The 86949-nt window shown below is 71.7% G+C and carries 88 protein-coding genes; 44 read left to right on the forward strand and 44 right to left on the reverse strand.

The window, feature by feature from the left end:
• Positions 1-67: 67 nt before the first annotated feature.
• The 3 genes from QSK36_RS31630 to QSK36_RS31640 all read left to right on the forward strand — a co-directional run bounded on the left by QSK36_RS31630 (position 68) and on the right by QSK36_RS31640 (position 2308).
• Positions 68-421 carry a hypothetical protein gene (locus QSK36_RS31630; protein WP_183533886.1) on the forward strand — a complete coding sequence of 118 codons (354 nt, stop codon included), beginning with the start codon at positions 68-70 and terminating at the stop codon, positions 419-421.
• A 40-nt stretch (positions 422-461) separates the two neighbouring features.
• Positions 462-1526 (forward strand): UDP-N-acetylmuramate dehydrogenase, encoded by a 1065-nt coding sequence (locus QSK36_RS31635; RefSeq protein WP_285784905.1) that lies wholly within the window; start codon positions 462-464, stop codon positions 1524-1526.
• 212 nt (positions 1527-1738) lie between these two features.
• The gene (locus QSK36_RS31640) at positions 1739-2308 is read left to right on the forward strand and encodes a TMEM165/GDT1 family protein (RefSeq protein WP_183533890.1); all 570 of its coding nucleotides are present in this window, start codon (positions 1739-1741) and stop codon (positions 2306-2308) included.
• 11 nt (positions 2309-2319) lie between these two features.
• Here the strand turns inward: QSK36_RS31640 and QSK36_RS31645 are convergent, their stop codons facing one another.
• Positions 2320-5199, reverse strand: coding sequence for a helix-turn-helix transcriptional regulator (locus tag QSK36_RS31645; protein WP_285784906.1), 2880 nt, complete (start codon positions 5197-5199; stop codon positions 2320-2322).
• A 132-nt stretch (positions 5200-5331) separates the two neighbouring features.
• Positions 5332-5499 carry a hypothetical protein gene (locus QSK36_RS31650; protein ID WP_167538819.1) on the reverse strand — a complete coding sequence of 56 codons (168 nt, stop codon included), beginning with the start codon at positions 5497-5499 and terminating at the stop codon, positions 5332-5334.
• A 207-nt stretch (positions 5500-5706) separates the two neighbouring features.
• Here QSK36_RS31650 and deoC point away from each other — a divergent pair, with 207 nt between their 5' ends.
• From deoC to QSK36_RS31665, 3 genes are all read left to right on the forward strand, one after another.
• Entirely contained in the window at positions 5707-6645 is a 939-nt protein-coding gene (gene deoC, locus QSK36_RS31655; RefSeq protein WP_285784907.1) for a deoxyribose-phosphate aldolase, read from the forward strand.
• Between the two features lie 15 nt (positions 6646-6660).
• Complete coding sequence (locus tag QSK36_RS31660; RefSeq protein WP_285784908.1) at positions 6661-8115, forward strand: aldehyde dehydrogenase family protein; 1455 nt, start codon at positions 6661-6663, stop codon at positions 8113-8115.
• A gap of 224 nt (positions 8116-8339) precedes the next feature.
• Entirely contained in the window at positions 8340-9215 is an 876-nt protein-coding gene (locus QSK36_RS31665) for an aldehyde dehydrogenase family protein (protein ID WP_285784909.1), read from the forward strand.
• Here QSK36_RS31665 and rho read toward each other — a convergent pair.
• Together rho and QSK36_RS31675 are read right to left on the reverse strand one after the other, a co-directional pair.
• On the reverse strand, positions 9212-10354 hold the full coding sequence (rho, locus tag QSK36_RS31670) for a transcription termination factor Rho (protein WP_183533900.1): 1143 nt from the start codon (positions 10352-10354) through the stop codon (positions 9212-9214). The two genes, QSK36_RS31665 and rho, sit on opposite strands and share 4 nt — an antisense overlap.
• A 324-nt stretch (positions 10355-10678) precedes the next feature.
• Positions 10679-11257, reverse strand: a complete 579-nt coding sequence (locus QSK36_RS31675) for an LURP-one-related family protein (RefSeq protein WP_183533902.1) — start codon at positions 11255-11257, stop codon at positions 10679-10681.
• Positions 11258-11429: 172 nt separating this feature from the next.
• On the opposite strand from QSK36_RS31675, the gene QSK36_RS31680 reads away from it, so the two are divergent.
• Both QSK36_RS31680 and lipB read left to right on the forward strand, forming a co-directional pair.
• Positions 11430-11645, forward strand: a complete 216-nt coding sequence (locus tag QSK36_RS31680) for a PspC domain-containing protein (protein WP_030510798.1) — start codon at positions 11430-11432, stop codon at positions 11643-11645.
• 55 nt (positions 11646-11700) lie between these two features.
• Positions 11701-12336, forward strand: a complete 636-nt coding sequence (lipB, locus tag QSK36_RS31685) for a lipoyl(octanoyl) transferase LipB (protein WP_225897794.1) — start codon at positions 11701-11703, stop codon at positions 12334-12336.
• A gap of 37 nt (positions 12337-12373) precedes the next feature.
• Here lipB and QSK36_RS31690 read toward each other — a convergent pair whose 3' ends face one another.
• Together QSK36_RS31690 and QSK36_RS31695 are read right to left on the reverse strand one after the other, a co-directional pair.
• Positions 12374-13933, reverse strand: a complete 1560-nt coding sequence (locus QSK36_RS31690) for an amino acid permease (RefSeq protein WP_285784910.1) — start codon at positions 13931-13933, stop codon at positions 12374-12376.
• 11 nt (positions 13934-13944) lie between these two features.
• The gene (locus QSK36_RS31695; RefSeq protein WP_183533910.1) at positions 13945-14862 is read right to left on the reverse strand and encodes a choline/ethanolamine kinase family protein; all 918 of its coding nucleotides are present in this window, start codon (positions 14860-14862) and stop codon (positions 13945-13947) included.
• A gap of 72 nt (positions 14863-14934) precedes the next feature.
• Here QSK36_RS31695 and QSK36_RS31700 point away from each other — a divergent pair, with 72 nt between their 5' ends.
• On the forward strand, positions 14935-17358 hold the full coding sequence (locus QSK36_RS31700) for a GcvT family protein (protein WP_285784911.1): 2424 nt from the start codon (positions 14935-14937) through the stop codon (positions 17356-17358).
• Positions 17359-17362: 4 nt separating this feature from the next.
• Here QSK36_RS31700 and QSK36_RS31705 read toward each other — a convergent pair whose 3' ends face one another.
• Both QSK36_RS31705 and QSK36_RS31710 read right to left on the reverse strand, forming a co-directional pair.
• Positions 17363-18241, reverse strand: a complete 879-nt coding sequence (locus tag QSK36_RS31705) for a sugar kinase (protein WP_183533913.1) — start codon at positions 18239-18241, stop codon at positions 17363-17365.
• A 67-nt stretch (positions 18242-18308) separates the two neighbouring features.
• Complete coding sequence (locus QSK36_RS31710; protein WP_183533915.1) at positions 18309-18854, reverse strand: type 1 glutamine amidotransferase domain-containing protein; 546 nt, start codon at positions 18852-18854, stop codon at positions 18309-18311.
• Between the two features lie 91 nt (positions 18855-18945).
• Between QSK36_RS31710 and QSK36_RS31715 the strand changes: the two genes are divergently transcribed.
• Positions 18946-19716 carry a DUF72 domain-containing protein gene (locus tag QSK36_RS31715; protein WP_183533917.1) on the forward strand — a complete coding sequence of 257 codons (771 nt, stop codon included), beginning with the start codon at positions 18946-18948 and terminating at the stop codon, positions 19714-19716.
• Positions 19717-19750: 34 nt separating this feature from the next.
• Here QSK36_RS31715 and QSK36_RS31720 read toward each other — a convergent pair whose 3' ends face one another.
• Positions 19751-20299 carry a hypothetical protein gene (locus QSK36_RS31720; RefSeq protein WP_285784912.1) on the reverse strand — a complete coding sequence of 183 codons (549 nt, stop codon included), beginning with the start codon at positions 20297-20299 and terminating at the stop codon, positions 19751-19753.
• Positions 20300-20523: 224 nt separating this feature from the next.
• Between QSK36_RS31720 and glnII the strand changes: the two genes are divergently transcribed.
• The 6 genes from glnII to QSK36_RS31750 all read left to right on the forward strand — a co-directional run bounded on the left by glnII (position 20524) and on the right by QSK36_RS31750 (position 26153).
• Positions 20524-21537, forward strand: coding sequence for a glutamine synthetase (gene glnII, locus QSK36_RS31725; RefSeq protein WP_285784913.1), 1014 nt, complete (start codon positions 20524-20526; stop codon positions 21535-21537).
• A gap of 83 nt (positions 21538-21620) precedes the next feature.
• Complete coding sequence (locus QSK36_RS31730; protein ID WP_285784914.1) at positions 21621-22634, forward strand: glycerophosphodiester phosphodiesterase; 1014 nt, start codon at positions 21621-21623, stop codon at positions 22632-22634.
• A 114-nt stretch (positions 22635-22748) separates the two neighbouring features.
• Positions 22749-23693 (forward strand): metal ABC transporter substrate-binding protein, encoded by a 945-nt coding sequence (locus QSK36_RS31735; RefSeq protein WP_285784915.1) that lies wholly within the window; start codon positions 22749-22751, stop codon positions 23691-23693.
• Complete coding sequence (locus tag QSK36_RS31740) at positions 23690-24451, forward strand: metal ABC transporter ATP-binding protein (RefSeq protein WP_183533923.1); 762 nt, start codon at positions 23690-23692, stop codon at positions 24449-24451. The genes QSK36_RS31735 and QSK36_RS31740 overlap by 4 nt, the downstream gene beginning before the upstream one ends.
• Positions 24448-25329 (forward strand): metal ABC transporter permease, encoded by an 882-nt coding sequence (locus QSK36_RS31745; RefSeq protein ID WP_285784916.1) that lies wholly within the window; start codon positions 24448-24450, stop codon positions 25327-25329. The genes QSK36_RS31740 and QSK36_RS31745 overlap by 4 nt, the downstream gene beginning before the upstream one ends.
• Positions 25326-26153, forward strand: coding sequence for a metal ABC transporter permease (locus tag QSK36_RS31750; protein ID WP_139579933.1), 828 nt, complete (start codon positions 25326-25328; stop codon positions 26151-26153). Before QSK36_RS31745 ends, QSK36_RS31750 begins: the two co-directional genes overlap by 4 nt.
• On the opposite strand, the gene QSK36_RS31755 is transcribed toward QSK36_RS31750, so the two are convergent.
• The 3 genes from QSK36_RS31755 to QSK36_RS31765 form a co-directional block, all read right to left on the reverse strand.
• Positions 26143-27324: a zinc-dependent alcohol dehydrogenase gene (locus tag QSK36_RS31755; protein WP_183533926.1), complete on the reverse strand. Its 1182-nt coding sequence runs from the start codon at positions 27322-27324 to the stop codon at positions 26143-26145. The two genes, QSK36_RS31750 and QSK36_RS31755, sit on opposite strands and share 11 nt — an antisense overlap.
• A 38-nt stretch (positions 27325-27362) precedes the next feature.
• The gene (locus QSK36_RS31760) at positions 27363-27638 is read right to left on the reverse strand and encodes an isoamylase early set domain-containing protein (protein WP_183533927.1); all 276 of its coding nucleotides are present in this window, start codon (positions 27636-27638) and stop codon (positions 27363-27365) included.
• Positions 27639-27714: 76 nt separating this feature from the next.
• Positions 27715-28533 (reverse strand): SAM-dependent methyltransferase, encoded by an 819-nt coding sequence (locus tag QSK36_RS31765; protein ID WP_285784917.1) that lies wholly within the window; start codon positions 28531-28533, stop codon positions 27715-27717.
• A gap of 172 nt (positions 28534-28705) precedes the next feature.
• Between QSK36_RS31765 and QSK36_RS31770 the strand changes: the two genes are divergently transcribed.
• Entirely contained in the window at positions 28706-29695 is a 990-nt protein-coding gene (locus QSK36_RS31770) for a zinc-binding dehydrogenase (RefSeq protein ID WP_285784918.1), read from the forward strand.
• 6 nt (positions 29696-29701) lie between these two features.
• Here the strand turns inward: QSK36_RS31770 and QSK36_RS31775 are convergent, their stop codons facing one another.
• From QSK36_RS31775 to QSK36_RS31785, 3 genes are all read right to left on the reverse strand, one after another.
• Entirely contained in the window at positions 29702-30760 is a 1059-nt protein-coding gene (locus QSK36_RS31775; protein WP_285784919.1) for a sulfite oxidase, read from the reverse strand.
• 36 nt (positions 30761-30796) lie between these two features.
• Complete coding sequence (locus QSK36_RS31780) at positions 30797-30961, reverse strand: hypothetical protein (protein WP_182898339.1); 165 nt, start codon at positions 30959-30961, stop codon at positions 30797-30799.
• A gap of 94 nt (positions 30962-31055) precedes the next feature.
• Positions 31056-31391, reverse strand: coding sequence for an ArsR/SmtB family transcription factor (locus tag QSK36_RS31785; RefSeq protein WP_182898340.1), 336 nt, complete (start codon positions 31389-31391; stop codon positions 31056-31058).
• Positions 31392-31482: 91 nt separating this feature from the next.
• On the opposite strand from QSK36_RS31785, the gene QSK36_RS31790 reads away from it, so the two are divergent.
• From QSK36_RS31790 to QSK36_RS31800, 3 genes are read left to right on the forward strand one after another with little or no spacing between them, the layout of a single operon-like run.
• On the forward strand, positions 31483-32580 hold the full coding sequence (locus tag QSK36_RS31790; RefSeq protein ID WP_285784920.1) for an NADH:flavin oxidoreductase/NADH oxidase: 1098 nt from the start codon (positions 31483-31485) through the stop codon (positions 32578-32580).
• Between the two features lie 29 nt (positions 32581-32609).
• Complete coding sequence (locus QSK36_RS31795) at positions 32610-33581, forward strand: LLM class F420-dependent oxidoreductase (protein WP_183533932.1); 972 nt, start codon at positions 32610-32612, stop codon at positions 33579-33581.
• A gap of 34 nt (positions 33582-33615) precedes the next feature.
• Complete coding sequence (locus tag QSK36_RS31800; protein WP_285784921.1) at positions 33616-34329, forward strand: dienelactone hydrolase family protein; 714 nt, start codon at positions 33616-33618, stop codon at positions 34327-34329.
• On the opposite strand, the gene QSK36_RS31805 is transcribed toward QSK36_RS31800, so the two are convergent.
• Positions 34311-35270, reverse strand: a complete 960-nt coding sequence (locus tag QSK36_RS31805; RefSeq protein WP_285784922.1) for a sulfite exporter TauE/SafE family protein — start codon at positions 35268-35270, stop codon at positions 34311-34313. The genes QSK36_RS31800 and QSK36_RS31805 overlap by 19 nt on opposite strands.
• A 284-nt stretch (positions 35271-35554) precedes the next feature.
• Between QSK36_RS31805 and QSK36_RS31810 the strand changes: the two genes are divergently transcribed.
• The 6 genes from QSK36_RS31810 (at position 35555) to hypF (ending at position 43982) form a co-directional block, all read left to right on the forward strand.
• On the forward strand, positions 35555-36496 hold the full coding sequence (locus QSK36_RS31810; protein WP_285784923.1) for an ROK family protein: 942 nt from the start codon (positions 35555-35557) through the stop codon (positions 36494-36496).
• Between the two features lie 34 nt (positions 36497-36530).
• Positions 36531-38501, forward strand: coding sequence for a cellulase family glycosylhydrolase (locus QSK36_RS31815; protein ID WP_285784924.1), 1971 nt, complete (start codon positions 36531-36533; stop codon positions 38499-38501).
• 173 nt (positions 38502-38674) lie between these two features.
• Complete coding sequence (locus tag QSK36_RS31820; RefSeq protein ID WP_285784925.1) at positions 38675-40267, forward strand: PP2C family protein-serine/threonine phosphatase; 1593 nt, start codon at positions 38675-38677, stop codon at positions 40265-40267.
• The gene (locus QSK36_RS31825) at positions 40267-41328 is read left to right on the forward strand and encodes a cobalamin B12-binding domain-containing protein (RefSeq protein WP_285784954.1); all 1062 of its coding nucleotides are present in this window, start codon (positions 40267-40269) and stop codon (positions 41326-41328) included. Before QSK36_RS31820 ends, QSK36_RS31825 begins: the two co-directional genes overlap by 1 nt.
• Positions 41328-41654 carry an STAS domain-containing protein gene (locus QSK36_RS31830; protein WP_182898346.1) on the forward strand — a complete coding sequence of 109 codons (327 nt, stop codon included), beginning with the start codon at positions 41328-41330 and terminating at the stop codon, positions 41652-41654. The genes QSK36_RS31825 and QSK36_RS31830 overlap by 1 nt, the downstream gene beginning before the upstream one ends.
• 63 nt (positions 41655-41717) lie before the next feature.
• Positions 41718-43982, forward strand: coding sequence for a carbamoyltransferase HypF (hypF, locus tag QSK36_RS31835; protein ID WP_285784926.1), 2265 nt, complete (start codon positions 41718-41720; stop codon positions 43980-43982).
• A 22-nt stretch (positions 43983-44004) separates the two neighbouring features.
• On the opposite strand, the gene soxR is transcribed toward hypF, so the two are convergent.
• Positions 44005-44472 (reverse strand): redox-sensitive transcriptional activator SoxR, encoded by a 468-nt coding sequence (gene soxR, locus QSK36_RS31840; protein ID WP_183533938.1) that lies wholly within the window; start codon positions 44470-44472, stop codon positions 44005-44007.
• Between the two features lie 80 nt (positions 44473-44552).
• Between soxR and QSK36_RS31845 the strand changes: the two genes are divergently transcribed.
• Complete coding sequence (locus QSK36_RS31845; protein ID WP_285784927.1) at positions 44553-46025, forward strand: MFS transporter; 1473 nt, start codon at positions 44553-44555, stop codon at positions 46023-46025.
• Between the two features lie 30 nt (positions 46026-46055).
• On the opposite strand, the gene hypE is transcribed toward QSK36_RS31845, so the two are convergent.
• The 20 genes from hypE to QSK36_RS31940 form a co-directional block, all read right to left on the reverse strand.
• The gene (gene hypE, locus QSK36_RS31850) at positions 46056-47138 is read right to left on the reverse strand and encodes a hydrogenase expression/formation protein HypE (RefSeq protein ID WP_285784928.1); all 1083 of its coding nucleotides are present in this window, start codon (positions 47136-47138) and stop codon (positions 46056-46058) included.
• Complete coding sequence (gene hypD / locus QSK36_RS31855; protein ID WP_285784929.1) at positions 47135-48259, reverse strand: hydrogenase formation protein HypD; 1125 nt, start codon at positions 48257-48259, stop codon at positions 47135-47137. The genes hypE and hypD overlap by 4 nt, the downstream gene beginning before the upstream one ends.
• Positions 48260-48266: 7 nt before the next feature.
• The gene (locus tag QSK36_RS31860) at positions 48267-48515 is read right to left on the reverse strand and encodes a HypC/HybG/HupF family hydrogenase formation chaperone (RefSeq protein ID WP_352241253.1); all 249 of its coding nucleotides are present in this window, start codon (positions 48513-48515) and stop codon (positions 48267-48269) included.
• Complete coding sequence (locus QSK36_RS31865) at positions 48490-48897, reverse strand: hydrogenase maturation nickel metallochaperone HypA/HybF (protein ID WP_183533940.1); 408 nt, start codon at positions 48895-48897, stop codon at positions 48490-48492. The genes QSK36_RS31860 and QSK36_RS31865 overlap by 26 nt, the downstream gene beginning before the upstream one ends.
• A gap of 5 nt (positions 48898-48902) precedes the next feature.
• Positions 48903-49007 (reverse strand): DUF6893 family small protein, encoded by a 105-nt coding sequence (locus QSK36_RS43760; protein ID WP_406540269.1) that lies wholly within the window; start codon positions 49005-49007, stop codon positions 48903-48905.
• The gene (locus QSK36_RS31870) at positions 49001-49468 is read right to left on the reverse strand and encodes a hydrogenase maturation protease (protein ID WP_285784930.1); all 468 of its coding nucleotides are present in this window, start codon (positions 49466-49468) and stop codon (positions 49001-49003) included. Before QSK36_RS31870 ends, QSK36_RS43760 begins: the two co-directional genes overlap by 7 nt.
• Positions 49465-50742 carry a hypothetical protein gene (locus tag QSK36_RS31875; RefSeq protein WP_285784931.1) on the reverse strand — a complete coding sequence of 426 codons (1278 nt, stop codon included), beginning with the start codon at positions 50740-50742 and terminating at the stop codon, positions 49465-49467. The genes QSK36_RS31870 and QSK36_RS31875 overlap by 4 nt, the downstream gene beginning before the upstream one ends.
• Positions 50739-51389 (reverse strand): DUF6084 family protein, encoded by a 651-nt coding sequence (locus tag QSK36_RS31880; protein ID WP_285784932.1) that lies wholly within the window; start codon positions 51387-51389, stop codon positions 50739-50741. The genes QSK36_RS31875 and QSK36_RS31880 overlap by 4 nt, the downstream gene beginning before the upstream one ends.
• 2 nt (positions 51390-51391) lie before the next feature.
• Complete coding sequence (locus QSK36_RS31885; RefSeq protein WP_285784933.1) at positions 51392-52003, reverse strand: DUF5947 family protein; 612 nt, start codon at positions 52001-52003, stop codon at positions 51392-51394.
• A complete protein-coding gene (locus QSK36_RS31890) occupies positions 52000-52482 on the reverse strand; it encodes a NifU family protein (protein WP_183533946.1) in 483 nt (160 codons plus the stop codon). The genes QSK36_RS31885 and QSK36_RS31890 overlap by 4 nt, the downstream gene beginning before the upstream one ends.
• Positions 52479-54254 carry a nickel-dependent hydrogenase large subunit gene (locus QSK36_RS31895; RefSeq protein ID WP_285784934.1) on the reverse strand — a complete coding sequence of 592 codons (1776 nt, stop codon included), beginning with the start codon at positions 54252-54254 and terminating at the stop codon, positions 52479-52481. The genes QSK36_RS31890 and QSK36_RS31895 overlap by 4 nt, the downstream gene beginning before the upstream one ends.
• A gap of 2 nt (positions 54255-54256) precedes the next feature.
• Positions 54257-55309 carry an NADH-quinone oxidoreductase subunit B family protein gene (locus QSK36_RS31900; protein WP_183533950.1) on the reverse strand — a complete coding sequence of 351 codons (1053 nt, stop codon included), beginning with the start codon at positions 55307-55309 and terminating at the stop codon, positions 54257-54259.
• A complete protein-coding gene (locus QSK36_RS31905; protein WP_285784935.1) occupies positions 55296-55970 on the reverse strand; it encodes a D-sedoheptulose-7-phosphate isomerase in 675 nt (224 codons plus the stop codon). The genes QSK36_RS31900 and QSK36_RS31905 overlap by 14 nt, the downstream gene beginning before the upstream one ends.
• The gene (locus QSK36_RS31910) at positions 55967-56176 is read right to left on the reverse strand and encodes a HypC/HybG/HupF family hydrogenase formation chaperone (protein ID WP_183533951.1); all 210 of its coding nucleotides are present in this window, start codon (positions 56174-56176) and stop codon (positions 55967-55969) included. The genes QSK36_RS31905 and QSK36_RS31910 overlap by 4 nt, the downstream gene beginning before the upstream one ends.
• Positions 56173-56790 carry a D-sedoheptulose-7-phosphate isomerase gene (locus QSK36_RS31915; RefSeq protein WP_285784936.1) on the reverse strand — a complete coding sequence of 206 codons (618 nt, stop codon included), beginning with the start codon at positions 56788-56790 and terminating at the stop codon, positions 56173-56175. The genes QSK36_RS31910 and QSK36_RS31915 overlap by 4 nt, the downstream gene beginning before the upstream one ends.
• A gap of 172 nt (positions 56791-56962) precedes the next feature.
• The gene (locus QSK36_RS31920) at positions 56963-57235 is read right to left on the reverse strand and encodes a GlsB/YeaQ/YmgE family stress response membrane protein (protein ID WP_169981455.1); all 273 of its coding nucleotides are present in this window, start codon (positions 57233-57235) and stop codon (positions 56963-56965) included.
• 76 nt (positions 57236-57311) lie between these two features.
• Positions 57312-57962 carry a response regulator gene (locus tag QSK36_RS31925; RefSeq protein ID WP_182898360.1) on the reverse strand — a complete coding sequence of 217 codons (651 nt, stop codon included), beginning with the start codon at positions 57960-57962 and terminating at the stop codon, positions 57312-57314.
• Positions 57959-59116 (reverse strand): sensor histidine kinase, encoded by a 1158-nt coding sequence (locus QSK36_RS31930; protein ID WP_285784937.1) that lies wholly within the window; start codon positions 59114-59116, stop codon positions 57959-57961. Before QSK36_RS31930 ends, QSK36_RS31925 begins: the two co-directional genes overlap by 4 nt.
• Positions 59117-59168: 52 nt before the next feature.
• Positions 59169-60203 carry a LacI family DNA-binding transcriptional regulator gene (locus tag QSK36_RS31935; RefSeq protein WP_285784938.1) on the reverse strand — a complete coding sequence of 345 codons (1035 nt, stop codon included), beginning with the start codon at positions 60201-60203 and terminating at the stop codon, positions 59169-59171.
• A gap of 9 nt (positions 60204-60212) precedes the next feature.
• Positions 60213-60434: a hypothetical protein gene (locus tag QSK36_RS31940; protein WP_183533959.1), complete on the reverse strand. Its 222-nt coding sequence runs from the start codon at positions 60432-60434 to the stop codon at positions 60213-60215.
• Between the two features lie 90 nt (positions 60435-60524).
• Between QSK36_RS31940 and QSK36_RS31945 the strand changes: the two genes are divergently transcribed.
• Complete coding sequence (locus tag QSK36_RS31945; RefSeq protein WP_285784939.1) at positions 60525-61160, forward strand: phosphoribosyltransferase; 636 nt, start codon at positions 60525-60527, stop codon at positions 61158-61160.
• Positions 61161-61236: 76 nt separating this feature from the next.
• Positions 61237-61689, forward strand: coding sequence for a DUF2267 domain-containing protein (locus QSK36_RS31950; RefSeq protein ID WP_285784940.1), 453 nt, complete (start codon positions 61237-61239; stop codon positions 61687-61689).
• On the opposite strand, the gene QSK36_RS31955 is transcribed toward QSK36_RS31950, so the two are convergent.
• Both QSK36_RS31955 and fbp read right to left on the reverse strand, forming a co-directional pair.
• Positions 61659-61871 carry a DUF1918 domain-containing protein gene (locus QSK36_RS31955; protein WP_139579966.1) on the reverse strand — a complete coding sequence of 71 codons (213 nt, stop codon included), beginning with the start codon at positions 61869-61871 and terminating at the stop codon, positions 61659-61661. The two genes, QSK36_RS31950 and QSK36_RS31955, sit on opposite strands and share 31 nt — an antisense overlap.
• A 2-nt stretch (positions 61872-61873) precedes the next feature.
• Positions 61874-62995, reverse strand: a complete 1122-nt coding sequence (gene fbp / locus QSK36_RS31960) for a fructose-1,6-bisphosphate aldolase/phosphatase (protein WP_183533965.1) — start codon at positions 62993-62995, stop codon at positions 61874-61876.
• A gap of 100 nt (positions 62996-63095) precedes the next feature.
• On the opposite strand from fbp, the gene QSK36_RS31965 reads away from it, so the two are divergent.
• From QSK36_RS31965 to QSK36_RS31990, 6 genes are all read left to right on the forward strand, one after another.
• Positions 63096-63527 carry a CBS domain-containing protein gene (locus tag QSK36_RS31965; RefSeq protein WP_183533973.1) on the forward strand — a complete coding sequence of 144 codons (432 nt, stop codon included), beginning with the start codon at positions 63096-63098 and terminating at the stop codon, positions 63525-63527.
• Positions 63528-64841 carry an acyltransferase family protein gene (locus QSK36_RS31970; protein WP_183533975.1) on the forward strand — a complete coding sequence of 438 codons (1314 nt, stop codon included), beginning with the start codon at positions 63528-63530 and terminating at the stop codon, positions 64839-64841.
• On the forward strand, positions 64838-65719 hold the full coding sequence (locus QSK36_RS31975; RefSeq protein WP_285784941.1) for a YihY/virulence factor BrkB family protein: 882 nt from the start codon (positions 64838-64840) through the stop codon (positions 65717-65719). The genes QSK36_RS31970 and QSK36_RS31975 overlap by 4 nt, the downstream gene beginning before the upstream one ends.
• An 81-nt stretch (positions 65720-65800) precedes the next feature.
• Positions 65801-67006: an AI-2E family transporter gene (locus QSK36_RS31980; RefSeq protein WP_285784942.1), complete on the forward strand. Its 1206-nt coding sequence runs from the start codon at positions 65801-65803 to the stop codon at positions 67004-67006.
• A 52-nt stretch (positions 67007-67058) separates the two neighbouring features.
• Positions 67059-67739: a hypothetical protein gene (locus QSK36_RS31985; protein ID WP_285784943.1), complete on the forward strand. Its 681-nt coding sequence runs from the start codon at positions 67059-67061 to the stop codon at positions 67737-67739.
• A 97-nt stretch (positions 67740-67836) separates the two neighbouring features.
• Positions 67837-70272: an HNH endonuclease signature motif containing protein gene (locus QSK36_RS31990; RefSeq protein WP_285784944.1), complete on the forward strand. Its 2436-nt coding sequence runs from the start codon at positions 67837-67839 to the stop codon at positions 70270-70272.
• Between the two features lie 176 nt (positions 70273-70448).
• Here QSK36_RS31990 and QSK36_RS31995 read toward each other — a convergent pair whose 3' ends face one another.
• The gene (locus QSK36_RS31995; RefSeq protein ID WP_285784945.1) at positions 70449-71291 is read right to left on the reverse strand and encodes a hypothetical protein; all 843 of its coding nucleotides are present in this window, start codon (positions 71289-71291) and stop codon (positions 70449-70451) included.
• A gap of 68 nt (positions 71292-71359) precedes the next feature.
• Positions 71360-74527: a heavy metal translocating P-type ATPase gene (locus QSK36_RS32000; protein ID WP_285784946.1), complete on the reverse strand. Its 3168-nt coding sequence runs from the start codon at positions 74525-74527 to the stop codon at positions 71360-71362.
• Positions 74528-74701: 174 nt separating this feature from the next.
• Here QSK36_RS32000 and QSK36_RS32005 point away from each other — a divergent pair, with 174 nt between their 5' ends.
• Together QSK36_RS32005 and QSK36_RS32010 are read left to right on the forward strand one after the other, a co-directional pair.
• Positions 74702-74902 (forward strand): heavy-metal-associated domain-containing protein, encoded by a 201-nt coding sequence (locus QSK36_RS32005; protein WP_183533987.1) that lies wholly within the window; start codon positions 74702-74704, stop codon positions 74900-74902.
• Positions 74903-75078: 176 nt separating this feature from the next.
• Positions 75079-78018 (forward strand): AfsR/SARP family transcriptional regulator, encoded by a 2940-nt coding sequence (locus QSK36_RS32010; protein WP_285784947.1) that lies wholly within the window; start codon positions 75079-75081, stop codon positions 78016-78018.
• A gap of 31 nt (positions 78019-78049) precedes the next feature.
• Here QSK36_RS32010 and QSK36_RS32015 read toward each other — a convergent pair whose 3' ends face one another.
• Positions 78050-78322, reverse strand: a complete 273-nt coding sequence (locus QSK36_RS32015; protein ID WP_183533991.1) for a cation transporter — start codon at positions 78320-78322, stop codon at positions 78050-78052.
• A 118-nt stretch (positions 78323-78440) separates the two neighbouring features.
• On the opposite strand from QSK36_RS32015, the gene QSK36_RS32020 reads away from it, so the two are divergent.
• The 3 genes from QSK36_RS32020 to QSK36_RS32030 all read left to right on the forward strand — a co-directional run bounded on the left by QSK36_RS32020 (position 78441) and on the right by QSK36_RS32030 (position 82451).
• Positions 78441-79169 (forward strand): ABC transporter ATP-binding protein, encoded by a 729-nt coding sequence (locus QSK36_RS32020; RefSeq protein ID WP_183533992.1) that lies wholly within the window; start codon positions 78441-78443, stop codon positions 79167-79169.
• Positions 79170-79174: 5 nt separating this feature from the next.
• Entirely contained in the window at positions 79175-81715 is a 2541-nt protein-coding gene (locus QSK36_RS32025) for an FtsX-like permease family protein (protein ID WP_285784955.1), read from the forward strand.
• Positions 81716-81854: 139 nt separating this feature from the next.
• Positions 81855-82451, forward strand: coding sequence for a hypothetical protein (locus tag QSK36_RS32030; protein ID WP_285784948.1), 597 nt, complete (start codon positions 81855-81857; stop codon positions 82449-82451).
• A gap of 57 nt (positions 82452-82508) precedes the next feature.
• Here the strand turns inward: QSK36_RS32030 and QSK36_RS32035 are convergent, their stop codons facing one another.
• A complete protein-coding gene (locus QSK36_RS32035; RefSeq protein ID WP_285784949.1) occupies positions 82509-83153 on the reverse strand; it encodes a hypothetical protein in 645 nt (214 codons plus the stop codon).
• Positions 83154-83386: 233 nt separating this feature from the next.
• Between QSK36_RS32035 and QSK36_RS32040 the strand changes: the two genes are divergently transcribed.
• From QSK36_RS32040 to QSK36_RS32055, 4 genes are all read left to right on the forward strand, one after another.
• Positions 83387-83800 (forward strand): VOC family protein, encoded by a 414-nt coding sequence (locus tag QSK36_RS32040; RefSeq protein ID WP_225897795.1) that lies wholly within the window; start codon positions 83387-83389, stop codon positions 83798-83800.
• Positions 83801-83890: 90 nt separating this feature from the next.
• Positions 83891-84964 (forward strand): patatin-like phospholipase family protein, encoded by a 1074-nt coding sequence (locus QSK36_RS32045; protein ID WP_285784956.1) that lies wholly within the window; start codon positions 83891-83893, stop codon positions 84962-84964.
• On the forward strand, positions 84961-85746 hold the full coding sequence (locus tag QSK36_RS32050; RefSeq protein ID WP_285784950.1) for an NAD(P)H-binding protein: 786 nt from the start codon (positions 84961-84963) through the stop codon (positions 85744-85746). Before QSK36_RS32045 ends, QSK36_RS32050 begins: the two co-directional genes overlap by 4 nt.
• A 113-nt stretch (positions 85747-85859) precedes the next feature.
• Entirely contained in the window at positions 85860-86450 is a 591-nt protein-coding gene (locus tag QSK36_RS32055) for a dihydrofolate reductase family protein (RefSeq protein WP_183533997.1), read from the forward strand.
• Between the two features lie 29 nt (positions 86451-86479).
• Here the strand turns inward: QSK36_RS32055 and QSK36_RS32060 are convergent.
• Positions 86480-86949 (reverse strand): beta-xylosidase family glycoside hydrolase (locus tag QSK36_RS32060; protein ID WP_285784951.1); only part of this gene is annotated, 470 nt, incomplete at its 5' end.

Genomic DNA, 86949 nt, shown 5'->3' on the forward strand with positions numbered 1-86949 from the left:
CCCTCTCCTGGCCGGCCCTCCCCGACCGGCCCGATTGACCGTGGCGGTGCCGGGTAGCGGTCGGATCGTGAACGAGCGAGACATCGAAGCGAAGAACGAGCCGATCACCACCCAGCGGGAGCACGGCGACGTCGCCGGCGTCGCCGCGGAGACCCAGGACCCCGGCAAGGCCGGCGACGCCCACGGCGGCGCGTTGCCGCGCCCGCGGGCGGAGAACGCCAGGGAGGCCGCCGGAGCCGCGGGCCCGGAAGAGATCACCGAGGTCAAGCGGGACGTCGCTCCCGGCGGGACGATCGAGACCGCGCTGACCCCCTCGGGCGAGCCGTCGGTGGTCGCCTCCCAGCTCCTGTGGGACGGCAGTTCGGCCACGTCGAGGGTCGACGAGTCGATCGCCGAGGCGGAACGCGAGGACCGCGGATAGCTATCCTGTTCGTCGGGATGTTCCGGGTGCGAGGAGACCGATGGCTGACCGGTTGGCAGGGGTGCCGCTCGCCCCGTATACCACGCTGCGGACGGGCGGACCGGCCCGGGCGTTCACGCAGGCGCGGACGCAGGACGAGCTGGTCGCGATCGTGGCCGAGGCCGACCATGAGGGCGAGCCCGTGCTGGTGCTCGGCGGCGGCAGCAACCTCGTGGTGTCCGACGACGGGTTCGACGGGCTCGTGGTGCGCGTCGTCACCCGGGGCGTCGACGTGACGGCCCCGACCTCAGCGGCAGGGGACGGGCGCGTGCTGGTCACCGTGCAGGCGGGGGAGGACTGGGACGCCCTGGTCGCCCGCTGCGTGGCCGAGGGCTGGTCGGGGGTCGAGTGCCTGTCGGGCATACCCGGGCTGGTGGGCTCCACCCCGATCCAGAACGTCGGCGCGTACGGGCAGGACGTCTCGCAGACCGTCGCCGCCGTCCGCGTGTACGACCGGGCGACCGGCGAGGTGGGGGACCTCACGGCGGCCGAGTGCGGCTTCGCCTACCGGCACAGCGCGTTCAAGCACGACCCCGGCCGGCACATGGTGCTGGCCGTCACCTACGCCCTGGAGCGCTCGCCGCTGTCGGGGCCCGTGGCCTACAAGGAGCTGGCCACGCGGCTCGGCGTGGAGATCGGCGCGCGGGTGCCGCTGGCCGACGCGCGGGAGGCGGTGCTGGAGCTGCGGCGGGGCAAGGGCATGGTGCTCGACCCCGACGACCCGGACACGCGCAGCGCGGGGTCGTTCTTCACCAATCCCGTGCTCGGCCCGGAGGAGGCGGCGGCCCTGGCTCTGCGGGCCCCCGGCCATCCGCGCTGGGACATGCCCGACGGCACGGTCAAGATCCCGGCGGCGTGGCTGATCGAGAACGCCGGATTCCCCAAGGGTTACGAAAGGGGCCGGGTCCGCATCTCGACCAAGCACACGCTGGCCCTCACCAACCCCTCCGGCGAGGCGGGCGCGACCGAACTGCTGGCGCTGGCCCGCGAGGTGCGCGACGGCGTGCACGAGAAGTTCGGGGTGTGGCTCGTCAACGAGCCCGTGCTGGTGGGAGTACGCCTTTAGCTCGGTTAAACTGGGACGACACCGAAGGGGAGTAGTCCGAAATCCACTGATCGACACACTGGCGGTTCGTCCGCCCGGTCGTGGAGCCCTCGTGGCGGACGAGACCTTCGGCCCGACAGTCATGATCACATGCTGCCGGGCCGAAGTCGTGCCCGAACTCCCCGGGTGTCGTACGGCGGCCCGGTCGCATCTCCCCTGTAGGAAGGCGACCCGTGCAAGCCCTCTGGATCTCCCTCGTCGTCATCTTCGTGGCCGAGCTGGGCGACAAGAGCCAGCTCATGGCCCTGACGTTCGCGACCCGGTTCAAGACGGGGCCGGTGCTGGCCGGCATCACCGCCGCGACCGCGCTCGTCCACCTCGTCAGCGTCGGCGTCGGCAGGGTCGTCGGCGACGCCCTCCCCACCACCGCCATCTCGATCATCGCGGGCCTCGCGTTCCTCGCCTTCGCGGCGTGGACGCTGCGCGGTGACGAGCTCACCGAGGAGGAGAAGGGCAAGGCGGCCCGGACCACCCGCAACGCGTTCATCGCCGTCGCCGTGGCGTTCTTCCTCAGCGAGCTGGGCGACAAGACCATGCTCGCCACCATCACGCTGGCCACCCAGCACGGCTGGTTCGGCACGTGGGTCGGCTCGACCGTGGGCATGGTCGCCGCCGACGCGCTGGCCATCCTGGTCGGCCGGTTCCTCGGCTCGCGCCTGCCCGAGAAGTGGATCAAGTATGGCGCGGCCGCCGCGTTCGCCGTCTTCGGCGTGCTGCTGCTGGCCGAGCCTCTGATCGCCTGACCCTCGTTCGCCTAATCGAGGAGAGACAGGCGATGGGCCGCGGCGGCCGCCTCGCCCCGGGTCGACACGCCCAGCTTGGGCAGGATGTTCGACACGTGCACGCTGACGGTCTTGGCCGAGATGAACAGCTCGGCCGCGATGTCCCGGTTGCTGCGCCCGGCCGCCACCAGGCGCAGCACCTCCAGCTCCCGGGGGGTCAGGTCGGCCTGCCGTACGGGCTCGGACGGCGTGGCGTCGGACTGCGTGGATCGGGATAGGGGGGAGCCGACGCGGCGGGCCAGCGTCTCTATCTGGGTGACCAGAGGGGTGGCTTGCAACGCGACCGCGAGCGGGCAGGCCTCGCGCAGACGCGCCGACGCCCCCTCACGGTCGCCGCTCGCGGCGGCCGCCATGGCGCCGTGCAACAGCGCCTTGGCCCGGACGTGCGGACGACCCAGCCGCCGCCACGCCTCGGCCGCGGCGTCGAACTCGCCCCGGTAGACCAGCCCGAACGCCTCGTTCACCGGCCCGTCGCCCAGGTTGACGGCCAGACGGTCGCCCAGCTCCCGCACATGGGTCACCCGGTCGGGGGCGACCGGAGCCGCCGCGTCGCAGACGTACCGGACCGAGGCGAGCAACCGCCCGGCGAGCATGGCCTTGCGCGACAGCGGCGGGTCGTCCAGCGCCGTCTCCAGGACAGCCAGGGCCTGTAGCGGCTCGCCGCGCAGCAGGTGCCAGGCGAGGACCAGGCGGGTGTTGTTCGTCCACTCCTGCGTCTGCTCGTCGCGGTGCGGGGAGAAGGCGCCGACCTCGGTGAGGATGTCCTGCGCCAGGTCCTCCTCGTCGCGCGCGATCGCGATGTCCGCGCGGACCCGCAGCATGTGCCACCGGTTGCGCAGGGTCGGCCCCATCGTCAGGGACCGCTCGATGACCTCGACGGCCTCGTCCCAGCGGCCGAGCGACTCCAGCGCCTCCGCCCGGTTGTTGGCGATGAACACCCCGTGCTGGCGGAACCTGCCGTACCGCCGGGCGAGCTTCTCACCCTTCAGCGCGAGCGCCACAGCCTCCTCAGAACGGCCGAGGTTGTCGAGGGCGTCGACGTTGTTCGCCAGGGCGCGCAGGATGATTCGCGGTGTGTCGAGCCGGGTCCCGATGGCCAGGGCGCGCTCGTTCATCGCGAACGCCGTCTCCAGGTCGCCGTCGATGGAGTGGCCGAGCGCGAGGTTGATCAGGAGGTCGGCCTCCTGGGCCTCGTCGCCCGTCTCACGGGCGATGCGCAGCGCCTCCTGCGTGAGCGCCGTGCCCTCGACGATCTCGTCCGAATTGATCAGCACCGTGCCCAGCCGGGTCAGCACGAGGGCGCGGACGTCGCCCGGCTGCGGGACCAGGCGTTCGGCGCGCCGCAGCTCCTCAAGCCCGCCGGGCTTGCCCTTCTGAATCTTGATGTTCGCCATGCGGACCAGCAGTTCGGCCACCCGCTCGGGGGAGGTCCGCTCATCCAGTTCGGCGAGCGCGCCGCGCACGTACTTGTGGCTCTGCTCCATGTCGCCGCTGACGTAGGCCGCCTCGGAGGCCCGCTCGAGCACCGTGCAGTGGTCGTGGCCGATGCGCTCGGCGGCGTCGGGGACCTTGTCCCACAGCGTCAGCACGCGTTCGAGGAGCTGGATCTGCTCGGTGTAGGCGAACGACTTGGCCGCCTTCTCGGCCGCCTCCCACGCCGAGATCAGCGCCCACAGGTCGTCGCGGGCGGAGTACCAGTGGTGGGCGATCTCGATGGCCGCCCGGCCCGGGGGCACCAGGGCGCGGTCGCGGTCGATCTCCTCGGCGTACCGCGCGTGCATTCGCGCGTGCTCGCCGGGCAGCAGCTCGTCGTGGACCGCCTCGCGGATCAGGGCGTGCCGGAACGCGTACGCCCCGCCGTCGGCCACCTGCAGCACGTTGGCCGCGATGGCCGGCCGCAGCGCGTTCTCCAGGTCCACGTCGGACAGGCCGCTGACCGCCGCGAGCAGGTCGTGCCCGACGCGTACGCCCCCGGCGGCGGCGATCCGGAGCACCCGCTGGGTCTCCTCGGGCAGCCGCTCCACCGAGCCGATGATCAGGTCGTGCAGCGAGTCGGGGAACGAGCAGTCGTCGCCGCAGTCGAGCAGCGCCTCCACGAACAGCGGGATGCCGCCGCTGCGGTCGAAGACCCGGTCCACCTTGGCGAACTCGGGGGTCACCCCGAGGATGCCGGCCATCTGCGCGGCGACCTCGTCCTGGGTGAAGCGGGGCAGGTCCACCCGCACCACGCCGTCGACCCGGCCCAGCTCGGCCAGCACCGGCCGCAGGGGATGGGTGCGGTGCAGTTCGTCCGACCGGTACGTCATCACCACCAGGACGGGAGCCGACTTGAGGTTGCGGCTGAGGAAGGCGATGAGGTCCCGGCTGGAGCGGTCGGCCCAGTGGATGTCCTCGATGACGAGCACCACCGGCCGCCGCTCGGCGAGGCGCTCGAGCAGGGCGAGGATCAGCTCGAACAGCCGGGCGCGGGCCGACTCGGTCTCCCCGTCGCCACTCGGCTCGCCGAACTCGGGCAGCAGCCTGGCCAGGTCGCGGGCGGCGCCGTCGGGCAGCAGGGCGGCGACCTCGGCCGCGCCGCACTCCCGGACGAGCTGCCGCAGCGCGGCGGTGAACGGCGCGTAGGCCAGGCCCTCGGCGGACAGCTCCACGCAGCCCCCGACGAGCACGTGGGCACCGTCCTGCGCGGCCTGCTCGGCGAACCGGCCGGTGAGGCGGGTCTTCCCCACGCCCGCCTCGCCGCCGATGAGCACCGCCGCGGTGGCCTGCTTGCGGGCCTGGTCGTAGGCCTCGCTCAGGGTTTCCAGCTCCGCGCCCCGCCCGACGAAAACGGGGCTCACCGCCCGGCGTGTCATGCCGTCAAGCATGTCATGACCCTTTGTATGGCTTCGCCTGGTTTTCCGGTCAGACCTATGTGGCCCGTGGGGCTCACGGCGGCTGAAAGGCCCGGCCGGGAGGGAGGGTCCGGCCGGGCCTTCGTGCGCGTCTCATGAGGTGCGGAGCTTGCCGAAGGCCGCACGCAGCCGGCGCTGGCCGGACCGCTGCTGAGCCTTCCTGCCGGCCTGCGCCTGGCGGGCGCGACGGTGGTCGGCGGCCTCCTCCTGAAGCTCGGCCGCGCGGCTGATCATTACCTGGTACTGCAGTTCGGGACCCATCTCGGTGTCTCCTTGTTCGGGCTCTCTTTCCGTACTCCTCAAGGTTCGGTCTAAGGCGTGGTGCGGCACATCGGGCGGATGCCCTATCTCTGGCACGGCCTTACGGCATAGGACTTCTAAGGCGGCTAAGGCGATGCCTTAGGAACGCCGGGATCCCCGGGTTTGGAATCATTCCTCGTGGTCGGGGATGCTGGTCTCGTGCCAACTATGACTACTCCGCTCGCGGAGGTCGCCTCCTCACCCTCGACGCTGCGGGCGTTCCTGCACGGCCTTCCCGGGGTCGACAGGGTCGGGGCGGACGCCCGGGCCGCGATGCTGGGCACGCGATCCATCAAGACGACCGCCAAGAAGCAGGCCATCGACATGGCCATCGGAATGGTCGACCTCACCACCCTGGAAGGCGCGGACACCCCCGGCAAGGTCAGGGCGATGTGCGCCAAGGCGGTGCGGCCCGACCCCGTCGACGCGTCGGTGCCGTCGGTCGCCGCCGTCTGTGTGTACCCCGACCTGGTGGCGACCGCCGTCGAGGCGCTGGCCGGGTCCGGCGTGAAGGTGGCGTCCGTCGCCACGTCGTTCCCCAGCGGCCGGTCCTCCCTGGAGGTGAAGGTCGCCGAGACGTCCCTCGCCGTGGCCGCAGGAGCGGCCGAGATCGACATGGTCATCGACCGCGGCGCGTTCCTCGCCGGCGACTACCTCAAGGTGTACGAGGAGATCGTCGCCACCAAGGAAGCCTGTGCCGACGCGCATCTGAAGGTGATCCTGGAGACCGGCGAGCTCGCGACGTACGACAACGTGCGGCGGGCCTCCTGGCTCGCGATGATCGCCGGGGCGGACTTCATCAAGACCTCGACCGGCAAGGTGTCGCCTGCCGCGACGCTCCCGGTGACGCTCGTCATGCTGGAGGCCGTGCGGGACTTCCTCGCCGCGACCGGCCGCAAGGTGGGCGTGAAGCCCGCGGGCGGCATCCGCACCACCAAGGACGCGATCAAGTATCTGGTGCTGGTCAACGAGACCGCCGGGCCGGACTGGCTGGACCCCGACTGGTTCCGCCTCGGCGCCTCCTCGCTGCTGAACGACCTGCTCATGCAGCGGCAGAAGATGGCCACCGGCCGGTACGCCGGTCCCGACTACTTCACGCTGGACTGAGGGCTGGACTGAGGCATGTTCGAATACGCACCCGCGCCCGAGTCGCGGGACATCGTCGACATCCGGCCGTCGTACGGCCTGTTCATCAACGGCGAGTGGGTCGAGCCGCAGGGCGAGGAACGCCACAAGACCGTCAACCCGGCCACCGAGGAGGTGCTCGCGGAGGTCGCGTGGGCGGGGGAGGCCGACGTCGACCGCGCGGTCCAGGCCGCGGCCAAGGCGTTCCCCGTGTGGTCGGCCATGCCGGGCGCGGAGCGGGCCAAGTACCTGTTCCGGATCGCCCGGATCATCCAGGAACGGGCGCGTGAGCTGGCCGTCCTGGAGACGCTCGACAACGGCAAGCCGATCAGGGAGTCCCGCGACGTGGACCTCCCGCTGGTCGCCGCCCACTTCTTCTACTACGCCGGCTGGGCCGACAAGCTGGCCTACGCCGGGTTCGGCCGGAGGCCGACAGACGGGCACAGCGGTGAGAACCCCCGGCCGCTGGGCGTGGCCGGGCAGGTCATCCCGTGGAACTTCCCGCTGCTCATGCTGGCCTGGAAGATCGCGCCCGCGCTGGCCTGCGGCAACACGGTCGTGCTCAAGCCGGCCGAGACCACGCCGCTGACCGCGCTGGCGTTCGCCGACATCTGCCGTCAGGCCGATCTGCCGCCGGGTGTCGTGAACATCGTCACCGGCGCGGGCGAGACGGGTGCCGCGCTCGTGAACCACCCCGGTGTGGACAAGGTCGCCTTCACCGGCTCGACCGAGGTCGGCCGCCTCATCGCCAGGAGCCTCGCGGGGACCCGCAAGAAGCTCACGCTGGAGCTCGGCGGCAAGGCCGCCAACATCGTGTTCGAGGACGCGCCGCTGGACCAGGCCGTCGAGGGCATCGTCAACGGGATCTTCTTCAACCAGGGCCACGTCTGCTGCGCCGGGTCGCGGCTGCTGGCGCAGGAGTCGATCGCCGCCGACCTGCTGGAGGCGCTCAAGCGGCGCCTCGGCACGCTGAGGCTCGGCGACCCGCTGGACAAGAACACCGACATCGGCGCGATCAACTCGGCCGAGCAGCTCGCCAGGATCCGCGAGCTGTCGGAGGCCGGGGAGGCCGAGGGCGCCGAGCGGTGGTCGCCCGCCTGCCCGATCCCCGAGCGCGGCTACTGGTTCCCGCCCACCGTCTTCACGGGTGTGGCCCAGTCGCACCGGATCGCCCGGGAGGAGATCTTCGGGCCGGTGCTGTCGGTGCTGACCTTCCGCACCCCCGCCGAGGCGGTGGAGAAGGCCAACAACACGCCGTACGGGCTGTCGGCGGGCGTGTGGACCGAGAAGGGCTCGCGCATGCTGTGGATGGCGTCCCGGCTGCGGGCCGGCGTCGTCTGGTCCAACACGTTCAACCGGTTCGATCCGACCTCGCCGTTCGGCGGCTACAAGGAGTCGGGCTACGGCCGCGAGGGTGGGCGGCACGGTCTGGAGGCCTACCTTGCGGTGTGATCATTCCTCCGGCCGCCCGTCCGGCCAGTCGCTCAGCAGGTGCGACGACGGGCAGCGCCGCCGCCTGGTGCGCCGGGCCCGCGCGGGGGCCGGCGAAGGCTTCTCCCGGGGCCGCCGCTCCCGTCGCTTCGCCGTACGGCACGGCTGGTTCGCGCACCGCGGCGGCGTGTGCCGGTGCGGCCAGACCTATCAGCCGGCCCGTCCTCTGGAGATTGGAACCTTCGATGAGTGAGCGCACCGAACGGTTGAGCGTGCGCAAGACGTACAAGCTGTTCATCGGCGGCGCGTTCCCGCGTTCGGAGAGCGGAAGGTCGTATGTCGTGACCTCCTCCAAGGGCGACTTCCTCGCCAACGCGGCCAGGGCCTCGCGCAAGGACGCCAGGGACGCGGTCTCGGCCGCGCGGAAGGCGTTCTCCGGCTGGTCGGGCGCCACGGCGTACAACAGGGGCCAGATCCTGTACCGGATCGCCGAGATGCTGGAGGGCCGCCGCGCCCAGTTCGCCGCCGAGGTCGCCGAGGCCGACGGCGTCTCCGCGAAGAAGGCGGGCGAGCTGGTGGACGCCGCAGTGGATCGGCTGGTCTGGTACGCGGGCTGGTCCGACAAGATCGGCGCGGTCCTCGGGTCGGCCAATCCGGTGGCCGGGCCGTACTTCAACCTGTCGAGCCCGGAGCCGACCGGCGTGGTCGCGGTGGTGGCCCCGCCGGCGGGACCGCTGCTGGGACTGGTCAGTGTGATCGCGCCGGTGATCGTGACCGGCAACACCTGCGTGGTGGTCGCCTCCGAGCGCGCGCCGCTGCCGGCGATCACGCTGGCCGAGGTGCTGGCGACCTCCGACCTGCCGGGCGGGGTGGTGAACATCCTCACCGGCTCGGCCGCCGAGATCGCCCCCTGGCTCGCGGGCCACATGGACGTCAACGGCATCGACCTGACGGGCGCCGACCCCGAGTTGGCCGTCACGTGTGAGGAACTGGCCGCGGAGAACCTCAAGCGGGTGCTCCGGCCGCCGGCCGATCGCGTGGACTGGCTCGCCGACCCCGGCATCGGGCGGATGACGGCGTTCCTGGAGACCAAGACCGTCTGGCATCCGATCGGGATCTAGCCCTTCGCCAGGGCCAGGAGGAGTTCGGCGTTCGAGCCGGTGTTCTTCAGTGTGGTGAGGAAGCGTTCGAACCCCTCCTGGTCCTGCAACGCCCGGCGCAGCCGCCAGATCAGCGGCTGCTCCGTGGGGTGGAGCAGCAGTTCCTCGCGGCGCGTGCCGGAGGCGACGACGTCGACGGCGGGGAAGACGCGGCGGTCGGCCAGGCTCCGGCTCAGCTTCAGCTCCATGTTGCCGGTGCTCTTGAATTCCTCGAAGAGGTTGTCGTCCATCTTCGAGCCGGTCTCGACCAGCGCGGTGGCGATGATCGTGAGCGAGCCGCCGTCCTCGATGTTGCGGGCGGCGCCGAGCACCTTCTTGGGCTGGTGCAGGGCCCCGGCGTCCATGCCGCCCGTCAGCAGGCGCCCGCCGCTCGGCGCGGCCATGTTGTACGCCCGGCCGAGGCGGGTGATCGAGTCGATGAGCACGACCACGTCACGGCCCGTCTCCACGAGCCGCTTGGCCCGCTCGACGGCGAGTTCGGCCGCGGTGATGTGGTCCTGCGGCGCACGGTCGAAGGTCGAGGCGACCACCTCGGCCCGGACCGACTCGCGCATGTCGGTGACCTCCTCGGGCCGCTCGTCCACCAGGACGACGATGAGGTGGCATTCGGGGTGGTTGGTCGTGATCGCGTTCGCGACGGCCTTGAGGAACATCGTCTTGCCGGCCTTCGGCGGGGCGACGATCAGGCCGCGCTGGCCCTTGCCGATCGGCGCGAACAGGTCGATGACCCGCGTGGCCAGCACGTTGCGCGTCGTCTCCAGGCGCAGCCGCTCGTCGGGGTAGATCGGCACGAGGTCGGTGAAGTGCGGCCGCGCGGTGTCGACGGGCGCGCCGTTCACGACCGTGACGGCGGTGAGCATGCCGTTCTGGGCGATGCCGCGGACGTGGTCGCCGCGGCGCAGGTCGAGCGCGTCCGCGAGGGCGGCCGGGACGGTCACGTCCTTCGGGCCGGGCAGGTAGCCGTTCGTACGGATGACCGTGTTCCTGCCCGACCGGTCGAGCAGGCCGGCGACCTCGGTGGTTCGGGTGTTCTTCGTCTGGGCCGGCGTGGTGCGGGAGGCGCTGCGCGGCTTGGGAACGCTGAGAGTGGTGGTGGTCATGGGACTCCTCGGTCTGGGATACATGGGTGCACGCTGATGAAGGAACGGCCGGTCCGGCCGGAGGGGAGCGGGAGGGATCGAGGACCGCGGCGAAGGCCCAGCGGAGCGGGCTTCGCGACGACCGGAGGTTCCTCCCGGCGCGGCGTCTCAGTGCATGTCGGCCTGTGCTGCTCCGACCGGTGGCTGAGAGACGCTCGCGGAATACGTGTGACGCGCGTATGGGCTCATCAGTGTTGACTGGAGGTCATCGGACCGCGGAGCCAGAACCATACGGCTTGTCGCTGACTATAACAGCCTCACTTGATTCGGCAATTCCCTTGAGAGCTATCGGGCCTGGAGGGCGTCGAGCGCCACGGCCATGGCGATGACCAGGCGGCGGTCGAGGCGCGGGTCGCGGATCTCGATGGCGTACCGGTCGCGCAGGCCCCACCTGCGGTCCACCGAGAAGGCGATCGAGGCGCCGATGCTGAAGTCGAAGTGGTAGGGCAGCCACTCCAGCGAGTCGGAGAACCGGCGCAGCAGGGCGACCGCCAGGTGCCGCTCCTGCCCGGTCAGCGTCGGCAGTCCCGGCTGCTGGAGGTGCCAGGTCGAGCGGAGTAGCGACCGGCCGAAATCCTTGCGGAACGTCCCGATGGGGTTGCCCGCGTCGTCCACCACGTCGTACTCGCCGGCGAGGTCGAGGACCTTGCGCGCCTTGAACCCGGCCAGTGTCGCCTGCCGGGACTCGTCGGTGTAGAGCGTCACCTGCTCCTTGAGCGCCATCCGCTTCTGCTCGGCGAAGGCCACGGCCTCGCCTTCCGAACCGTCGGGGAGAGCCACATGGACGACGTACCTGTTCACCATCATGGTGATTTTCTGGCGCAGGTACAGGCGGGTCTGTGCCTGCAGGGTCGCTATATCCATATGAGACTCCAAGGACGGTCTTTTGCCTCCTATATGCCCTCTTCCCGAAGAAGATCACCAGCGGGATACCCCTGAATTGGCACTGTCTGGGGATCAGGGTTTTCTCAGGGTTCCTCGTGGAACGTGGTGTCCATGGCCGTCCGTTGAACCGGATGACGAAAGGAGCCGATCGATGTACCGATCGAGACAGCACAAGATCATCGCTGGCGTCTGCGGAGGGATCGCGGACCGGTACGGCATGTCGCCGACGGTCGTGCGGGTGCTGTTCCTGCTGTCCTGCATCTTGCCGGGTCCGCAGTTCGTGGCCTACCTCATCATGTGGGTGCTGTTCCCCAAGGCCCCGGCTGCCTCCGCCCCGGGCTACGACTACTCGTACGGGCGCAGGTAGCCGGCACGGGGCCACGCGGGCCCGTTTATGCTCACATCAGGAGAGGTGAGCGATGATGCGGCAACGGCCCCTGACGCTGGTCCAGGACGACCTGGTCGACTACGAGAAGGCCATGGAGCGCATGGCCGCGCTGGTCGAGGAACGGCAGGACGACGCGCGGCCCGACACGTTGTGGCTGCTCAGCCACCCGCCGGTCTTCACGGTCGGCAAGCGGACGCTGGAGACCCACCTGCCCGACCCGGCGGCCGGCATCCCCGTGGTGCCGACCGGCCGCGGCGGCCAGCTCACCTATCACGGGCCCGGGCAGCTCGTCGGCTATCTCATCGTGAAGCTGCGGGCCGGCGAGGGCGTGGTCGACTACATCCGCGAGGTCGAGCTGCGGCTGGTCGAGGCGCTGGGCAAGATCGGCGTCCCGGCCGAGCGGCGCGACACCCCGCCCGGGTCGGAGCTGCTCACCGGCGTGTGGACCCGGGACACCGGGCGGAAGATCGTCTCGATCGGCATGCGGTCGAGCCGGTCGGTCACCAGTCACGGCTTCGCGCTCAACGTGGACGGCGACCTCACGCCGTGGGACCTCGCGGTGCCCTGCGGCATGCCCGACGTGGAGATGACCTCGATCGCCCGCGAGCTCGGGCGGGCCTCCATGGAGGAGACCCGCCGAGTCGTCGCGGAGGCGTTCGAGGCATCCTGACGCCGGCGGTCACAGGGCCCCGGCCGCGCTCTCGAGATCAGGCCACGGGCTCGGGCTTGCCGACACCGTCGCCGACGTCGTCGACCGTACGGCGGGGTCCGGCGAACCAGTGCTTGGCCGACAGGTGCCACCACAGGGCGATGCCGATGAGCACGGCGCCCACGGCGATGGGGGCGTAGTTCACCGACGTCCAGGTGAAGTCCTTGTTGCCCGGGACGCCCGCAGGGGCGATGGGCAGGATGAAGTAGATCGAGATGATCGCGATCTCGACCACGGCGATCCAGGACAGCGCCTTGTACTTGCGCCCGAGGGTCCACGGCCCGGGCTGGAAGGAGTCTCCGGCGCGCAGGCGCAGCCAGATCGGGATGAGGAACGCGAGGTAGAGCCCGATCACCGCGATGGACACCACGGCGAGGAACGCCACGGGGGTCGTCGTCCCCTCGGGCGCGTAGAGCGCGGGCAGCGTGATCAGCAGCGCGACCCCGCAACCGCCGATGATCGCGTTGACCGGCGTGCGGTTGCGGTCGACCTTCGACCACAGCCGCCAGCCCGGCACCGCGCCGTCGCGGGAGAACGCGTACGTCATCCGCGACATCGAGGTCACGCAGCTCATGCCGCAGAAGAACTGCCCGACCGTGGAGATGCCGAAGATGACGGTGGCGAGGGTGGACGACAGCGACGAGGTGAAGATGGCCCCGACGAAGCCGCCCTCGGCGTCGACGGCGCCCACGTTCGTGGCCGCGAACAGGAACGACAGCAGCAGGATCCAGCCGCCGATCGCGGAGTAGAAGATCGACTGCCACAGGCCCTTGGCCGCGGTGCGGGCCGCGCCGTGGGTCTCCTCCGACACGTGGGCGCAGGCGTCGAAGCCGGTGATCGTGTACTGCGTGAGCAGGAAGCCCAGCGGCAGCACGTACAGCCAGAACGCCGGGCCCGAGCCGCCGTCGCCGAAACCGGAGTGGTTGAAGGTCTCGAACAGGAAGCCCACGCTCTGGTGCTTCGACGGGCCGAAGATCAGGATCAGCACGACGGCCGCCGCGCCGAACACGTGCCACCACACCGAGACGTTCTGCAGCAGTGAGATCAGGCGGTGGCTGAAGATGTTGATCAACGCGTGCAGCACCAGGACGATCGCGAACAGCAGGAACGTCTGCCGCAGCGCGTTGCCGTTCGCCCAGGAGTCGCTGAACCGGCCGATCGTGATGTTCAGGAACGTCGCGCAGCCGTAGTCGACCGACGCGGTCACCGCGATCAGGCCGATCAGGTTGAGCCAGCCGGTGAACCAGCCGTGGACCGGCCCGCCCAGCTTCGCGGCCCACCAGTAGATGCCGCCCGCCGTGGGGTACGCGGAGACCAGCTCCGCCATGCAGAACCCGATGATCAGAATGAACGCCGAGATCAGCGGCCAGCCGATCGAGATCGCAAGGGGCCCGCCGTTGTTCCACGCCTGGCTGAAGGTGGTGAAACACCCGGCCAGGATCGAGATGATGGAGAAGGAGATCGCGAAGTTGGAGAACCCGCTCCAGGTGCGGGCCAGTTCCTGCTTGTAGCCGAGTTCCGCTAGTCGTTTGGCGTCGTCGTCGAGGGCTTGCGCCACTGAGGCCTCCTCTAACTGGTGCGGGGTTTCCGGACGCCGTCGAGCAGGCGTCCGAAGCGTGGATCCCCGAGGTCGCGTACGGCTTGGGCGAACTTGTCGGCGGCCTCGGCGGAGTAGTCGAATCCGGGCAGGGCCCCACTGCGGACCAGCCCCTCGTGGATGACGAACCAGAGCGTCCAGGTGAGGTTGGACATGATCAGGTTCAGTCGCACCCGGGGGACGTGCTCGTCGTCGCCGAAGTAGGCCCGCGTGAGCCGTACGACCTCGTCGGGGTCGAAGTCGGACTCGGCGGCGATGTCCCCCAGCTCGAAACAGGGGTCGTTGTCGCCGGAGAGCTGGTAGTCGACGATGCGGACGCCGTCGCCGGTGGCGATCAGGTTCTCGGCCAGCAGGTCGTTGTGGCAGGGGACCGTGGGAAGCGGGCGCCGGGCCAGCGCCGCCTCGATGTCGGCCGCGACCGGCAGCACGTCGTCGTATCCGGCGGGAAGGGCCAGGCCGTGGGCGCGGCACCGCGCGACGTACTCCCGGAGCTTGTCGAAGATCGAGAAGTCGTTGCCGAAGCGGGGGCCGGCGTGCAGGCGGCGGCAGGCGTCCGCCACCTCCTCGATCCGCGCGGCCACGGCCGGGGCGTCGAGGGTGACCCCCTCGACGTACTCCAGGAGGAGGACGCCCGGCAGCACGTGGACGACGCGGGGGCCGATCCCGGACGACGCCGCGGCGACGGTGTTGGCGATCTCCTGGTCGACTGGGATGCCGAGGCCGGTCTCGGCGATGCGCGGGTCGAGCACCCGCAGGAGCCAGCGGTCGCCGTCCTCGCTGTCGACCCTGGCGATGTGGTGGCTGAGCCCGCCCTTGATCGTCGTGAAGGTCAGCGGCCGCCCGGCCCAGGCCGTGACGAGATCCATTGCGTCTGCGACGGGATCTGGCATGCCCGGCTCCTTTTGGTCTACCTTCAGACCATTGATCCGATTGTCTGGGCCGGGTGTTACAGGACGGTACCGATGTCGCAACTTCCCGCAGACGCCCGCGCCGTCGTCATCGGCGGCGGAGTGGCCGGATGCAGCGTCGCCTATCACCTCGCCCGGCTCGGCTGGACAGACGTGATCCTGGTCGAGCGGCACGACCTCACCGAGGGCACGACCTGGCACTCCGCCGGCTTCGTCGGCCAGCTCAGGTCCACCGTCACGCAGACCCGGATGATCATGTACTCGGCCGGTCTCTATCCGGAGTTGCGCGAGCTGACCGGGCTCGATCCGGGCTGGCACGGCGTGGGTGGCCTGCGCCTGGCCACCACCCCCGAGCGCATGGAGGAACTGCTGCGCCAGGCCGGGGCCGCCGAGACGTACGGGCTCGACCTGGAGGTGCTCGACCCCCGGGGCACGCTCGACCGGCTGCCGCTGCTGGAGGTGGGCGACGTCCTCGGGGCGCTGTGGCTGCCCGGGGACGGGTGGCTCGACCCGGCCCGGCTCGGTCACGCCCTGGCCGAGGGCGCCCGCACACTCGGCGTACGGATCTTCACCGGCATGGAGGTCACCGGCGTCGACGTCCACGACGGCCGCGTGACCGCCGTACGGCTGCGCGGCGAGGACGGCGAGCACGTCGTGCGCACGGAGACCGTCGTCAACGCGGCGGGGGCGGCGGCCGGGGTGGTCGGCCGGATGGCCGGGGCCGACATCCCGATCGTGCCGATCAAGCACCAGTACGTGGTGACCCCGGCGTCCGGTGTCCCCGCGGACACGCCGACCGTCCGGGACCCGGACAACATCGTGTACTTCCGCGAGGAGGACGGCGGCATCCTCGTGGGCGGCTACATCAGGAGCCCGCAGGTCTGGGACGCCGACCGGCCTCTGTCCGAGCCCCGCACCCTCTTCGCGCCCGACATGGCGAAGTTCCGCGAGTCGTGGGACTCGGCGGTCCGGCGGGTGCCGTCACTGAAGCCGGTCGGGGACGGCGACGACCCGGCGGCGTTCCGCAAGGTCGTGCACGGACCGGAAGCATTCACGCCCGACGGGGAGTTCCTGCTGGGGGAGACCGCGGTCGCCGGGCTGTGGGTGGCGGCCGGCTTCTGCGTGCACGGCCTGGCCGCCGCCGGCGGCGTGGGCAAGGTCATGGCCGAGTGGATCGTCGAGGGCGCTCCCGAATATGACGTCTTCGGCATGGACGTGCGCCGTTTCGGGGGGCATTCCCGATCCGCACGCTGGGCCCGCGCGAGGGCCCTGGACTCCTACAGCACGTACTACGACATCGTCTATCCCGGTGAGGAGCGCACCGCCGCCCGGCCGCTGCGCCGTTCGCCCGCCTGGGTGCGGCACGAGGCGCTGGGCGCGTCCTTCGGCGAGAAGGCCGGTTGGGAGCGGGTCAACTGGTACCCGCCCACGTCGGACGCCGAGACTGTACGGACCGTACGGCCGAGGGGCTGGGCGGGCCGCGTATGGTCTCCCGCGATTCGCGAGGAGTGCCTGGCGACGCGGGACGCCGCCGGACTGTTCGATCAGACGTCCTTCGCCAAGCTGGAAATATCCGGATCTGTCGCTGACCTGGAGCGGCTCGCGGGTAACACGCTGGACCGGCCGGTCGGCTCGGTCGTCTACACCCAGTTGCTCAACCGGCGCGGCGGCGTCGAGGCGGACGTGACCGTGACCCGGCTGGCGGAGGACCGGTTCCGCCTCGTCACCGGCACCGCGTTCGGGGTCCACGACGCCGCGCTGCTGCGCCGTCACGGGCTCGCGGTCGCCGACGTCACCTCCGCCTACGCGTGCTACTGCCTGTGGGGGCCTCGCGCGTACGGGATCCTGGCGTCGCTGACCGACGACGACCTGACCTTCGGCTACCTGCGGGCCGCCGAGATCAGCGTCGGTCACGTCCCGGTGCTCGCCCAGCGGGTCACGTTCGTGGGCGAGTTCGGCTGGGAGCTCTACTGCCCGGCCGAGTACGGGCTGACGCTGTGGGACGCCCTCATGGAGGCGGGCCTGCCGCACGGCATGCGGCCGGCGGGCTACCGCGCGCTCGACTCGCTGCGGCTGGAGAAGGGCTACCGCGTCTGGGGCCTCGACGTCACGCCCGAGACCACCCCGCTGGAGGCCGGACTCGGCTTCGCCGTACGGCCGGAGCGCCGGGCCGCCCTGCCGCGTCCCCGTGCGGCGCTGCGCTGCCTGGTGCTCGACGACGAGCGTGACGTCTGCCTGGGCGGCGAGCCCGTCCGGCTGGACGGCCGTCCGGTATCCCGCGTGACCAGCGGCGGGTTCGGCCACCGGGTCGGCCGCTCGATCGCGTACGCCTATCTGCCGGTGAAGGTGGAGCCCGGCGAACGCGTCGAGATCGGCGTCAACGGCCGCCGCGTGGGCGCCACCGTCACCCGTGAGCCGCTCTACGACCCGGACGGCTCCCGCGTCAAGGCCGAGCCCTGGGCGGCAGCCGGCAGGTGACCGGTCACGGGGGCAGTTCGCCGCGAGTGGGCAGGCCCTGCCAGGAGCTGTGGCTGGCGACCGCGAAGGCGGCCACCGAGATGCCGCGCTTGAGGCGGTCCGACGGGTGCAGCCCGTCCAGGATCGCGCTGAGGTAGCCCGCGACGAACGCGCCGCCGACCTCGGAGGGATCGACCGCGGTCACGGGGGCGGCCTGGGTGTCGTAGCGCAGGCCCTCGATGGTGGCGCTGGCTCCCTTGGCGCCCCGGGTCACGACCAGTTCGGGCGTGGACGCGAGCACGGGCTCCACGAGCATGAGCTCGTCCTGGGTCGCGAAGAGCACGTCGGCCGAGGCGGCGAGCTCCGTGAGCCCCTGCCGGGCCTCCTCCACGCTCTCCCAGAGGTTCGCGCGGTGGTTGACGTCCACGGAGACGAGCACACCGGCGTCCCTGGCGATCTTGATGGCATGGTGGACGGCGCTCCAGGCGAGGCCGCTCAGCCCGAGGGTGACGCCGGTGACGTGCAGGATCCGCGCCGACCGGACGGCTTCACCGGGCACGTCGCCGGTCGACAGGTGCGACCCGGCCGAGCCCTCCCGGTAGTGGACGGCGTGCGACGAACGGCCGATGCGCCGCTGGCGGAGGATCAGCCCGGTCGCCGCCGTCTCGTCCACGCGTACGTGGGAGACGTCCACGCCTTCGCCGCGCAGCACGGTCAGCGTGCGCATGCCCAGTTCGTCGGCGCTGACCCGGCCCAGCCAGCTCACGGTGTGGCCGAGCCGGGCCAGGCCGACCGCCGTCGTCAGCTCGGGCCCCTCCACGTCGAGGCGGATGGTCGTGTCATGCCGGAGCCGGTCGCCGGAGACGACGCCCAATGCCTCTCCGAGCGTGAAAACCTCGGTCATGCCGTAAGTCCGCGGGATCGCACCCGGAAAGCATGACAGAGCCTGATCCGCCCGGGAAAGTCCTCGCTCAGGCGCCGAACGCGTCCACGGCGGCCTGGCAGAAGGCCTTCAGGTCGTCCGGCTTCCGGCTGGTCACCAGGGTGTTCGGGCCACCCGTGCAGACCACGACCTCCTGGTCCACCCAGGTCGCCCCCGCGTTGCGCAGGTCGGTCCGGAGGCTGGGCCACGAGGTCAGCGTGCGCCCGCGCACCACGTCGGCCTCCACGAGGGTCCACGGCGCGTGGCAGATCGCCGCGACCGGCTTGCCCGCGTCGAAGAACTCCTTGACGAACCGTACGGCCTCCGGCCGCATCCGCAGGAAGTCGGGGTTGGCGACCCCGCCGGGAAGGACCAGCCCGTCGAATTCGGCGGCGGAGACCTCCCCGGCCACGGCGTCCACGGGGAAGGTGCCGGCCTTGTCGAGGTGGTTGAACGCCTGGATCTCCCCGCGCTCCACCGAGACCAGCCTCGGTGTGCCGCCCGCCTGCTGGACGGCCTGCCACGGCTCGGTGAGCTCGACCTGCTCGACCCCTTCGGGGGCGACGAGGAATGCGATCGTCTTGCCCTGGATCATCGTGCTCCCCTTTCGTCGCGTTTTTGCTTGTTCTTGACGTCGCGTGCCCCGCTGACCGCGATCTATGCCGTCCGCTGGGTAGGGGAGGGACATGCCCGTGCTGGTGGGAACCTCTGGGTGGCAGTACGCCGACTGGCGCGACCTCGTCTACCGCGGCGTACCCCAGCGACTGTGGCTGGAGAGCTACGGCGAGATCTTCGCCACGGTCGAGAACAACAACGCCTTCTATCGGCTGCCGAAGCGGGAGACGTTCGAGTCGTGGCGGGAGCGCACGCCGCCCGACTTCGTCATGGCGGTCAAGGCCAGCCGCTTCCTGACGCACATCAAGCGGCTGAAGGACCCGGAGGAGCCGGTCGAGCGGCTGATGGGCGTGGCCGAGGGCCTCGGCCCGAAGCTGGGCCCCATCCTGCTGCAACTGCCGCCGACCCTGCAGGTGGACGCCGGGCGGCTGCGGGCCTGCCTGGCCCGGTTTCCGCGTGCCGTACGGGTCGCCGTCGAGCCGCGGCACGCCTCGTGGTGGACCGACGAGATCCGCGCCCTGCTGACCGAGTCCGGGGCCGCGTTGTGCTGGGCGGACCGGCTCGGCCGGCCGGCCGGGCCCCTGTGGCGTACGGCCGACTGGGTCTACCTGCGCTTCCACGAGGGAGGGGCGGAACCCTGGCCCAACTACGGGCGGCGTGCGCTGCGCAGTTGGGTGGACCGCCTGGGGGACGTGCCGGACGCCTACGTCTACTTCAACAACGACCCCGGTGGCGCCGCCGTACGCAACGCGATCACCTTCGCGGAGCTGGCGTGCGCGCAGAGGCGGGACGTCAGCAGGGCTCGGCTTCCCGAGCGCGCCCCCGAGCCCGTCCGGTCATGACCGGACGGGCGAGTGTCACCCCCGGCATGACGGGTCAGGCGCGGCGCTCGTCGGACGCGTGACGCCCGCCCGCCACCAGCTGGTCGGGGGACGACTGCTGGGCGGGTACGGAGAGGCGGTTGTGCGGCGCGGTGGGACGCTCGGCCCGCTCCGCGCGCTCGGCCCGGTCGTCGACGCCGTCGCGGTCCCGGTCGACCTTCGGATACTGCTTGGTGACGGGCTCGGCGGCCGGGGTGGACGTCGAGGTCGTCGAGGTGGCCGAGGCCGTCGTGGTCGTCTCGAGACGGCGCTCCAGGTCGCGCTTCTCGGCCTCCAGGCGGGACACGCGGTCGCGCTCCGCCAGGCGCGTCTCACGCATCCGGCGGCGCTTGACGGCGGCACGGCGCATGCCGCCGGTGATGAGCAGCAGGCCGGCGACGAACACGGCGGCGGTCACGACGCCGGCGATGAACAGCTCGAACGGGCTGAGATCGAACGTACGGTCCAGGACCGTGATCGGCATGGTGTTCGCGGTGTCGTTGACCGACACCTCGATGACGGCCGCCGCCGCGATCAGGATCAGAAGCAGGCCCAATAAGACCATCTGCCCTCACTCCCAAATGCTGGTTGCTGTGCGGTTGCGATTCGTGGACGCTTCTCCGACTGCCCGCAGGGACGCGGATCATGTGCGCCGGGTCACAGCAGGGCCAAGGCAAAGGATGCGGGTTAACACCGTGTTCACAAACGGGCAAAAGCTACGAAATCCCAGAACGGCAATCTCGAGCGTGGCGGACGAACGCCAGGCCGCCTCGTTCGAAAGGGATCGACGTGACCTACAAGGCCGAGTACATCTGGATCGACGGCACGGAGCCGACCGCGAAGCTCCGCTCCAAGACCAAGGTCCTTGCCGACGGCGCCGAGCCGCCGCTGTGGGGCTTCGACGGGTCCAGCACCAACCAGGCCACCGGTCACTCCTCCGACCTGGTGCTCAAGCCGGTGTTCACCTGCCCCGACCCGATCCGCGGCGGTGACAACGTGCTGGTCATGTGCGAGGTCCTGCACACCGACATGACCCCGCACGCCAGCAACACCCGCGCCCCGCTCGTCGAGGTGGCCGAGCGGTTCGCCGAGCAGGACTCGTGGTTCGGCATCGAGCAGGAGTACACCTTCTTCAAGGAGGGCCGCCCGCTCGGCTTCCCGCTGGGCGGCTTCCCCGCCCCGCAGGGCGGCTACTACTGCGGGGTCGGCGCCGACGAGGTGTTCGGCCGTGACATCGTCGAGCTGCACCTCGACCGCTGTCTGGCCGCCGGCCTCCAGATCTCCGGCATCAACGCCGAGGTCATGCCCGGCCAGTGGGAGTTCCAGGTGGGGCCGGCGGGTCCGCTGGAGGTCGGCGACCACATGTGGGTCGCCCGCTGGCTGCTCTACCGCACCGCCGAGGAGTTCGACGTCGCCGCCACGCTCGACCCGAAGCCGGTGAAGGGCGACTGGAACGGCGCGGGCGCGCACACCAACTTCTCCACCAAGGCCATGCGTGAGGGTTACGACCCGATCATCACCGCGTGCGAGGCCCTGGCCGACAACGCCATGGAGCACGTCAAGAACTACGGCCACGGCATCGAGGACCGCCTCACCGGCCACCACGAGACCGCCCCGTGGGACAAGTTCAGCTACGGCGTCTCCGACCGCGGCGCCTCGGTCCGCATCCCGTGGCAGGTCGAGGTGGACAAGAAGGGCTACATCGAGGACCGGCGCCCCAACGCCAACGTCGACCCCTACGTCGTCGCCCGCCTGATGGTCGACACCTGCTGCACCGCTCTGGAGAAGGCCGGCCAGGTCTGATCCACGAGGCACCGACGGTTCCCCCGTCCCCGTACGGCTCCCGCGTCCCAGCGCGGGAGCCGTACGTGTATACGGTGGCCGCTGTGTCACATAAGACCGAACCCGTCGTCATCGGCCACCGGGGCGCCAGCGCGCTGCGGCCCGAGCACACGCTGCCGTCGTACGAGACGGCGATCGCGCTAGGGGCCGACTACATCGAGCCGGACCTGGTCTCCACCAAGGACCACGTCCTGGTGGCCCGCCACGAGAACGAGATCTCGGGGACCACCGACGTGGCCGGCCATCCCGAGTTCGCCGGCCGCCGCGCGACCAAGACCATCGACGGCGTGGCGGTCACCGGCTGGTTCACCGAGGACTTCACGCTCGACGAACTGCGCACGCTGCGGGCCGTCGAGCGCATCCCCGACCTGCGCCCCGGCAACGCCGCCTTCGACGGCCTGGCCCCGATCCCGACGTTCGACGAGGTCGTGGAGCTGGCCAGGCGGCACGGCGTGGGCGTGTATCCGGAGACCAAGCACCCCACCTACTTCGCCTCCATCGGCCTGCCGCTGGAGGGGCCGCTGCTCGAGGTGCTGGGCCGGCACGGCTGGCGTGACCGGCACGACCCGGTCTTCATCCAGTCGTTCGAATCGGCCAACCTGCGCGAGCTGCGCGGGAAGACCCGGCTGCCGCTGATCCAGCTCGTCGGCGGCTCCGGCGCGCCGTACGACCGGATGGTCACGCCCGATGGGCTCGCGGAGGTCGCGACGTACGCGGACGGCATCGGTGTGGCGACCTCGCGGGTCGTCCCCACGGGACCCGACGGCCGCCTCCTCGCCCCCACGACGCTGGTGCGGGACGCTCACCGGGCCGGGCTGGACGTGCACGTGTGGACCGTGCGCGACGAGAACGCCCAGCTCCCGGCCGACTTCAGGCGCGGTGACCCGGCCTCTCCTGCGTACGCGCGGGCGACCGGCGACGTGATGGGCTGGCTGGCGATGCTCTACGACCTCGGCGTGGACGGCGTCTTCGCCGACAACCCCGGCACGGCCCGGGCCGTGCTGTCAGCGACGTCCATGGCCGCGCGGACGAAGACGGCGATCTCAGGCCGGGGGTAGCGCCCTCGTGTTCGGCCGGGTCGTGATCGTCAGGCCGAAGTGTCCTAAGTTGACAATGATTTTCATTTGCGAGACATTTGGAAGGGATGTTTCCCCTGATGCACTGACTTTGATATGCCGACTCGAGGATTCGTCGTGCTCTCGCCGCTCGCCCGTACGTTGTCGTCCGCCGCCCTGCTCGTGCTGTTCGCCGCCGGGTGCGGCGGCGGGGACAAGCCCCCTTCCCCTTCCGATCCGGCCCAGCCGCTGAAGGTGGTGGCGACCACCACGCAGGTGGCCGACTTCGCCCGCAACGTCGGCGGTGACCGGGTCAGCGTCCACCAGTTGCTCAAGCCGAACGTCGATCCCCACGACTACGAGCCGTCTCCGGCGGACATGCAGGCCATCGCCGAGGCCGACGTGCTCGTCAAGAACGGGGTGGACCTGGAGAAATGGCTGGACGAGACGATCTCGGCCGCCGGTTTCGACGGGCCCGTGGTCGACGCCTCCCAGGGCGTACCGATCCGCAACGGCGATCCGCACATCTGGCACAACCCGCTGAACGTCAAGACGATGGCCGCCACGATCGAGAAGGGGTTCGCCGCCGCCGATCCGGGCGACGCCGCGGCCTACCAGGCCAACCGGACGGCGTACGACGCGAAGCTGGACGCGCTCGACGGCGAGATCGCCAAGAAGATCGAGTCGGTCCCCGCCGACCGGCGCAAGCTCGTGACCAACCACGACGCCTTCGGCTACTACCTCGACCGTTACAAGCTGACGTTCGTCGGCTCGATCATCCCGAGCTTCGACACCTCGGCCGAGCTGTCCGCCAAGCAGGTGTCCGACCTCGTCGCCAAGATCAAGACCACCGGCGTGGCCGCGATCTTCTCGGAGGCGTCGCTGCCGCCCAAGACGGCCGAGGCGATCGGCCGCGAGGCCGGAGTGACCGTCGTGGCCGGAGAGGACGCGCTGTACGGCGACTCGCTGGGCCCCGAGGGGTCGGCCGGTGCGACCTACCTGCAGATGGAGGAGCACAATACCGACACCATCGTCAACGCGTTGAGGGGGACCGCCGCATGAGTGAGCGCGCGCCGACCCTGGTGCTCGACCGGGCGAGCGTGGCCTACGGCGACGTCCCGGTCCTGGAAGAACTGGACGGCGTCGTCCACGAGGGCGAGGCCGTGGCGCTGATCGGTCCGAACGGCGCCGGGAAGTCCACGTTCATCAAGGCGCTGCTCGGCCTGGTGCCGGTCGTGCGTGGCCGGATCGAGGTGCTGGGCCGGCCCCCGGCGCAGGCCCGCCGCGACGTGGCCTACGTGCCGCAGGCCGACACGCTCGACCCGGACTTCCCGGTGTCGGTCGAGCAGGTGGTGATGATGGGCCGCTACCGGCGGATCGGCTGGCTGCGCCGTCCCTCCGCCGCCGACCGGGCCGAGGTGGCCGACGCCCTGGAGCGGGTCGGGCTGGCCGGGCGGGCCCGCGACCGGTTCGGCACGCTGTCGGGCGGGCAGCGCCAGCGGGTGCTGATGGCCAGGGCCATCGCCGCCAAGCCGCGGATGCTGCTGCTCGACGAGCCGTTCAACGGCGTGGACGCGGTCAGCCAGCACGCGTTGCTGGAGGCGATCGGCTCGCTGAAGGCGCAGGGCGCCTCCGTCGTCGTCAGCACCCACGACCTCGCCATCGCGCACCTCGCCTGTGATGAGGTGTGCCTGCTCAACCGGCACCAGTTCGGGTTCGGCCCGACCGGCGACGTGCTGACGCCCGAGCGGCTGCGCGCGACGTACGGCGGGCACGCGCTCGAACTGCGCGGCGACCGCGTGATCGTGACCCAGACATGATTCTCTTCGAACCCTTCCACCTGCCGTTCATGGCCCGCGCGCTGGTCGAACTGGTCGTCCTGGGCGCGCTCGCGGGCACGGTCGGCGTGCTGGTGCTGCTGCGCCGGCTCGCCTTCGTCAGCGACACCCTGACGCACACCGTCTTTCCCGGAGTGGTCATCGGCCACCTCATGGCCGGAGACGGCGGCATCTTCTGGGGCGCGCTGGCCGCCGGGGTCGTCACGGCCGTCCTGCTCACGCTGCTCACCCAGCGCCGCCGGGTGAGCGAGGACGCCGCGCTCGCCATGCTGCTGACCACGCTGTTCGCGGTCGGCGTGGTGCTGGTGTCGCGGCAGACCGGCTTCACCTCCGACCTCACCGCGTTCCTGTTCGGGCGGGTGCTGACGGTCACCGAGGCGCAGCTCGCGCAGACCGCCGTCGTGGCGGTCGTGGTCATGGCGTTGCTGGCGGTGCTGCGGCGGCCGCTGCTGCTGCGCGCCTTCGACCCCGAGGGCGCCCAGGCGGCCGGTGTGCGCGTGGGCCTGCTCGACCTCGTGCTGAACGTCGCGGTCGCGCTGGTCGTCGTGGCCGCCGTCAAGGCGGTCGGCACGGTCCTCGTGATCGCGCTGCTCATCGTGCCGGCCGCGGCGGCGCGCAGCCTGTCGGACCGGCTCGCGGTCATCGTGCCGCTGGCCTGCCTCGTCGGCGCGGCCGCCGGCTGGCTCGGGCTCGTCGTGAGCTACGAGGCGTCGGTCGGATACGGCGTCAGGCTCGCCTCCGGCGCGACCGTGGTGCTCGTCCTGGTGGCGATGTACGGCCTGGCCCACGCCGCCGGGTTCGTCCGCAGGAAGGCGGGCCTGAGCCGGGCCCGTCGCCGCTCGGTCCTGGAGGCGGCGTGAACTGGCTCGACTCCACCGTCCACCGGGCCCTCGTCGAGGCCGTCCTGGTCGGCGCGCTGGGAGGGGTGGTCGGGGTCTTCGTGATCGCGCGGCGGCTGCCGTTCTTCACGATGGCCCTCACGCACGCGACGTTCCCCGGCATCGTCGTCGCCGCCCTGCTCGGGGTGAACCTCTACCTCGGCGGCGGGCTGTTCGGGCTGCTGGTGGTCGCCGCCGTCCTCGTGTTCGGCCGGGGCCGGGGGCAGGACTTCACCACGGCCACCGGCATCGCGCTGTCGGGCGGCTTCGCGCTCGGCGTGGTGCTGGTGTCGGCCCAGGACGGCTTCACCAAGGACTTGGCGGCCTACACGGTGGGCGACGTCCTCGCCGTCGGCACGGGCGACCTGGTGGCGACCACCGCCGTGGCCGCGGGCGTGCTGCTCCTGCTCGCCCTGGTGGGCAAGGAACTGCTGCTCGCGGCGTTCGACCCGGTGGGGGCGGCGGCGCTCGGGCTGCCCACCGTGCTGCTGGACTTCGCGCTGCTCGCGGTCGTCGAGGTGACCGTGGTCGCCACGGTGCCCGCGCTGGGGACGATCCTGGCCGTGGCGCTGATCGTGGGCCCGGCCGCGACCGCCCGCCTGCTCACCGACAGGCTCGCGCCGCTGTTCCCGCTCGCCGCCGCGATCGGGGTCGCGTGCGCCCTTGCGGGCGTGTGGGTCTCCACGCAGTGGAACGTCGCGACCGGGGCCTCGATCGCCCTGTTCGTGGGCCTGGTGTTCGGGGCGGTCTTCCTCGGCACCGCCGTACGCGGCCGGGTCAGGCGGGCCGCGGCCGTCAGGGCTTGAGCAGCACCTTGATCGCGCCGTCCTCCTTCTTCTGGAAGATCTCGTAGCCGTGCGGGGCCTGGTCGAGCGGCAGGCGGTGGGTCGCCAGGTCCTCGACCCCCAGGGGATCGCCGTCGCCGGTGAGGAGCGGCATGAGATCGTCCACCCACCGCTTGACGTGGGCCTGGCCCATCCTGAGCGTGACGCCCTTGTCGAACAGCTGCAGCATGGGCATGGGGTCGGTCATCCCGCCGTACACACCGCTGATCGAGATCGTGCCGCCGCGGCGTACGGTCTCGATGGCGTCCTGCAGGGCGGCGAGCCGGTCGAGGCCGGCGCGGGTCATCATGGCGGCGGCGGCCTTGTCGGGCAGCATCCCGGTGACCGTCTGGGCGAGCTTGCCCACGGTGTAGCCGTGCGCCTCCATGCCGACGGCGTCGATAACCGAGTCGGTGCCCCGGCCCCCGGTCATCGACCGGATCGCCTCGGGCACCTCGTCGGTCTCGTTCCCGTCGATCACCTCGATGCCGTGCCGCCGGGCCGTCTCCAGGCGTTCGGGGACGATGTCCACGCCGATCACCCGGTAGCCGCGGTGGCGTGCGATGCGGGCGGACATCTGCCCGATCGGGCCGAGGCCGAAGACCGTGACGCTGCCGCCGTCGGGCACCTCGGCCCACTCGACGGCCTGCCAGGAGGTGGGCAGCACGTCGGAGAGATAGACGAACCTCTCGTCCGGCGGCCCGTCCGGCACCTTGATCGGCCCGAAGTGCGCCTGCGGGACGCGTAGGTATTGCGCCTGGCCGCCGGGCACCTCGCCGTACAGCTTCGTGTAGCCGAAGAGCGCGGCGCCCGTGTCGTACTCACGGACCTGGGTGGTCTCACACTGGGCGTACAACGCGCGGTCGCACATGTAGCAGTGGCCGCACGAGATGTTGAACGGGATCACGACGCGGTCGCCGGGGGAGATGTGGGTGACCTCCGCGCCGACCTCCTCGACGATGCCCATCGGCTCGTGGCCGAGGACGTCGCCCTCGCCGATGAACGGGCCGAGCACCTCGTAGAGGTGCAGGTCGGAGCCGCAGATCGCGGTCGTGGTGACCCGGATGATCGCGTCGGTGGGTTCCTTGATGGCCGGGTCGGGGACCTCCTCCACCCGTACGTCGCGCTTGCCGTGCCAGGTAACTGCCTTCATGGTTTCCCCGTCTGCCCTGCTTCCGGCCGGAGAAACAGTCAGAGACGCAGCACGCTGCCCTGCTCGTCCACGTGGTCGGCGCTGTCGTCGTCGAACCACACGCCGCCCGTGGCGAGGTAGCGGAACCGGTGCGCGCCGGGCGGGAGGATCACCGACACGGTGCGGGTGCCGTTCCTGCGCCGCAGCAGTTCGTGGCGGCCGGGCAGCCACTCGTTGAAGTCGCCCACCACGCTGACCGTCCCCGAGGGCTCGTCAACGGGCAGGGTGAAAGTGATTCGGGTCTTCTGCCCGAACAGCCTGGTGCGCTTGAGCATGCCGCATAGCCTGGCGTATCACACCTAAAGGAAGAAACAAGTACACACAGGACGTAACACAATATTCACGGCCTTTTCAGAGCGCGTGCCCGACCCCGCAGAGGAACCACGTGGGCAGGTGGCGGCGGGCCTGCCGGGCGAGCAGGTTCTCGTCGTCGGGCCGCCAGTCGTCGAGCGGGACGAGCCCCGGTTCGATGAGCTGGAAACCGTCGAACAGCTCGTGGATCTGCTCGCGGCTCCGCAGCGTGACACCGCTGCTGGCCTGCCGGTAGACGGCCGCCCCCTCGCGGGCGTCGCCGGCCCGTTCCTCGTCGGTGACGTGCGACAGCACGAGGTGGCTTCCCGGGGCGACGGACTCCCTGAGGCGGGCCACGAGCTCGGTCGGCTTGTCGTCGTCGGAGAGGAAGTGCACAACGGCCACGAGCAGGATCGCGACCGGCTCCGCGAGGTCGATCACTGACCGCAGCTCCGGCTCGGCCAGGATCTCCTCGGGGCGCCGCAGGTCCCCCTGCACGGTGACGGTGGTGGCGGCGGTGCCCGACAACAGGGCCCGGGAGTGCGCGAGCACGACCGGGTCGTTGTCCACGTACGCCACCCGGACGCCGGGGTCCATCTCGTGTGCCACCTCGTGGACGCTGCCCTCGCTCGGCAGCCCGGTGCCGATGTCCACGAACTGCCGGATCCCGGCCTCGGCCACCAGGTGGCGTACGGCCCGGCGCAGGAAGGCGCGGTTGCGGCGGGCGAGCGCGGGGGCCTCGGGCGCGACCTGCATGACCCGCTCGGCGGCTTCCCGGTCGGCCGCGAAATTGTCCTTTCCGCCGAGAAAGTAGTTGTACATGCGCGCGGGATTGGGGACGCGCGCATCGATACCGGGTGGCGGCGCGTCATCAGCCACGCAACATCTCCTCACTCACGGTAGTAAAGAGGACTTGGTGCGAGCATAAGGGCCGCCGGGAAAAAACCCAACGAAGAACGCCATAACTCTGTGACTCCACCTATCGGGCCGCGTGAGACCTAGGACCATCGCCCGATGTGGGGACGTGGTTCGGAGCTCTATAACGGGACACATGTACGCCATTCGACTTCACGCATTCGGCCCCGCCGAGAATCTCGTCTACGAGGAGGTCGAGGATCCCGAGCCGGGGCCCGGCCAGGTCCGCGTGGCCGTACGGGCGGCGGGGGTGCACCTGGTCGACACCACGTTGCGGGCCGGGAAGTACGCCGGCGGCCCGATCCCCGTCCCCGGCCTGCCCACGATCCCCGGCCGGGAGGTCGCCGGGGTCGTCGACGCCGTCGGCACCGGGGCCGATCCCGGCCTGATCGGCAGGCGGGTCGTGACCCACCTCGGCATGGCTCCCGGCGGCTATGCCGAACTGGCCGTACGGGACGCCTCGGCGATCCACGAGATCCCGGACGGTCTGGGGTACGGCGAGGCGGTGGCGATGATCGGCACCGGCCGGACGACCATGGGCATCCTCGACGTCGCGGAGATCCGGGCGGACGACGTCGTCCTGGTGACGGCGGCGGCCGGGGGCATCGGCAATCTGCTCGTGCAGGCGGCGGTGGGGGCCGGCGCCACGGTCGTCGGGCTCGCGGGCGGCGAGGAGAAGACCCGCCGGGTGCTGACGCTGGGGGCACACCACGCCGTCGACTACACCGCTCCCGGCTGGCCCGACGAGGTGAGGGCGATCCTCGGCGACCGGGAGGTCACCCTGGCGCTCGACGGCGTCGGCGGGGACCTCGGGCGCACGACCCTGGAGTTGCTCGGGGTCGGCGGCAGGATCGTGCTGTTCGGCTGGGCGGACGCGCAGGGCGGCCCGACCGCGCTGACCACGGAGGACCTGTACGCGCGCGGCATCACCGCGGCTGTGGCGGTCGGCCCCCGGGTGCTGAAGCGGCCGGGCGGCCTGCGGGGCCTGGAGGAGCGGGCGCTGGCGGCCGCGGGGTCGGGCGCGCTGGTCCCGCTGGTGCAGAGCTTCCCGCTCAAGGACGCCGCCGCCGCGCACGCCGCCCTGGAGACCCGCGCGACCACGGGCAAGGTGGTGCTCGTCCCCTGAGCCCCGTCAGGCCACGAGCACGGGGTGGGGGAGCACCGAGTTGTGGCAGTAGCCGAGGTCGTTCCAGGGGGTGGCCTCGGGCTGGGAGCGGCCGTGCTCGTCGGTGGCCCGCACCCGCACGACATGCGCGCCGGGGGAGGGATCCCAGGGGAACCGCCAGCGGGTCCAGACGCCCGCGAGGTCGGGCCCGTCGAGGGCGGCAGGCCGCCAGGGGCCGTCGTCGATCCGGTAGTCGACGGTGGCGACGCGGTCCTCCCCGGCGTACGCCCGGCCGCGGATCGTCTGCGGGCCCGGGTGCAGTCGCCCGGGCCAGGGCAACTCGATCAGACTCGCGACCGGCGTGGAGGTGATCGGCACGGCCGGCCGGCCGGGGGCGACGATCACGTAGTCCTCGGTGTTCCACGGCACGCGCAGCGGCCGGTCGGACACCTCGATCCGGCCCACCCACTTGATGCTCGCCGCGCCGAGCCAGCCGGAGACCACCACGCGGGCGGGGAAGCCGTGGTCGGGCGGCAGGATCTCGCCGTTCATGGCGAGCACGAGCAGGGTGTCGGGGGCCAGGGCCTTGGCGAGGGGCATCGGGCGGCGCCCGCGCGCCTCGTCGAGCCCTTCGGGCAGGACCTCGACGGCGGCGTCCGTCAGGCCCGCCGGTTCGAGCAGGTCGCGCAGCGGGATCCCGGTCCACTCGGCGGTCGCGATCGCGCCGCGGCCCCATTGCACCCCGCCGAAGCGGTGGCCGTGCTCCGCGCCGAAGAGGGCGCGCCGGTTGCCCGCGCACTCCAGGGTGCGGACGACGGACACGAGCGGGAACAGGCGCCACAGGTCGTCGTAGGTGTAACGGACGGTGCGGCGCACACCGCCGCCCTCGACGCGCAGCGTCCAGGTTCTCGCGTCGAGACGGGGGGTCGGGGCGTGGTTGCGGACGAAGAAACGGTCAAGGGGAGTGATCAGGCCCGGCAGGCGGTCGGGCCGGGTGCCGTAGTCGAGGCCGGTGCCCGCGTCCTCCATGAGGGCGGCGATGACCGGCTTCACCACCGCGGTGCGGATGTCGCGTGTCGTACGCATCGGCCCTTCCCTTCCGGACCGACGCGGTGACGGCCGTCAGCCCAGGTCGTGGCTCGCCCTCTGGGCCTGACGCTGCGCCCAGGACGCGAGGCGCGACCAGCGCCGGGCCGCGACCAGGCGGCTGGCGACGCGTGCGTTGTCGGCCTCGCGGTGCAACTCGGTGACGCGCTCGGTGGCCAGGGAGTAGTCGTAGAACATCATTACCGTCCAGGTCGCCGTTGTAACTGTCTTAAATTTCTTTGGCAGTTACAAAGGTACGGCAAAGAGGCGTAACTGGTCAAGTTGATTTGGGCAGTTACGAGAGCCTGGCCCGCTGGGCGTCGTACGCGGTGACCACGGTGTCGAGCAGGCCGGGGAAGAGGGCGTCGAGGTCCTCGCGGCGCAGGGAGCTCATCTTTGCGGTCCCCCGGTAGACCTGCCTGATCACGCCCGCCTCGCGGAGCACCCGGAAGTGATGGGTGGTCGTCGACTTGCTGACCGCGAGGTCGATCGCCGAGCAGGAGGACTCGCCGCCGGCGGCCAGGAAGCGCACCACCTGCAGGCGTACGGGGTCGGAGAGCGCGTGCAGCACGTCCTCCAGCCGGATCTCGGACCGGTCCGGATGGTCGAGCGTCCGGGGCTGAGGGGTCATCGGGCCTCCTCTTGTACGAAGGTCTTCGTAGTTTGACAGATTGCGTACTACGACAGCTATCGTACAAGGGTCCCGATGAGAGGAGCGCGACGTGAGCGCGTTGTTCGAGCCCTTGACCCTGCGGAACCTGACCATTCCCAACCGCGTCTGGATGTCGCCGATGTGCCAGTACAGCGCGGCCGTGGAGGGGCCGGGGCAGGGCGTGCCCACCGACTGGCATCTCACCCATCTCGGCTCCCGGGCGGTGGGCGGGGCCGGGCTGATCATGGTCGAGGCCACCGCCGTGTCCCCCGAGGGCCGGATCAGCCCCGCCGACCTCGGGCTGTGGAACGAGGGCCAACAAGCACAGTTCGGCCGCATCACCCGGTTCCTCACCGAGCACGGCGCGGTGCCCGGCATCCAGCTCGCCCACGCCGGGCGCAAGGCGTCCACCGACCGTCCGTGGCGCGGCGGCGCGCCTGTCGGCCCCGATGACCACGGATGGCGGCCGGTCGCGCCCAGCCCGATCCCGTTCGACGAGGGCCACCCGGTGCCGGACGAGCTGAGCGAGGCGGACATCCGGCGGCTGGTGGACGGCTTCGCGGCGGCCGCGCGCCGCGCGCTCGCGGCCGGCTTCCGGGTGGTGGAGATCCACGGCGCCCACGGCTACCTGATCCACGAGTTCCTGTCGCCGTTCAGCAACCGGCGCACTGACGCGTACGGCGGCTCCTTCGCCGGCCGCGCCCGCTTCGCGCTGGAGGTGGTCGACGCGGTGCGCGCCGAGTGGCCGGACGAGCTGCCGGTGTTCTTCCGGGTCTCGGCCACCGACTGGCTGAGCGAGAACCCCGAGGACCCCCGCGAGGGCTGGACGGCCGACGACACCGTGCGGCTGGCCAAGGAGCTGCTCGCCCACGGAGTGGACCTGCTCGACGTCTCGACGGGCGGCAACGCGCCGAAGGCCCGGATCCCCGTGGAGCCGGGATATCAGGTGCCGTTCGCGGCCCGGGTGAAGGCGGAGACCGACCTGCCCACGTCGGCCGTCGGCCTCATCACCGAGCCGCGCCAGGCGGAGGAGATCGTCGCCTCCGGGCGGGCCGACGCGGTCATGCTCGGCCGTGAGCTGCTGCGCAACCCCTACTGGCCGAACCTCGCGGCGCGCGAGCTGGGGGCGGCCGGGCGCCGGCCCGACCAGTACCACCGCGCCGTCTGACCGGCGCGGACATGGGTAGGGGTGGCCGTATGGCAGAGATCGGTTTCACCCTTATGTGCGAGCAGACGCCCGCGAAGGAGCTGGTGGAGGACGCGGTCACCGCCGAGCGCGTGGGCTTCGACTACGCGGTCATCTCCGACCACTACTTCCCGTGGCTTGAGGAGATGGGCCACTCTCCGTACGCCTGGTCGGTGCTGGGCGCGGCGGCGCAGGCCACCGAACGGCTGCCGCTGATGACATATGTGACGTGCCCGATCATGCGCTACCACCCGGCGGTGGTGGCGCAGAAGGCGGCCACGATGGGAGTGCTCAGCGACGGCCGCTTCACCCTCGGCGTGGGCGCGGGCGAGAACCTGAACGAGCACGTGGTGGGGCACGGCTGGCCGCCGGTCAACACCCGGCACGAGATGTTCCGCGAGGCCATCGAGGTCATCAAGGAGCTCTTCCAGGGCGGTTACCGCAACTACCGCGGCGAGTACTTCGACATCGACTCGGCCCGGCTGTTCGACCTGCCGGAACGGCCGGTGCCCATCGCGGTCGCCGCGTCCGGCGAGCAGTCGGTGGACATCGCGGCCGAGCTCGGCGACGGCCTCGTGGCGACCGACCCGGACGGGGCGCTGGTGGGGAAGTTCGCCGCGTCCGGCGGCGAGAGCAAGCCCGTCTACGGCCAGCTGGCCGTCTGCTACGACCCCGACAAGGACGCCGCGGTCGAGCGGGCGCACCGCCTGTGGCGCTGGTCGGTGGCCGGCTGGAAGGTCATGTCGGAGCTGCCCGCGCCGGTCAACTTCGCCGCCGCGACCGAGACCGTACGGCCGCAGGACGTGGCGGAGAAGGTGCCCTGCGGCGCGGACGTCGGCGCCGTGGTCGAGGCCGTTCGGCAGTACACCGAGGCCGGCTTCACCCACCTCGCGCTCGTGCAGGTCGGACGGGAGCGCCAGCGGGAGTTCTTCGAGTGGTCGGAGAAGGAGCTCCTCCCCGCCCTGCGCGATCTTCAGGCGTGAGATGATCGCCGTCGGCACGCGGATGGGAGGAACGATGCCCGAGCGCACGCAGACGGTGACGGTCGCGGACGGCGGCTTCGACCTGCGCCTGTGGATTCCGGAGCGGGGGAGCGGCCCGGGGCTGCTGCTGATCCCGGAGATCTGGGGCGTGAGCGACTACATCAGGGCGATCGCCGCCGACCTCGCCGAGCTCGGTTATGTCGTGGGCGTGCCGGACCTGTTCTGGCGGCTGCGGCCCGGCTGGGCCGCCGCGCACGACGAGGAGGGGCTGCGGGCCTCGCTGGAGCTGTCGGCGGACTTCGACCCGGAGAAGGGGGCGGACGACTGCGCCGCCGCGCTGGCCGCGCTCGCGGCGCGGCCCGAGGTGACGGGCGGGACCGGCGCGCTGGGCTTCTGCCTCGGCGGCTCGCTGGCCTACGCGGTCGCCGCCCGCGCCGGCGGGAGCGACCTGTCGGCCGTGGTGTCCTTCTACGGCTCGGCCGTGCCGGACGCGCCGCAGCTGATGGGCGACGTCCGCTGCCCGATCCAGTTCCACTTCGGCGGCCGGGACCCCTACATCCCCCGAGACAGGGTGGCGGTCGTGGAGGAGGCGGCGGCCGGACGGCCGAACGCGGAGGTCCACGTCCAGGAGGAGGCCGGCCACGCCTTCCACAACTTCTTCGCGCCGATGTTCCACAACCCGGAGGCGGGCCGTACGGCGTGGGGGCTGGCCATGGACTTCCTGCGCCGTCACCTCCCGGCGGCCTGAGCCTCCCGCCTCCAGGGGAGCGCGGGCAGGCCGCACCGCACACGCAGGACCATCCAGAAGGCCGGCGCGAGCAGCAGCACGGCGACCAGCGCCCAGACGGTCTGGGTGTTGCCGACGCCGAACATCTTCAGCGCCGACGCGAGCAGCACGAACGCCAGGACGCGGCGGATCAGCCCGCCGGGGGCGCGCGAGGAGATCCGCGAGCCGAGGTAGACGCCGGGGATGGAGCCCACCAGCAGCGCGACCGTGACCGACAGCGTGAACTCGCCGAACAGCAGGTGTCCGAGCGCGGCCGACATGACGAGTGGCACGGCCTGGACCAGGTCGGTTCCGACCAGCTGGTTGGCCTTCAACGCGGGGTAGAGCGCCAGCAGGGCCACGATGATCAGGGAGCCGGAGCCGACCGAGGTGATGCCGACCACCAGCCCGCCGACGGCCCCCACCAGCGCGGTCGGCAGCGGCCGTACGGCGACGGAGGGCATCTCGGTCGAGGCCGGTTCGCCGGGCGCGGCGGTGCGGCGGCCGGTCGCGGGGGTGCGGCCCTCGGCGCGGTCGCGCATCGCGAGGTAGCCGCGTACGGCCAGGCCCCCGGCCGCGATGAGCAGGGCGATGCCGAGGCCCTTCTGGATCACCTCCTGCACGGCCTCGCCCTTGCCCAGGGCGCGGGCGATGAGCACTCCGCAGAACGCCGCGGGGACCGAGCCGGCGCACAGCCAGGCGACGAGTCGCAGGTTGACCGTCCCCCGGCGCAGGTGCACGAGGCTGCCCACCGGTTTCATGACGGCGGCGGCGACGAGGTCGCTGGAGACGGCGGCGAGGGGCGGCACGCCGAAGAACGTCACGAGCATGGGCGTCATCAGGGCGCCGCCGCCCATCCCGGTGAGGCCGACGACGACGGCGACCAGGAACGAGCCGATCGCCATGGTGTAGTCGAAATGCACCCGCTAACCCTACCTAACCCATCGGAATTATGGATACCCCCTGTCGTGGTGAACCTTTCTCCACTGAACCGGTTCGGCCGATCCGTCGCGGCGTACCCCGCGAAGGGCCGCTCACCCGTTCCTGGCTGCGCTTTCTCGCCCGGGTCGGGACTCGTGAAGGTCGCGGGAGGATCACGCCGGTGATCGCCCGTTGACGTGGTGGTCGCCCACCGAATACCTTGGCCGGGCCTTATCCGGTTAAGTGGCGCGTTCGTCAGGCACGAGGCGGGAGTCAGCGTGGTTGAGTGGCCGGGGACCCGGCGATGACCGTCCTCGCGGTGGACATCGGCGGCACGAAGTTCGCGGCCGCGGCCGTCGCACCCGACGGCGAGATGCTGGCCCGCGCCGAGGTGCCGCTGAGCGGCCCGGGATCGGCCGACCGGACGCTGTCGGAGGTCGTGGGCCGGATCACCGAGCGCGTGCCGCCCGCCCGCCTCGACGGGATCGGGGTCGGCTCGGCCGGGCCGCTCGACCCGCGCAGGGGCACCGTCAGCCCGGTGAACATCCCGGCCTGGCGCGAGTTCCCGCTGGTGGACACGCTCGGCCAGGTGCTGCCCGGCCGGCCCGTACGGCTCGCGGGCGACGCCCAGTGCATGGCGCTCGGGGAGTGGTGGCGCGGCCTGAGCGAGGACGGTGCGGCGCGGAGCCGGGCCATGCTCGGCATGGTGGTCTCCACCGGCGTCGGCGGGGGCTTCGTCCTCGACGGCGTGCCGTACGTCGGCCCGACCGGCAACGCCGGGCACATCGGCCACATCACGGTCGACCCCGGCGGCGAGCCGTGCCCCTGCGGCGGCGTCGGCTGCGTCGAGACCATCGCGAGCGGGCCCGGCATGGTCCGGTGGGCCGCCGCGAACGGCTGGACCGGTGAGGACGCGCGGGCGCTGGCCGCCGACGCCCGGGCCGGGCACCCCACCGCCACACTCGCCTTCCGGCGCGCGGCCGACGCGCTGGCCACCGCCGTGCTCACGGCGTCCGCCCTGTTCGACCTCGACCACGTCGTCATCGGAGGGGGCGTGGCCGCTGCGGGGCCGATCCTGTTCGACCCGCTCAGGCAGGCGATCGAGAGGAACGCCGGGCTCGGCTTCCTGCGGCGCCTGCGGGTGGACCCGACCTCCCTGGGCCGCGACGCCGGACTGTTCGGCGCCGCCGCCCTCGTCCTGTTGCAGGACGACGACCCGGGCACCTGACCGGCCCGGGCCTCCCCGACCACAAGGAGCGTCGATGAGAGGACTGCGTACGGCTGCCGTGTTGGCCGCCGTGCTCGCGGGGCTGACGGCCGCGCCGGCCACGGCGAGCGCCGCGACCGGGGATTCCGGCTTCGTCAAACGCGCGGGCGCCCGCCTCACGCTGAACGGCAAGCCCTTCCGCTTCGCCGGGGCCAACAACTACTACCTGATGTACAAGCCGCACGCGATGGTGGACGACGTGTTCGCCCGCGCGAAGGCCGCCGACCTGTCCGTGATCCGCAACTGGGGGTCGCTGGACATCGGCGGCCAGGACGGGTCCGACTCCATCCAGGGCAAGGCGGACGGCGTCTACTTCCACTACTGGGATGGGACCGAACCCGCCTACAACGACGGGGCGGACGGCCTGGAGCACCTCGACTACGTGCTGTGGAAGGCCAGGCAGTCCGGGATCAAGCTGGTCATCCCGTTCGTCAACAACTGGAACGCCTACGGCGGCATGGACCAGTACGTCCGCTGGGCCAAGGGCCAGTATCACGACGACTTCTACACGAACCCGACGATCAAGGGCTGGTTCAAGGACTGGATCAGCCACCTGCTCAACCGGGTCAACACGCTGACCGGCGTCGCCTACAAGGACGACCCCACGATCATGGCCTGGGAGCTGGCCAACGAACCCCGATGCAAGGGGTCGGGCAACTACCCGACCTCGCCCGGCTGCACCACGGCCACCGTCACGGCCTGGGCGGACGAGATGTCCCGGCACATCAAGTCGATGGACGCCAGGCACCTGGTGGGCGCGGGTGACGAGGGCTTCTACTGCACCGATCCCGGTGGCTCCGACTGGACCGACAACTGCGGCGAGGGCGTGGACACCGTCGCACTGGCGAAGCTGCCGAAGATGGACCTGATGTCCCTGCACCTCTATCCGGACGGATGGGGCAAGGACGCCGCCTGGGGGACGACCTGGATCAAGAAGCACCTCGCCGACGGCCGCAGGATCGGCAGGCCGGTGATGCTCGGCGAGTTCGGCCTGCTGAGCAAGGCCGAGCGCAACCCCGTCTACCGGGAGTGGACGGACGCGTTCGTGTCCGGCGGCGGCGCGGGCTTCCTGTACTGGCTGATCGCGGGCACGCAGGACGACGGCACGCTTTATCCCGACTACGACGGCTTCACCGTCTACTGCCCCGGCCCGGTGTGCACGACGATCACCAACGCCTCGGCGGCGATCCGCGGCCGGCTGCCGCTCTTCCCGCCGGTGGCCGACGACGACACGGCCGTCACGGCCTTCGGCACGCCGGTCACGGTGAACGCCACCGCCAACGACATCGCTTACCTCGCCAGGATCAGGCCGGAGACGCTCGACCTCGACCCGGCCACGGCGGGCCGTCAGGCGAGCCTGACGGTGACCGGCGGCACGTTCACCGCCGACGCGTCGGGGACGGTCGCCTTCACCCCCGCGGAGGGCTTCAGCGGCCGGGCCACGGCGACCTACCGGGTGCGTGACAGCCTGCTGCGGTGGTCCGGCACCGCCACGATCACGGTGACCGTCAAGCCCGACCCGGGCGCGGCGATCAGGCTGTTCTCCTTCGAGGACGGCGTGCAGGGCTGGGCGCCCGGCAACTGGCAGAGCGACGCCGGCGCGGTCGCCCAGTCCGCCGAGTGGGCCACCGACGGCACCCACGGGCTGCGGGTGGACGCGACCGGCGGCGGCTGGTTCGGCGCGGCCTTCCCCGAGCCCGTCGATCTGTCGGCCAAGGGCACGCTGAAGTACGACATCAAGACGGGGGCCGCGGGCACCTCGACCAGTGTCGCGCTGCAGACCGGCTCCGGCTGGGCCTGGTGCCAGTCCACCTGGGGCTGGCAGAACCAGGACGGCACGGGGACGGTGGAGATCGACCTCACCTCGGCGATGTCCTGCACGACGGAGGACCTCAAGGACGTGCGTGGCATGTTCGTCTGGGTGAGCCCCGGCACCTTCCATATCGACAACATCCGGGCCGAATAGGGGGGCGGAGCAGGCCCCGGCGCGGCGCGCCGGGCCGCAGCCGTCCTCGCCGCCGTCCCCGCCGCGGGCCGGAGCACGACCCCGGCCCATCGTCATCCTGCCGATTTTGGGGCAAAGGTAGTCTGGAGCGACGAACAGGAATCGGGGGACGCGGCCATGACGGGAACGCACGGGTGAAAGGCGTCGCAGGTTCGGCCGACCTGGTCCCCGACCTCATGGCGGCGCTGCTCGAAGGCAGCGGCGAGGGCATCGTGCTGTGCGACGCGAACGGCGTCGTGACGCTGGCCAACGCGGCGGCGGACCGCCTGGTGCCGGGGGTCGAGCCGTGCCTGCCCGCACCCGCGCCGCTCGACTCCGTCCCGTCGGCCCCCGAGGGCCGGACCGTGATCCACGGCGGCCGGGCGATCCGGATTCGCGCGGAGGCGGTCAGCGGCGGCCGGCTCGCCTGGTACCTCACCGACCTGAGCGCGGCGCGGCGCACCGAGTTCCTGCTGGAGGCCGGCCGTCGCCTGTCCGCCTCGCTCAACCCGCACCGGTGCGCCCGGGCCGCGACGGAGCTGGGCGCCGAATTCCTGTCCGACATGGCGATCGTGCTGCTGCCGCCCACCTCCCGCCGCCGGATGGAGTGGGTGCGCGCCGTCTCCGGCCGGTACGGCCGGGAGGAGGGCGCCCTGCCGGCCGCAGCGGCGGCGGAGGTGCCCGGCCTGACCGACGCGCTCGCGGGCCTGCGGCACGGCGTCGCAGGACAACAGGACCCGGGCGGCGCGCCGGACTGGCTGCTGCCGGAGGGGTTCGGTCCGGCCGGCCACCTGCTGGTGCTCCCGCTGCCCGGCAACGGCGTGCCCGCCGGGGCGATCGCGCTCGCCCGCCGCGCCGGACGGCCGCCGTTCGACGATGACGACCAGGTGATGGCGCGCGACCTCGCGACCCGGGCCGGCGCCGCGATCTCGGCGGCATCCCTGTTCCGGGAGCAGAGCACGATCAACGCCATCCTGACCGGCGACCTGTTGCCGCCCGAACTGCCGGAGATCGAGGGCATGCGGCTGGCCGGCCGGCTGCGGGCCTCCCAGCAGGCGGGCGCCATCGGCGGCGACTTCTACGACGTCTACCTGCCCGACCCGACGCCCGACAGCGGGATCGTGGAAAGGCCGCCGCTGGTCATCCTGGGCGACGTCTGCGGCAAGGGCGCCCGCGCGGCGGTCCTGGCCGGTCAGGTCCGTCACAGCCTGCGTACGCTGCTGCTGCTGGAAAGCCGTCCCGACCGGCTGCTCGAACTGCTCAACCGGTCGCTGCTCGCCTCCCCGTCGCCGAACTCCTACGTCACGATGATCCTCGCGGCGCTGCGGACCGCACCCTGCGATCACGTGCTGGTGGACCTGGCCGTGGCCGGGCACCCGGCGCCGCTGGTCCTGCGCCGGGACGGCACGGTGGAGGAGGTCGCGGTCCGGGGTTCCATCCTCGGTGCGTTGAAGAGGATCACCCTGCGGCCCGTCACGCTCGACCTGGCGCCCGGCGAGGTGTGCCTGCTGTACAGCGACGGCATCACCGAGGCGTTCGGCGGCCCGAGCGGCCGGGAGATGTTCGGCGAGGAACGGCTGAAGGAGGCGCTGGCGACCTGCGCCGGAATGCCGGTCGAGGCCCTGGTGGAGCGGCTGGAGCAGCTCAGCACCGAGTGGCTGGGCGGCGGCCCGGGCGGCGGCGCGCAGCAGGACGACCGCGCCCTGCTCGCCGTACGCGCGGGGACGGGACGGACGGAGACATCGTGATGACTCAGGACCTGGAGGCCGCCACCGGACGCTACCTGGACCTGATCGGCCGGGCCGACGAGTACGCCGCGGTCGACCTGGTCCTGGGCCTGATCGACGAGGGCGTCCCCGCCGAGGACGTGCTGCTGCGGATCGTCGCCCCGGGCCAGCGCCGGGTGGGCGAGCTGTGGGCGTCGAACGAGTGGTCGGTGGCGCGCGAGCACGGAGCGACCGCGGTGAGCGAGCGCGTGGTGGCCGCCGTCAGCGGGCGCGTCCGGCCCACGGCGACCCGCGGCCGGGTGGCCGTCGCCTGCGCCGACGGCGAGTATCACGCGCTGCCCACCCGCATCATGGCGGAGGTGCTTCGGCTGCGGGGATGGCACGTCGACTTCCTCGGGGCCAGCGTGCCCGGCCCGCACCTGATCACACACCTGCACCAGACCGGGCCCGAGGTGGTCGCGCTCGGCTGCACGCTGCCGACCCGGCTGCCCCGCGCGCACGCCACCATCGCGGCCTGCCAGGCCGTGGGCATCCCCGTGCTGGCCGGCGGGGCCGGGTTCGGCGTCGACGGCCGCTTCGCCCGCCTGCTCGGCGCGGACGCGTGGGCACCCTCCGCCGACGCGGCGGCCGACCGGCTCGCCGCCGGGCTGCCGTCCTTCCCCGCCGCCCACGACGGCCACGGCGACGCCGCGGTTCATCTCGGTGGCGAGGAGTACGCGTACCTGGCCCGGCACCGCGCCGACCTGCTGGCCCGCGTCATGGACACGCTCAAGGAGGCGTACGCCCCGATGGGCGGCTACAGCGCGCGGCAACTGGAGCACACCGCCGAGGATCTCGGTCACATCGCCGACTTCCTGATCGCCGCGGTGTACGTCCACGACGCCGCGCTGTTCACCGATTTCGTCACCTGGACCTGCCAGGTGCTGGTGGCCAGGAAGGTGCCTGCGGAGTCCGTCGTGCTCGGGCTGCGTGTCTTCCATGACGTACTCACAGACTGCCCCCACGCCCGGGTGCTGCTGAACGAGGGCGTCGTCGCGGCACAGACGTGCTGTGCGGATCAGCGAACAGAGACGAGCGTCTGATGCAGGACACGCCCCCGTTGCAGGTCGAGTCGCTCACTCCCGAGCCCGGCGCGGCACGCCTGGTGATGACCGGCGAGCTCGACTACACCACCGCGCAGGACGCGTCCGCCGAGGTGGCCAAGACGCTCGCAGAAGGCGTCGACGTGCTCGAATTCGACCTGGCGGGGCTGAACTTCATCGACTCATCGGGCATGGCCGTCGTGATGAACGCCTACAGTGACGCGGAGGAGCGCGGGACGGCCTTCCGGATCGTCGCCCTCACCCCCTACCTGCGCCATCTGATCGAGGTCGTCGCCCTCGACGACGTGCTCGACCTTCCCAACTGAGATCCCGGCTCAACTGAGATCCCGGCCCAACTGAGATCCCTGCCCGGCTGAGACAATGGGCAGGTGAGCAGGCGTGCCGTCGCCGTCCGGGTCGAGGGGATCGTGCAGGGGGTCGGCTTCCGGCCCTTCGTGTACGGCCTCGCCATGCGGCTCGGCCTCGCCGGGCTGGTCGGCAACGACGAGCGCGGAGTCTTCATCGAGGTCGAGGGCGGCAGCGCGCCGGTCGAGGAGTTCCTCGCCGCGCTGACCGGCGACCCGCCGCCGCTGGCGGTCATCGAGCGGATCAGCACGGGCCCCGCGCCCGTCACCGGCCGCAGGACCTTCGTGATCGCGCCGAGCGCGGCCGGCGGGGACCGGCACGCGCTCGTCTCGCCGGACACGGCGACCTGCGACGCCTGCCTGCGCGACCTGACCGACCCGGCCGACCGCAGGTGCGGCTACGCCTTCACCAACTGCACCGGCTGCGGCCCGCGCTTCACCATCGTCCGCGACGTGCCCTACGACCGGGCCAACACGACGATGGCAGGTTTCCCGATGTGCGCGGACTGCGCACGGGAATACCACGACCCCGCCGACCGGCGCTTCCACGCCCAGCCCGTGTGCTGCCCCGCCTGCGGGCCCCGGCTGCGCTTCGTCGGCCCCGGCGGCGGCGACGACCCGCTGGAGCGCGCCGTGAGGCTGCTGCGGGAGGGCGGCGTGCTGGCGGTCAAGGGACTCGGCGGCTATCACCTGGCGGCGCTCGCGGCGGACGAGCCCGCCGTGGCGGCGCTGCGGTCGCGCAAGCATCGCGAGGACAAGCCCTTCGCGGTGATGGCGGGCGACGTGGCCGCGGTGCGGCGGCTGTGCGTGGTGGACCCGGCCGAGGAGCGCCTGCTGACCGGTTGCGCCCGCCCCGTCGTGCTGCTGCGGCGCCTGCCCGGCGCGCCGTCTGTAGCACCGTCTGTAGCACCGGGCAACCGGTGGCTGGGCGTGCTGCTGCCCTACACCCCGCTGCACCATCTGCTGCTCCGGGCGCTGGGCCGGCCCATCGTGCTGACCAGCGGCAACGTCTCCGACGAGCCCATCGCCTACCGGGACGACGACGCTCTGGAACGGCTCGGAGGCATCGCCGACGCCTTCCTCACTCACGACCGCCCCATCCACATCCGTACGGACGACTCGGTCCTACGGGTCTTCCGGGGCCGCGACCTGCCGATCAGGCGGTCGCGGGGATACGTGCCGCACCCGCTGCCGCTCGCCCGGGCGGCCCGCCGGCCCGTGCTCGCCTGCGGCGCCGAGCTGAAGCACACGTTCTGCCTGGTCAAGGATGACCGTGCGTTCGTCTCCCACCACATCGGCGACCTGGAGAACTACGAGACCCTGCGGTCGTTCACCGAGGGCGTCGAGCACTTCCGGCGGCTGTTCGACATCACGCCCGAGGTGGTCGCCCACGACCTGCACCCCGAATATCTGTCCACGAAGTGGGCCCTCGATCAGGACGCGGACCTCGTCGGCGTGCAGCACCACCACGCCCACGTCGCCTCCTGTCTGGCGGACAACGGTGTCGCCGGGCCGGTCGCAGGGGTGGCCTTCGACGGCCTCGGCTACGGCTCGGACGGCACGTTGTGGGGCGGCGAGTTCCTCGTCGCCGACCTGGCCGGCTTCGAACGGGCGGGCCACCTGACGCCGGTGCCGATGCCCGGGGGCGCGACCGCGATCCGGCAGCCCTGGCGCATGGCGGCCGCCTACCTCGATCTCGCCTACGACGGAGACGTCCCCGAGGACCTGGACGTCGTACGCCGCAACGCCGGGCAGTGGGCGGCCGTCGTCGCGCTGGCCCGCCGGGGCGGGAACGCGCCCCCCACCTCCAGCATGGGCCGCCTGTTCGACGCGGTGGCGGCGATCGCGGGCGTCCGCGACACGATCACCTACGAGGGCCAGGCGGCGGTCGAGTTCGAGCAGCTCGCCGACCCCGCGGTGGACGACGCCTATCCCTGCGGCCTCGTTCCCTCGGGCACGCGGTTCGCCGTCCCGGGCGCGGAGCTGGTCCGCGCGGTCGCCGACGATCTGCGCGGGGGTGTCCCGCGCGACGTCGTCGCCGCGCGGTTCCACAACGCCGTGGCCGGGATCGTGGCCGCCGGATGCGCGTGGATCCGGCACGCCACGGGCCTGTCCACGGTGGCCCTGTCGGGCGGCGTGTTCCAGAACCTGCTGCTGCTCGGCCGGGCCGTGACCCTGCTGGAGGAGCGCGGCTTCACGGTGCTCACCCACCACCGCGTCCCCCCGAACGACGGCGGAGTCAGCCTCGGTCAGGCCGCCGTCGCCGCGGCCCGCGGCTGTCTCCCTTGACCGTCATCCCTTGACCGTCATCTCAGTCGGGGTCGGCGGGAAGGGGGTCGAGCCGGTGCGGGCCGGGACCCTGGCTCGCCAGCTCGTCGTACGGATTGAGCAGCCGGCAGGCACTCATGGAGACGCAGCCGCACCCGATGCAGTTGGTGAGCTCGCGCTGGAGCCGTTCGAGAGCGGCGCGGCGCATCTCCAGGTCGGCGGACCAGGCGCGCGCGATGCGTTCCCACTCTCTCCTGGTGGGCTTGCGGTCATGGGGGAGGTCCCGGAAGACCTCCGCCACGTCCCGCAGCGGGATGCCCAGCCGCTTCGCCACCTGGATCAGCGACACGCGGCGGATCATGTGCCGTGAGTAGCGCCGCTGGTTCCCGGCCGTCCGCTGGGAGAAGATCAGCCCCTGTGCCTCGTAGAAGCGCAGGGCGCTGACGGCGACCCCCGTACGTCGCGACACCTCGCCCACTGTCAGCAGATCGGCCGGATTCAGCTTCGCCATCGAGATCCTCCCAAAGAGCTTGACCTCAACTTAACTTGAGGTTCCAGGATGGTGCCCATCGACGACTAGGGGAGGACGTTGTGAGCACCATCAGCATCGCCGCACGACGTGCGGGACGGGTGAGCCCGCCGGTGACCGCCGCCACCGTGCTGCTCGGCGTCCTGGCGCTGGCCATGTCGATCGCGGGCACCGCGGTGGCGGTCCCGCGCATCGGTGGCGACCTGGGCGTGTCGGCTGGGTCCCTGCAGTGGGTGGTCGCCGGCTACAACCTGACTTTCGCGGCGTTCACGCTCGTGTGCGGCTCGCTGGCCGATCTCTTCGGCCGCCGCCGCGTCTTCACCCTCGGTGCGGTGCTGTTCACGGTGGCGGCGCTGGCCAGCGCGATCGCGGACGGCATCTGGGTGCTGAACGCGGCACGGCTGCTGGCCGGGGTGGGAGCCGCCGGGATGATGGCGGCGGGCGCCGCGATCCTGGCGGCGACGTTCGAGGGCGCGGCCCGTACGCGCGCCTTCGCCGGGATGGGCACCATGGCGGGCGTCGGCATCGCGATCGGCCCGAGCCTGTCGGGCTGGCTGATCGGCGAGTTCGGCTGGCGTGGCACCTTCGGCGTGAACGTCGCCGTCGGCCTGCTGGTCCTGGCGGGCAGCAGGTTCGCCCCCGAGTCGCGGGCCGCCGAACGCCCGCGCGTGGACCGCGCCGGGGCCGCGACCTTCGTCGGCGGGCTGGCCCTGCTGATGTTCGGCGTCATGAGGGGGCCCGAGCAGGGCTGGGGCGCAGCGCCGGTGTTCGGCGCGCTGGCGGCGGGAGCCGTGCTGCTGGTGGCCTTCGCCCTGGTGGAACGCCGCAGCGATCGCCCGGTCCTGGACCTGACGCTGGTAGGGAACGTGTCGTTCATGGGCTGGTGCCTGGGGACCCTGGCGACCTCGGTCGGCTTCCTGGGCGTGCTGGTCTTCCTGCCCACCTACGTGCAGGGCGTGAACGGAGTCCCGGCGAGCGAGGCGGGCGTGATGATGCTCATGCTGACCGCCCCTGTCCTGGTCGTCCCGCCGCTGGGCGGCTGGTTGGTGACCCGGGGTGTGCCCGGACGCGCTCTGATCACCGCGGCGCTGGCCCTGGTCGCGGCGGGCAACGCCTGGCTGACCGTGCTTCACCCGGGGATCGGGACGCTCGCGCTGCTCGGCCCGTTGCTGCTGATCGGCGTCGGGATGGGACTGTCGTTCGGGATCACCGACGGCCAGGCCATGAACGCCGTCGAACCCGACCGCGTCGGAGTGGCGGCGGGATTCCTCAACACCGTGCGTGGCACGGCCGAGGCGTTGGTCATCGCGGTGTTCGGCGCGGTGCTGGTCAGTGTCATCGGCGCCAAGACCGGCTCAGCCGTCGCGGCGGCACGAATCGCCGCGGGCGACGTCGCCGCTCACGAACAGGCCGCGTTCACCGACGGGTGGCGGGTGACCCTCTGCGGCGTCGCCCTGCTCACCGCACTCGGCGCCGCTGCCGTGTTCTTCATGCTCCGGACGCGCCGCCCCCACCAGGGCCAGCCGATGGGCTAGCCGCCCTGGTCGCCCGCGGGCAGCGGCGGGTCAGCAGATCCGCGGCAACGGGTCGCCGACCAGCACGTCGATGATCCGGGTGCCGCCGAAGGCGGTCTTCAGCAGCACCAGGCCCGGGGGATCGTCCCGGACGCGGCCGACGATCGCGGCGCCCGCGCCGAGCGGGTGGCCCCGCAGTGCGGCGAGCGCGGACTCGGCCGCGTCCCCGTCCACGACCGCGACCATCCGGCCCTCGCAGGCGACGTAGAGCGGGTCGATGCCCAGCAGCTCACAGGCCCCGCGTACGGCCGGCCGTACGGGCACGGCGTCCTCCTCGACCACGACGGCGACACCGGCGGCGCGGGCGATCTCGTTCAGTATCGTCGCGACGCCGCCCCGGGTCGCGTCCCGCAGGCACCGCACTCCCTCGCCGACAGCGGCCTGGAGGGCGGCGATCAGGCCGTTGAGGGGAGCGGTGTCCGACGTCACGTCGGCCTCGATGTCCAGCTCGCCCCGCGCCAGCATGATCGTGACACCGTGCTCGCCGATCGGGCCGGACACGAGGACGGCGTCGCCGGGACGGGCGTGTGCGACGCCGAGGCGCGCGTCCCGCTCCAGCAGTCCCACGCCGGCCGTGGTGACGTAGCAGCCGTCGGCCTTGCCGCGCTGCACCACCTTGGTGTCCCCGGTCACGATCGACACCTCCGCCGCCGCGGCGGCCCGCGCCATCGACGCGCTGATACGCCGCAGGTCCTCGACCGGGAACCCCTCCTCGAGGACGAAGCCGGCCGACAGGTACAGCGGCCGGGCCCCGCACACCGACAGGTCGTTCACGGTCCCGTTGACGGCCAGGTCGCCGATGTCGCCGCCGGGGAAGAACAGCGGGGAGACCACGTAGGAGTCGGTCGTGAACGCGAGCCGCGCGCCGCCCGCGCCGAACACCGCGCCGTCCTCCAGCGGCTCGAGCAGCGGGTTGCGGAACGCGTCGAGGAAGACCGCCTCGATCAGCGTCTGGGTCGCCTTGCCGCCGGCGCCGTGGGCCATCGTGATGCGCTCCTCGCGTACGCGGGCCTTCCGCTGCCGGGCGCGGTCGATGCGTTCGAGAACCTGCTGCTCACGGGTCGTCTCTGTCACCGGGTCGCCTCCCTCACCCGTTGGCGGGAGAACCGTCCGAAGTTGTAGTAGGCCGCGCAGGCGCCCTCGGACGACACCATGCAGGTGCCGATCGGCGTCTCCGGCGTGCAGGCCGTGCCGAACACCTTGCACTCCCACGGCTTGAGCACGCCCTTGAGCACCTCGCCGCACTGGCAGGCCTTGGGGTCGGCCACCCGGCTGCCGGGTATGTCGAACAGCCGCTCCGCGTCGTACGCCGCGTACTTCTCGCGCATGCGCAGCGCCGAGTGGGAGATGAAGCCGAGGCCGCGCCACTCGAAGTAGGGCCGCAGCTCCATCACCTCGTTGACGGCCCGCAGGGCACGGATGTTGCCCGCCCACGGCACGACCCGGGCGTACTGGTTCTCGACCTCCGACCGGCCCTCGGCGAGCTGGAGCAGCAGCATGTAGACCGACTGGAGGATGTCCAGCGGCTCGAAGCCCGCCACGACCAGCGGCTTGCCGTAGCCGCGGGCGATGAACTCGTACGGCCGGCAGCCGATGATCGTGGAGACGTGGCCGGGCCCGATGAAGCCGTCGAGACGCAGGTCGGGCGAGTCCAGGATCGCCTTGATCGCGGGGATGATCGTGACGTGGTTGCAGAAGACCGAGAAGTTCCGCACGCCCTCGGCCGCCGCGCGCAGCACGGTCATGGCGGTCGACGGCGCGGTGGTCTCGAAGCCGATGGCCATGAAGACCACCTGGCGGTCCGGTTCGCGCCGGGCGATCTTCAGGGCGTCCAGCGGCGAGTAGACCATGCGGATGTCGGCGCCCTGGGCCGTGGAGTCGAAGAACGACCCGCGCCCGCCCGGCACCCGCATCATGTCCCCGAACGACGTCATGATCACGTCCGGCTGTTCTGCGATGTGGATCGCGTCGTCCACGCGGCCCATCGGGATCACGCAGACCGGGCATCCGGGGCCGTGCACCAGCGTGATCGTCTCGGGCAGGTAGTCCTCCAGCCCGTGCTTGTAGATGGTGTGGGTGTGGCCGCCGCACACCTCCATGAACTTGTAGGCCCGGCCCGGCTCGCACAGGCTCGCGATCCTGGCGGACAGCGCCCGCGCCTTGTCCGCGTCGCGGTACTCGTCGACGAAGCGCATGGGTCCTTCACCTCTCTATGGACGAGTCACGCAGCGCGGCCAGTTCGTCCTCGTACGCCTGGCCGATGCCCTCAAGGAACTCCAGCGCGGCCCTGGCCTCGGCCTCGTCGATCTTCGACAGCGCGAAGCCGACGTGGATCAGGACCCAGTCGCCGGGCCGCAGGGGCTGCCCGTCGAGCAGGCCGATGTTGACGGCCCGCCGGACCCCGCTCACGTCCACCCTGGCGAGGTCAGTCTGGTCGGGCGGAATCTCCACGATCTCGCCCGGAATACCCAGGCACATAGGACGCCTCCGCAGTGATGTCGGGGTCGAGCTGGATGGATTCGAGGACGAGGCTGTCGCCGCCCTCGGTGTCGACGTCGATCCCGCCGCACAATCCGCAGATCGTGAGCGGGTCGGCGCACATCGCGGAGTGCCCGCAGCCCCGGCAGATGAGCCGTACGGGCTCGATGACCAGGTCGAGCGTCGCGCCCTCGGCGACCGTGCCGGCGGAGGCCAGGCAGAAGGCCTGGTCGAGGGCGTGCGGGGCGATGCGCAGCAGCGCGCCCGCCCGCACCCGGGCGCGGCGCACCCGCCTGCCGGCGGCCCGGCGCTCGACGGCGTCGACCACGGCTTCGGCGATCCCGAACTCGTGCATCGGGGTCACATCCTTCTGATCCGCAAATAGCGTCGGATGTCGGGCAGCGACTGGACGACCAGCACGGCCAGCCCGGCCGCCAGCAGCACGAAGACCACGCGTTTCAGCATCGCCGTCCCTCCTCCGCGATCAGTTCGAGCACGAGGCCGGCGGCCTCGGGGACGGCCGCCGCGACCGGCGGGCTCAGGTCCATCCCCGGCGTCACGTCGGCGGGCTCGCAGCCGACCAGCAGGACTCTGCCGCCCCGCGGGAGATCGAGGCCGGAGGCCAGCGTGAGCACCGCGTCGGGGGTCATCGCGTGCGCGTCCACGAAGGCCGGCGCCGCTTCCGGGAGGGTGGGCTCCAGGACGCTTAGCGTGCCGGGGGCCCGTCCCGCCGGGATCGCGTCCACGAGGATCGTGAGGTCGTATCCCGAGGTCAGCTCGTAGGCGAGATGGATCCCCCGGATGCCGAAGTCGCCGACCTCCACGCCGTCGGGCACCCCGGTGGCGGCGAGGCGGCGGGCCACCGCCACGCCGAAACCGTCGTCGCCGAGGAAGACGTTGCCCACGCCGGCCACCAGGGTTCTCATGCGGGTTCCACCTCGTCCGGCGCGAAGTAGAGGAACCGTCGCTGCTCGCGCTGGAGGTCGGCGGCGGGGTCGTCCTCCAGCGTGACGGCCAGGTGGCGCAGGCCGTCCAGGTCGAGGAACACCGCCTCGACCCGAGCGGTCCGCCCGGCCAGGAACATGTCGTGCGCGTCGGCGCGGCGGCCGCCGGGCCGCAGCCGCACCCGGCTCCCCCTGGCGATCCGCACCCCGGCCACGGTCACGGCGTCGTCCTCCGGTGTCGTCCTGGTGGGGACCTCCAGGTGACGAATGGCGCCGTGGAGGCGTTCGAGCAGTTCCGGCGGCAGGTTGGCGGCCCGTTCGAGGATCTCGGCGGCGCGCGGGTCGGTGACCCGGGCCTCCCGCTTCTCCTCCTCGGTCAGGGTCAGCGTGCGCAGCGTGAGCAGTTCGTCGATCTCGGTCGAGTCGAACAGGTCGCCCGGGCTCTCCGGGGCGATGGCCGGGTGGTCGTACAGGATGATCGGCGAGGACAGCACGACGTCGCGGCGGCCGGGCTCGCCCACCAGGACCGGCCAGGTGTTCTCGTTGCGGCACTGCCGCGCCGCCGCCTCGGCCCACATCGGCGGGTCGAGCAGCGAGACGAAGGCCCCTCCGCTCACCCCGATCAGCAGGTGGGCGGCGACCAGCGAGCGGCGCAGGGCCTCCTCGCGCGGCGCGTCCTCCCGCTCCCAGTGGGCCGTGTTCTCCACCTCGACCCGCAGGCGGACCAGCCCGTACGGCCCGGGCAGCCGTTCGGCGGAGACCCGCATCTCCGCGTCGAGCTGCTGGTGCTCGCAGACGATCCGGCCGGTCCGCTCGCCGCCGGGACCGGCGATGTTCTCGATGACGCGGTCGCCGGGCACCCGGATCTCGATCGTGCGCCGCCCACTCGTCACGTGTGTCAGGCTCAGCCCGGCCCTGGCCTCCCGCTCGGTGGCCTCGTCGAAGCTGAGGTAGTCGCGCCCGCCGACGGTCAGCTTCGGCACGGGCCAGTAGCCGTCGTCCTCCTCATGCTCGACCGTCCTGCTCCTGACGTGCAGGAACCGCAGGCGCAAGTCGAGCTGGGCCTCGCCGGGGGCCTCCAGCAGGCACTCGGTCACGCTGCCCGAAGGCTCGCCGGGGTAGTTCGGCGGCACGAGCACGCCGAACTGCCAGCGCATGCGGTTCTTGGCGGCCGAGGCGCGGTAGGGGTAGAGCAGGTAGCCCTCGTACAGCACGGCGTCCGCGACGCGGCGGGCCGCCTCCATCGGCGCGGTCACCGCGCTCCCTCCTTCAGGCCCGCCTCTTCAAGAAGCAGTTCGATCGCCTCATCGACGGTCGCGAGCACGCGTTCGGACTTGAAGCGGAGGACCTCGCGCACGGTGTCGCGGCGCAGCCGCAGCCACCCGGAGCCGGGGAAGGCGGTGTCGATCGTCTCGCGCCACACCGCGACCGGCAGGCGGTGGCGGGTCTCACAGTGCCAGGGGATCTGCCGCATGCTCACCCCGCCGGCGGAGCGGGCCAGCACGGTCCCGCTGAACAGCAGCAGCAGCGGGATCTCGCCGTCGTCCAGGGAGGCGAAGTATCGGCCCGCGGCCACCTCCAGGTCGTAGCCGCACGGCACGGTCACGTCGATCTCCGTGCTCGCGGTGAAGGCGGGCACCATCGCCTGCGCCATGGCGAACTGCATCGGCCGCAGCGTGTCACCCCACCGGGCCGGCTCGCCGAACAGGTCCGCCAGCAACGCCGCCTCCTGCGGTCCGTACGGCCTGCGGCGCGGCTCGATCCTGATCTGGCAGCGCAGCGCGATTGCGTGGACGCCCTCGGGGGAGGGGTCGGTGACGCGCAGGCGGAAGACGAGCGTGGGCGAGGCCGCGTACGGCTCGGGCCGGGCGCCCAGGCAGTCGAAGCGGAGATCACCGTCCAAGTTCAGCCCCTTTCAACGATGCGGGCCCGCCGGCGCAGGGCGGCGAAGAAGCCGTCGATGGCCTCCCACGCCTCCCGCCCGCCGCCGAAGCCCTTCCAGTGCAGCCGTACGAGGCCGACGAGCCGGTAGCAGGCGTCGATCGGCACGAGATGGCAGGAGAACGACCCGTCGGGAGCCCGGTCCACCAGCAGCGCCTCGACGTCGGGCTCGGCGTACGCCAGCGCCGGGTTGGCCGCGAGCACCCGCTCCCAGGTCGCGAGCGGGAGCAGCGACTCGGTCGCCCCGGCCGGGCTGGGATAGAAGGCCACGGTCCGGCCGAGCGAGGAGTTGTGGAAGAAGAACGCCGTACGCACCGGGATGCCCAGGTCGTCCCAGTCGGCGGGGGAGACCAGGAAGGACGGCGCGTAGAGGAAGCGGTCAGGCACGGCCCGATACCGTCCCTGGCCCGGCCGGACGAACAGCAGGCGGCAGCCCCGGCAGACGCACATCAACGCCCGGGTCTCCAGGTCGACGACGTGTCCGTGCTCGCCCTCCAGGAGTTCGGCGCACATCTCGCACCGCTCCGCCGGCTCCGCCCGGGCCGGTTCGCGGAAGCGGCGCAGGCCGGTGCTCATGCCGGGCGCCTGCCGATCTGCAGCAGGGTCACGGCGCTCTCGACCTCCACCCGCGCCACCTCGGGGGCCACCCGGGCGATGGCGCGCTCGATCGACTCGGTGACGGCGATCCGCGACGAGGGGCAGCCGCAGGCCCCCTCCAGGCGCAGCCGTACGACGCCGCCCTCCACGCTCAGCAGCTCGGCCCCGTGACCATGAGGGTGGCCGTCGAGCGCGGCCCGCACCCGCTCGGCGGTGGTCAGCGGGTGCAGGTCGTGCAGCACGAGCAGGCCCGAGACCAGCGGGTCCTCCGCCAGACCGCGCAGCGCGCCGGCCGCCCCGGCCTCGGTGACGATCGCCATGACGCGTTCGAGGCCCGCGCCGTACAGGCCGACGATCTCCCGTAGAAGTTCCTCCGCTGTGGCACGGGTTTCCGAGCCCACCAGCGCACCGAGCAGTCGCTCGATCCGCTCGCCCGACACGGCCACGTCGTACGTCATGGCGTCCCCGTGAACGCGTGCGGGCTGTGCACCACGCGCAGCTGCCTGCCCCGGCCGAGGTACATGTGGACGCCGCAGGGCAGGCACGGGTCGAAGCTGCGGACGGTGCGCATGATGTCGATGCCCTTGAAGCTCTCCGGCGGGTTCTCCTCGAAGATCGGGGTGTTCTGCACCGCGTCCTCGTACGGCCCCGGGGTGCCGTTGAAGTCGCGCACGCTGGCGTTCCACGGCGTCGGCGGGTACGGGTGATAGTTGGCGATCTTGCCGTCCCTGATCACCATGTGGTGGGACAGGACGCCCCGGACGGCCTCGGTGAAGCCGCAGGAGATCGCCTCGTCGGGCACGGTGAACGGCGACCACGTCTGGGTGTGCCCCTGGCGGACCTCGCCCAGCGCCTGCTCCGCGAAGTACAGCGCGCACGCGGCGGCGTACGCCTGGAAGTACGTCCTGGCCCGGTTGCGCTCGATGGCGTTGGACAGCAACTCCCCGTTGCGCCGGGGAATCCGCCACTCGAAGGTCTTCTGCGGCCGGGTCGCCGTCCTCGGCAGGTTGATCTCCACGCTGTGGCCGGTGGACCGGACGTAGCCGATGTCCACCAGGCCCGACAGGGCGGTGACCCACAGACGGGCGAGCGGCCCGCCGCCGGTGTCGAGCGCGAGCAGGTTCTGCCCGTCGAACCAGCGCGGCGACATCACCCAGCTGTACTTGTCGGTGAAGTCGCGCTTCTGCGGATGCGGGATCGTGTGCTGGTTCCACGGATGGCGGATGTCCACCGGGTTGCCCAGCGGGTCCTCGGTGACGAACGGCTCCCTGTCGGCCCAGTCGTCGTAGTAGGAGCTGCCCAGCAGGATGCGGATGCCGAGGTTGATGTCCACCAGGTCGTTCGTGACGAGTTCCCCGTCAACCACGATCCCTGGGCTGACGAACATCCTCCGGCCCCAGTCGTTCATGTTCCGGTAGTCGAAGTCGCAGTGCTCGGGGTCCTGGAAGCTGCCCCAGCAGCCGAGCGTCACCCGCCGCCGACCCACCTGCTCGTAGCCGGGCATCGCGTCGTAGACGAAGTCGAACAGGTCGTCGTGCATCGGGACGACCCGCTTCATGAACTCGACGTACCGCATCAGCCGGGTGAGGTAGTCGGTGAACACCTGTACGGTCGCGACCGTCCCGATCCCGCCGGGGTAGAGCGTGGAAGGGTGCACGTGCCTGCCCTCCATCAGGCAGAACATCTCCCTGGTGGTGCGGCTCATCGCCAGCGCCTCGCGGTAGAACTCGCCCTCCAGCGGGTTCAGCGAGCGCATGATGTCGGCGATCGTGCGATATCCGTGGTCGGCCGCGTGCGGGGCCTCGGTGCGCTCGGCCTGCGCCAGCACGCCCGGGTTGGTCTCGCGGACCATCTTCTCGCAGTAGTCGACCCCGACCAGGTTCTCCTGGAAGATGTTGTGGTCGAACATGTACTCGGCCGCCTCGCCGAGATTGATCATCCACTCGCCGATGTGCGGTGGGCGCACGCCGTACGCCATGTTCTGGGCGTAGACCGAGCAGGTCGCGTGGTTGTCGCCGCAGATCCCGCAGATGCGGCTGGTGATGAAGTGCGCGTCGCGCGGGTCCTTGCCCTTCATGAAGATGCTGTAGCCGCGGAACACCGACGAGGTGCTGTAGCACTCGGCGACCTCGCGGTTGGCGAAGTCGACCTTCGCGTAGATGCCGAGACTCCCGACGATCCTGGTGATCGGATCCCAGGCCATCTCGACCAGTTCGCGTTCCGGCGTCATCGCTAACTCCAGGGGGCCTTGTAACCGGTGAGCAGTTCGCGGCCCTTCTTGTGCCACTTCGGCTCTTTGTCGACCGTCTTGAACGTGATGCTGCGCAGCGCCCGGATCACCGTGCCGTACGCCGCGCTCGCGGTCGAGGAGACGCGGGCGCCGGGCGGCTCGTCCATGAACGGCATGAACTTGTCGGGGAAGCCGGGCATCGTGCAGGCGATGCAGATGCCGCCCACGTTGGGGCAGCCGCCGATGCCGTTGATCCAGCCGCGCTTGGGCACGTTGCACTTCACGACCGGCCCCCAGCAGCCGATCTTCACCAGGCACTTCGGCGAGCCGTACTCGGTGGCGAACTGGCCCTGCTCGTAGTAGCCCGCCCGGTCGCAGCCCTCGTGCACGGTCTCGCCGAACAGCCACGTGGGGCGCAGCATGTGATCCAGCGGGATCATCGGCGCCTGCCCGGCGAGCTGGTAGAGCAGGTAGAGGATCGTCTCCGACAGGTTGTCCGGGTGGACCGGGCAGCCGGGCACGTTGACGATGGGCAGCCCGGCCTTCGACCGCCAGTCCCAGCCCAGGTAGTCGGCCACACCCATCGCCCCGGTCGGGTTGCCCGCCATCGCGTGGATGCCGCCGTACGTCGCGCAGGTGCCGGCGGCGAGCACGGCGGTCGCCTTGGGCGCGAGACGGTCGAGCCACTCGCTGGTGGTCATCGGCTGGCCGGTGTCGGGGTTGTTGCCGAACCCGCACCAGTAGCCCTCGCGCTTGATCGACTCGTTGGGGATCGATCCCTCGATGACCAGCACGAACGGGTCGAGCTCGCCCCGGTCGGCCTTGAAGTACCACTCGATGAAGGTGTCCGCGCCCTGCATCGGACCGCACTCGAAGTCGATCAGCGGCCAGTGGACCGCGACCTCGGGCAGGCCGGGCAGCGCGCCGAGCACGATCTCCTCGATGCTCGGCTGGGTCGCGGCGGTGAGCGCGACCGAGTCGCCGTCGCAGCTCAGCCCGGCGTTTATCCACAGGATGTGGACGACGGGCTCCTTCTGTCCGTCAGGCGCCGTCATCGCTGTCACCGGCTTCCATGCGGGTCAAGGCCTGTTGGGTGAGCTCCCAGAGCGCGTGATAGACGGTGGTCTGGGCCTCCTGGATGCGGTGGACCGAGGCCGAGGGCACCACGAACAGGTGGTCGATGGTGCCGAGCTCGGCCATCTGGCCGCCGCCGTAGCCGGCCAGCCCGACCGTGAGCATGCCGCGCCGGTCGGCCTCCTCGAACGCGGCGATGAGGTTGCGCGAGTTACCGCTGGTGGACAGGCCGAGTGCGATGTCTCCCGCGAAGGCGGACGCGGCGAGCTGCCGGGCGAAGACCACCTCGAAGCCGATGTCGTTCGCCAGCGCCGTCACGACCGCGATGTCCGCCGTGAGGGCGAAGGCGGGGAGCGGCCGGGCCGCGCCGCCGGGGTTCATGAACAGTGTCGCCACGTCCTGGGCGTCGGTCGAGCTGCCCCCGTTGCCGAAGGCGAACAGCCGGGCTCCCGCCGCGAACGCCCCCGCCATGGCCTCGGCGCAGGCGGCGATCCGCTCCCCGTCGCGCTCCAGCACCGTCCGGCGCAGGGTGACGATCTCGTCGACCTTCTCCACCGTCGACTCGCGTACGGAGGTCATCACCGCGTCGAGGTCCGTGGACCCCGAGTAGAGGAAGGGGTACAGCGCCTCGATGTCGCTCACTGTCTCATCTCCCTCACGACCGCGATGGCCTCCTTGGCGTGGACCAGGATGGTGTCGCCGGGCTCGGCCTCCACCAGGGCGACGCTGACCACCTCCCGGCCCCGGTCGGTGTCGACGAGGGCGAGGTCCCGCTCCAGGAGCCGTACGACGGTCACCGCGACGGCCTCGTCCGAGCAGGTGACGCATGTCTCGTCGTGGCAGCTCATGGGATGACCCGTGGATCCAGCACGCCGGGCTGCTCGAAGAACACGTGCACCAGCTCCCAGAGGATGTGGTAGGTGGTGACGTGCACCTCCTTGACCACGCGGGGATCGGCGGAGCGGGCGATCAGGACGTGGTCGACGGCCGGGCTGCGGCCGATCGGGCCGCCGTCGTCGCCGCCGGTCAGCGCCAGCGTGAGCAGGCCGAGCCGGTGCGCCGTCTCCAGGCCTCTGAGCACGTTCACGCAGCCGCCGTCGGAAGAGATGCCCAGCGCGATGTCCTGCGGCGCGGCGAGACGGCGAAGCTGGTGGGCGAAGACCTCCTCCAGGCCCGCGGTCGCGGCCACCCCCGTGATCGTCGCCACGTCGCTCGTGAGCGAGAACGACGGCAGCGCCCGTTTGCCCACGATCACCGGGTGGACGAACTCCACCGAGATGTGCTGGGCGTCGGTGGCGGCCTCGCCGTTGCCGAAGACGATGAGCCGCCCGCCGCCGTGGAAGCGCATCGCCATCGCGTGGCAGGCCCTGGCCACCGCGTCGGCCTCGTCGGCCAGGCCGAGCGCCGGGCCCACGCGGCGCGCGAAGACCTCCGGAACACGTGCAAGGACCGCCTGGTCCATACCGGACCACTTCCCCCGGATCGCGTCATCCCTCAGGGAAAACCCCTGGTTAACGACCGTACGCCGAGCCGTGACGGGGGGAATCAACAGATGTCGGTGATTTCGTAAAGATCACTACAGTCCGAACACGCCGACGGCCCCGGCCGGGCCGGGGCCGTCGGCGGGACACGGCCTATCCGACGCTCTTGCGGCGGTACAACGCGACGGCGCCCATGACGCCGATCGCGGCGAGCACCACCTGGATGATCAGCTGGATCCAGCCGAACCCGCCCGCGGGGGCGACTCCGAGCGCTCCGGCGATCGCCGTGCCGATGAAGGCGGCGATGATACCGATGACTATGGTCAGCCAGATCGGGATGGCCTGGCGTCCGGGGACGACGAGCCGGCCGAGAGCGCCGATGATGAGTCCGATGATTATGGCGGAGATGATGCCGCTGACGGCCATGCTGCCACCCTCCCTAGTGTTCGGTGCCTCCCTTCTGCCCAGCCAAAACCGGACAAAACCCGACAAATCGGGACGATCAGGGCTGAGCGATGCGGTTCTCCCAGGCCCAGGCCGCGACCTCGACCCGGTTGCGCAGGCCGAGCTTGGCCTGGATGCCGGCCACGTGGCTCTTGACCGTGCTCAGCGAGATGAACAGCTCGGCCGCGATCTCCTGGTTCGTACGGCCACGGGCGACGGCCCGGACGACCTCCAGCTCCCGGTTGGAGAGCGGATGGTCCGCCCCGCCGGAGGCCGGCAGCTGAGCCGTCAGGTGGCGCAGCAGCCGCAGGGTGACCGACGGGGAGACCAGGGCGTCCCCCTGGTGGGCGGCCCGCACGGCCTCCACGAGCAGGGCGGGGCCGCAGTCCTTGAGTACGAAGCCGGTCGCACCCGCCCGCAACGCGCCGTAGACGTACTCGTCCAGGTCGAACGTGGTGACCACGACCACCCGCAGCGGGTCGGGGACGCCGGGCCCGGCCAGGGCGCGGGTGACCTCGATGCCGTCGAGCCGGGGCATGCGCACGTCCACCAGGCACACGTCGGGCCGCAGCCGCCGGGCCGCCTCCACGGCCTCGGCGCCGTCGGCCGCCTCGGCGACCACCTCGATGTCGGGCTGGTCCTCCAGGATCAGCCGCAGGCCGCCGCGGACCATCGCCTGGTCGTCGGCCACCAACACCCTGATCGTCATCGGCGTGCCCGCTCCGGCAGCGCCTGTGACCGGGGCACGGGCAGGGTGGCGAGCACCGACCAGCCGGACCCCTGACTCGGCCCGGCGCGCAGCGTGCCGCCGAGTGCCTCGACCCGCTCGCGCATCCCGATCAGGCCGTACCCGCCGCGCTGGTGATGCCGCGAGGGGCCCCGCGGCGAGTCGTCTGCGACCTCGACGGTGAGCGTCTCACGGTCCCGCTCCACGCTGACCGTGACCGTGCGGGCGTGCGGGGCATGGCGGGAGACGTTGGTCAGCGACTCCTGCACGATCCGGTAGACCGTGCCGGCCACCTCGGACGGCCACGTCGCCGTCTCCTCCTCGCCCGGCAGCCGCAGGCGCACCGCACGGCCGCCCGCCTCGAAGCGCCCGACCAGCTCGCCGAGCCCGCCCAGCCCGCCGGGCGCCGGGGTGGCGGGCTCGTCCGGGTCGCGCAGCAGGCCGACGACGCGGCGCATCGCGGCCAGCGCGCCGGACCCGGCGGCCTCGATCTCGGCCAGGGCGTCGCCCGCCTTCTCGGGGCTCTTCCGCGCGACCAAGCGGGCGGCCTGGGCCTGCACCACGATGCCGGTGACGTGATGGGCGACGACGTCGTGCAGCTCGCGGGCGAGCCTCAGCCGTTCCGCGCGGCGCACCCTGTCGGCGACGGCCCGCCTGCGGGCGTCGAGCAGCCGCGGGCACAGCCCGGCCACGACGGCGACGGCCCAGGCCAGGACGTTCATCAGGGTGACCGAGGGCACTCCGGCGGCGAGCGTGTGCGCCGTCAGCAGGCTGCCGGCGGCCACGGCCAGCCCGCCGGCCGCCACGCCGCAGGCCGTGCGGACCGGCAGTACCCTGACCGCCGTGCCGACCAGCACCGCCAGGCCGAGGGCCATCCCGGGACCGGGCTCGCTGGGCAGATCGACGAACCTGGCGGCCAGGACGGCGGTCGCCGCGACGGCCAGACCGGCCGCGGCCGCCCGCGCCGGGTCGAACCGGCGCGCCAGGGCGATCACGCACACCACCGCGCCCGCGGCGCAGTCGAACCGCCAGTAGCCGCCGCCCCAGCTGTCGGCGATCCGGGAAGCCCAGAAGGCCAGCACTGCGGCGAAAACGGCGCCGAGTCCGACGTCGGCCGCCCATCCCCCTACACGCACAGCAGCGAGGCTACGAGATCGGCCGCCCGGGCAGAACCGGCCAAAAGTACTGTTATCGCTGTGCCGGTGCGGTGCTCTCCCGTACGACGAGGGTGGTCGCGAGCTCGACCCGGTGCTGTTCGAGCGGCTCGCCGTCCGCGAGGGCCAGGACCATCCGCGCGGCGGCGGCCCCCATCTGCACGAGCGGCTGCCGTACGGTCGTCATGGGCGGCCCGGCCCACTGGGTGAAGGACAGGTCGTCGAACCCGACGACGCTCAGGTCCTCGGGGATGCGCAGCCCGGCCCGCCTGGCGGCCTCGTACACGCCGAGCGCCTGCAGGTCGTTGGCGGTGAAGACGGCGGTCGGGGGATCGGGCAGGCGCAGCAGTTCGGCCCCGTCACGCAGGCCGCCCTCCACGTACAGGGTGCTGACGCGCACGAGCTCGGGGTCCACGGGCACGCCCGCCGCGTCCATCGCGGCGCGGTAGCCGTCGAGCCGCGCCCGGCAGCACGGCCACTGCGTCGGCCCGCTCAGCATCGCGATGCGGCGGTGGCCGAGGTCGAGCAGGTGGCGGGTCGCGGCCATCCCGCCGCTCCAGTTGGTGGCGCCGACCGACGGGGTCTCGTGCAGCGGCTCGCCGGTCGGGTCGAGCACGACCAGGGGGATCGAGCGGGTGGCGAGCTGCGACTGCTGCTGCACCGTGAGCTCGGAGAAGACCGCCACGACGCCGGTGGGGCGGCGGGCGAGCACCTGCTCGGTCCACGCCCTGCCCGGGGTGAGCCGGCCCTGCATCTCGGTGAGCACCACGGCCAGCTCATGCTCCCTGGCGACCTGCTCGACACCCTGGATGATCTCCAGTGCCCACAGGCTCTCCAGGGCGTGGAAGACGAGCTCGATGATCGCCGCGGGCTCGCTGTCGCGGCGCCGGTATCCGTGCTCCCGCAGCACCGCCTCCACCCGCTGCCGGGTGGCCAGGGCGACTCCCGCATGCCCGTTGAGCACCCGCGACACAGTCGGCGCGGACACCCCCGCCAGGTGCGCGATCTCGCTCACGGTCAGCCTCTGACGCGGAAGCTCCCCGTCGAGGGCCCGGTCGGTCGAGGTCACGGCGACAGTCTATGGGCCTTCGCTCTCTTTCGGCTGGATCAGGCCGGCCGCGAGCAGCAGTTCGTGGGCGAGCCGGGCGGCGTGCTCGGGCCGGGCCCGCCCGGCCTCCTCCAGCGGCCCGCCCTCCAGGCCGCCCGCCAGCACCCGGACGACCTCGGCGAGCGTGCGCACCTGCCGTTCCGTCGCGTCGAGCCTGGCTCTCAGCTCGTCGATCTCTTCAGGATGGGACATGCTCCAAGTCTTCCCCGGGCCCTTCGGCCCTACCGCGGACGGCGGCGGGGGCCGACGGTGAAAGACAGGGTGAAAGGCAGGGTGACCGCCGTGTTCGTCGATCGTCGTGACGCGGGCCTGCGCCTGGGCGAGCGGTTGCGCGGACTCCAGGGGGCGGAGGACGCGGTCGTCCTCGGGCTGCCCCGAGGGGGCGTGCCGGTGGCGTTCCAGGTGGCCAGGGCCCTCGGCGCCCCCTTGGACGTGATCGTCGTACGCAAGCTGGGCGTGCCGTACCAGCCGGAGCTGGGCTTCGGCGCCATCGGCGAGGGCGGGGTGCGGGTGGTGAACCCCGACGTCGTACGGCTCGCCAACATCACTCGCGCCGAGATGGCCGAGGTGGAGCGCCGCGAGCGGGCCGAGCTGGAGCGCCGCGCCCGCCGCTTCCGGGCCGGCCGCGAGCCGGTGGACCTGGCCGGCCGCACGGCGATCGTGGTGGACGACGGGATCGCGACGGGCGGGACGGCCCGCGCCGCCTGCCAGGTGGCCCGCGCGCACGGGGCCTCCCGGGTGGTGCTCGCGGTGCCGGTCGGCGCCCCCGAGACGATCGCGAGCCTGCGCAGGGACGCCGACGAGATCGTCTGCCTGGACACGCCCGACCACTTCTACGCGATCGGCGCGTGGTACGACGACTTCACCCAGACGAGCGACGAGGACGTGGTCGAGTGTTTGCGGCTTGCCGCAGAATAGGGACCATCGGCCCTGGTAGAAGACGTGGCCGGGTGCGCAGCGTGGGATGGAGTGACTGTTAGCGGAGGAGGACGTCATGTCCACCACCCATCACGTGCACAGCCTTGACCACACGGTCCAGACGACCAACCGGTGGTTGGCCGCCCTCGCGGGGGCCATCGGCACCGAGGACAGGGAGTTCGCCCACCGCGTGCTGCGGACCTGGCTGCACGCCGTGCGCGACGGCCTCACGGTGCCCGCCGCGGCGCACCTCGCCGCGCAACTGCCCGACCTGCTGCGCGGGATCTACTACAACGGCTGGGATCCCACGGCGGTGCCGATCCGCCGCGACCGCGAGGAGTTCACGGCCCATTTCGCCGCCACCGGCCGCATCGCCAACGCCGACGTGCCCAAGCTCGCCAGGGCGGTGACCACGGTGATGTACGAGGAGCTGACGCCGGGGGTGGTCGACCACGCGCTCGGTCAGCTACCGCGCGAGGTGCGCGACCTGCTGGGTGGTCAGGGGCTCTCCGGCACCCGCTCCCAGTAGTGCTCGATCCGGGCGTCGGGCCCGGGATAGAAGCACAGCGTCTCCCGCTCCTCGTCGAGCCATCGCACGAGGTAGGGGGGCGAGCCGTCGGTGTGATAGAGCGCCATCACGATCCCGATGCGGCCCGCCCTGCCCCGATGGATGCTCTCGACGATCAGGCGGTCGCCGACCGACGCTTTCATGGTCACGACCCGACCGGGGTCGCGACCTCGGTCGTGATCGGCGTCCAGCGGTGTGCCAGGCGCTTGGTGATGGAGGTCATGGTCGTGTATTCCAGGTCCTCCAGCGGCAGCCGGTGCGGCTCGAACGGGCCGTGGCGACGCAGGTAGTCCATCACCTCGACGGCCTGCCGCCGGGCTCCGTCGAACGCCGGGTCGTCGAACATGTCGCGCGGGCCGATCAGCCGGCCGTCCTTGATCTGGAAGCCGAGCGCGACCACCCGCGGCGGGCCGTCGAACCGCGACGGGTGCGCCTGTCCGGTGGCCACCGGCATCAGCGGCGCGTGGTGCGAGCCGCGCATGCACCCGGCCACCGAGTAGGCGAAGGCGAACGGCTCCAGCGCCTCGCCCACGGCCGGCAGGCCCGACTGGCAGCGCACGATCATGACGGGATCGTCCTTGCCGACGTACTTGCCGGCGATCAGCGACAGCCGCTGGGTGCTGGTCGCCGCCGCGGTCATGCCCAGCGTCTTGGAGCGGACACTGTGGATCACATAGCGCGCCGGGGCGCCGATGTACATCAGCATGTCGTACAGGTCCGCCGGGCAGTCGAAGACGATGCGCCGCTCCTCGTACAGGTCGTACACCTCGAACGCGAACCCGGCGTGCATCTTCTCGTCGATCACCAGCCCGGCGGTGTTGGACGGGTCGGCGAACATCTTGTACAGCGGGAGGTTCCACGCGCCCGGCTCGGTCTTGTCCGCCAGGAAGCACAGCACCGGCTCCGACGGCCGCTCCTCGAACTCCAGCTCCGCGTAGCCCGGGCCCATGCCGCGCAGGTTGCCCGAGAAGGCGTCCGACAGCAGGTCCTGGCCGGCGCCGTACAGGCCGAGTTCCTTGGCGAGGTGGGTGGTCGCCTGGAAGGTGTCCCAGGCGAAGGAGTGGATCAGCCCCGCCTCCTGGCCGTAGGTGTGGGTCATGATGAGCGAGATGTCGTCACCGCAGCTGTCCACGTGGCCGTCGATGAGGAGTCCGGAGGACTTCGCCCGCTCGATCTCCCGCCTCGCCTCGGCCATCAGCCGGGGATGGACGGCGGTGTGGCCGACGAACCCCCCTGTGTCGGCCTTGATGATGCTCAGCGTGATCATGGGGATCACCTCCATCTCCACGTTTATTCGGACTTGGGGGGATAAATAGGGCATTAGGTCACAAGCGGGGCGGACTTCCGTACGAGGGGGAGAGCCGGCCATGAAGATCAAAGATGTCATGTCCACGCCGGTTGTCGTGGTCCCGCCGATCACCCCGGTGCGGGACGTCGCGCGGCACATGGACTACTCGGGCGTCGGCTGCGTCGTGGTGTCGGAGGGGCGGGGCATCGCCGGCATAGTGACCGACCGTGACCTCGCCGTACGGGTGCTCGCCCAGGACAGGGACGGGGATACGCCGGTCGGGCAGGTGATGTCGGAGCACCCGGTGGTGGTTCAGGCGGAGGACGAGGTCGAGGTGGCCTTCGACACGTTCCGCCGCCACTCCTTCCGCAGGCTCCCGGTGGCCGCAGAGGGAGGCGTGGTCGGCATGCTGACGATCGACGACCTGCTCCTCCAGATGCACCAGCTCACCGCCGACCTGCTCACACCGGTGGTCAAGGAGATCAGCGAGCCGCAGCATCAGAGCGACTAGATGTTCACACCGCTGCGGCGTGCGGCGGAGCGCACGCCGCCCGGCCGCGACCGTCACATCGACCTGCTGCGCGCCGTCGCCATCGCGCTGGTGGTCCTCGGGCACTGGCTGGCCGTCGTGGTGACGTACGGCGAGCGGGTCGGAGGCGACACGGTCCTCGCGTTCGTCTCCTGGGCCAGGCCGCTCACCTGGCTGTTCCAGGTCATGCCGGTCTTCTTCCTGGTGGGCGGCTTCGCGGGAGCCGCCTCGCTCGGCTCCTACCGGCGGCGGGGCGGCGACGCGATCGGCTGGTTCCTGTGCCGCACCGACCGCCTGATCCGCCCGACGACGGCGTTCCTGCTCACCCTGGGCGGCGCGGCCCTGCTCGCGCTCCTCCTGGGGACCGACCCCGCCACCGTGGGCATGGGAGTCTGGCTCGCCTGCCTGCCGTTGTGGTTCCTCATCGCGTACGTCACGGTCGTCCTGCTCACCCCGATCCTGCTCGCGCTGCATCGCAGGGCGGGCCTCGCGGTGCCCGCCGCGTTCGCGGTGGCGGTGGCGTTCGGCGACGCGGCGCGGCTGCTCGGCGGCCCGGCCGTGCTCGGCGCGGCCAACTACCTGCTGGCCTGGGCGGCGGTCTACCAGCTCGGCATCGCCTGGCGGGAGGGGGCCCTGTCCGCCCGTCCCCGCGTGGCCGTGCCCATGATCGCGGGTGGCCTGGCGGCGCTCGTGCTGCTCACCGTCCCGGGGCCATACCCGGTGAGCATGGTGACCGATCCCGGCGACCGCCTGCAGAACACCTCGCCGCCGACGCTCGCGCTGCTCGCCCTGGCGGTCGCGCAGACGGGGATCGCCCTGCTCCTGCACGATCGCGGTGGCCGCATGCTGCGCCGTACGCGCCCGTGGACGGCCGTCGTCGCGGCCAACTCCGTGATCATGACGGTGTTCCTCTGGCACATGACCGCGGTCGTGATCGCCGTACCCGCCCTCTACATCACCGGCCTGCTGCCGCAGCCGCCTCCCGGATCGGCTGCCTGGCTGCTCCTGCGCGTGCCCTGGCTCGCGTTCCTGACGGCGACCCTCGCGGTCCTCGTCGCCCTGTTCGCCTTCATAGAGCGGCGTGCGGGCCCCTGCCCGGCACCGGGCGCCGGGAAGACGGGGGCGGGGACGGTGGCCGTGACCCTGGCGGGGACCGGCCTGGTCGTCGCGGGCCTGCTCGGCGCGGCGCTCACCGGCTCGGCGGGCCTGCCCGCGCCGATGCTCCCTGTTCACTTCGCCGTCTATCTCTTGGGCGCCGCGCTGCTGCGGGCCGCCCGATCACCGCACCGGCCATGAGAGTGCCGGTGGAGGACTGGAAGAGGATCGCCGGGCGGGTGCGAGAGGAGGCGAAGCGGGAGCGGCTGTCCCTGCTGGCCGCCGGCATCGCCTTCTGGGGGACGCTGTCGATCTTCCCGATGCTGCTGGTCGTGGTGTCGGTCTACGGGCTGGTGGCCGACCCCCGGCAGGCGGCCGGGCAACTGGCGTCGCTGACCCGGCCGCTGCCCGGGCCCGTCGCCCACCTGCTGGTCTCCCAGCTCGCCGCCGCCGTGCGCGCCGGAGAGAGAGGGCTCAGCACCAACCTCGCGCTGAGCCTCGTCGGCCTGCTGTGGGCGTCGTCGAGGGCCGTCCAGGCGCTCATGCGAGGCCTGAACACGGTGTACGGAGGCCGGGAGAGTCACGGCCTCGTCGGCACCCGTCTGCTGGCGCTGCTCTACACGGTCGTGGCGATCGCCGGAGTGTCGGTTCTGCTGGCGCTCGTCGCCGCGTTCCCGGTCGTGCTGGGACACATCGGCCTCGGCCGGGTGGCCCGGGCCGCCGTCTCGGTGGCGCGTTGGGCGGCGCTCGTCCTGCTCATCGGAGCGGGACTGGCGCTGCTCTACCGGTTCGTGCCCGGCAGCCGCCGGGAGTCGCGGTGGCGGTCGGTCACCTGGGGGGTGGGGCTCGCGATGCCCGCCCTGGTGGTGGTCTCGGCGGGCCTGTCGGTCTTCGTGACCGGCTTCGGGCGCTTCAACCAGACGTACGGCGCGGTCGCGGCCGTGGCCGTGCTCATGCTCTGGCTGTATCTCTCCACGCTGATCGTGCTGCTGGGCGCCGAGGTCAACGGAGCGATCGAGCGCCATCTGGGGGACGCGGCTCTCACCAACCAGGGACAAAAGGGCGACTTGTCCGGATAAATCCGTGTCAAGTGACCTTGATGGGGCAGCAGTGGGGGCGTGTCCGACAGCGGTCTATCCCCAGGAAGCGGCATCTCCAGCGTGTTCCCCTCGCTCCCCGGCCAGGGGGAGACAGCGCCGGAGACGACGCCGGAGCCGACCGGCTCTCCGGCGACCCCCGACCAGTCCCCGGACGGCGTGAGCCGGCCGGGCGTCGATCGCGTCGATCACGGCGGCGACGGTGCGATGGCCTCCGACCGGCCGTTCGGCCTGCCGGGACGCCCGCTGCGCAGCAATCCGTTCATGTTCGGCCTGACCGGTGCCCTGGGCGTGCTCACCGCATGGCTTCTGGTGCAGGCGATCGCCAGCGCCGGCTCGGCGCTCGTGCTGATCGTGGTCTCGCTGTTCCTGGCCATCGGCCTGAACCCCGCGGTCGAGGCGCTCCAGCGGCGCAACCTGTCCCGCCGCCTCGCGATCACGATCGTGTTCGGGTCGGCCATCGCGTTCTTCGTGGTCTTCGGGCTCGCGGTCGTGCCGCCGCTCACCGAGCAGACCACGGGGTTCGTCCGGCAACTGCCCGACTACGTGCAGCAGCTCCAGAACCACCCGCTGATCCGCTCGGTGGACGAGCGCTACCAGATCCTCGACAAGATCCAGCAATACGTCGCGGGCGGCGGGCTGGCCACCCAGATGTTCGGCGGCCTCCTCGGTGTGGCGAGCATAGTGATAAGCGCGCTGTTCAGCGCCTTCACCGTGCTCGTGCTCACGCTCTACTTCCTCGGGTCGCTCAACTCCATCAAGGAGACGGCCTACCGGTTCGTGCCCCGCTCACGCCGTACGCGGGTCCGCCTGCTCGGGGACGAGATCATCAACCAGATCGGCGGTTACGTCGCGGGCAATCTGATCATCTCGCTGATCGCCGGCGTGGTGACCTTCCTGTTTCTGGCCATGCTGAAGGTGCCGTACGCGCTCGCGCTGGCCATCTTCGTCGCGGTCACCGACCTGATCCCCCTGGTGGGCGCGGTCATCGGCGCGGTCGTCGCCTCGGGGGTGGGCTTCCTCTCCTCGGTGCAGGCCGGCATCGCCTGCGTGATCTTCTTCGTCGTCTACCAGCAGGTCGAGAACTACTGGATCTCCCCGAAGGTGTTCAAGTCGTCGGTCGACGTGCCGCCCGTGGCGACCATCGTCGGAGCCCTGCTCGGCGGGGCGCTGCTCGGCATCGTCGGGGCCCTGCTCGGCATCCCGCTGGCGGCGGCCCTGCTCCTCCTGGCCCGCGAGGTGGTGCTGCCCCGACAGGACCGGCTGTAGCCGTTTTCGGAAGAGGGGTGCCGTCGCGTGCCCGCTGAGGGAAGCTCGCGTCATGCGACTTCCGTACCGAATCGCGGGGCTATGGGTGCGTGTGGCGTTGCTGGTCGTGCTGCTGTGGGGCGCTCTGGTGAGCGTGCTCAGCATGACCCCGCGCGAGCGCACCCTGGCCGACTTTCACACCGCGCTCCGGACCGGGCAGGTCACGTACGTCATCTACTACGGCACCCCGGTGGATCTGCGGTGGTCGACGGGCCCTCTGTTCTGGTATCACGCCGACCGCTCCGTGAACGGGGCCTACACCCCCCGCAAACTCCTGCGCGACCTGAACGCCACCGTTCCCCGCCCGGAGGCCGCGCTCGCTCACGCGCGCCAAGGGCTCTTCTCGGGCTGGCCGTTCCTCGTGCCGTTCCACGGCGCGACCTGGCTCGTCGGCGGGGCCTGGATCGCCGCGCTCTTCATCATGATCGGTACGGGCCGGCCCAGGCTGGGAAACAGATGGGCCTGGTTCTGGCTGTTCACCGTGGGCGAGGTGGGCGCGATGCTGTTCCTTCTCCTCGAACCCCGCTCGCTGTGGCGTGGGCTGGAGGCGCAGGATCCGGTTCCCAACCCGATGGGCGCAGGTAGTGGCTGCGTGCTGGCTCTCTGTCTCAGCCTGGCGATCCCCGTTCTCGTCGTGGTCGGGCTCTCCCAGGTGTTCCACACCCTGCTCGATCTCCTCTCCGCTGCCCCGTAAGCCTGTAGCTCCAACAAATCGTGGTACGCGGTTGCTCAGAGTGAGGTTGACGGGAGAAAATTAAAACAGAATTTCGAATTGCTTGAAGGAGGGTGTGATGGATCTGTTCGACTTGGATCCCGAGCACCATCGTCATTCGAATAACTCCGATAGCTCTGACGACTGGTGGGACCGGTTGACCGCCGATTCCCCTCTGTGGTCGTCCGAAGGATCGCTCGCCCGCGAGCACTTCCCGATCGCCGGCCCCGAGCCGCGACAGGACACGAGCCGGGACACCGCCGACGGCGCGCCCGGCGCCGACAGCGCCGGTGGTTGTGGGGCCGACGCAGGTCGGGACAAGGGCCGGTCGTCGTGGGTGTTGGTGGGTTCTGTGCGTGAGTCGGCGCAGGCGTTGGCGTTGGCGGCGGTGCCCGACGATGCGGACATCTGCCTCGCCGAGGCTGAGGATCTGCTGTTTGCGCGGGATCGGATCACGTGTGCTCTTGCTGATCGGGTGGGGCGGGTGCATGGTGCGGGGCAGGCCAGGCGGCATGGGCATGCCTCCACCCGCAGTTGGTTGCGCACCGCCGGAGGGGTGAGCGTGGCGGGGGCGCGGCGCCTGCTCACGTTGGCGGTGGAGTTGGCGCGTCTGGCGCGGGTGCGGGAGAAGTTCGCCGCCGGGGACTTGGCGGCGGGGGTGGTGGAGGCGATCTGCATGGCCACCGCGCAGTTGAGCGACGAGCACGCCAACCTGGCTGAGCCGATTTTGCTGGAGCTGGCGGGTAAGGCGGGGGCGGCGGAGGTGGCCAAAGCGGGCCGCTACCTGCGGGCGGTGCTCGACCCCGACGGGGAAGAACGCGACGAGCAGGCGGACTACGGGCGGCGGTTCCTGAGGGTCCGCCCCGCGAAGGGCGGGGGCGTGGAGGGGGAGTTCTACCTCCCCCGTGAGCCTGCCGCCCGGCTGCTGACCTTGCTCAGCCTCTACGCCAAGCCGAAGGCCGAGGGGGACGATCGGCCGTTGCGGGTCCGCCAGGCGGATGCGTTCATCGCTCATCTGGAGGAGAAGATCGCCGCCGAGCTCCTGGTCCTGGTCACCGCCGAGTCCCTCCCCACCGACCCCCAGCCCGCCGACCCTCAACCCGCTGGCCCCGGCACCGACCATCCCGAAGACATTGACGACGCCCAGGATGCCCAGGATGCCGCGGCCGACGAGGACGCGGAGGGCGCCGAGGACGGCCGGGATAGCGAGGACACCAGCGCGACCGGCCACACCGGAGGCGCTGACGACCCCGGCGACGTGGGCAGCACCGACGCTGCCGCACCTGCCCAGGATGAGGGCCCCTGCCAGCCAACTGACCCCGGCACTGCCGAGGCCGAGGCAGATGCCGGTGTAGGTGGCGATGTCAGTGCAGGTGGCGATGCAGCCGGGGACGCTGTCGCTGAAAGCGCCGGCTTTGACCTTGCCGGCACCGGCCCCCGCGATGAGGAGCCTCGCGATCCCGGAGCCGATGAGCACGGGACCTGTGAGCGCGGGACCTGCGAGCACGGGGCCGATGAGCGCGGGACCTTCGAGCATGGGACCGATGAGCGTGGGACCGGCGGGCGCGGGGTTCGTGAGCAGCGGGCCAGCGGGCACGACACCGCGAGCGCCGCCTCTGCCGAGGGCGATGGTGACACGATCACGGGCTTTGCCGAGGGCGACGACACCGCACCCGCGAAGGGCGGAGGCCGCGACCGTGGTGCGGCCCAAGCTGAAGCAGACCCCAGGCGCGCAGCAGCATGGCCTACCTGCGGCGGTAGCACGCGTTCGCACGCAGCGCCTCTGCACACAGCGCCTCCGCACACAGCGCAATTGCCGGATCCTCCTCCCGAGGACGCCTCCGCGCACGCCCACGCAGGGCATCGGTCTGCGGGGGACTGCCGGCATGGGCAGGGCACGCCTGAGGACAACGGCCACGAGCATTGGAAGCACGGCGAGGGCGAGGGCGGGTGCGGCGGCGAGGCACAGTGCTCGCGTGCGACAGGGACACCGCCGGGGAGGCCGCCGGGAACAGCGCCTGGAACAGCGCCAGGCACGCCGCCGGGCGTGCCAGGATCGGAGCCGGGCAGGCCAGCGGGAACAGCGCCAGGGACGCTGCTCGGAACAGCGCCGGGGGCGTTGCTGGCGACCGGGCAGATGCTGCCGGTCTCCAGCGTGCACCGCCTTGCCCGCACATCCACCCTGGTGCGCCTGGTCATGGACGCCGAGGGGCAGGTGCTCGACATGGGCCGCAAGGTCCGCCTGGCCACCCCCGCCCAGCGCAGGGCCGTTTTCGCCCGCTACGCCACCTGCTGGATCGACGGCTGCCCACTCCCCGCCACCATGTGCCAGATCGACCACGCCGACAACTGGAGCAACGGCGGCCTCACCGACCTCAAACTCCTCGGCCCCGCCTGCCAATTCCACAACCGCGACCGCTACCAGCACCCCGACCGCTACACCCGCCGCAGGATCGGCACCGACCGCTGGGCCTTCACCTACCAGCCCACCCGCATCAAGCGGCTACGTATCTAGCGAGCCGGGTGGCGGCACGGACACGCGCAGACCAGGGTGCCGGGGCCAGGGTGCCGGGCCGGGTGCCGTGGCCGCTGGCGCTCCGCGCGGCGGTGGCGTTCGTGTCGCCTGGCAGCGGTGTCGCCTGGCAGTGGTGTCGTCTGGCAGTGGTGTCGGCGGCACCGGACAGTCCGGGGTCAGCCCTTCAGCTCCCGGACCCGCTCCGACGGGGGTGCGTTGACCACGCAGGTTGCCCAGTCCGAGAAGGTCATCTCGGTCCGTGTCTTGGCGGACAGGACGGAACGGACCGGACGCCCGCTCAGGTCCACCCACAGCTCGTAGTCGGCGGAGGGACCGAGATCGCCGACGATGCGGGCACGGAGCCGTGCCTGTGCGGCCGGGTCGCCTGCCCGCACCTTGGCGTACTCCTCCTCGGTCCGCTGGTCGAGCGGCATGGGGTTGGTGTAGGCGATGTAGGCGGGGAGATTCAGGCGTTCGACGGCTCGGTGCACGTCGATATGGACGGTGTAGTGAATCGTGTGGGGGCTGGTGCCGCCATCGATGCTCGCAGCCGTGAGGCGGCCCGTATTGATCAGGAGCGCGTGTGCGCGGTAGCCGTCGATCAGGTTGGTGGCCATCATGGCGAGTGTCCCGATGCCGAGCAGGTTGTACGGCTCGTAATAGTCGGTGACCTTGTCGAAGTACTTCCCGGGAGCGACCTCGGAACCGATCGGCATCTGGAAGTAGGTGGCGTTCCGCGTCCTGATGAGACGGCCGCTGAAGCCGTCTCCGAAGTCCGCCGACAGGTCGGTCGGCGAGCCGGTCTCGGCACCGCACGAGATGAGCGTGACGCTGATCCCACTGGAGCGCAGCACGCGCTTCACGGTGGGGTGCGTGGCCAGATAGTCGCCGACCAGCGTCGCGATCGCCGCGACGGACCTTCCGGGCGGCAGGGTGGCCGTGGACCCGGCCGTCATCGGGCCGACCGTGATGACCAGGAGGATGACCAGGAGCAGTCGGCGCACATGCATGCTCTGCACGTCCGAGCATGGTGCCGTACGGACGTGCAGAGCCTGCGAGTCGTTCTGTGCACGTTTCGTGCGCGTTCCTAACGGGCCTCCAGGGTGAACGTCGTGGTGAGGACCCGGCCCTGGGCGTCGCGGAACTGGGCCCACAGGCGATACAGGCCGGGGCGGGGGAACCGGGCGTGCAGGCCGAGTTCGGGCCCGAAGGTCTGGCCCGGCAGGGCGAAGACGGGGCGGCCCTGGTCGTCCTCGGCCTCCGCGTGCTCGTGGGCGAACCCCTTGCCGTCGAGCGGCATGATCACGACGTGGCCTGCGGCGGCCAGGTAGGGGCGCAGGCCGGAGACGGGCCTGCCGGTCGCGGCGTCGGCGAAGCGGAAGGTGAGGTCGCTCCTGCCGCCGGCCGCGGCCTCGCCGGTGAGGGTGACCCGGAGGCCGCCCACGACCTGCTCACGGGGAGACGGCGACGTGGTGTTCGAGCTGGTGAAGACATCGGGGCGGCCGATCGTGATCTCCTGATGGTCGAGCACGTCGGTCATCTCCCCGCGCCGCCGGAACTCGGCGTTGACGAGGTAACGGCCGGCGGTCGGGAAGGTCAGCCGGACGGAGAACTCGCCGGGCCGGCCGATGGGCTCGGGGTGGACGTGGGCGAAGGTGCCCAGGTCCGCCCGGGTGGCGATGAAGTGCATCCACGCCTCGTGGCTGCGTACGACGTCGTCGACGGGACGACCGGTCGAGGGGTCGGTCAGGCGGATGCGCACGGTGGCCGGGACGCCCGGGGTGACGTCATGGGGGACCCGGACGTCCATCCGGACGCCGGCGTCCTCGGCGGGCACGGGTTCGGTCTCGGCGGTCATCATCACGCTCATGGCCGGACGCATCGGCATGCCGGTGTTCTCCACCCAGGCGAGCACGCCGTTCATCCCGCGCTGCGCCGCCTCCGTACGGCTGAGCGCGGTGAACCCGGCGCCCACGGCCACCGCGAGGCAGGCGATGCCCGCGAGATAGCCCCAGTCGGCGAGCCGGGACACTCCGGAGCCGGGCCGGAACCGGCGCAGGCGCAGCGCGTTCGTGACGACGCTGACCGAGCTCATCGCCATCGCGGCGGCGGCGAGTGAGGGGTCGAGGAGCACGCCGTTGACGGGGTACAGCACACCGGCGGCGACCGGGATCAACAGCACGTTGTACGCGAACGCCCAGGCGAGTCCCTGCTTGATCGTCCTCACGGTACGCCGGGACAGGTCGATGGCCGAGACGATGCCGCGCAGGTCGCCGCCGACGAGGGTGATGTCGGAGGCCGCGATGGCGACGTCGGTCCCGGTGCCGATGGCGATGCCGAGGTCGGCCGTCGCCAGCGCCGGGGCGTCGTTGATCCCGTCGCCGACCATGGCGACGACCGCGCCGCTCTCGCGCAGGGCGGCCACGCGGGCCGCCTTGTCCTCGGGCCGTACGTCGGCGATCACGTGGTCGATGCCGACCTGCCGGGCGACGACATCGGCGGTGGCCTGGTTGTCGCCGGTCAGCATCCACACCTCCAGGCCGAGCGCGCGCAGCCGATCGACGGCCTCGTGGGACTCGGGCCGGATCGTGTCGGCCACGCCGATCAGTCCCGCGAGGCGGCCGTCGAGGGCGACGTACACGGGGGTCGCGCCGTCGGCCGCGGCCTCGGCGGCCACCTGCTCCAGCTCGCCGACGCTCACGTCATGGCGGCGCATGAGTGCGGCGTTCCCGATGAGTACGGCCCTGCCACCCGCCCGGGCCTCCACGCCGTGGCCGGGCAGTGCCTCGAATCGCTCCACCTCGGGCAGGTGGAGCCCGCGGTCCCAGGCGTGCGTGACGATCGCCTCGCCGAGGGGATGTTCTGAGCCCGTCTCGGCCGCGGCGGCGCACGCGAGAAGCTCGTCGGCGTCTCCGCCCGCGACGGTGACGAGGCGGGTCACACCGGGACGGCCCCGGGTGATCGTGCCGGTCTTGTCCAGGACGACCGTGGTGAGGCGGCGGGCCTGTTCGAGCGCGTCACCGCCGGAGATCAGGATGCCCAGCTCGGCGGCCTTCCCGGTGCCCACCATGATCGCCGTGGGGGTGGCGAGGCCGAGCGCGCACGGGCAGGCGATGATCAGTACGGCGATGGCGGTGCCGATGCCCAGCGTGAGCCGTCCCTGGTCGGGGCCGAAGACCGCCCAGACGGCGAACGTGAGCGCCGCGACGCCGATGACGGCGGGCACGAACCACCCGGACACCAGGTCGGCCAGGCGCTGAAGGGGCGCCTTCGACCCCTGCGCCCGCTCGACCAGCCGGACGATCTGCGCCAGCGTCGTCTCCTGCCCGACGGCGGTGGCCCGCATCACCATCGAACCGGTCCGGTTGATCGTGGAACCGATCAGCGGATCGCCCTCGCGCCTGCGCACCGGCATGCTCTCACCGGTGATCATGCTTTCGTCCACGGTGGAGACGCCGGCGGTCACGATGCCGTCGACGGGGATCTTCTCGCCCGGGCGCACCCGGACGAGGTCGCCGACGGTCACGGTCTCGACCGGGACCGGGACCTCGGTGTCCCCGCGGAGCACACGGGCCGTCTTCGGCCGCAGCCCGAGCAGTTCCCTGATGGCGGAGGTGGTCCGCTTCTTGGCCCTGGCCTCCATCCACCGCCCCATGAGGACGAGCGCGATGACGACGACGGAGATCTCGAAGTACACGTGCAGCGGCAGCCCCAGCCGCTCGGCCGCGGCCGGCCACAGCGTGACGAACGCGCTGTAGCCGTACGCCACCGTCGTGCCCATGGCGACGAGCGTGTGCATGTTGACCGCGCCGTGCCGGGCCGCGGCCCAGGCGGCGCGGTAGAAGGGACGGCCCGCCCAGAACTGCGCGGCCGTCGCGACGACCAGCAGCAGCGGCATCAGCCAGTCCATCGCGTCGATGGGCAGCGGCAGGTACATCAGCACCATCATCGACAGCCCGGCCGCGAGGGTGACCTGCCAGGTGCGCTTCAGCCGGACGACCTCCCGGTCCGGCTCCGGCTCCGGCTCCGGCTCGGGAATCTCCGCGGTGTACCCGGCCCGTACGACCGACTCGGCGAGCGCCTCGACGGTGACGCGGGCGGGGTCGTAGGTGACGGTGGCGACCTCGGTGGCGAGGTTCACCTCTGCCGCCGCCACGCCGTCCACCCGGGTGAGGGCCTTCTCCACCCTGCGTACGCAGGACGCGCAGGTCATGCCGCCGATGTCCAGCGTGCGCATGCTCGTCACGACCGTCATCGCTCCACCTCCTGATCGAAGAGCTTCGAGGCGACGGTCGCGCGCGGCGCTTTCCCCCCGCTGCCCATCCCCTGTCGACCTGACGAGGCCTGACGAGGCCTGACGACAGGGTCCGGACAGCGGCGCCGGGCACGGTGCTTGCACAACGCTTTCCTGGATGTCGAAGGAGTCAGGATGAACCAGCTCGTGCTGTCCGTGCCCGCGATCAGCTGCGGCCACTGCGTCAAGGCGATCGCCGAGTCCGTCGGCGAGGTGCCCGGCGTGGGCTCGGTGGCCGTCGACTTCACCGCCAAGACCGTGGTGGTCACCGGCCCGGCCGACCCCGCCGCCGTGCGTGAGGCCATCGCCGAGGCCGGCTACGAGGCCGCAGAATGAGCCTTCCTCGGTCTGCCCCGGCAGCGCGCCCGCGGCTCGTTCGTGCTGGGGTGGATGGGCCGGGATGCCCACACCCTGGCTGACCGGCTCGTTACCATCGAAATCAATCCCGACAAAACGCTCATCGCCCCTTAATATTGGGCAGCCCGGCGGAGCCTGGGGTGATGAGGAGTGACATGCCGAACACGGCCGTGACGTTCGCGGTTCTCGGGCCCACCGAGGTGCGGGGGCCCGGCGGCCGCGCGGCGGCGCTGCCGCCGTCCGTGCGGGCCCTGCTGGCCCGGCTGGCCCTGTCGTGCGGGCGCGTGGTGCCGGTGGACGGCCTGACGGACGCGCTGTGGGGCGACGAGGGCGACGACCTGCCGGCCGACGCGGCGAACGCCCTGCAGATCCGGGTGTCGAAGCTGCGGCGCGCCCTCGCCGCCGCAGGGCTCGGCGCGGACGTCCTGATCACGCAGGCCCCGGGATACCGGCTGGCCGTGCCCCCGGACGCCGTCGACGCGCACGTGTTCGAGCGGCTGCTCGTACGGGCGCGGGAGGAGACGGCCGCAGGGAACGTCACCGCCGCCCTGGGCGGCCTGGACGAGGCGCTGCGGCTGTGGCGGGGGCCCGCGCTGGCCGACGTCGGCCAGACGACGTGGGCGACGGCGGAGAGCACCCGGCTGGAGGAGCTGCGGCTGGGCGCGGTCGAGGACAGGTTCGAGCTGCTGCTGGAGTCCGGCGGGCACAACGAGGCGGTCGCCGACATCGAACGGCTGGTGGCGCGCCAGCCTCTGCGGGAGCGGCTGCACCGCCTGCTGATGCTCGCGCTGTATCGCGGCGGGCGGCAGGCGGAGGCGCTGGCCGCCTACCAGGCGCTGCGCCGCGGTCTCGCCGACGAGCTCGGTATCGACCCGTCTCCGGAGCTCCAGGCGCTCGCCGAGGCCATTCTCCGTCAGCAGGTCCCGTCCCCTCCGAGCGAGGAGCCGCAGCGGCAGCCGCAGTCACAGTCGCAGTCGCAGGCACAGCGGGTGCGCGGTGACCGGCTGCCACGGCGGCTGACGTCGGTGATCGGCCGCCAGGACGACGTGGCGGCGGCGCTGGAGCGGCTCGCGGAGTCGCGGCTGGTGACGCTGACCGGCCCGGGCGGGATGGGCAAGACGACGCTCGCGTTCGAGATCGCCCGCAGGGCAAGCGAGACGCCGGACGAGACGCAGGCCGACCGCGTGCTGCTCGTCCGCCTGGCCGCTCTGGAGCCCGGGGCGGATGTGGCCGCCGCGTTCGCCGCCGAACTGGGCGTGCCGCCGCAGGGCACCGCGACGGCCGACGCGGTCGAGGAGCACCTACGCGACGGCCGCACGCTGCTCGTGGTCGACAACTGCGAGCATCTGGTGGACGACGTGGCCGCCCTCGTGGAGCGGCTGGCCGCCGCCTGCCCGCGGCTGCGCGTGCTGGCCACCAGCAGGGAGGCGCTCGCGATCCCCGGCGAGGTGCAGGTCGCGGTCGGTCCGCTGGACGTCACGCACAACGACGGGCCCGCCGTGCGGCTCTTCGCCGAGCGGGCCCGTGCCGTACGGCCCTCGTTCACGCTCGACGAAGAGACCGCTCCGGTGGTGGCGTCCATCTGCCGCCGGCTCGACGGCATGCCGCTCGCCATCGAACTGGCCGCCGCCCGGGTGAAGGCGCTGTCTCCGGCCGACATCGAGGCCCGGCTGGCGGACCGGTTCTCGCTGCTGACCGCGGGACCGCGCACCGGAGAGGCACGCCACCGCACGCTGCGCGCCACCCTCGACTGGAGCCACGACCTGCTGTCGGAGGCCGAGCGGCGGCTGCTGCGCCGCCTCGCGGTGTTCCGCGGCGGCTGGACCCCGGCCGCCGCCGAGGAGGTGTGCGCCTTCGGCGGCGTCGGCCGGGGAGAGGTGCTCGACCTGCTGTTCCGGCTGGTCGACCGGTCGCTCGTGGTGCCGGAACCGGCCGCCGGGCGGTTCCGGCTGCTCGTCACCGTACGCGACTACGCGTGGGCCCGGCTGGAGGAGGCAGGGGAGGTCGCGGAGTGCCGCGACCGCCACCTCGCCCACTGCGTGCGCCTCGCGGAGGAGCACGGGCCGCGCGTGCGCAACCTCACCGTCTACACCCGGCTCTACGACGAGCACGACAACTTCCGCGCGGCCGTGGACCATGCAGTCGACAGCGGCGACGTCGAGAACGGTTTCCGGCTGGCCTGCGCGCTCGTGATGTTCTGGAACTACGGCGTGCGCCACGAGGGCACCCGGGCGCTGACCGCGCTGCTGGAGAACGGCGGCGGGTCCGCCGCCGCACGGGCCCGGGCGCTGCAGGGCATCGGGCTCCTGCACGTCTACTATCCGACCCCGCGCTCGGTCGCCGCCACCGAGGAGAGCCTCGTGGTCTTCGAGGAGCTCGGCGACGTACGCAACGCCGCGATCTCCCGGCTCGTGATGGCCTGGGCCGGCCAGTACGGCGGGGACCCCGGGCACTACCGCGCCCTGATCGAGCGGAGCCGGCGTGAGCTGGGCGACTCCGACGACGGCTGGTGGCTGGGCATGACGGAGTATCTGGAGGCGCTGCTGGCCCTGCGCGTGGGCGACTTCGAGGACGCGGTCGTCCGGTGGCGGCGCAGCCTCGACCTCGCCAGGGCCGTCGGCGACCGCATCATCGGCAGCGCGATCCTCGCGCATCTCGGCATCGCCCTGCGCGAGTCCGGGCGGCGGGAGGAGGCCCTGGCCGTCCTGCGGGAGTCCGTGGACGAGGTGCGCGGCCGCAACTCCCTCCACGGGCTGACCTTCGCCCTCGTGCACACGGCGCACACCCGGCTGGACGTGGACGAGGGCGACGACGTCACGGCGCTGCTCGCCGAGGCGGACGACGTCGCGCGACGGGCACGCAACCCCCGCTGCCAGGCGTGGGCTGCGTGGGGGCGGGCGCGCATGGCCCGGGTGCGCGGCGACGCCGGCTCCGCCGTCCGCGAGTGCCGAGACGCGCTGGCGCTGCTGAAGGAGGGCGAGTTCCCCTGGGCCAGGGCCCGCCTGTGGTCGTTCCTGGCCGGCTGCGCGGAGGAGGCGGGCCTGCCCGACGAGGCCGCCCAGGCCCGCGAGACGGCCGCCGCGCTCACGGGCTGACGCTCACGGGCTGACGCTCACGGGCTGACGTTTACGGGCTGAGCGGCTCGCCGCGCCGGTGCTCGCACCGGTCGCCCGAGAATCCCGCCGCCGCCAGCGCCGCCCGCAATTCGGCGTCCAGCTTCCCCGCGTCCACCCCGCCGCGTACGCGCAGCAGACCCCGGGCGGCGTCGACCTCGAACGCGGTGACACCGGGAACGTCGCGCACGTGCCTGCTCAGCAGGCGCACGCATCTGCGGCACAGCAGGGCCGGCACGCACACGGTCAGCCACTCTGTCGTCTCCTGACGGCTCTGGTCTGGCATGCCGTCCAGCCTGCCGCCCCGCTCTGGCGGCCCGCTGTCCGTCCGCTGTCCGGCACCACCCGAGGGCCGGCAAGACCGCGACCAGCCCGCCGACAGTCTTGGCCGTGATGCTCGCCCCATGACCGTCACTGAGACACCCCTGCGTACCGACGTCGCCGCGCTGGCCCGCGACGTCGTGAAGATCTACGGCCGCGGCGACACCGCCGTCCGAGCCCTCGACGGCGCCACCCTCTCGATCCCCGCCGGGCGGTTCACCGCCGTGATGGGGCCCTCGGGATCCGGCAAGTCCACCCTGATGCACGTCCTGGCCGGGCTCGACACGGTGGACGAGGGGCAGGTGCTCATCGGGGACGCCGACCTCGGCCGGCTCAGCGAGCGGCAGCGCACGCTGCTGCGCCGCGAGCACGTGGGCTTCGTCTTCCAGAGCTTCAACCTGGTCCCCACGCTGACCGCCGCGGAGAACATCATGTTGCCGCTGACCCTCGCCGGGCGGCGGGCCGACCAGGCATGGATCGACGAGATCGTCGCGATGCTCGGGCTGGGTGACCGGCTGCGGCACCGGCCCGCCGAGCTGTCCGGCGGGCAGCAGCAGCGGGTCGCCGTGGCCCGGGCGCTGGCCGCCCGGCCGCGGATCGTCTTCGCCGACGAGCCGACCGGCAACCTCGACTCCCGGGCGGGGGAGGCGCTGCTCGGGTTTCTCCGCCACGCCGCCCGCGAACTGGGCCAGACCATCGTCATGGTCACCCACGACGCGAACGCCGCGGCGTACGCCGACCAGGTGGTCTATTTCGCCGACGGCCGCGTGGCCGGCATCGAACACGCCCTCACGCGCAACGAGGAGAAGTGATCGCGATGTGGCGCCTGATCGTCCGCAACACCGTCGCCCGCCGGGGCAGGCTGGCGCTGACCCTGCTCGCCGTCCTGCTCGGCGTCACCTTCGTCACCGGCAGTCTGGTGCTCACCGACACCTCCCAGGGGCTGCTCGACGACCAGTTCCGTACGGCCACCGCGGGGGTCGACCTGACCGTCCGCGACGCCGCCGCGTTCGACTCGGCGATGGGCGTGGAGGTCGAGCGTGACCCGCTGCCCCCCGAGGTCGTGGACCGCGTCCGTGCGGTGCCGGGCGTGGCCGCCGCCACCCCCGTCGTACGGGGCCAGGGGCTGCTCGGCGTCGCCGGGAAGACCATCGTCCCGGCGGGCCCGTCGCTGCTGCTGTCCTGGGAGCCCGCGCCGGTCGGTGCGTTCACCCTGCGCGCCGGGCGTGCCCCGGCCGCCGAGGGCGAGGTCGTGGTCGACGCCGCGACCGCCCGCCGGCACCGCATCGGCCTCGGCGCCGAGGTCACCGTACGGGCCGAGCGCACGGAACGGCTCCGCGTGGTGGGGCTGGCCGGGTTCGGGTCGGCGGAGGGGCTGCCCGGCACGACGGTCGCCCTGGTCGCCCTGCCCGCCGCGCAGCGGCTGCTCGCGCTGGACGGGAGCGCCTCGGAGGTCGCCGTCGTCGCCGCGGACGGCGCCGACGCCCAGCGGCTGCGCGCCGCGGTGTCGGCCGCGCTCGGGTCCGGGTACGAGGTCTCCTCCAGCCGGGACGTCGCCGCCTCCAGTGCGGCGGCGGCCAAGACGCAGATCTCCTACCTGCAGGTGATGCTGTACGCCCTGGCGGCGGCGGCCCTGCTCGTCGGCGCGTTCCTCATCGCCAACACCTTCTCGATCGTCGTCACGCAGCGCACGCGCGAGCTGGCCGTCCTGCGGGCGGCCGGGGCCACCGGCGGTCAGGTCATGCGCTCGGTGCTCGGCGAGGCCCTGCTGGTGGGGCTGGCCGCGTCCGCTGCGGGCGCGGGCCTCGGCGTCGCCTGCGCGGCGGGGCTGCGCGATCTGGCCGGGGCCTTCGGGATGACGCTGCCCGACGGCGGCCTGGTCGTCACGCCCCGGACCCTGGTCGTCGCGTTCGCGGTCGGCGTCGGCGTCACGGTCCTGTCGGCGCTCGGTCCGGCCGGCCGCGCCGCCTCGGTGGCGCCGGTCGAGGCGATGCGGCGCGCGACGGCCGACGGGGTCTCCGGGCGGGCCGGCTGGGGCCGCACCGTCGTCGGGGCGGTTCTCACCGCGCTCGGCGTGGCCGGGCTGTCGATCGTCCTGGCCGGGCCGGGGTCGGTCGTCGTGCTCGGCGAGGCGGCGGTGAGCACCGTCGTGGGGCTGGCCCTGCTCGGGCCGGCGGTCGCCCCGGGCGCGATACGGCTGCTCGGGCGGCCGCTCGGCGCGGCCGGCGTTCCCGGACGGCTGGCGCGCGAGTCGGCGGCGCGGGCGCCCCGGCGCACCTCCGCGACCGCCCTGGCGCTGGCCTTCGGCCTCGCGCTCATCAGCTTCACGACCGTGCTGGGGACCTCGATCAAGGACTCGACCGCGCGGTCGTACACCGAGGTGATCACCGCCGACTACGTCGTGGAGAGCGCCCGCAACGAGATGCTGGGCGGGCTGCCCGCGCACGCCTATCACCACGTCAGCGAGTTGCCGCAGGTCGCCGTGGCCTCCCGGCTGCGCTACGGCCACTGGAAGGACGGCCGGTCGACCGAGGCGCTCACCGCGGTCGACCCGGTCACGCTGGCCCGCGTCACCTCGCTCCACATGGTCGCCGGACGCCTGGACGCCGTCGCGGACGGCGGGGTCGTCCTGGCCGCGAACGTCGCCAGGGAGCGGCACCTGAAGATCGGCGACACCCTGGCGATGACGTTCTCCCGCACCGGGACTCGGCGCCTCCCGGTGGTCGGCCTGCTGCGCGACCGGGACGCCCAGGCGCTGTCGACCGGCTACGTGATCTCGCTGGACACCTTCGAGCGGAACTACCGTGAGCACGTCGACGCGAGCGTCTTCGTCAAGGTGGCCGACGGAGTGAGCGGCGCGGACGCGAGGAAGGCCATCGAACGGGCCCTCGCCGACGCCCCTACCGCGCAGGTGCGCGACCAGGCTGCGGCCGTCGCCGGGCGGAACGCGATGATCGACCAGGTCCTCGGGCTGGTGACCGCGCTGCTGATGCTCACCGTCCTGATCGCGTTGATGGGCATCACCAACACGCTCGCCCTGTCCATCATCGAGCGGACCCGGGAGCTCGGGCTGCTGCGGGCGGTCGGCATGACCGGCGCCCAGATGCGCTGGATGATCCGTGGTGAGGCGGTCCTCGTCGCGGCACTGGCGATCGTCGCCGGGCTCGGCCTGGGCGTCGCCTTCGCCGCGGGAACGGTCACCGCGCTGGGCCGCACCACCGAGGCCACCCTCGCGCTGCCGGTCGGTCCACTCCTGCTCGTCGTCGCCGTGGCCGCCGTCGCCGGCCTGCTGGCCGGGCTGCTGCCGGCTCGCCGCGCGGCCAGGCTCGACCTGCTCACCGCCATCGCCACGTCCTGACTCTGCGGCGGAACGGCTCAGCGCAAAGAAGGGATCAGCATCCGCACAGCACATCGCACCCCGGGAGAAGAGAGGCGAAGTGAGGGGTATGAGCCGGATGCGTCGCTTGTGTACCAAAGCAAAGGCAGGTGTGGATCGGATGGGCGACAACAGGGCAGAAAGGTCCCGCGTCGTGGCGATGTTCGCCCGGCGTCTGGCCGTCGCCGCGCTCCTCATCGTGATGCCGGGCGTCGCGGCGGCGCCGCGGGCACTGGCGGCGCCGGTCCCTGCCGCCGGCCACGGCCCGCACGGCCATGGTGGTAAGGCTGGTCAGGGCGGCCACGGCGGTGAGGGTGGTCAGGGCGGCCACGGCAAGAAGGGCAAAAAGGGCAAGGAGAAGAAGGGCAAGGGCCACGGTCACGGCGGCGCCCACATCGGCGCCCGCCTCGCCGGTTTCGGGGGCGGCCTCGGCGGTGGTTTCGGTCACGGCGGCGGCGGCACGCAGCGCACGGCCGGCATGAACACCGCCAACGCGCCGACGATCAGCAGTCCGCCCTATCAGCTCAACACGGGCAAGCGCAACGTGAACGCCCCCGCGGGCAACAGCGCCGTCAACTTCGCCGGCGTCCAGCAGGTGTCGAGCGTCAGCGTCTTCACCGACTCCCTCAGCGGCAACTGCAGGGGCGGGATCAAGAACTGCTCGATCAACCAGAACCTGCGGGCCGCGGAGGACAGAGGCGGCAGCATCGGGCACTGACAGGAAACGGGCGTCTCCCACACGGAAGACGCCCGTCTTTTCAGTGATGCCCGTGGATCAGAGCTCGCCGCTCTCGATCGCCTGCTTGAGGGCCGTCTGCAACTGCTGGTGCGAGGCGGTGCCGTTCGCGGCGACGAAATCGATCAGCGAGGAGTCCGCCTCGAAGGTGAGGTTCTCCGTGACCCGGGTCTTCCCACCGGGCAGCGGCGTGAAGTCGATCTTCTGGTGCGTGACCACGTTGGGCTGCGACCAGCTGTCGGTCTCGTAGTAGAACCCGTTCGCGTGGAGTCGCTGCTGCGCGTGGGTCTTGCTGACCACGATCGTGCCCTCGTACGGGATCTCCTCGATCGCCGTGAGGTTGCGGTAGAGCGTGGGGGCCGCCAGCCACTCCTTGTGCGTGACGACCCGCTTCAGGAACGGGTTCCTGCCGATGTGGTTGTTGAAGTCGGAGTACTTGTAGAAGGTCGACGGCATCGGCGAGTCGATGTCGACGGAGATGCTGTTCGTGACCCGGCTGCGGCCCGAGTCGGGTGCGGGCGGGGTGGTGTCGGTGAAGTGGTAGGTGTCCCAGACGGTCTGCCACTCGGCGGCGATGTCGGCGTCGCTCTCGGTCGTGTCGGCGTTCGCGGGAGCGGACAGGGCGGCGAGGACGAAGGCCGCGGCGAACATCTGGGCCGCGGCCACTCGCAGGATCTTTCTCACATGTACCTCGAGAAGAGGAGAAATGGTACGAGTGATCTTCTACCGCAACCGCAACCTGTTACAGAAGAGCCCATGCCGAATCAGTCACGTGCAGAGGGCGGTGTCGAGGGCGCTCATCAGATGGCCGAGTAGCCCATGATGTCGCCGCCGTGACCCCAGGCCTGAGCCTCTTCGGATACGCCACGCGGAAGATTCCCTTGGTGCCGGCCGCCGAGACGAGCATCGTTGGATCCATGAGCACAACGAACATGCGCGTCAAGGGTTTCGATCATCTGGTGCTGACCGTGGAGGACGTCGAGCGGTCGCTGGCGTTCTACTGCGACGTCCTCGGCCTCGAGCCGGTGCGGGTCGACGAGTGGCGGGCCGGAAAGGCGCCCTTCCCCTCGGTGCGGGTGTCGCCGGACACGATCATCGACCTGCTGCGCGGCGACCGCGGCGAGCCGAACGTCGACCACTTCTGCCTGGTCGTCGAGCCGCTGGACTGGCAGGAGGTCGTCGACTCCGGCGCCCTCACCGTCATCGACGGACCCGGCCCCCGGTTCGGGGCGCGCGGCGTCGCCACCTCGGTCTACCTGAAGGACCCCGACGGCAACGTCATCGAACTGCGCTGGTATCCCCAAGACAGGGCGCAGGACAAGGGGGAATGAGGGTTCGGTCGTGATGGCGCGGCGCCGGGGCCCGGGCCGTCCGAACGCGGTAGATCCGGGTGAGGACGGTCGGAAGAAGGGCTGGTGCCGATGGCCGGGATGGACAGGCGGGCCGACCTGGTGCTGGAGGGCGGCGGCGTCAAGGGCGTGGGCCTGGTCGGCGCGCTGCACGAACTGCACGCCGCCGGATACCGGTTCGGGCGGGCCGCCGGCACCCGGGTCGCCGGGACCTCCGCGGGGGCGGTCGTGGGAGCGCTGGCCGCGGCAGGGATGCCGCCGGAGCGCATGCGCGAGCTCCTGTTCGGCGTCGACTACCGCAGGTTCAGGGACGCGTCCGCCGTGGAGCGCGTCCCGCTGGTCGGCAGAGGGTTCTCGCTGCTGTCCCTGCTGTTCGAACGGGGTGTGTTCGAGGGCGACTACCTGCGGGAGTGGCTGGGGAACGAACTGGCCGACCTGGGTGTCGAGACGTTCGACGACCTGACCCTCGACGACCCGGCGCCCTGGATGGGCGAGGACCAGCGCTACAGCCTGGTGGTGACGGCCACGGACGTCACCCTGGGCCGGCTGGTGCGCCTGCCGTGGGACTACCGGAGCGTCTACGGCGTGGCGGAGCCGGGCAGACAGCGGGTGGCCGACGCGGTCCGCGCCTCGATGTCGATCCCCTTCTTCTTCGAGCCCGTCACGATCGCCGATCCCGGCACCGGGCTGGTGTCGACCCTGGTGGACGGCGGCGTGCTGTCCAACTTCCCCATCGACACGCTCGACCGGCCGGACGGGCGGCAGCCGCGCTGGCCCACGTTCGGGGTCAAGCTGCTCCCCGCGTTCCGGGAGGACACGCTCAGGCTGCCGCTCGTCGGGGCTCCCCACCTGCCCGCCCTGCGGCTGCTGACGTCCCTGGTCGGGACCGCGATCGTCGGCCACGACCAGACGTACCTCGACCAGCCCTGGGTCAGGGCCCGCACCATCCAGGTCGACACCGAGGGCGTGGGGGTGGTCGACTTCGACCTCGACGAGCGGCAGAAGCTCCACCTCTACCTCAACGGCCGGACGGCCGCGGCGGCCTTCCTGTCCACCTGGGACTGGGACGACTACCGCGCCCGTTACCGTCCCCCCGCGAAAACCGGTGGCAGGGTCGAGACGGCCGGGAGTCTACTTGGCCCATGATCATGATCTCGGCCGCCTCCGGCGCGCTCGGCCGCCTCGTCATCGAGCACTTACGCACCCGTACGGAGGTGGTGGCCGCGGTGCGCGATCCCGGCCGCGCCCCCCAGGGCGTGCCGGCACGCCGCGGTGACTACGACGACCCGGCGAGCCTGCGCGAGGCGTTCGACGGGGCCACCCGCCTCCTCCTGATCTCCTCTCCAGAGCTCGACACCGCCCGCAGGATCGGGCAGCACCTGAACGCGGTGACCGCCGCCAAGGAGGCCGGCGTCGGCGCGGTCGCCTTCACCAGCTTCCTGGGGGCCGGCACCGGCGCGACCGGCATGACAGAGGCCTATCACGCCACCGAGCAGGCCATAATCCGCAGCGGCCTGCCGTACACGTTCCTGCGCCACCCCTTCTACAGCGACGCGTTCGTCCCGCGGGTCGTCGAGGGTGAGATCACCAGCAGCACCGGCGGGCGCGGCCTGAACACGGCGTTCCGGTCGGATCTCGCCGAGGCGGCGGCAAACGTGCTGACCGGTGAGGGGCATCTGGGCCGGGCGTACGACTTCACCGGGCCCCTCTGGAGCTATCCGGAGGTGGCCGAGGCGCTCGGCGTGCCCTACCGCGAGGTGCCCGACGCCGGGCCGGGCCCGATGAGCTGGATCAACGGGCAGATCCGCGCGGGGATGCTGGAGCAGCGGACCGACGACCTCGAACGGGTGCTCGGCCGGCCTGCCGAGACCGTCGTCTCACGCGCTCTGCGAGCTTTGTCCGAACACTCGAACCGTCTTGACAATTAAATTTGTCGGTGGCTACCGTGGGGACCACGACGGAGCCGACGACGGCGCCGGCGGACACAGACCGGCAGACACAGACCGGCAGACACAGACCGGCAGACAAAGAGGAGAGCGCCATGCGCATCGTGGTCATCGAGTTCATGAGCCTGGACGGCGTCGTGCAGGCGCCGGGTGGTCCCGAGGAGGACACCGACGGCGGCTTCGCGCACGGTGGCTGGACGCACCCGTTCTTCGACCCGGAGACCATCGGTGGCGCCTTCAACGACACGGTGAGCAAGGCGGAGGGACTGCTCTACGGCCGTCGCACCTGGCAGAACATGGCCGCCGCGTGGCCCGCGCGGGCCGGTGACCCGTTCGCCGACCGGATGAACGCGATGCCGAAATACGTGGTGTCCGAGACGCTGAGCGACGACGAGCTGACCTGGAACACCACGCGAATCCCCGGCGACGCGGCCGTCGCCCGCCTCCGCGAACTGCGGGATGCGGGCGACGGCGACCTGGTCGTCATGGGGAGCCCGAGCCTCGTGCGCACCCTCCTGCACGAGGACCTGGTCGACGAGCTCCGGCTGATCGTCATGCCGGTGATCCTCGGCGGCGGGAAGACGATCTTCCCGAGCGACGGCCGGCGGCACAGGCTCGAACTCGTCTCCGCGGCCACCGGCGGCACCGGCGTGCAGGTGTGCACCTACCGCCGGGCCGTCGAGTAGTGAGGATCTTCCTTCTTGGTTCTTCCGTATCAGGGGGTGGTGAGGTCGAAGCGGTTGACGGTGACCGCGCCGCCCAGGGACTGGGTGGCGTAGTTGAAGATGGCGAAGCGGTAGCCCATGAAGAACTGCCAGGCGTTGCCCATGGTGAAGGCCGGTCCGAATGAGCTGAAGTTCACTCCGTCGGTGCTGTAGGAGAATTTCGCCTGCCGGCCGGTGCCCGGGCGGATGTCGGCGTTGACCCGCAGCCAGATCCGCCCGCCGGAGATGGGTGTGGAGGCGGCCTCGGTGCCGGTGGACGTGGTCTGCCAGCTGCTGTTCATGGTCAGGTTGTTGGTCGCGACCAGGCGGGTCTGGCCGTTGTCGCGTCGGATGCCGATCCAGGCCGATGAGTCGCGCAGCATCGCCAGTCCGGCCCGGTCACCGTCGCGCATGGCCGAGTAGTCGAGCTGGATCGTCGCGGTCGAGGACGGGCCCAGGATGCGGTGGGTCAGGGTGTTGC

This window comes from Microbispora sp. NBRC 16548 (assembly GCF_030268985.1).
GTDB lineage: Bacteria > Actinomycetota > Actinomycetes > Streptosporangiales > Streptosporangiaceae > Microbispora > Microbispora catharanthi.

Bases quoted from the DNA above. Each gene is read 5' to 3' on its own strand.
- QSK36_RS31635 (WP_285784905.1), top strand. From the start codon at position 462: ATGGCTGACCGGTTGGCAGGGGTGCCGCTCGCCCCGTATACCACGCTG.
- QSK36_RS31645 (WP_285784906.1), bottom strand. From the start codon at position 5,199: ATGACACGCCGGGCGGTGAGCCCCGTTTTCGTCGGGCGGGGCGCGGAG.
- QSK36_RS31650 (WP_167538819.1), bottom strand. From the start codon at position 5,499: ATGGGTCCCGAACTGCAGTACCAGGTAATGATCAGCCGCGCGGCCGAG.
- deoC (WP_285784907.1), top strand. From the start codon at position 5,707: ATGACTACTCCGCTCGCGGAGGTCGCCTCCTCACCCTCGACGCTGCGG.
- QSK36_RS31660 (WP_285784908.1), top strand. From the start codon at position 6,661: ATGTTCGAATACGCACCCGCGCCCGAGTCGCGGGACATCGTCGACATC.
- QSK36_RS31665 (WP_285784909.1), top strand. From the start codon at position 8,340: ATGAGTGAGCGCACCGAACGGTTGAGCGTGCGCAAGACGTACAAGCTG.
- rho (WP_183533900.1), bottom strand. From the start codon at position 10,354: ATGACCACCACCACTCTCAGCGTTCCCAAGCCGCGCAGCGCCTCCCGC.
- QSK36_RS31675 (WP_183533902.1), bottom strand. From the start codon at position 11,257: ATGGATATAGCGACCCTGCAGGCACAGACCCGCCTGTACCTGCGCCAG.
- QSK36_RS31680 (WP_030510798.1), top strand. From the start codon at position 11,430: ATGTACCGATCGAGACAGCACAAGATCATCGCTGGCGTCTGCGGAGGG.
- lipB (WP_225897794.1), top strand. From the start codon at position 11,701: ATGCGGCAACGGCCCCTGACGCTGGTCCAGGACGACCTGGTCGACTAC.
- QSK36_RS31695 (WP_183533910.1), bottom strand. From the start codon at position 14,862: ATGCCAGATCCCGTCGCAGACGCAATGGATCTCGTCACGGCCTGGGCC.
- QSK36_RS31700 (WP_285784911.1), top strand. From the start codon at position 14,935: ATGTCGCAACTTCCCGCAGACGCCCGCGCCGTCGTCATCGGCGGCGGA.
- QSK36_RS31705 (WP_183533913.1), bottom strand. From the start codon at position 18,241: ATGACCGAGGTTTTCACGCTCGGAGAGGCATTGGGCGTCGTCTCCGGC.
- QSK36_RS31710 (WP_183533915.1), bottom strand. From the start codon at position 18,854: ATGATCCAGGGCAAGACGATCGCATTCCTCGTCGCCCCCGAAGGGGTC.
- QSK36_RS31715 (WP_183533917.1), top strand. From the start codon at position 18,946: ATGCCCGTGCTGGTGGGAACCTCTGGGTGGCAGTACGCCGACTGGCGC.
- QSK36_RS31720 (WP_285784912.1), bottom strand. From the start codon at position 20,299: ATGGTCTTATTGGGCCTGCTTCTGATCCTGATCGCGGCGGCGGCCGTC.
- QSK36_RS31735 (WP_285784915.1), top strand. From the start codon at position 22,749: ATGCCGACTCGAGGATTCGTCGTGCTCTCGCCGCTCGCCCGTACGTTG.
- QSK36_RS31740 (WP_183533923.1), top strand. From the start codon at position 23,690: ATGAGTGAGCGCGCGCCGACCCTGGTGCTCGACCGGGCGAGCGTGGCC.
- QSK36_RS31745 (WP_285784916.1), top strand. From the start codon at position 24,448: ATGATTCTCTTCGAACCCTTCCACCTGCCGTTCATGGCCCGCGCGCTG.
- QSK36_RS31755 (WP_183533926.1), bottom strand. From the start codon at position 27,324: ATGAAGGCAGTTACCTGGCACGGCAAGCGCGACGTACGGGTGGAGGAG.
- QSK36_RS31760 (WP_183533927.1), bottom strand. From the start codon at position 27,638: ATGCTCAAGCGCACCAGGCTGTTCGGGCAGAAGACCCGAATCACTTTC.
- QSK36_RS31770 (WP_285784918.1), top strand. From the start codon at position 28,706: ATGTACGCCATTCGACTTCACGCATTCGGCCCCGCCGAGAATCTCGTC.
- QSK36_RS31775 (WP_285784919.1), bottom strand. From the start codon at position 30,760: ATGCGTACGACACGCGACATCCGCACCGCGGTGGTGAAGCCGGTCATC.
- QSK36_RS31780 (WP_182898339.1), bottom strand. From the start codon at position 30,961: ATGATGTTCTACGACTACTCCCTGGCCACCGAGCGCGTCACCGAGTTG.
- QSK36_RS31785 (WP_182898340.1), bottom strand. From the start codon at position 31,391: ATGACCCCTCAGCCCCGGACGCTCGACCATCCGGACCGGTCCGAGATC.
- QSK36_RS31795 (WP_183533932.1), top strand. From the start codon at position 32,610: ATGGCAGAGATCGGTTTCACCCTTATGTGCGAGCAGACGCCCGCGAAG.
- QSK36_RS31800 (WP_285784921.1), top strand. From the start codon at position 33,616: ATGCCCGAGCGCACGCAGACGGTGACGGTCGCGGACGGCGGCTTCGAC.
- QSK36_RS31815 (WP_285784924.1), top strand. From the start codon at position 36,531: ATGAGAGGACTGCGTACGGCTGCCGTGTTGGCCGCCGTGCTCGCGGGG.
- QSK36_RS31825 (WP_285784954.1), top strand. From the start codon at position 40,267: ATGACTCAGGACCTGGAGGCCGCCACCGGACGCTACCTGGACCTGATC.
- QSK36_RS31830 (WP_182898346.1), top strand. From the start codon at position 41,328: ATGCAGGACACGCCCCCGTTGCAGGTCGAGTCGCTCACTCCCGAGCCC.
- soxR (WP_183533938.1), bottom strand. From the start codon at position 44,472: ATGGCGAAGCTGAATCCGGCCGATCTGCTGACAGTGGGCGAGGTGTCG.
- hypD (WP_285784929.1), bottom strand. From the start codon at position 48,259: ATGCGCTTCGTCGACGAGTACCGCGACGCGGACAAGGCGCGGGCGCTG.
- QSK36_RS31865 (WP_183533940.1), bottom strand. From the start codon at position 48,897: ATGCACGAGTTCGGGATCGCCGAAGCCGTGGTCGACGCCGTCGAGCGC.
- QSK36_RS43760 (WP_406540269.1), bottom strand. From the start codon at position 49,007: ATGCTGAAACGCGTGGTCTTCGTGCTGCTGGCGGCCGGGCTGGCCGTG.
- QSK36_RS31870 (WP_285784930.1), bottom strand. From the start codon at position 49,468: ATGAGAACCCTGGTGGCCGGCGTGGGCAACGTCTTCCTCGGCGACGAC.
- QSK36_RS31885 (WP_285784933.1), bottom strand. From the start codon at position 52,003: ATGAGCACCGGCCTGCGCCGCTTCCGCGAACCGGCCCGGGCGGAGCCG.
- QSK36_RS31890 (WP_183533946.1), bottom strand. From the start codon at position 52,482: ATGACGTACGACGTGGCCGTGTCGGGCGAGCGGATCGAGCGACTGCTC.
- QSK36_RS31895 (WP_285784934.1), bottom strand. From the start codon at position 54,254: ATGACGCCGGAACGCGAACTGGTCGAGATGGCCTGGGATCCGATCACC.
- QSK36_RS31900 (WP_183533950.1), bottom strand. From the start codon at position 55,309: ATGACGGCGCCTGACGGACAGAAGGAGCCCGTCGTCCACATCCTGTGG.
- QSK36_RS31910 (WP_183533951.1), bottom strand. From the start codon at position 56,176: ATGAGCTGCCACGACGAGACATGCGTCACCTGCTCGGACGAGGCCGTC.
- QSK36_RS31915 (WP_285784936.1), bottom strand. From the start codon at position 56,790: ATGGACCAGGCGGTCCTTGCACGTGTTCCGGAGGTCTTCGCGCGCCGC.
- QSK36_RS31920 (WP_169981455.1), bottom strand. From the start codon at position 57,235: ATGGCCGTCAGCGGCATCATCTCCGCCATAATCATCGGACTCATCATC.
- QSK36_RS31925 (WP_182898360.1), bottom strand. From the start codon at position 57,962: ATGACGATCAGGGTGTTGGTGGCCGACGACCAGGCGATGGTCCGCGGC.
- QSK36_RS31940 (WP_183533959.1), bottom strand. From the start codon at position 60,434: ATGTCCCATCCTGAAGAGATCGACGAGCTGAGAGCCAGGCTCGACGCG.
- QSK36_RS31950 (WP_285784940.1), top strand. From the start codon at position 61,237: ATGTCCACCACCCATCACGTGCACAGCCTTGACCACACGGTCCAGACG.
- QSK36_RS31955 (WP_139579966.1), bottom strand. From the start codon at position 61,871: ATGAAAGCGTCGGTCGGCGACCGCCTGATCGTCGAGAGCATCCATCGG.
- fbp (WP_183533965.1), bottom strand. From the start codon at position 62,995: ATGATCACGCTGAGCATCATCAAGGCCGACACAGGGGGGTTCGTCGGC.
- QSK36_RS31965 (WP_183533973.1), top strand. From the start codon at position 63,096: ATGAAGATCAAAGATGTCATGTCCACGCCGGTTGTCGTGGTCCCGCCG.
- QSK36_RS31970 (WP_183533975.1), top strand. From the start codon at position 63,528: ATGTTCACACCGCTGCGGCGTGCGGCGGAGCGCACGCCGCCCGGCCGC.
- QSK36_RS31975 (WP_285784941.1), top strand. From the start codon at position 64,838: ATGAGAGTGCCGGTGGAGGACTGGAAGAGGATCGCCGGGCGGGTGCGA.
- QSK36_RS31985 (WP_285784943.1), top strand. From the start codon at position 67,059: ATGCGACTTCCGTACCGAATCGCGGGGCTATGGGTGCGTGTGGCGTTG.
- QSK36_RS31990 (WP_285784944.1), top strand. From the start codon at position 67,837: ATGGATCTGTTCGACTTGGATCCCGAGCACCATCGTCATTCGAATAAC.
- QSK36_RS32000 (WP_285784946.1), bottom strand. From the start codon at position 74,527: ATGACGGTCGTGACGAGCATGCGCACGCTGGACATCGGCGGCATGACC.
- QSK36_RS32005 (WP_183533987.1), top strand. From the start codon at position 74,702: ATGAACCAGCTCGTGCTGTCCGTGCCCGCGATCAGCTGCGGCCACTGC.
- QSK36_RS32010 (WP_285784947.1), top strand. From the start codon at position 75,079: ATGCCGAACACGGCCGTGACGTTCGCGGTTCTCGGGCCCACCGAGGTG.
- QSK36_RS32015 (WP_183533991.1), bottom strand. From the start codon at position 78,322: ATGCCAGACCAGAGCCGTCAGGAGACGACAGAGTGGCTGACCGTGTGC.
- QSK36_RS32020 (WP_183533992.1), top strand. From the start codon at position 78,441: ATGACCGTCACTGAGACACCCCTGCGTACCGACGTCGCCGCGCTGGCC.
- QSK36_RS32025 (WP_285784955.1), top strand. From the start codon at position 79,175: ATGTGGCGCCTGATCGTCCGCAACACCGTCGCCCGCCGGGGCAGGCTG.
- QSK36_RS32030 (WP_285784948.1), top strand. From the start codon at position 81,855: ATGGGCGACAACAGGGCAGAAAGGTCCCGCGTCGTGGCGATGTTCGCC.
- QSK36_RS32040 (WP_225897795.1), top strand. From the start codon at position 83,387: ATGAGCACAACGAACATGCGCGTCAAGGGTTTCGATCATCTGGTGCTG.
- QSK36_RS32045 (WP_285784956.1), top strand. From the start codon at position 83,891: ATGGCCGGGATGGACAGGCGGGCCGACCTGGTGCTGGAGGGCGGCGGC.
- QSK36_RS32050 (WP_285784950.1), top strand. From the start codon at position 84,961: ATGATCATGATCTCGGCCGCCTCCGGCGCGCTCGGCCGCCTCGTCATC.
- QSK36_RS32055 (WP_183533997.1), top strand. From the start codon at position 85,860: ATGCGCATCGTGGTCATCGAGTTCATGAGCCTGGACGGCGTCGTGCAG.